We start from the raw sequence: 87,450 nt of genomic DNA on the forward strand, positions 1-87,450 counted from the left end.
TGTTCAGACATTTTTCCCACTGCGCTCATCCTCCTCATGTACTAAGTGTACATTTTCGTGGTGGAGGACTCCAACTGAATTAGGGGGCTGTGGAGTTATTTTCTTCAATTATCCATTTTCAAGAAATCAAAGCGGATTTCCCTCGTTATTTTTACTCATTTTCCTACTTCGACAAAATTAGCGCGGGTTTTCCGCCTAAAATTGTCCCATCGTACGTGGAAGCAAGGTACTGCTGTATGGAAGCCTGACATATCAGAAAAAAACGCAAACCCAAGGCAATCCAGCCTCAAGCTTGCGTTTATACTCATTCAATTCTCCGGTAACTCAAAGGAATCCCCGGTCCGCTCGATCCATTCGCGAAGCTTGCCGAGCAGCTCGGCACGTTTGCCCGCGTAAACGCTGTTGTGCGCCATATTCGCCAATTCGTACGGGTCCTCGTTCAGATTAAACATGAGCCACGATACGCCCTCGAAGCAGACGAACTTCCAGCCGTCCTTCGTGATGATGCCGCGCCAAGGCTTATCGATGCTGTGGCCGTGACCGGTCGGGATGACCGATTGCAGGTAGGCGGAATCAGGTTCGTCGTCTTCTGCTCTCCCGCGCCCCGGCAGCCGATGAGACGAATAATCCGTCCCTTCCATCCACTCCGGAGTCTCAATCCCGCACAGCCCCAATGTCGTCGGAGCCACGTCCACATGGTTGAGCAGCGCCGATGAAGTGCCGGTTATTCGGCCGTAGAACGGCCTTTCCCCGCCGATCATGAACGGAACGCGAATCGCTTCCTCCCAGGGGCTTGTTTTGTGAAACTGACCGTGACTACCGTGCATATCGCCATGATCGCTGAAGAAGACGATGTGCGTATCCAGATCCAGCCCCGCTTCGCGCAGGCTCTCTCTGATCCGTCCCAAATTCCAATCCAGGTTCTCGATCATCGCATAATAGCCCGACAGATTCACCTGCGCCTCATCCCGGACCCGGGCAATCGGCGGTACGTTCGGCCTTAGCTCGACGTTGCCGGGTGTATGCTCACGGCGAAACGCTTCCGGAGCCATGTAAGGATTGTGCGGAGCCTGTACGGACAGAACGGCGAAGAAGGAATTAGCATCTCCAGCCTTCTGTTCCTCTCCGCGCTCGCGAATATAATCGATGAACAGGTTTGTCATCTCGTCGGTTTCAAAACCCGGAAGCCTGTAGTGGAAAGCATCCTCACCTTCCCCTCCATGCACCCAGCAATCCCACGGACTGTTGTTGTTCTCGTATCCGATCCAACGACGGAAGCCACCCCGGCGCTCCGGAGGTACGATATGGTACGCTCCGCGGCCCTCGCTCTCCTGAAACCCGTCCAGATGCCATTTTCCGAAATACGCCGTCTCGTAGCCTTCTTCATTAAATACGTTCGCGATCGTAGGCTGGTCTTCCGGAAGACGACGTTCATGCCCCGGCACGCAGTGATGCGGATAGCGCCCGGTCAACAGCGAACCTCTGGTGGGACAGCACAGCGGAAACCCGGATAACGCACGGTTGAAGTTGACGCCCCCGGCCGCCAGATTGTCGATGTTCGGCGTGTGCACATTGCTGTCTCCGTTGCATCCTAACGCTTGTGCGCGGTGTTGGTCGCCGAATACCCAAATCACATTGGGACGTCTATCTGCTGCTGAATTCATGCTCACGTCGATCCCTCCTTCCATTACCCTTTGACGCCGGAGGTTACGATACCTCTGACATAGTATTTTTGCAGCAAGAAGAATAGAAGCAGCACAGGCAGCGCGATCAGCGTCGTCGCCGGCAAAATATAATTCCATTGAACCGAATATTCCGTCTTGAAAATGCTCAAAGCCAGCTGCACCGTTCTCATGCTGTTATCGTTCGTGATGACGAGCGGCCAAGTGTACTGGTTCCAGGAACCGATCGATTTGAGCAGCGCAACCGTCGCGAATACCGGCAAGCTGGCGGGCACGTAAATTCTGAGCAGCGCCCGCAAGCGGGAGCAGCCGTCGATTTTCGCCGCCTCGTCAAGCGCCTTCGGAAACTGCAGGAAAAACTGCCGGAACAGAAATACGCCGAAAGGATGGGCAATCTGCGGAATGATCAGCCCCAGATAGGAGTTGAGCATTCCGACGCCGCCGGTTCCCCACAGATCGTTGCCGCCGAACAACGGGAATTGCTTGATCTTAATAAACACCGGTACGAGAATGACCTGCTCCGGAATCATCAGTCCGATCAGCGAGAAGAAAAACAGCAGGTCTCTTCCTTTGAAATTCAGTCTGGCAAATGCATACCCCGCCATCGACATCGTGATTAAGCCCAAGCTGACCGTGATCAGGGTAATGACAAGCGAGTTGGTAAAATAACGGCTCCAATTGCCTTGATTCATCGCCTCGATGTAGTTGTTGAACGAGAACGAATTCGGCAATATTCGAAACACGGGAGACTGAATTTCCGCCATCGTCTTGAACGAGCTTAACAGCATCAGCACAAACGGCATTGCGACTATCGCGGACAGGAGCACGATGGCAGCGAGCAGCGCGATTTTACGATAAGACAGCCGTTTCAACGCACATCCCTCCTAATCCTCTCCATACTTTTTCCGCGACCCGCCGAAGCGGTAGTTCAGAATCGTAATCAGCACGACTCCGCACAGCAGCGTCACCGATTGCGCCGAAGCGTAGCCCATCTTAAACTCCGTGAACGCTCTCAAGTAAATCTGATGAACCATCGTCGTCGTCGAATTGACCGGACCTCCCGAGGTCATCACATTGATCTGCTCAAATACGTTAAAAGAATTAATGACGCCGGTCACGAACAGGAAGAAGGTGGCGGGAGCGAGCAGCGGTACGGTAATATGCAAGAACTGCTTAATTTTGCTGGCCCCGTCAACCTCTGCGGCCTCGTAATAATCCTTCGGTATACCTTGCAAGCCGGCCAGAAAAATAATCATATTGTACCCGATGCCCTTCCAGATGCTCATCACGATGACAGAGGGCATGGCCGTCTTCGGATCGATCAGCCAATGCATCGTATCAAAGCCCAGCGAGCTCAGAACTCGGTTAAACAAGCCATAGGTCGGATCGTACAGCCACATCCACACCATCGACACCGACACCATCGAGACGATATGCGGCATAAACACCAGCGCGCGGGCCCACGACGTTCTGAACAGCGTCGTATTCAGCAGCACCGCAGCCAAGAGGCCAAGCGTCATTGTTGGAATCAAGGTGAACAAGAAATAAACGCCCGTGTTTCTCATCGCCTTCAGGAAGACCTGGTCTTCCAAAAGCAGATTGAAGTTGTGGAATCCGACCAGCTTGCGTTCCGAAAACAGATTAAAATCCGTAAAGCTGTAATAGATAACTTCCCCGATCGGAATCAACAGGAAGTAAACGAACAATGCGTAAAACGGAAGAATGAACAAGTAACCGGAGCGGTCCGTAAACACACTCTTATTTCGAAAGTATCGCATGGCGGCGCCCCGTTACTTACCGATCTCTTTTTTCAGATCGGCAACGGCGTCCTTGAGAGCCTGCTCCACCGGCTTCACTCCGAATAACGCCTCTTCGTATCCCTGGTTGGAATATTTCTCGAATAGCGGCGACCAGGTGACCTTCGGCCGGCCGGCTCCGATCTGAACCGCCTCCATAATGGCTGCGTTCATCTCCGGATCCATCTCGACAAAACGATCCGACAACGACTTATTAACGACCGGAACCATCAGTTCTTTCATTCTCAGCTCCGCGCGCTCCTTGCTCAGGAAAAACTCGATCAGCTTCCACGCCTCGTCCTTCTGCTTGCTCGTGCTGGCGATCGAGAACAGGCGAAGTCCGTTAAAGGTAGACGGCTGTTTGCCGGGAACGTTGCTGGCAACGCCGATTTTGCCTTCCAGGCTCGGGTCGTTCTTAATCATCTCTCCGATCGAATCGGGGGCAATATAAGTCATCGCGGACTGACCCAAGCGGAAAGGAACGGTTTCCGCTTTCTGCGCATCGTAAGGGATCGAATACTGCGACAGCTCCTTGACGAACTCCAACGCTTCCACCGCTGCCGGCTCATCGAACACCGGCATTTCATTCGTTTCGTCCACTACCGCGCTTCCGTTCTGATGTCCGAAAATTTCCAGCCAGAACGAGCCGTTCTGCTTGGGAACGTCGAAGCCGCCTCTTACGACTTTGCCGTTTTCGATAACGGCCAGCTTCTGGGAGTATTCCATTAGCTCCTCCCAGTTTTTCGGAGGGGTGTTCGGGTCAAGGCCCGCTGCCTCGAAATAATCTTTGCGATAGGCGAACACGTTAGGGGCAGGCATATAACCCATTCCGTACACTTTATCCTTATAGCTGCCCAGCTTGTAGATATTGTCGATGATGTCGTCCTTCCCCGCCCAGCCGTTAATAAAATCGTCAAGGGGAGCAAACTGCTCCAAATTCGCGCGGCTGGCAATGTTGATAATGCCGACCTCGAACAAATCCGGCGCCGTGCCGCCCGCGAATGCGGTGTTCCACTTGGCTTCTACGTCCGCGTAGGGAATGTAATCGATTTCAACTTTGATATCGGGATTTTGCGCTTCGAAGGCTGCAATATCGGAGGCGACGCTGCGCGTCAGCGCTTCGTTCGGGCCGGAGCCGCGCATCCAGAATTTCAGTACCTTCTGCTGCGTCTGCCCGTTTCCAGAATCGTCGCCTTTGCTTAATTGGTCGCTGTTGCTTGAACCGGAACATGCGCTCAGCGTCATCGACAACGCCACCACTGAGGTCAATAGCCACCCTGTTTTTTTGTTCATATGGATTCTCCTTTAAGTTTTGTAACGGCTTACAATCACATGTTAAAGGAGAGGTTTGCGGTGAACCATACGAGCCGATTAGAGCTTGTTTCGTTTAACTTCGCTCTCTTGTCCGGCGGCGAACGCTCATTGCGGCTCGCTTAGATTTTGTATCGGCTGCCTTAGAGAATCGACGTATTGAGACGGAGTAATGCCATAATATGTCTTAAAAGCCGTGCTGAAATGAGCCTCGCTCGCATAGCCGACCTCGGATGCGACTTGGTTGACCTTATGACGCATCGTGGCCAGCAGCCGCTTGGCTTGCTCCATTCGAACCTCGATCATATAGCGCGTAATCGTCTTGCCCGTCTCTTTTTTAAACAGCTGGGACAAATAATTTTCGTTCATGTGCACTTGGTCCGCCAGCACCGACATGGACAGCTTATCCGCATAGTGCTCGCTCAGATAAGCCATAATTCGATTGGTCGTCTCGCTGTACACAAAAGTATGACGATAGGCTATTTCCTGCATTCGGGACAGATGACGCTGAACCGCCTCTTTCAGCTCTTGCCAGCAGGATGGCCGTTCCAGATCGGAGAAGATATCTGGAGATTCCGCATATCGCCGTTCAGTTTTCCCTATTAGCTGACCCTCCATCCGTTCCAGGAAGGCACGGACGGCCTCCGCCGTTTCCGACGGCTCTACGAGTCTCGCTTTGAATTCGTCGAGCCCCTGCAGCACCCGCTTGATTAAGCCCGACTCCATTAAGTCGGCCGATTTTAACGGTTTCATAATTTCGGCTGCCGCCGCATGATCCTCAGACAAGCCGAAATCCCCGCTCCCTTTGGCCAGATGAACGCTCATCTCACCAGTATAGAATTGAAGACGATACGCCCGTTTCGCTTTGCGAAACTCGCTGTGTAGAGCGGCCGAAGAGGAGAACGTCTCGCCGATTCCGAACGAAACCGTGCAGTCGTATTTCGTACGAGCCTCCGCTCCCCAAGCTCTGCACCGATCTGCCAGTTCTACGTCGGACGGCATAGCCGACGCGTGAGAATAACCGATCAGCATAGCTACACTATCATCTCGCTCGTCAACAAACAGTTGAATACGCCCCCGAGTGAAAGCGGCCTCCGCCCAGTTCCGGTACACTTCCGTCAGCGAGGTCGAAGGAATGGGGCCCGTCCCGAGATTGCCTTGCGCCGTCCGGTCAAGACCGCAGATCACCCAACGCATCGTCCCCTGCAGCAGTTCAAGCGAGAGCCATTCCTCCGGCCGACTCAGAACGTCGCGAAGCTGCGGCTGCTCACGGTCTTGTCGAACTCCCTTGCGCTTTCGATCCTCCGAAATTTTGCGCAATGCAGCCACAATATCCTGATCGTCTGTCTCCGCCTTCAGCAAATAATCCTTCACTCCGACTCTCAGCCCATGACGAACGAATTCAAACTCGTCATAGTTGCTCAGAATGAGGAAGGAAATATCCGCGTTTACCCGTCTCGCTTGCTCAATCAGTTCAAGCCCGTCCATGACCGGCATTTTAATATCCGTGATCACGATATCCGGCGCGGTCGACATACATAGCTTGAGAGCCTCTTGCCCGTTGGCCGCGAGGCCCGCAATCTCGAATTCGTCGCCGCATTGGCGAATGACGTGCTCGAACCATTGCCGAATCGGCTTCTCGTCGTCCACGATCAGAACCTTCCACATGCTTCATCGCCCCTAGCTGTTTTGCTTGATTGCCGGAATCCGGATTGTAATTTTTGTCCCGCCGCCTCTGCTGCTTTCCAGCTTCATCCCGTACTGCTCGCCAAAGTGCAATTTAATCCGCTGCTCCACGCTGCGAATGCCCAAGCCTCGTCTGCCCTGGTCCGGATCCATTCCCACTCCGTCGTCCTCGATCTCGATCCACAGCTGATCATCGCTAAGCCATGCGCTTACCGTAATCAGGCCGTTGCCGTCCTTCGGCTCAATGCCGTGGAAAATCGCGTTTTCCAGCAACGGCTGCAGCAGAAGATGCAAAGTCAGGCAACTCTTGACTTCCTCCTCAATGTGGAACACGACATCGAACTTATCGCCGTAGCGAACCTTTTGGATGAAAATATAATCGGAGAGAAACTGCAGCTCCTCCTCGAAGGTGATTCGTTCCTGATCCTGCCTGAAGCTTTTGCGCAGCAGGCGCACCAAGGAAATAATCATGCGGTTAACCATGGCCACGTTGTTCGTTTTGGCCATCCAGCGGATTGAGTTTAACGTGTTGTATAGGAAGTGAGGATTGATCTGCGAATGAAGCGCCTGAATTTCCGCCGAACGTTTCAGCTCGTTCTCTTGCTGCACCTGTGTCAGCAATTGATCGATCCGGCTTAGCATCGTGTTGTATTTTTTCATGAGGAGACCGATCTCGTCCGTGCGATCGACGGACACCGATACGTTGAAATCCCCGCTCTGCGCCTGCTGCATCGATCCCACCAGCCTTTTGAGCGGTGCGGAAATCCGATAGGACAAATAATACGACAGCGCAAACAAGGCGATCAGAATAGCAATGGCTGCGAACATAATGAGATTGCGAATCTGGTTCATATCCTGCAGCAGCACGGAAACCGGCGTCCTCTCGATCAGAAACCAGTTCATCTGCGGAACTGTGCGGAATGTGACAAGAGAATTTTCCCCCTCGGCATCCGCCATGAAGCTTCCATCTGTATAGGGGCTCAGCTTGAGAAAGTACGATTCTTCCCCGATCGACTGCCCCACTAACGACTCGTCGCGCGCGGACAAAATTTGCCCTTTGTCATTGACGATCATCAACTGCACGCCGGTCAGATTTTTATATGCATCGAACAGCAGCCGCTCTTCGAAGTCGAGCACGAGCAGCCCCAGATCCTCTCCAGTATAGATATCGCGTAAATAGCGAACGGCGGAAAACACGTTTTTACCATGATGCAGGTAAGTGTCGCTCCAGTACATTTTATTTTTATCCGTGATCCGCTCCTGCATGCTCAGCTCTTCGCTAAAATCGTAGTTCCCCTGCTCGTCCGATGAACTCGAATAGACCGCCCCGTTAAATCCGATGAAGGCGGTCGAATATTTAAGATGCTCAAAATAGTTCCCCGTATCGCCTACCGTCTCGATGACTTGCTTGAGCGCTCTATACTTCTCATACTCCGTTGAGCGGGGGCTGCTGCGGAGCCAGTCTCTGACCTTCGGGTTCAGGTAGTAGATGTTGGAAACCGAGAGCATGCTCTGATTGATCGATTCCAGCTTCTCCGATACTTGCTGCAGGAGCAGCTGCTTGGAATCCCTCACCTGACGCACGATACTTTGCTTCGCCGCCTCGTAGGCAACGGACGTCAGGGCGATGACGCCGATCAGAAACAAAGGGGCAATCGTGACGAAGAGCTTGTTCTGGATCTTCATGTTGTTGAACATTCTAGTTAACAAATGCGCCGACTCCCCTCTCTCGCTGTAATCGTACTCGTCCTGCTGCCGGCTGAAGGTGTCCACATAAAGCTTTCTTATCGTACCACAAGAAAAAAAGCACTTCATCTCCCACGCGGAAGATAAAATGCATTCTGTAAAAAACTGGTGCCGACTAGAGGACTTGAACCCCCAACCTACTGATTACAAGTCAGTTGCTCTACCAATTGAGCTAAGTCGGCATATTCATTTTGATTGCTCACAAGATAAGATGGTACCACGTTTCGACACAAAATGCAAGGGTTTGACGATTAATCGTGTGACGAGTGATTGTGGTGGCTGTTGGATGGGTTGGCTGGGTTGGCTGGGTTGGCTGGGTTGGCTGTTGAATGACGGGCGGCGATTGGTTCGGCAGTTGGTTGAGTTGGCTGTTGAATGGGGGCGAAGGCTGGAGCTTGTCGGTCCGTCCATTTTGGAATAAAGCGGGTTTTCCGCTTTATTTGCAGCGATCAGGTTAAATCGGCGAGATTAAAGCGGGTTTTCCGCTTTATTTTTCAAAAATATGTATTTTTCCAAATTTAAGGAGGATAATCCGCTCTATTCTCTTCGAAATGGACGATTCCCCAAATTTAAGGCGGAATTTCCGCTCTAGCACGGGATATGAAATTCCCAAGATAGCTCAATAACATTTTGGCCGAAGCGGGATAGGAACTGGAACTGGAACTGGAACTGGAACTGGAACTGGAGCGGGATCGGAAGGATCGGAACAAGAAATTGGGTTAATGCAACGAAATCATAAAGCATCCGTTGCACTAAAAAAGCGCACCGCCCGAATCCCGGGAAAGCGCGCCATTAAAGGATTTATTTAGTGGTGCTGATGAAGGGATTCGAACCCCCGACCTACGCATTACGAATGCGTTGCTCTACCAGCTGAGCTACATCAGCAAATCCTTTATTATCTTAGTCATTTCAGAAGCAAAAGTCAAGCGATTTTTCGCTGTTCATCTTATTTTCCCGTCAGACGACATGAAATACCTTGTTCGAACGCGGCTCCAGACGCTCCGGAGTCTCCTTCGCCTCCGGCTGTTCGTTGCCGAATCCGCTGATCATCAGATGCAGCTGGCGCTTCAAATCGACTTCGTACGGCTTGCTCAGCAGCTCCCCTTCGGACGAGCGGATGACGCGGACGATCGGCCGCTGCTTGCTGTCTTCATGAAGCGCGGAGACGACGCCCAACTCGCCGGTGCTAAGACGCACCGTCGTTCCTCTCGGGAAAAGCGCCATATTGTCGCGCAATCTGCGCACCTTATCCATGTCGTACAGCGATCCGGCGCCTCCGTACAGCACTTCCAGAGCCTCGTGCGGCAGCATCGGAGCGCCGTTGCCCCGCCCGTTCACCATCGTATCGAACATGTCGAAAATGCTGATCCACTGATGATGAGGATGAATCTTCTTGCCCTCCAGCCCGAACGGATACCCGCTCCCGTCCAGCCTTTCATGATGGAACAACGCGCAGTGAGCGGCCATAAGCGGAAAACCGCTGTCCCGAAGCAGCTTGTAGCCCAGCTCGGCATGCTTCATATAGGCTTGGTCGTTCAGAGTCACGCGTGCCTTCAACCCGCTAGGAAGCAGCAGCCTGCCAACGTCGTGCAGCATCGCTCCGATCGCCAGCGCATGCAGATCCTCTGTCGCCAACCCCTCCTCCAAACCAAGCCGAGTCGCACAGACGCCCACGTTCATCGCATGCTCAAGAAAATGCTGCTTATCCCCGTCCGTCAGCGTCGTCGTCAAATGAACCGGCAGGCTGGGAGCGTTGCGGCGCGACTTCAAGTCGTCCACCAGTATTTTCGTCGCGTCGCACACGAAACGAACTACGTTCGGAGACAGCGTCTCCTTGTCTCCGCCGAGCAGTTCGTCCATGACATGGGTCAGCGCTCCGTGCAGAACAATCGTCGTTTCGTCGCGAATCGCCTGATCGGGAGCAATATCCTCCGTGCCCTCCTCCTCGATATGAAGATACGGCATTCCCAGCTGCTGTAATCTTCTGATGGCGTGCTCGGTCAGCACGAAACCTCTGCCGGCCAGCACATGACCCTGCTCCGTATAGATAGATCTGCCAAGCTTCATCCCTGGACGGCATTGGCTTGTATGAATAATGATCATTGTTTTCCGCTCCCTTAGTCGATATGCGGGGCGTCGCCTGTCCCCGTTCCCATGGCTTAATCGTAGCGGAACCGCTCGTCATATGACCAGTGACCCCTGTCACCGATTCCGTCATGCACGCCGGCCACAAATCCGATAGTTGCGTCTGTTCAAATCCGCCCGATCCACTATAATGGAAAAGAAAGGGGAGATCGCACGCATGCTTAAAATATTGATTGCCGACGATCAAGCGTTAATGAGAGACGGACTGCAGACGATTCTTCAACTGGAGCACGATATCGAGGTTATCGCTACCGCCGAGAACGGAGAAGAAGCCTGCCGACTTGTCGCGATTCATGACCCGGACCTGGTCCTGATGGATATCCGCATGCCGGTCATGAACGGGATCGAGGCGGTCAAGAAGCTGCGCGACGAATCTCCGCATACCAAAGTGCTCGTCCTTACAACATTTGACGAAGACGAATATATTATCGAGGCTCTGGCCAGCGGAGCGGTCGGTTTTCTGCTGAAGGACATTCCGACCGAGAAGCTGCTGCAAGCGATTCGGGACGCCTCGCAGGGAGAGCTCATGCTTCCCTCGTCCATCGCCGTTAAGCTGGCGGCCAAGCTTGCATCGCCCTCTCCCGCAGCCGGCAAGTTCCCATCCTCCCGTTCTCGCGAACGGACGATGGACTTGAAGTTCACTAACCGGGAGATGAGCATTATCGCCTTGATGGTGGAGGGCCGCACGAACAAGGAGATCGCCCAGTTGCTCTTCATGAGCGAAGGCACGGTCAAAAATTACATCAGCTCCATTTACGATAAAATCGGTACGAACGACAGAACGCAAGCCGTCATCTGGTTAAAAGATATGACGATCATATGACTCCCGTCACTAGGCCACTTCTCGCCGCCCGGGTAGAATGATAACAGCGCCGCAAGCAAGGCGCCGGGTGGAGGAATGAAGTTGGTCGGGAGCGGCGTGCGCAGTCATCTGCCGTTGTTGCGTTTTCTTGCGGTACTGATCTGCCTTCATGTCCTTCTGGCATGGGGCTTGGTCGCGATGAGCCGCGATTTCAATTCCGCCGGGTTGCCCCCGGACAGTTGGAGCTGGACTCCGGCCGATTCGGCGCAAGCTTCAGAGCCTCCCGCGGACGGCTGGCTTCCCTATTCAGACAAGCCCAGTCACCCGTCGAACTCCTCCTTATATTGGATGCGCATCCCCCTGGAGCCTAGCGATTCTCGCGATCCCCGATTGTTTATTCTGAACGCCATCGCGCTTTCCGTATACGATGGAGGCAAGCTCTTATACGCCTATGATCCAATAGATTACAATCATAGATTAAATCTTCTGTATCATTGGAATCTCGTCCCGCTCTCGACGCCGGTGCCATCCGAGATTTATATGCTGCTCGACGACCGGGAGCCCCATCGGCCTCAGCTGTTTGTCCGCCAGACTTCTTATGGCGAATTCGTCTCCTCTCTGATTCGGAAAGAAACCTATGCATTCGTTTTGTCCGCGCTTTTACTGTTCAGCGCCTGTCTAGCCCTAGGGCTTTATTTCAATCGTCGGGAGAAGCTCCATCTCTATTTCGTGTTGATGGCGCTATGCGGCAGCTACGCGGCGATCGCCCGTACTTTTCTGCTTCAGCTGTTCTGGGACCAGCCGTGGATGAGCTACTTGGAGCTCGCCGTTTTCCCTCTAGGCGTGTACGGGTTTCTCGGCGTTATCATCGAAGTATTCGACAAGAAGCTTACCGCAACGCTCCGCGGCATTAGCCGGATCATTCTGGCGCTCTCTCTTTTCTCGTTGGCAAGTGCCGTTCTTCTGGACGTCAAATGGTTCGGTTGGCTGCTCAGTTATCCGCTTGTGGCGATGTTTCTGATTACGGCGGCTTTCCTGTTCCATGCTCTGTGGAAGGCCTACAAGCATAGACAGGGACCGGAGTCGATCTGGATGCTGGCGGGCTTCTTTATCGTGACTTCGACCGCGCTTTTATATGTGGTCCGCACTTATTTGACGGTATTTTTCGCGAAGATGCGTTACACCTTCCCTATCTTGAACGTGCTGCAGTACGATTTTCTCTCCGTCGCCTTGCTGCTGTTCTTGATCTGTCTCGTGCGAGTCATCCTGTATCGATTCGGGCAGATGAATGACCGGCTAAAACAGTTTAATCAAGCTTTGGAGTCAAACGTCGAAACCCGTACATCGGAGCTCCGGAAAAGAGAAGAGCAGCTTCGCGAAGCGAACGTCCAACTAGCCGGCACAATGAGAGACACGGCCGAATCGATCGCCTCCTCTATCGTTTTGGAGGAGCGGCATCGACTGACCGGGGCTATCCACGACACGCTCGGCCATTCCCTGACGGCGACGTTGGTGCAATTGGAAGCGGCCAAGCGGCTCCTCCCCCGCGATCCCGAACTGGCTCTCTCTAAGCTGGGAGCCTCGCAGCAGCTAGTCAGAAGGGGCTTCGAGGAAATCCGCAATTCCGTGCGGTTGCTCCGGGACGACTCCAGCCGTTACGATCTGGCCGAAGCGATACACCGGCTGATCGGGGAGACGGCCAGAACGACAGGCGCCGTCATCGACTACCGGCTATCCCCGCTGCCGGACAGTCTCTCGACCCTGCAGAAGAGAGTGATCTACCAGGCGTTGCAGGAAGGCTTGACCAACGGCTTAAGACACGGAGACAGCCGCAGGTTCGACTTTGAACTGACTTCTCTTGCCGGCCGTCTGGAGTTCCGGTTGACCAGCGACGGAAGAACCTACTCCCCTTCCGAATTCGGATTCGGCCTTAAAGCCATGTCTGAAAGAATCGCCGATCTCGGCGGGAAAATGATCATTGCTCCGGGTAACCCGGGCTGCGTGCTGACGTTGTCGCTGCCCTGTTCGCCTACGGAGGAGCTTGAGAAAGGAGCGCGGCAAGCATGAGCAATTTTACCGCCCGCTTCTCCCTCTATCGCGCATTATTGATTTTGGTCGTTCTGCTGATCGGCTTAGGATTGCTGCTGTCCGCGTTTCAGCGGCACAACGAGCTTATTTTCGCACTGCGAGGCAAGGACTGGCAGATGGCTCCCGCCTCCTCTTTCGACGAGGCGCAGCCGCCCCAATCCGGCTGGCAGCGCTATAGCACGCAAAAGTTAGAGACGGAGCAGAGCTATTGGCTGCGAATTCCGCTCCCGTCCGCCAAGCTGACCGACCCTTATCTCCAGATTCGCAATTTCGCCAGCATGAAGGTGTATGAGCGCGGGAGCGTGCAGTACGAATACGTACATACCGCCTTTGACAAACGGATTAAGAACGGCTTCAGTTGGAAGCTTGTTCCGCTGTCCGCGCCTTTGCCCGACGAGCTCTATATGCTTGTCCGATATTCGAAGCATTTTCCGATCGACGGCCGCATTGAGCTCGGCAACAAAGCCGATCTGCTCGATGCGATGTTCCGTTATGATATCGATAACCTCATACTGGGCTTCCTGCTCCTGTTCTGCAGCCTGATCGGATTGGGCTTATATGCGAGCCAGCGAGAATCGCTGTACCTTTACTTCGCGCTGCTGTCCTTTACCGGCGGCTACGGAGCGCTCGTCTGCAATCATTTGTTCATGGTGATATGGGATACTCCGTTTCCCGGTCATTTTCAGGACGCCTGCATGCCGCTTGGCGCTTACGCGCTTGTCGGCGCGATTTCGAAGCTGTACCCCAATCTTTATACGCGTACGCTTCGTCTCTCCCGAAGACTGCTGCTTGTCTATGCCGCATTGACGCTTGCCAGCGCGCTATTCAGCTTTACCGCCTACGTTCAAGCTATCGTCGCGTTCGCTCCGTTGTCTCTTGCGATCGTCGTGCTCGTCTATTGGACAATGAGAACCGCCTATCGCTTAAAACAGGACATCGAATCCGTATGGATGCTGGCCGGTTTTCTCTCCCTGATTACCATGGTCGCCATTCATATGTATCGCGCCGCTCTGCATACGTTTGTCCCGCAAAAGATCAAATTCCTGCTAAGTTGGGTGTTCGAGCTTCCCGTCGATCTGCTGTTCTGGGGACTGTTTGCGTTCGTCGTGTGCCTGATTCGCGTTATCGTCCATCGCTACACGGCCATGAATCGGCAGCTGACCGAATTCAACCGCACGCTGGAGCAAGCCGTCCAGACCCGAACGGCGCAGCTAAGAGAGCGTAAGGAACAATTGGAAGCGGCTCACGAAAATTTGGAGACATCGATGAGGGAAAATGCAGAAGCTTTGGCGGAGGCAATGAGATTGGAGGAAAGACATCGGATTACCGGCAGCATCCACGATACGGTCGGCCACACGCTTAGCGCCACCATCGTGCAGCTTGAAGCGGCCAAACGTCTGATCGACCACGACCGCCCTCTGACCGAGGAGAAGCTCAGTTCGGCTCAAAGTCTTATCCGCACCGGATTGGAGGATATACGCCGCTTCGTCCGCATTCTGCGAGAGGACGGCTCCTACTACGATCTGGTTGGCTCTATCGGCGCTCTATTCCGCGATGCGGAGCATTCCCGCGGTTGCACCGTCGAATACGATCCAGGCACTCTCCCGACCGCCTTGGACACGTTGCAGAAACGCGTCGTATTCCAGACCCTCCAGCAAGGGATCGAACTCGGAGCGAAAATGAACCTGGGACGCCCTTGCGACTTCCGTCTCTCCGTACAGGCGGATGCGGAGGAGATCGGTCTGCGGTTTACCCTTCTGAACGCCTCCCTTCCTTCTGACGCCGACCTGGAATTCGGACTTCAAACGATTGCGGAACGTGCAGAGCGAATCGGCGGAAATTTGATCGTCGAGGAGGACAAGTCAGGCTTCACGCTTAAGCTGATCTTGCCTCTCGTTTCACACGATTCCGGCGAGCTGCATAGACTGGGATGACAACAGCCCATGCAGGCGAGGGGGAATGCAGATGAACGGACAGACGTTAATGCTCCCGATCCGAACTCGAACTTTTACCGCGAAGAACGTCAAAGTCAACGTACCGTATGTGAGCGGCGGAACATCGCTCGCGGCGCAAGAGAAAATGAACGATGCGATCGGCGAAGCGACGCAGCGGCTGATGAAGGATCAAGGTTTTCCCAGCAGCGACATCCAGCAGATGGACGGCACGTACGAGATCAAGACAAACGAGAGAGGCGTGCTCAGCCTTTCCCTCCTTAACTACGTGTTTACAGGCGGCGCGCACGGCAACACGCTGCAGCGGTCGCTTACTTTCGACGCCGACACCGGCCGCAGCTACAAGCTCGGAGAATTGTTCAAGCCGGGAGTCGACTACAAATCGCGCTTGAACAAAATCATTGAAGCGCAGATCAAGTCGCGAGACCTCCCCTTGCTCGGTCCCTATCCGGGGATTAGCGACGACCAAGAGTTTTATATTGCCGACAAATCCTTAGTCATCTATTTTCCGCTGTACGACCTTGTTCCTTACGCCTGGGGCTTCCCCTACTTTCCGATCTCGGTGTTCGAAATTCAGGACATCATCGACGAGGATGGACCTCTGGGCACGATGATGTATTGATAAGTCCAATATGGAGTCTAGGGGCTGTCCCATATAAGCCAAGGAGGGGTATGCCCCTCCCTGCGATGCTATACGCTCCTGAAACGGGAATGAGTAACCCCGTTACGAGGTCGTTTCAGGAGCGTAAGAGGCAATCTCCAGGCTAATCACGCGCTAAAATACTTCCAGATAATCCCCAGGAGTTGTCCTTTATTATCATTGAAGACGTTTTAGCGACATACAACCCTTGATTTTGGTTTCTTTGTACGATTTTCCCTACAAACGTTCGTCGTTTGAGCCTGGAGCGAGTGGATTTGTACGGTTTTTCCCACAAACGCCCGCCGTTTAAGCCTGATTCGAGCTGCGTTGTACGATTTTCCGCACAAACTTCCCCGCGTAAACTCTTGTGTGCCAATAGATCCGCCGCAAAAGTTCAATTTCCAATCAATTGGAATTATTGTGGGTTATGATTAGGTCACCAGAAGGTACATACCCCTTTTTTGTCTATCCTACCATTTACCCGCATCAATGTCGGAAGGCTTGAGTCCCTCCCATATATTCGGCACATCTACCGTTTCCGGATGCTCGAAAACGAGGAAGGCGGTCGGCAAATATCTTTCGCCCGACGAAGAGGACGGCTTATTGACGATCTCGCCGCCTTCTTGGACCAGTACCGTCGAGGAGCCGCCGTCCAGATTGGCTGCGATGACCGCGCCGTTCTCCAACAATATTTCCTGAGCGTCGTATAGCGTAGCGCCAATGCTGTAGCCCGGCTGCCGCCCATCGATCAGCAAGAACAGAATCGCCCCGTCCTCGCGCTGTCCCATAACAGTGCGAGGAGCGACTCCCCACCCTTGCGAACGATTGGGGATCAGCCCTTTGCCATTCACGATAATTCGCGGCGAGAAGCTGACCGCTTCGGAAATGCCCAGCTCCATCAGCTCTTTAAGCGAGTATTTGCCGGCGAGCATCTTGCCGTCTTTGTCGATGCCGACAATCTGCACGCTTTTCGTACTGCCCAAGCCGTTGTAATACACCTTGCCTTGACTAATAACGAGCCCAATCGGCTTAAAGCCGTTGCCGCGCCAATTCGGATCGGCGAAGCCGCCCGCATTCACGCCTGCAATCGCGCCCGTCCGCTTCACCATGCTGGACACCCTCTCGCCCCGTCCGGTTTTGTTGGGCACGACCAGCCTGACTTTCTTCGGATCCCGCACCGTCAGCAGGTAACCGTGAAAGCCCTCCCCATCAACCTCTTTGACGGAGGTCAGCTCCTCCGGCGCTTGTTCCCCGGTCCCCGATCCTTCCTCTTCTTCGGGAATCGTATGCGTATCGCGCTCCTCCCCCATCTCTTCAAACTGCTTCACATACCCTGCCACCCGTTCCCTAAGCGCCTTTTCCCCGATAATATATTTCGCCCATTCCCTATGCTGTGTCGTGATCAGCGAATCGGCCAGCATATAACGATAGGTGTTGCCCCACGGGGTGAGATAAAACCAGATCGCAAATAAAAGAATGGACAAGCATCCCGTAACGAAAACGAATTTATATAATCTCCACAGAAAAGATTTCTTTCTTCTGACCGTCTTTCCGCTTCGCTGCGGCGCGGCCGTCTTCGGCGTTCCGCCGCTTGCTGCGTGCGAAGACGTTCTGGTGGATCTTGGCGGCAATGACTGCAAGGTCCGCACGCTCCTTTGCTCTACGAATATCGTACCTCCTATATACGAGAGTAAGCGCTAGGTTGTTGCTGTCGAAAGAAAAAACGCCAGAGAGCGGATAGCCCCTCTCTGACGCCTGATGCCTTCTTTATTCGATTTTGCTTCGTATTATTTCCAGCAGATTCAATACGATTTGTGCTGCTTCCGCACGGGTTGCTTCCGTTTGGGCAGAGAAGCTGCCGTCCGACCGCCCCTTCATCAATCCGATCGTCGTAGCCTTGCGCACGGAGCTTGCCGCCCAGACGGCTATTCGACCCGCATCTTTAAATTCCGCCGAGACACCGGACCTCGCTTCATAATCGCCGGTCACATACTCGTATGCCCTTGTCGCCAATACAGCCAATTGCTCCCGCGTAATAAGCGCATCGGGAGCGAATGCATCCTCCCCGACTCCTTTAATCAGCCCAGATTCGTAGGCCGCAGCTATATCCGCCGCGTACCAAGCGTTCCCAGACACATCTCCGAACTTCGCTGCACCTTTCGCTTTAAGTCCTAATGCTCGGACCAATAGGACGGCAACCTCCGCTCTTGTCGTCGGTTGGCGCGGTTTGAACTCCGAATCGTTCACGCCGCTCACAATCCCTTTCGCAGCTAGCACCGTTATCGCTCGCGCAGCCCAATGTCCCGCCGGGATGTCGACGAACGTCCTCTCCACCTCTAGAACGGCGTAATTTCCGGGCCTGTTTGCTTCGGCCAATACGAGGTTGGAGCTACGGTCCACGGTTCCCCCGACATACTCCCATTTGCCCGACACTTCGTTGAAATAATACACTCCGACGAGCTCCTCATCGACAGATGCCGAATAAGGGAGGGCGATATGAACGCCGCCGGAACCCTGCCAATCGACGAACCGATCTTTGTCCGTGAAAGACAACCGAACATCATAGACCCGATCTGCCTGACGGATTTTGGCCATTCCTGAGGCTAACGGCGCTTTTTCGTTGGCTCCGCCGCTAACCGGACCGACGCTGACGCGCAGCTGGGCATCCGTTCCCCAATTGAGTCCGGATGACAGATCATCCATAACGCCACGCTCCACATCCAGCAAAGCTTTACCAAATCCGACGCGAAGCGGAAGCACGCTCGCCTGACGGAACGGGATATCGACAAAGGTTTGACCCTGAGGAACCAAGACGACGGCTCGCCCATCAGTCTCGACCACCTTAACCGTCGCAAGCGGAGTGCCTGTCATATCACCATTCCCACCATTCCCATCGACGCCATTATTGCTACTATTATTGCTGCCATTGCCATTGCCGTTGTTGCCGTTGTTGCCGTTGTTGCCGTTGTTGCCGTTGTTGCCGTTGTTGCCGTTGTTGCCGTTGTTGCCGTTGTTTCCGCCATTGCCGTTGTTGCCGTTTTCCTCTGCAAGAGTCGTAACGGTAACCGCCGGTCCGTCCGTGCTCCAGACACCGGTAGAATTGCCCGCTTCCACTGTGAACGAATACACAGTTGCCGGGCTTAACCCATCAACCATGTACGAGTAGACAGCCCCCGTCACGGTTCCCGCTTCCATTCCGTTTCGGAAGATTTTATACTGTGCAATTTCGCCGGAGGGATCGATCGCTCCCGACCATTGGAGCAGCGCGGAACGGGAGGTGACGTTTGCGGTCGCCAGTGTCCCGTTCACCCACGACGGACGAGCTTGAACGTCAAGAGAATACGTTTGCGAAGCCCCGCCTTCCGACGTGACCACAACGGTCATCCCCGGCTGGATCTCTCCTTGGAAGACAGGCGTCAAACCATCGCTTTCATACACCCCGAAAACCGCGCCCTCGGCGGCTACGATTCGATTCACGAATTGCTGCACGTCGGTATCCAAAGAAATTCCGCGAATCGTTCCCGCCGTGCTATCGATCTCGTAAGCTCCGGAGGCCAGCGCCGTATCTTCGCTTGGACCGTAGATTTCCGTTTCCGTCACGGCAATGATCTTGTCGGGATCGAAACCTAGAACGACTCGGATTTGCGAAGTCTGTATCGTGTCGAAAGCAACTCGGTTCAGAGCGACGTCCGGTATGCTCGGATCGCTCGTCTGATTCGGCACATTCGTCCACCCGTTGCCATCCCAATATTCCGCTCGAATGAACGTCGGAGGCGTCTCGTTTCCTCCTCCCGCGTAGACGTAAAGATCTACCTGGTTAACCGCCTTGACTTCGCCGAAGTCGTATTTCAGCCACTCTTCGCCGACTGACGCATTGGTCGTTTTATAATTGTGCCAGCGGCTATGCGGGTTGTCCGTATATGAGATGATGCCGTCCACCGTCTTCCAGGCATCAGGTTGAAATGTCGTATAGGCGTATGATTGGGTCGCGTTCGGGTAGCCCTGCTTGGACGGATTGAGCGCCAAGTTCTTCTTCCCGACCATGAGCGTGTACCCCCTCGTATTTCGTCCGTCCTGCGAGACGACCTTGAGCTTCATTCCAGAGGTCAACGTTTGATCCGCAACCGGGGTCGTGCCGTCGCTGAGATAGAGAGCGCAAGTCGCGTTCTCCGCGCAAGTCAATCCGGCAAACAAATCCTGAGTCCGGGTTCCGCTAGGCACGTTCGAGATCGTGCGCATTGTCTCGTCGATCTCATACGCTTCGGATCGGACGCTCGCCTCCGAGTTTTGTTCCCGCACGACCGTTAACAAGAAAATCAGTTGATAAGCGTCGGCGCCCCCTTGAATAGTCGCGGTCAGCCTCACCGGAAGATCGCCCATGGCGAAAGACGGTCTCGTTACGGTGCCGGAGGGGGCAATCGCGCCCGGATTATCCGACTGCCACGTAATCGTTTCCCCGTTGCGACCGACCGCGGGAAGAACGAGATCCGCTGTGATCCGGTCTTCGGACACGTTAGAGCCGCGGATGTCCTCGAAAGAAACGGCCGGCGATTTTTCCGTTATCGTCAGCCTGTGCTGACCCCGAGCGTTAAAAGTATAGGCCGCCTGTCCGTTCGCCGGGAACAGCAAGACCGATGCAACGGTACCGTCCGTTAGATTTTCATCCTTAACGAGATAGGATTTATCGTTGACCAACATTCTCCATACCGATTCGACCGGAATGGCTCCGTCCGTGTCCACGATTCGGGTCTTGTCATCGATATGCCGAATGGTGAACGAATGATTTCTAAGCTCGTAGTTGACGCTCGTTCCGAATAACGAAGCGTCGATCGACGGATCGATGACGAGCCGATCATACTTGGGCTTGATCCCCATGATGATGTCGTAAAATCCGGCGATCGGACGGGCGTTCGCACTCATCCAAGGCTCCCGCAAGGTGTCCGGCTTCAAATCCCACGTATACGTGTTCCAGATCAGTCCGTCTTTGCCGTATTGCTCGACAAGCGTTCTAAGCAATTCCGCCGGGACCTCGTTATTGCCGATTGCGGCGTAAGCGGCCATCATATCGTAACTCAACTGCGGGAAGCTGTTTCCGTGCAAATAGCTTGGAAACGGATTATTGTTTTCCGAGCTCGAATAAGCCGTTCTCTGGGCCGGGAACAAAGCTAGCGGCTGGTTCAATAGATTATTCCCGCTCTGGAAGTCCGTGTATTGCTCCAGAATTAATCGCGCGCGCGTCTCGTCGACCAAGCCGAACATAATGACATAAGCGTTTTCAAAAGTATGGCCGACATCGCCGTAAATTTGCCCGTTCAAGCCTCGGGAGTGGACGAACGACTTCGTGGCCTCCGACCAGAAGCCCCCCTCCGACTGGTCCTTGTTATACGTCGTCTTGAGCTGCGCCGCCTTGGCCCTGTATTTGTCGGCCCGTTGTTGATCGCCGAGCACGTCCTGCTCCAATGCGGCCCAATCCAGCAACGCTTTGTACAGGAAAGCATTGGCGTACGCGCTGTTCTGACCGATCTTGCTCTGGTCGTCCCACTGGGACACCTGATAGGCGAAGGATTCCATGAGGCCGTCGTTATTGATATCTCGGGTAAAGGCCGCCCAATCCAGTACCTTCCGTGCCATGTCCTTGACTTCCGCCAGCCAGGCGTCATCCGCCGACAAGTCGTAGATCGCCGCGATTCCCGCGATAAACTGCCCGTACGTGTCAAAGAAATAATCCTTGTACCAGACGTTCTCCCTGGCGGAGACGGCCCACAGCTGTCCCGTTCCATGAATCGGATAGTTGTAACTTTTGATGAAACGAACGAAATTTTTAAGTGTATCCAAATACGCTCCATTACCCGCTCCTTGCAGAGCTAGAGCGTTCCGAGAATACCACCATGTTTCGTAAGGACCCATTCCGCTGACATCCGTGTCCCCCATGCCTACGTTCAGATCGATGACGGACGATCTGGCGTAATCCTGAAGGGCTTCCGCCAATGTGAATTCATCGATGCCCGAGCTGGCGGGAATTTCTCCGATATCGTAATAGGCATCCAAGTTGTCTTCGCTACCGAACGTATAAGTGAACGTATCTGTCTGACCGGCCTGCACCTGCACGGTCTTGAAATCGTTTTTCTGAAAAATGCCGAGCGGCAAGTATTTATCGTTGTTCCCGGTTTGCGCGTTAGAAGTGCCGCCGAGCGAGAACGCTTGATCGCTCAGTTTATGCTCTACGACAAGAGCACCCGTCTCATTCAGAGGCTTACGCCAAATCTTGGTCGCCCGGTTGCGGTTCGAAGCCAGATCGATGCTCAATATCTGACGGTGGAGCTTGTCGATCAAATCCAGGTTTGCCGTATAAAAGCTGAACCTATCGTTGTCATACCAGCTGCCGGTACGAATGACATTGGATTTCTCCGGATTGGCGCTCGGGGACGTCGTATAGGGAGTTCGCGACAAAAAACGGTTCAGGCTTCTTCTCTCCCCCGATTCGTTCACTCCGGGATCCAACAGGATGAAGCTCCCTCCGTCTTCCGTCCTCTGCACGACGTCGAACGCCTTGCTTTGGAATGCGAACGACAGTGTCCGTTGATCCTTAAGCTGAAGCGCACCCCCATAGGTTCGGGAGACATGAAGAACAATATCCGAGGATCGCGCCTCTACGGTCCACGTCTCGTTAATCGGGATTCCGCCGCTCTCGTAAATAATACCGTTGAACGTGACCGTCCGACCGTCCACCGTCGCCTGCGGGGAAGCAGCTAAAAGATGGGTGCCGATCCATTGGGATTGAGTCAGGTTAGTCGTCCCGTCATAGGCTTCAAGTTCCGTAATGGCCGCATAATAAGCGGTTTTGCCTCCGCCTGGGCTTTTATTGATCATATTCAAACGGATTTTCGATGTATGAATTTTGTCGAACGAGACGGTGTTCGCCGCGTTGCCGAGAGGAGCAGACGGGTTATTCGAGGGATTGGTAACGTTTACAAAAGTGGACCCGTTCCAATATTGGACGGAATGACTCTGAGGCGCGGCCGTATATCCGGCATCCTCGAAATAATAAATCTCGAGCCTGTCTACGTTCACGTTATTCCGGAAGTCGTACTCGATCCAATCCGAGGTTACCGGTTGTTTGTTGCTCCGATAAGCGGTCCAGCGATTCCGCGGATTCTCGGTATAAGATATAATTCCGTCTTTCAAGTGGTTAATATTATCGCCGGAATTCGTATACGACGCGCTTACGGTTACTGGGTTGGCAGCCGTAAGCACCCCGGAGCCCGATACCTCTCCCGGCTCGAGCGTTTCGTTCCCTCCCAGCTTCATCGACGACAAAATCAACTTGTCGTCGTAATCGAACGCGAGACTCAACTCTCCGGCGTTAACGGTAATCTTCTTATTGCCGCTGTCCTGTATAACCGCCGGGAGAGCGTTCGTGGAAGAAGCGCCTGCCCGTTCGGGAGCGGCCGTCAAGGTCGAGAAAAGCAAAGTACCGCACATCGCCGAGAGTATCCATTGTCTTGTCATCGAAATTCTCCTTTCGACTCAAATCGGAGTCGATTATGATTTGCCACGATTGCTCGCCAACGCAATACACCGGAATTCGTCCTGTCCCTCGAACACCTCAACCCGTGTCGCATCGCCTTCGAACCACGGTCGGCAAGCGCAGTAGTAATGATAGAGCGTACCGTTCCACACGACGACCGACGATTTATGAGCGTGAATCTCGTCCAGCTCTCCCGGGGAGCCGTGCGGGAGCAGCGGCTTGTCGAGCGTCGTCCACCGAAGCAAATCCTCGGATACCGCCAATAACCCCTGCGCATGCTTCCCGTCCAAGCCGAACCCGAAGTTCAACCAGCGCCCTGTCTCTCCGTCGTAGCGGATGCAAGGATCGCTATAGAACTGACTGTAGAACGTTCCTTCTTTGCACGGCATCACCGGATTGCCGCCATAACGCTCCCAATGCATCAGGTCGTCCGATGTTGCGACGCCCGTCTCTTCCTTCCATGGCCATACACCATCGCCCTTGGCGTTGTAGAACATCCAGTACTTCCCGCCATGCTCCAGCAGACAGCACTTGTACAAGCCTTCTTTTTCCCAATCGCCGCCGTTCTCGTACGTATAGATCGGGCGCTCAAGCCGATGCCATTCCCGCAGCGATTCGTCCGTCGTCCAAGCCAGCCCCATCACGGCTCCCCCGGCTTCGTATCCCTCGTCTGGATAAGCATGATAGATCATCCAGTACTTACCGTCCCGCTTGCGAAGCGTCGGCGTCTCACGGATCTCGTTCGAATTCAGCAGCATCCACGAACCCGCCGCACCGACCCGGTCCCAGCGGTCCGAGTCCTCCAATCGGGGGAGAATGACAGCTTCGTGCCGCCATTCCAGCAGATCGTCGCTGACGGCAAGTCCCGTTTGATAGCCGATGCCGTCAAAGCCGACGTGCATCATGTAGAACCGTCCGTTATGCCGGAAGACGAACGGGCAGTCCACGCCGTGAGAATCGTAGCGTCCCGCGATTCCGGATCCGGACAGCGCCGGCGTTACCATCTTGCTAGGCGTGCTCCACCTGGCGAGCCACTCTTCCTGTTCCACTCTCATCTTAGCTTCATCCCTTCACCGCGCCTGCCGCGACGCCTTTAATAATGTATTTCTGCAGCGCCAGATACAACGCCAGCACGGGAATCGCCGCCAGAATGAGCGACACCAGCGCCAGGTTCCACTGTTGGCTGTACGTTCCGAAATATCGGTAGACGGTCAGTTGCAGCGTCATCACTTCCTCTCGCTGAAGCATGAGGAAAGAGAGAATAAAGTCGTTCCAAACCCACAGCACGTTTAACACCGCTGCAGTGGCCGTGACGGGTAGCAGCAGCGGAACGATAATGCGAAAGAACGTCTGGTAGACGTTCGCCCCGTCGATTCGAGCGGCCTCTTCCAGCTCCGCCGGAAGCTGAGTCATAAAGCCCCTGTAGAGGAAAATCGTAAACGGAGAGAACAACGCGACGATCATCAGCACTAGTCCTAAGCGGGAGTTCATCAGATTCAGCTCGGATGCCAGCTTAACCAGAGGGATCATAATCGTCTGGAATGGCACCATCATCGACAGCGTGAAGAACATGAGCAGCCAGAAGCCGCGAGAACCGTTCATTCGCGAGATCCGATAGGCCGCCATTGCGCTTAGCAGCAGCGTGAATCCGACTCCTAAAGCCGTTACGAGCACCGTATTCCATAGCGCCCGCGGGTAATGCATATCCTTCCACACCCGCTTGTAGTTGCCGAGCTCCCATGTCTCCGGCCAAGACACGAAGGAACGGAGCATCTCCCCGTTCGTCTTGAAAGAGTTCAACAGGGCGAACAGAATCGGCAGCAAAAATAGAAGCGCGAGCAGCACAGCCGCGATTTCTCCGAAGCCTCTGCGAATCATGCGCTCACCTCCTTATTGCGCAATACTCGGAACTGTATGAGCATAACGATGACGATAAACAAGCAGAACACGATCGAGCGGGCCGTTCCCGATCCATACGAGTTCGCCGTGAACGCCTCGCGGTAAATGTTGATCGCCAAGCTTTGGCTGGAATTGGCCGGGCCTCCGCCGGTCAAAGCCAAAATCAGGTCGAACACTTTGAAGGAATTCGTCGTCGTCAGAAAAACATTGGAGACGATCGCGGGCATCAGCAGCGGAAGGGTCATTTTCCAGAACCTCGTCCAGCTCCCCGCTCCGTCCACATGCATCGCTTCCTTCAACTCTCCGGGGATGCCTTGAAGTCCTGCCAAATAGATCACCATGGCCAGCCCGACGCTCGACCATAGGGAAACCCCGGCAATCGGATACAGGATGTGGTCCGGGTTGCCTAGAAAGCTATAAGTAAGAAAGTTCCACCCCAGCTTCGTTCCCAATTCGTAGAAGACGGAGGAAAACACGAATTTCCATAGGAAGCCGACCACGATCAAGGAAATGACGTTCGGCGAGAAGAAGACGACGCGAAGCGCGTATTTCGATTTCAGCTTGGAATCGACGAGCAGCGCCAGAAGTACGCCGAAGACGTTGACAAGCACGATGTTCAGCGCGGAAAATTGCAGCGTAAACAAGAAAGAATCGCGGAATTCTCCGCTGTGCAGCAGCAGATCCGCATAGTTGCGAAAGCCGACCCAATTAAACGAATTTTGCAAGCCGTCCCAATCGGTGAACGAATACAGCAACGAGCCTCCGAGCGGAACGATGAAAAAGATCGCATACAGTATCAAGATCGGACCGATAAAAGATAACGTAATCCCGATCCCTCTTAGCTTCGACGAAGCCCCGGATGACATTTCAAACCACTCCCAGAAGAGGAGAAGGACACTTCTCAAGGTGCCCTTCCGCCTCTAACTCTTTATTTTTTCGCCCACGAAGCCGCGATTTCCGTCATGACGTCTTCTGCCGTTTTCTTCTTGAAGAAGTAGCCCTGCATGATCGCTTCCGCCTCTACCCGAGTCGAGCCGTTCATCAGCACTTGCGACCATGGAACAACCTTCTGCGCGTTGACGTAGGACAGAATATCGTCGGCGATCGGATTGCTGGAGACGGTTACGCCTTCGATGGCCGGAATCTGCTTCATATTCTCGTTGGCAATGCCGTTGCCTTCCTTGGTCGTTAGCCATTCGAACAGCTTCTTAGCCGCTTCCTGATGGGCGGACTTGGTCGTGATCGCGTAGGAGACGTTCACGTTAACTCCCAGCTTCGCATCGTCGGCGTTGTCGCTGTAAGGGATGGCGCCGAAACCGAGCTTCGCGTCTTTGTTGATGTCGATAATGCTGGAATACGCCCAGTAGCCTTGCTGAAGCATGGCGACCTTGCCTTGAGCCAGCAACGATAGGCTCGCGTTATAGTTATTGGAAGAGGCTTGCGGATCGGCATTCCCATAGATCAGGTCCAACGTTGCAAATCCTTGCTTCAGCCGATCCGATTGGATAGACTGACCGGCCTTGGCGTTCTCCGCCAGCGCTTTGACGTCGTCGGCCGTACCCGCGATCGTCGTGAACAGGGTATGAGCAAGCGTCCATCCATCCGCTACCGCCAAACCGAACGGCGTAATGTTGTTCGCTTTGAGCTTGTCGATCGCCTCCCGCAGTTCCGTCTGCGTCTTAGGAAAAGCTTCGATGCCCGCTTCCTTGAACAAATCCTTGTTGTAATAGATGCCCATTCCGGAAATGTCGAGCGGAATCCCGTAGATTTTACCGTCCGGTGTCGTCATCTGCGAACGAATCTGCTCCGAATAATTGCCGATATAAGCATCGTTGGCCAGATCGAGGATATGTCCGGCTTGTCCGAGCTCCAACAGATCTCCGTATTCGCCCATGACGATATCCGGCATGTCGTTGGAGGCGATCTTCGTCTTTAGCACCGTGTAATAATCCTGGTCGTTTACGAGCAGGTCAACCGTGATGCTTGGGTTCTGCTCCGTAAATTTCTTGAAAGTCTCCTCCAATGCCTGCCGTTTGTCCATATTGAAAAGGAAGGCAGTAAGCGTTACGGGCTCGCCCCCGGCGCTGGCGCTTGGCGAAGCGCTCTCGCCAGCCGGCGAGGAAGCGGGGCTAACCGACGGCGAAGAAGCGTTGCCGCCGTTATTGCCGCAACCGCCAAGCACGAGGGCAGAGCCGATCAACAGCGTGGATGTCAGGGTTAGCAAGTTCTGTTTGCGCAAAATAAAGACCCCTCTCGAATTGAATATCCTCATTATAAGGATTCCGAGAAGGGCCACCTACCATGATATTAAGCAATCGATTAGCACGATATTAAGATCGTTCGCGCCTGACCGTCGAGTTAATGCGGTATTCGGAAGGCGTGCGCCCGTATTCCCTCTTGAATAGCTTGTCGAAGTAACTGAAATGATCGTAGCCTACGGCTGAGGCGATCGCGGAGACGGAGCGGTCGTCCTCCTCCAGCATCCGTCTCGCCTCGTCTAGACGCTGAGTATGAATGTAACGAACGACCGTGACGCCGAATTGCCGCTTGAACTGGGAAGCCAAATACTCTTTGCTCATAAAGAATCTCTCGGCCAAGTCCGCAAGCGACATTTCCTCTCGAAAGCCGATGTCGATATACTCCTTCACTGCGAGCGCCCGGTTTCCTCGCGTCGAGCTTTCCGCCAGATAGGCGGCGTCGGTTACGAAGGATTGCAGCGTCTCCTCGAACAGATCCAACGCTCTCGCCCCGTCGAAGTCGATCCTCGTCGCAAACGGCTCCACCCCGTCCAGCAGATCGGCAGCACAGCGCAAGCCGAATTCCGTCTCCACTCGCGCCAGCAGCAGCGTCCAGGCCTGGAACAGGAACATCGCCGACAGACGCCCGGAAGCGGTCGCCGCCCCGAACAGCCGCTCTAATTCGCCGCGAATCCGAAACGGCAGCCCGTGCTTGATTAAATGGCAAGCCTTCGGCACGAACGCGTCAACCGCCGCAAGCAGCTCGGGGCTGGAAGCCTGACGATTCGCCTGTCCGTTCGGAAAGATTGCTGTTCCTAGCTCAAGCGAACGAAGATCGGCATAGAACGCCGAGTCCTCCAACGCTGCGATTGCCGAAGAGAAGTCGGCTATACGTCGGCCCAAGTCGTCGGATAAGGCGAAAGCTTTCAATTTGAGCACTTGACCGAGCGCGTCCAATAGCTCCTTCACCCACTCTCCCGAGGAGACGGAAGCGGGAACGGTCAACCAATAGCTCCAGTCGTACCGTCCGGACGGACCGAACAACAAATGCAAATCTACGCTCTCCGCATGTTCGGCAATAAGCTTACCAATCGCATAGTTCAGCAATTGTTTATCCTTATTAAATCGCTCCCGCAGCGCATATTCATAATCCGCAATTGCGATGACATGGACTTGGCACAAGTCCTCTCGGACAAACGCGGGAAGCCGTTCCGTCTCCTCCCGCGACAGCTTGCGCCCTTCGTACACATTGTCCAACACGGAGGCCAAGCGAAGCTGCGACTTCTCCCGCTTCATTTCCTCCCACAGCCGTTCAGTTTGTTCCCGGAACCGATTTTTGCCGATTCGCTCCTTCGCTTTGGCTAAAGCCGCCTCCACGTCTTCTCGATCAAACGGCTTAAGCACGTAATCAACGGCCTCGTTCGCGAGAGCCTGCTTCACGTAACCGAAATCGTTATGTCCGCTGACAACGATAACCGGAATGTCGAGCTTGCGTTCGCGCAGGCGCTCCAGTAATTCGTTCCCGTTCATCACGGGCATGATCATATCGAGCACGATCAGGTCAGGCTCTTCGTTCCGCACGGCATCCAGCCCTCCGACGCCCGTCTCGGCCTCCCGGATCGATTCGATTGCCGGATCAATCTCTAACAGCAATCTTTTTAGCGCCCTTCTGACTTTCGGCTCGTCTTCGATGATCAGTACTTTCATGATGCCGCCTCCGTCCTCCAACTGATCGATACGCTTGTCTTTCCATGGATCGCTTTAATAGCAATGCCATCGGAGCCAGGAAACAAATATTGCACGCGCTTATGCACGTTGGCGAGCCCCACGCTTGTCCCGAGCGACCCGCTCTCCCGCACCTGCCGAGTTAACTGATCCGCTTCCCGTTCATCGAGCGTACCGGCCGAATCGCTCACCGTCAACACCACGCTCCCGTCCGTCTCATGCGCCTCGATCGCAATCTTGCCATGACCGGAGCGGGAAATACCGTGAACGAAAGCATTCTCAACGATGGGCTGAAGGCTGAGCTTCAGCATCGGCGCCGTCTCCAGATGATTCGGAATGTCGATGCGGAATTCCAGGCGATCCTCGAATCGGTACTTCTGAATCGCCAGATAATTGCGGATGTGATCGACCTCGGCAGAGAGCGTTACAATGTCATTTTGATGATCCGTCGTATAGCGGAACATAGCCGAGAGCGACTTGACCATTTTACAAACGTTGTCGGCCCCGGCCTCCAGAGCTTCGGAGTAGATCGAAGTCAGCGTATTGTATAGAAAATGCGGATTGATCTGCGACTGAAGGGCCCGCATCTGCGCGACCGATTCGCTCATCTTAAGCTCGTACTCTCGCTTGATCAACGCCTCGATTCGTTCGACCATGGATCGGAATTGCAGCTCGAGAAACCCGATCTCGTCCCTACGTTCCCGCTTCGGTTTCCATCCCGCCAGACTGAAGTCGCCCTTGCCGACTTCTCGCATCCGTTTGACCAGGCCATAGATCGGAACGGAGATTTGCCGGGACAGCATGAGCCACAGCACGATTCCGACCAGCAAAAATGCGGCCCCCCAGAGCAGGGTCGGCTTGACGGCGTCCCACGCAATCTCCTGCAGCGTAGCCTTGGACAGAAAGGTCGCGACTGTCCACCCATAGACGTTGGTCTCGCTTACGATCTCAAGCTGATCCTTGGCATCCGGCGGTTCCTTCAAGGTCGAATAGATGACGGTGCCGTCCGCATCGCGGATTTCCGTATTTTCTACGATAAAATCTTTGCCCAGCATATTTTGAAAATACGTGCCGCCCAGGTCGATGCCGATCACCCCTGCCTGCATCTTCTCAATGACGTCAGGGATCGATCGTCCCACGAACAGCAACGGCTGGTCGGACTCGGCGCTCGCGTTACGAACGACGACCAGATTGCCGTCGTGGCGTTTCGTCTCCTCGATCCATGCCGGATTGTCCGTCTCGGGAACCTGCTCGTTGCGAACATCCAGAAATTTCGCATTCACTTTGAACATCCGATGATCCGCATCCCTGTACAAGTACACGTTACTGAAGTCGTTCAGCGAATGGGTCAATATTTTCAGCAAATTTTCCACGCGGCGCTGCTTCGCGATCGCTTCCTCGCCGGCATGCTGGCTTTCCGTAACAAAATTGTACAACTCGGCCGTCTGATAGATGCTTAGCATATTGTTGTCCATACCGCGAATCGACAGCTCGAACGACTGGTTAAGTCGGTCGGCCTGCGATTTGTATTGGGCGATCAGTTCGCTCTTCAGACGTTGATTAATCGAGTCATAAGAGACGAACACGTTCACGGCGAGCGGAAGAATCGTGCAAAACAGCAGCAACGCCAGCAGCTTGAATTTAATTTTCATCGAGACTGATTCACCGCCGGTTTTGTAGGATTGAAACCATGGAATCCCCCTTATTAAAACACACGATCCCCCATTTGATAAGGTATAATAAAAGAGACAACCGCAAAGATCCAGGAGGAATAGACTTTGAGCGCCAACGAAAATTACACGATCAGCACCTATACCGACGGCTTTCCATTGTACGAACTGAAGGAGCGCGACACCGATTCGTCCTTTGTCGTCTGTCCGCAACGCGGAGGCATTCTGACAAGCTGTCGTCTTCATGGACAAGAGCTGCTTTACTTAGATCGCGACACCTTTCTGAATCCGCAAGCGAACATCCGGGGCGGCAACCCCATACTGTTCCCGATCGCGGGCCAGCTTGTGAACGGCGAATACGAATGGAACGGACAAGTCTATCCGATGAAAAACCACGGAGTGGCACGGACTGCCGAGTGGGAAGTCGTAGAGACCGGCTCTTCGGATTCGGCGTTCATTACGTTGTCCCTGCGCAGCAATGCGGAGACTTTGGCCGCGTATCCGTTCGAGTTTGAGCTGGTTTTCACTTATCGGCTTAAGGACGGCGTCCTCTCGCTTGAACAGCAATATCGCAACCTGTCCGCGGAGCCGATGCCGATGGTTGCCGGCTTTCATCCGTATTTCGCCACCGAGAGCAAAAATCTCACCTACGATACGGACGCGACCCGCATGCTGGATTACAACGACAAGCAAGAGAAGCCGTTCGACGGATATTTGAAGCTGGAGGGAATGGTCGAATCGGCGGCGCTTCTGAATGCCGACAAGCCGGAGATCGTTTTCCCGCTCGCCCAGGGACGCAGCGTTCGCTTAAGCTACAGCGAGCAGTTCCGTTACGTCGTGCTGTGGTCGGTGGAAGGCAAGCCGTTCGTCTGCGTAGAGCCTTGGACCGCCCTGAACGAAGCGCTCAACCATAAGAAGGAGCTGCTCATGGTCGCTCCGGGCGACACTTTGGAGCTCGCTTTGAATTTTGCGTTGGAAGCTTAACCGACCAAGTGAAAAAGGACCTCAGTCTCCACCGTTTAAGGGTGGAAATTGAGGTCCTTTCATTTTAAATGAGGGAACGGCCACTCATCTACGTATTTGTACCGCCGATCAAGCTGTCCAGCCGACCAATCGTCTCCCCCGCATCGCTCGGCCCATACTCCTTAAGCAAAGCCAGCATTCCTCTCACCAGCAGACGATGGCCAGTAGACGGTTTCTCGACGATCTCCTTCAGCAGGGTCAGAGCTTCCATTAGATCGCGCTGCGTATCCTCGCTGCGCTCGGAGGCCGTCGCGACAATTCGGCCTTCTATCTGGGTCAGCAAAAACAGCTCCTCGGTGACGACCTCCTCCGTTAATCCGGCCAAGCTCCGCAGCTTGGCAAGATCCATCGGAGGCAGCATCGGCACCTCCCCCGAACGGAACAGCCCGTTCATCATATCGTCGAGCCGCCGCAAAATATACCGGCTTAGCTGCCGTCCGTCGAACACCTGCTCCTCGAAGAGCAACTGCTCGAAATACTGAGCCCACATTCCCGATACCAGCGCGGACGCATCGGCCAGATAAGGGGTAACCTGCTCGCCGTAGATCGCCATCATGTGCGAAACGTGCCAGAGCTGCGATCTCGCGCGAAGTCGGAAGATCATTCCCTGAATTTGCGGATGAAGACCGGTAAACGGCTCCTTGATCAGCATTTTCATAAAATCCAGCTGCTCGAGGACGAAGCGGTATTGGCGTTCAAGCTGGGAGGCAAACTTCTCCCGGGGAGGGAGAAGCGTGTCCCCGGGCTTCTCTCTCATTTCCGCGAACAACATTTCTCCGTAATACTCGATAACCGAGATGAGAAGATCGTCCTTGGACTTGAAGTAGAAGTAGATGGAGCCTTTAGCCATGCCAAGCTCGTCGACAATTTCCTGGATCGAGGTTGCGTTAAATCCTTTGCGGGCAAAGCAATGGATCGCCGCCTCAAGAATCAACTTCTTTTTATCCTGCACGACTGTCTACCCTTTCTTTCGACGACGGCCAACCGTTAAGCATTTGCGTTTTTCGATTTCCGTCTCATTTTCATCAGCAGCTCGTAAATAATCGGAACGATCAGCAGTGTAAGCAGCGTAGAGCTGATCAGACCGCCGATAACCGTTACGCCGAGCCCTTTGGAAATGATGCCAGCGCTCTCGAAGCCAAACGCCAGAGGCAGCAGCGCACCGATCGTCGCCAGCGCGGTCATCAGAATCGGACGCAGACGAGTTCCGCCCGCTTCAAGCAGAGCTTCCCGAGTAGACATTCCCTCGCGCTCCTTGTGAATAACGCGGTCGATCAATACAATCGCGTTCGTGACGACGATACCGATCAACATTAGGGCACCCATCAGCGCCGATACGCTTAGCGTTTCGCCTGTCAGGTACAGCGCCACCAGACCGCCGATAATCGCAAACGGCAGCGAGAACATGATCGCGAACGGAGCAAGACCGCCTCCGAACGTAAGCACAAGCGCCAGATATACGATGGCGATTGCAGCAACCATAGCCAGGCCGAGCTGGGTAAACGTTTCATTGATTTGCTCGGTAACGCCGCCGAATTGCACCTCGATGCCGGAAGGAAGCTCCAGCTTGTCGACCTTGGCCTGCAAATCGCTTGAGACTTTAGCGACATCCGACTCTGTAATGTTGCCGGTCACGTTAACGACCATTTTGCCATTCTGTCTGGCGATCGAGTTCGGCGATGTGCCCTCTTCGACCGTAGCCACTTCCCCGATCGTCACTTCCATTCCGAGCGGCGAACGCAGCTTCTTGGCCAGAATGTCATCTACGCTCTTGTATTCCGCTTGCTCAACGGCAACATAGACGTTGTAGCGTTTGCCGTCTTCTTCGATTTGCGTCAGCACTGGACGAACGCGTTGAGGGCTAAGCTCCATCGCAATCTGGCCAGGTACGAGCCCGTAGCGGCTCAGCTTCTCCTGATCGGCGACAAATGTATACTGCTCATACGTCTTGGACAGGCTGGTTTTCACTTTCTCGAAGGAATTATCGGCTTTCATCAGATCGGCGATTTGATTCGCCACCGGAGCGATCTGGTCAAGAGAATCGCCGAATACGCTCAGGCTGAACTGGCTGCCTCCGAATCCTCCGGTTTGATCCATCTCGGCCCATTCTCCTGTCGGAACCGCTTTGCGCAGCTCCTCGATAAGCGCCGACTTCTTGTCTGCGAAATCCTTCGTATCGCTTTTGTATTGCAGGAAGAACAATCCGGACTTGGACGGTCCCGGCTGCAGCGGATTTTCTCCGCCTACCGAGTACTGCACGCTGGTCACTTCCGACTGGTCCATAATGACTTTCTCGGCGACCAACGCCTTCTGCTCTACATCCTCGATCCGATCTCCCGGATCCGGACTGTACGTGACCATAGCATACTTGTCTTCCTGATCCGGCAGGAAGCTCGCGCCGATCAGAGGGACAAGGAACAGACTTCCGACCAGCAGCGCAAAAGAAATGACGAGCGTAATGATTTTATGATTTAAGGCGGAGGACAGCAAGCGACGATAGCCTTGAGCCAGTTTACCGTTATTTTCTTCGTGGTCGTGGCCCTTGCCTTCCTTAACGCCTTTCTTGAACATCTGATGCGCAAGCATCGGCACGACCGTGATCGCCACGAGCAGCGAAGCCAGCAGCGCGAACACAATCGTTAATGCGAACGGAAGGAAAATTTGGCCGACCATGCCGCTAACCAGTCCGAGCGGCAAGAATACGGCGATCGTGACGATCGTCGAGGACATGATCGGAAGGAACATCTCCATCGTCGCCGCCTTGACCAGCTCGCTGCCCTTCAGCTTCTCGCCCTTGAGCGACATCCGACGGTAAATATTCTCGATAACGACAATCGAGTCGTCGACGACCCGGCCAATCGCGACGGTCATCGCTCCGAGCGTCATAATGTTCAACGTAATATCGAACTGCTTCAGGAACAATACCGCGATAATAAGCGACAGCGGAATCGACACGATCGAAATCAGCGTCGTGCGAATGTTCCTCAAGAAGAGTAGGATTACGATTACCGCGAACAACGCCCCGAATAAGGCTTTGCTGAGCATCGTCTCAACGGATTCCTCGATCGGTTTGCCTTGATCCAGCATGATGTCGATCTTAAGATCCGTAAATTTCTCTTTCAGCTTATCCGCTTCCGCTTTAACTCCGTTTACCACTTCGACCGTATTGGCGTCATTCGCCTTTACGACCTGAATACCGATGGACTCTGCGCCGTTCGTGCGGGAGATGGATTCGGCCTTGCCCATAACCTCGATATCGGCAATGTCTCCGAGCAGCACGGTCGGCAATCCCGCGTTCGGCATCGATGCCGCTCCGCCCGCATTGTCCGCGCCCGAAGCTGCGCCGCCTGCGCCTTCCGCGCCCGGAGCCGGTGCGCCGCTTCCTCCCGGTACGGCTTGTCCAGCGCCTCCCGGCGCTCCTGCCGCGGAAGGAATAACCGGAATCGCTACCTTCTTCAGATCGTCGATCGTCGTAATTCTGCCGTCCACGACAACCGTTTTCTGCGTTTGGTCAAATTGGAACAGTCCTAGCGGAGCCTTCAATGCCGAGCCCTGAACGATCCCTTTGACCGTATCCTCCGTCAAGCCCAGCTCGGCGAGCTTCGCCTGATTGAATTTCAGCGAGACTTCCTTCACAAACTGACCGGCGATTTGCACGGAGGCCACGCCCGGAACGCCTTCCAGCGCCGGCTCCACTTCCTCCGATACGATTCTCGTCAGCTCTTCGAGATCGCCTTGACCCGATGCGCTCAAGGAAATGACCGGGAACGAGTTGAACGAGAATTTGGAGATGTTCGGCGCCTGCACGCCTTCCGGCAGCTTAACGTCCGATGCCGCTTCCCTCAACTGCGCGACCGCTTGATCCATATCCTGACCGAAATCGTATTCGATGAAAATCGACGATACGTTTTCCATCGATGTCGAGGTTATGTTTTTGACGCCTTCCGTATTTTGAAACCTTTTCTCAAGCGGTTCCGTAACATCTTGTACGACCGAATCCGGAGCTGCCCCCGGAGCCACCGTCGTCACGCTAAGGAACGGAAGGCTCAAGTTAGGCAAGCTTTCCTGCTTCATCGTCATCCCGGAATACAAACCCGCTACAACGATGATGATCGTAATCATCCATAACGCAAATTTGTTCTTTAGAGAAAATCCGATAACACTCTTCATATGTCCTCTTCCTCCTCCAATCTCTCTGTTCAAAATCTTATCGAACGACTGGTCGAAAGTCAAATGGATATTGTGGCAATATTGCATACACATCAATGTTTTATTCACAAAACGATCGGTCAATTACCATTGAACACGCATTCAAAAACCGAGGATCGTTTGCGCTCGCCCCATAGTATTCCCCGCTTGCCATCATTTCGAGTAACAACACGATGCGTGCAAAAAAAAAGATACATAAACCCGCGATAAGCGGGTTATGTATCCCTTCCAGCTGAAGATAAGACGCGTTGACGGTATTCTAGCGGGGTGACGCCGACGGTCTCCCGGAACACGCGGTTAAAATGCTTCGTGTTGTCGAACCCGGCCCGCTCGCCAATGTCCATCACCTTTAACTCCGTTGTTCCCAGTAGCTCCTTCGCTTTCTCAATGCGTATATTTTTCAAATATTGGACAAAGCTGACGCCGACGAAATCTTTAAACGCCTGACTGAAGTACGTATAGTTCAGCGATACATAGTTGGACACCATCGTCATGTTAAGGTCTTTGGCATAATTGGCGTGAATATATTCCAGCGCCCGATCCATATCCTTCCGGTCAACGTGGATCGATCTAAGATGACGGATAAAGTCGTTTAAGCCAAACAGCAGGTTTTGCACGCAGTGGATGTAATCCTGAATATGCGCAAAATTGTAAAGGCTGCCGGCCATCTTATACATCTTGATAATTTCGATCGAAGCATCTCCGTAAGTGCGGAACACCTGATCGAATATCGTTTCGTTCAATAGGCGGCCTACCTCTTCGAAATAGCCGATGTCCGCGCGGGCTAGCGCATCCGCCGCAAACAGCTCCTGAAGCAGCGCCTTCATCTCTTTGTCGCGATCCGTCCCCATCATATTGGCCAATCGTTCGATCGAGCCGGCCGGAACCGGGTAATCCCGCTCCCGAAGCGCCAATTGCTCGTATCGGATCAGCGCATCCCCGGATCGGCCCAGCAACAGCCGATATTTCAAGGCTTGCCGCGCTTCGTCGTATTTGATTCGCAGCTGGCCCAACCCGTCGCCTTTACAGCTAAGCCCCGCAAAGAAAGTTCCGGAGACACTCGAAGCCGAGGAAAGCTCTTGAATCATCCCGGTCAGCAGTTCCTCTCGCACAGCCAGAACAACAAGCCTCTCCCCCTTGTCTTCCAAGTAAAGATACGGCTCGTCTTTGCCGAAAGCAGTCAAGTACTCCATCCCTTTTATCACATTGCGCTGATGTCCCGACGTATCCAGAATGCCCACCAGGTAACCCGACTCAAAATCCTGAAGACCGGCTTCGCTTGCCAGCGCTGCCACTTCCTCCGAGCTTAGCTCGGGCGCCGACCAGATGTGTCTCAGCGAATTGATCTGCATCCCGCTGCGGTATTTGTCCGTCTCTCCTAACCGCCCGCGAAGTTCATCCCGCTCCAGCAGCTCGGAGTTGGCTTTGCCCAGCGCAGCGAACAGATCGTCGCGAACGATTGGCTTCAACAAATATTCTTTGACCTTATGCTTAATCGCTTCTTTGGCATATTGAAAATCGTCGTATCCGCTCAAGATCAGCAGCACCGGCGGGTTTCCCAGCTCCGCCATTCTTCGAATCAGCTCGATCCCATCCATATGCGGCATTCGAATATCGGTCAGCAAAATATCCGCCGGCTCCCGCTCATGCTCCTCCAAAGCTTGCCGACCGTCGGCCGCCAAACTAATCGAATAGGTGCCGGGATACTCCCGTTCGATCATCGCCTTAAGCCCAAGACGGATATTTTTTTCATCATCCGCGATCAGCAGCTTCCGCATTGGCCGTCAACCCTCCGTTCAAAATCAAGCATGGAATGCGAAGCGTAACGCGTGTGCAGACACCAGGCTCTCCGTCAATCCGCAGCCCGTATTCCCTGCCGAAATGCATCTGAAGCCGACTATGCACGTTCGCCAGTCCGATCCCATTACCCTTGCTCGCGTAATCCTTCGTCTCTCCCTCGGCAGTCCCCCGCTCGATGCGCGAATTCAGCTCCCGTACTCGCTCCGGGGCGATGCCGACACCGTCGTCGACAATCGAGATCAGCATCGCATCGGCCTCCTGCGCCGCATGGATTTGAATTGTCAATTCGGAGTCTCCCAGCCCGTGTTTAATCGCATTCTCGACAACGGGCTGAAGCGACATTTTGAGCAGCTCCAGGTTCAAGTACGACTCGGGAATATCCGTTACCAGAGTAATCCGATCGTCGAAGCGAATATTCGCAATACTTACGTAATTGCCGATATGAGTAAGTTCATCTCTAAGACGGACATATTCGCTGGTCCAGCGCATATTGTAGCGCATCATCCCGCCCAAAGAAGTGAGCGCATTGGAAATCTCTCTCTGATCGTTGATTTCCGCCATCATCTTGATGTTTTCCAGCGTATTGTACAGAAAATGCGAGTCGATCTGATTCTTCAGCGTAGCCAGCTCCGCTTCTTTGGCGGCGGCCTGCTTGTTGACCGCGTCGGCGATCAGCTCGTTGATTTTGCGCAGCATTTTGCGAAAATGGTGGGCCAGGTCGCCAACCTCGCCTCCGCCCCGGATATCCAGATCGATGCCGAAATCGCCTTGGCGCACCCTCTTCATAGAGTCGGTTAGCACATGCAGCTTTTTAAGAATAATGGAGTTTAAATAGTAAGTAGCAATCGCCAAAATGGCGAGCAACACGACATTGGCCCAAATGATCCGGTTGCGGGCGTCGTTAATGCCATCATATACGGGTTTAAGCGATGCCACCTTCAGCATATAGGCTTCTAGGGGCTGAATATAAGAATAGACGCCAAGGTAGGGCACGCCGCGCACCGTGAACTTAAAGCTGCCCTTCCCCTCTCCGTTCGACTTCAGCAGCGCAAATTGCTTCCTCAAAGCCTCATCGTCTACCCCGTTCGTCTCCAGAAAACGGTTTGCCGGATTGCGAATTATTTCCCCATCACGATCGACCATGACCATCTGGGATTGTTCGTCCTGAAGCGGGCTGAACGTATTCGGAAAAGAGTTCGTAAGCAGCATATCGATCTGCAAAATGCCGACATGCGTTCCCTGCGGATACTGAATCTCCCGGTAGAGCGACAATTTCGGATTAAAATCCTCCTCTAGCCCAGGCCGGCTGCGAATGAGCTCCCGGGTGGAGCGGCTGAACATCCATACATTCTGCTCATTCGCTTCCAGCACCGTCTCGTACCATGTATCCTGTTGAATTCGACTCTCGTGATACAGAACGGGAAGCATCTCATTCGTCGCCGGATTGCTTGCGTAAATGCGAATTCGTTCGATGCTCGGGTTGTTATACTGAATCCCGACAATATTTTGCAAGCTCTGACGGTTCAGTAAGAGAAGCTCCCACGCGCTTAACAGATTGGGGTCCAGCAAGTAGTCCTTGAGCTCCCGGTCCACCAAAGTCCGTTCCGCCGCCCGCTTCATCGTCTCCATATTATTTTTCAGGTTGATCTGCTCGATCTCCAGCGAATATTCGTGGTTTTTCTTAAGCTCCTCTACCGCATTGCCCGTCTGCCCTTTGAAAATATACATTGAAATCAGCAGACTCGGCAGCAACATGATCAAAATGTACGCAACAAGAAGCCTCTTCTGTAAAGTAAGCTGTTCCAGACGGAACGTAATTCTTTCCCATTTTCGCTTCCAGTAGCGCAGCATCTTCGTCACATCACTTTCACGGCATCGTGCACTTATTCTATCATGAGCGGCCATTTTTGCATCCGGAAATGTCCGAAAAACCCAGCATAACTGGGTTTTCCGGAACCGCTATCGCTTATTTCAGAAATTCTGCAAGCTTCTTCACGTTTTCCTCATACTTCGTCTGACGATAAGCCATCAGGTCCGCGAAGCCGGATTTATCGCGTTTGGCGATAAAGTCGTTAAACGTCTGGTCGAAGTCTGCTTCCGATTTGGCCAGCAGCAGCTTCGGCAGCGCCTTGCCCCATTCCGTGGCAATTTTCTTGGCATTGATGCCTTCCTTGGAAGTGGCAGGCGGGTTGATCAGGTCGTACTGCGAATAGCTCTCCGTCTTGCCCTTCGTCCAATCTTCCAGTTGCTTAAACGGCTCGACCGCAGGCGGTTGCCATTGCAATTGCATATTCGTGTCCATCAGCATCCAGAACGTGTGCGAAGCGCCATATTGCTTATCAAATGCGGAACGGTCCGTGTTCATTAGGCTCAGCGCTTCCGGCTTGAACTGGTCTTTGCCGTCGATCGTGTCGTAGGATACGCCTTTCTCGCCGAGATACATATCCTTCTGGCCTTCCTCGCTGATCAGGTAGCTCAGGAACTTGATGGCGCGCTCCTTGTCCTTAACGTTCTTGGAAATCAGCGTTACCGTCCAGCCGGAGATTGCAGGTCCGGCAAGCGTCGGAGCGTCCAGATTCGTATTCGCCGGGCCGTCAACCGCGATGTAGACGGAGTTCGGGTCGTTGGCGTACAGCACGTTCTGCTGGGCAGCGAAGTCCGTGCGTTGGTACAGCATGGCGAAGTAACGTCCTTGTGCGATTTTCTCTTCCATCTGTGCACGCTTGTCGACGAATATGTCTTTGGAGATCAAACCGTCTTGGTTGGCTTGACGGAACGTCTTCAACCAGCGAACGTATTCCGGATCGGTCAGACGGTCGTACAGCTTGCCTTCTTTTTCCCTTGGAAGCGCCAGGTAGTGAGACAAGTAGGACGAATCTTGACCAACGTCGAAGAACGAGTAGTTGCCGTCTTCGCCGAACTCGTGGAAGCCGATCGGAATAAGCGGTTGACCGTTCACTTCCGGGAATTTCTCCTTGGCCAGCTTCAGAGCGTTAAGGAAGCCTTCCGGCGTCCGCATGTCCGGGCTGCCGATCGCTTCGTACATATCTTTGCGAACGACGAACGTTTGGTTCGACGTAAACTGCGTGCCGAAATTTTTGAAATCCGCCGGAGATGAAGACGCATTCGGATACACGTACGTTTTGCCGTCTGGCTGTGCGTACCAGCTCAGTTTGGCGCCGTCGGCCACTTTGAAGAAGTACGGATCGTATTGATCGGCGAGATCGGTGAGCGATTCGACAAGGCCGCCCTCGACCATCTTCTTCACGCCTTCCTCCCACCAGCCAAGCGTAATGAAATCAGGCAGTTGGTTCGCCGCGATCATCGCGTTCAGCTTCTCGTTCTCGTTGCCGGCCGGGACGACCAGATTCAGACTGACGCCCGTTTTCTTCGTAATGTACTGCGACGTTGGATCAACGCCCCATTTGTTCGGAAACCAGGCGAAGTTCAAATACCAGTCGAAAGTAATCGGCGACGTGTCGGACTTCCAGCCTGCCTCATCCGCAGCCGGCTGCTCCGCACTGGCGCTCGGGCTTTCCGCGCTTGAAGCGGAGGGTTGGCTGGCGGACGCGCTCGGGCTGCTGCTAGCCTCCGGTTTGTTGTTGCCGCCCGAACAAGCGACGAGCGTACTCATAAGCGCTGCGACCATCGTTAAACTTAGCCACTTTTTCATCGTCATACCCCTTTGTTCGATAATGTATGAGATTCCCTCACGGGAAAGTAAAACCGCTTGTTAGCTTGAAGCAAACCTTAAACTCAGCCTTTAAGGGAGCCAATCATCAACCCCTTGACGAAGTAGCGCTGCAAGAACGGGTAAGCGACAATGATCGGAACGGTCGTAATAACCATGGTTGCCAGCTTGATCGACTGCGAGGTGACGGTTCGGTTGATTGCGCCCCCGGTCGCTCCGACAATCTGGTTGGAACTGGATTGCGCGATAACCCGGTACAGGAAAGTCTGAATCGGCTGCAAATATTCGCTGTTTGTATAGAGAACCCCGACAAAGTAGTCATTCCATTGCCAGACGCCGTGAAACAAGGCGATCGTAGCGACGACGGGCAGCGACACCGGAAGCACGATGCGCACGAAGATCGAGAAATCGTTGGCCCCGTCGATCTTGGCCGCCTCCTCCAGCCCGTCCGGAATTTCCCGGAAGAATGTCAGGAAAATAATCAGATCGAAGAAACTGAACATCGCCGGGTAGATGTACATCCCGAACGTATCGAGAAGCCCGAGATCCCGCATCCACAAGTAGTTGGGAATGAGCGGAGCGCTGAAGAACAGCGTGACCGTTCCCATTACCATATAAAGCTTGCGGAACATTAGCTCCTTACGGGAAAGAGCGTAGGCGACCATCGCAGTAAAGAAAACGTGAATTACCGTTCCGATCAGCGTCTTGGATACTGTAATGCCCATGGCGGTCATAATGCCCGCGTTGGAGAAGACGATCTCGTAATTTTCCAGACTGAACTGGCGTGGAATCCAGTAGATCAGACCACCTGTCATCGCATCCGTGCCGTCGTTAAACGAATTGACGAGCACGTACCAGATCGGATACATCGTCACGAAACAGATGATCAGCATCCCAACAACGTTCAGGCGGTCGAACCACAATTCTCCGCGTGTTCTACGGTCGCTCGTAAACATGATGTCTCACCGCCTTGACTAGAATAGGGAAGATTGATTCATTCTCTTCGAGAAGGAATTTGCAAGAAGCAGCAGGAAGAGAGCAATGAGGCCTTTGACCAACCCTACCGCGGCAGAATACGAGAACCGCCCTTGCTTGATGCCGATTTCATAGACATAGATGTCGATAACGCTGCTCATGCTTTCGTTCACCTGGTTTTTTAGCACGAGAATTTGATCGAAGTTCGAATTCAGAATGCTGCCGACTGACAAAATGAACAGAATCGAAATCGTGCCCTTAATGCTCGGGAGCGTGACGTACCACATTCTTTGGAACCTGCTGGCTCCGTCAATCGTGGCCGCTTCGTAAAGCTCCGGCGAGATGCTCGCAATGGCGGCGATATAGATGATGGCCGACCACCCAAACTCCTTCCATATATCCGACGCAATGACGATTCCCCAAAAATATTTAGGCTCGCTCAGATAGAAAACTGGCTCCTTAATCAATCCCAACCCCATCAGCAAGTCGTTGACGACGCCAACATCGGCTAGCCACGAGATCAGGATGCCTCCGAGAATAACCCAAGACAGGAAGTGCGGCAAGTACGTAATCGTCTGCACGATCCGGTTAAATCTCAGGGAGCGAAGCTCGTTCAAAAATAGGGCGAACACGATCGGAATCGGAAAACCGATAATCAGCTTCAGCAAGCTGATTCCGAGCGTATTACGGATCACCTGAAGCATCATGTCGTCCTCGAAGATCGCCTTGAAATGCTCCCAGCCGACCCATGGCGCGTTCTTGATGTCTCCGATGCCGATATACTGCTTAAATGCGATCACAATGCCGTACATCGGCGCGTAATGGAACAGGAGCATCCAAGCAACGCCGAGCAGCGCCATGACCTGCAAATACCGCTGGCCGTAAAATTTCCGCAGCAGACTCGTCCTTCTTCTGTTGTCAGGCTTCCGCATGGGGACTTGAACTTCCGCGTTAGCTTCCATAACGGCCACATCTCCTTGTAAGGTCGTTCAAAAAGTCCGGCTTTGATCACGAAGCAATTTCGAGAAGCGGATTCGACTTCGAATCTTGCATTCTGCCGGAACTTCCGGTACTCATGTAGGTTCTCCTACACTCCGTTCCTCAGATCCTGGCTTCATACAACCTTCTTGGTGCTGAAAACCGAACTTTTTGAACCTCTATTTGACACGGTCGTTCAAAAAGTCCGGTTTTGATCACGAAGCGCCCTTATACTCTCGCTTGTAAACACTTTCTTCCACGAGTATAAACAGTTCCCAGCAAAAGCATAAGGCTTCAAATTTCGTTAAAGGTTGCATTTTTTCAGGTAGGGCGTGTATGCATACTCCGAGGATAGTAGATTTTGCCGAATTTTCGTTCCATGCAAGGAACTTTTGTGAAGGCGTACCGGGGGTACGTCAAGCAAAAGTGACGAAGCAAGGGGCGAAAAGGCGGTGAAAGATACCTCTGAGCGGGTTTGCATACACGCCCTAGGGAGAATAAACGCATCGGTGCCGCTAAACGCCAAAAGAGCATGTCCCTTCCGGTATAAGAAGGAGCATGCCCTTTCGTTTGCCGATGGCTATTCGGTTGCCTGGCTCTAGGAAGCGTTCAGTCCGCTCGTTCCCTTCGCCTGGATTTTGCGTTTCTTGGCCGGAATGCGCATCAGAACCGTCGTGCCGACGCCTCGCCGGCTAAAGATGGAGACGCCGTACTCCGGACCGTATTGCAGCTTAATGCGCTGATCGATATTGCGGATGCCGTAGCCGGTCTCGCTCTCGCTCTCGTTTACGGGGTTGAGAATCTCCTCGATCTTCCGCATCGGCATCCCCATCCCGTCGTCGATGATCCGGTAATGGATTTCATCCTCTTCCTTGCGCGCGACGATCCGAATATGGATGCGATCTCCCGACCAGGCGTGCTTAAGCACATTCTCTATGAACGGTTGTAAAATAATCTTGATCGTCTCATAAGGCCACACAGCCGCATCGACGTCGAACAGCACCTCCAGACGACCGCCGTATTTGACCTTCTGAATGTCCAAATAGGCGTTGGCCTGCTCGATCTCGGAAGAGATCGGAATAAGCGTCCGTCCGGAATTAAGCGTCAGGCGATAAAACTTCCCGAGCTGGACGACCATCTTCTGCAGCTTCTCGTTCTCACCGAATTTGGCCAGGCGATTGATGGAGGATAGCGTATTGTACAGAAAATGCGGATTGATCTGCATTTGCAGCATTTCCAGCTCCGCTTCCTTCTTCTGCAGTTGAGCCAAATACACTTTGTTGATCAGCGCCCCGACATCCTCGCCCATTCCGTTCAAGGCTGTGGCTATCTGGGAAAACTCATCCTTGCCCCGGTACGCGATCCGCTTGTGCAAATCTCCTTCCCGGAACGCGTTAAGCACCGATACGAACTTGGTGATCCGCTTGGAGAAGTACCGGGAAATAAACACGCCGGCAAAGGTGAACAGGAAGAAGCAGAGCACGCAGATCCCAATAATGAACGTGGTGACCTTCTTCGCTTCCTGCGCGATAATCGTCACCGGGACGCGCGCGACAATCGTCCAGCCCTGACGCATTTTCTCCTTAATCTCAATGTAGCGATTGTCCTCCACCTCGGCTCCGGCCCCCGTCTCGAACTCGCCGGAGGCGTACATCACCTTGCCCGAAGAGTCTATGACGGTCAGCACGCTGCCTTCCCCGAGCTTCTCGAAGTCGACGCTCTCGAACAGCTCCTTCAAGGGTACGCTAAACCGCATCATCCCGAGCTCTTCCACCTTCAACGGATTCAACGTATCGACGAGTCGTCGAATCAGAGAGATGCCCTCTTCCTCCGCATCCTCCTCCACTTGCATCCATACCATCGTCAAACCGTATTTCTCATCCGGAAAATCGGTATACCAAGCCTTGTCCTTAATACGTTTCATGTGATAAATGTTATACGTCTGTTTCGGGTAAACCTCGTGTACCGTTTCATTATGCAAATAAATGTTCAAACGTTGGTTAAAACCGATCGATTTGGCTGCGTTCTCCAGCTTCGGGATAATGATTTGCCGCATCCGGTAATCGTTCTCCTTGCCGCTCTCCTTGCGACGCAAATATTCCACGAGATTGTAATCATCGTACAGGAGGGAAGAGATACGGGTCAGATCGTCGGTCTTATACGCGACATTATCCCTGATCTGCAGAACAGTCCCTTGAATGTTCATCCGGGTCTGCTTGCGCATCGACGAATCGTACATGGAATTGGAGACGTATCCGTTCACCGAGACGAGAATTACGATAAAGATCATATACGAGATCATCAGCTTGTATCCGATCGGAATATAGCCGAGTCTCTTTCTTGGCTTCGAACTGAGCATCGGCGGCGACCTCCATCATTGCTCCCGTTTGCGGTATTCGAGCGGCGTCATCCCGAATCTGTCCTTGAACTGCCTGCTGAAATACGGCAGATAACGATAGCCCACCTGGTCGGCCACCTCGTAAATTTTGATGCCCGGCTCCTTGAGCAGCTCGCACGCACGCTCCATTCTTAACTGCACGAGCAGTTCGTTAAAGGTTTGCCCGGACTTCTCCTTGATCAGAAAACCGAAATAACTCGGCGAGAACGGGAAATGCTTCGCGAAATCCTTCAGCGTAATATTCTCGCTCATCCGTTCCTTGATCATCTGAACGACGCTGCGCATGAACCTGCTGTTCGCGGAGTTGTTCTTCTGGTGCAGCTTCTCCGATATTTCGTAAACGCGGTGGATAAGCCAGGTGCGAATGTCGTTCACGGTTTCGAAATGCATCAACACGTCCAAATTATGCAGCTCGATATCGAGCAGCTCGAACAGATTCTCGTTCGCCTGGCTGAGCCGCTGTTCCAGATTCCAGACGATATAGTTGGACAGATTGAGCACCGTGAACCTGGAGCCCAGGCTCGACAGCGAATGGAACAGATTCTCGAATTCGTCGTAGATGCGAACGAGATTGTACTCCTGCATCGCCTTGAACAGCGCTTCCATACGAGAATCCAGCGTTCGGGCATCCAACATCTCGGGCTCGCGACGAACTTCTTCGTACTTGATAACCGTCCCTTTGCCCAGAAACATCTTGCCCTCCACCGCTTCAACCGCCTGCCGGTACGACGCTTGAAGCTCGGCCAGCGCGTTCACCGGCTCGCCGGCGCCGGTCGTTACGGAAATCGGCAGCCGCCTTCCAATCGATTCATATACCGACCGAATCCTCTTATCGAAACCGTCCTCCTCCAGCACCAGCGCGATTCTGGTCGTGCTCAGCTTGCAGTAGGGGGCGCTCCCCGCTCCCTTGAGCTCGGCATTGACCTGCTCCAGAAAGATTCGCGAAGTTTCCAACAGAGCGTTCGAAGACTCCGCATACTCCCACGCCAGCTTATCCATTTCCATGACGGCCACGCGCGCAGGCCAGATCAGCTTGTCTAGTCCGTATGCGGCCAATTGCTTCGTCCAATCCCCGCCGGCCTCCCCGACATCCCCTTCGAACAGACTTACGAGCAGGTTGCTCTTGGCGATCGGAATCATTCTTTGATAAGACTCCTCGACCTCCCGCTGTTTGCCGGCCTCCTCCAGATCATGCTTTACTTTCTTCAAAGTTGCGACCAGCTCGGCGTCCTCCATCGGCTTCAGCACGTAATTGTACGCCTTCAGCGACAAAGCTTGTTGCACGTAGCTGAACTCCTGGTACCCGCTGACGAAAATAACGCGAAGATCCGGCGACGACTCCAGCGCCGATCTGGCTAGTTCCAGCCCCGACATATAGGGCATATTGACATCGCTTACGAGAATATCGATTGGGCGGCTCTCGATGATTTCTTTGGCGGACAAGGCGTTGTTGGCGGCTCCGGCCACCTCCATCCCGAGCTCCTCCCAAGGGATAAATCTCTGCATTCCTTCGAGGTCCAGTTCCTCATCATCCACCAGCAGAACTTGATACATAAGCGCGCTCCCTTCATCGTTCGTCATCCCTTACATTCCGATAGGGATGGCCTTACCGGCTTCATCGCTTACTCTCCTTCAAGCTTGTGCAAATTCTCATGCCACTTGTCCGTAATATATAGGAGATAAGTTTGAAATCCGTTCTCCATCGACAGTTCATGCGCATTATCGAGAATTTTTTCCACCTCCGTATCCGATAAGGCAAATACGGAATCGGCCCGGGCCTTCAGCCAAATTTCCCTGACTTTCCGATGAATGTCCCCCTCTTTCGTATCGGGCATCGGATGGAGGTTGATAAACGGGGTGGCGTCTCCTTGGGAATCCCATGTAATCTTCTTCTGCCAGTACGTGGCCCAATTCTGCTTTTCCTCCGGGAGCGCCTCTTCAAATTTGATCTTCGTCTGGTCAAGAAATTTCGTATTGCCGACCCAGATCATATCTCCGGATACGGATTGAATTTTGGCGAGCCCTTCCGGGTCTTCGCTGTATTTGGTCGTAAAGTTGGGCGTTTCGCCGTCCTCCTTAAATCCGTCCCAATATCCGTCCGGCCCCGGAGGCCCCCACAATTGCACGGATGACCCTTCCGGGCCCGTCATCCAGTCCAGCATCGCGAAAATCGCCTCGGGATTCGCCGCGCTTGTCGTAATCGCGGACACGTTCCAGCCAAGCACATTGTACGTTCCCGGATAAATCTTGCTTTTGTCCAGCCCGCTCCGGTAGATCGGTTCGATAAAAAAATAACCGTTATCGGGATCGTTGGCGGAAAGCTCCGTATGAGCCGGCATGGCCAGCTTCACTGGATCGGCGCCGGCATACACCGCCACGCGACCGCTCATCAGCTTCTCGGCAACCTGATCCTCCGTCTGGGTGAACGCGTCCTGCGTCATTAGTCCCTCCCTCATCAACCTGGCGGCATACTTGACGGACTCGCGAAAACCTTTGTCCTTGTAGATCGAAGTCATTTGGTCGCTGTCCACGTCTACAACCGCATAATAGCGGGTGAAGCTGAAATTATCCTCCTTAAAAGCCGAGAACAATTGGTCGATGCCGTGCCCCTCCTGGGCCAGCCCCGATTCGAACGGCACGACGTCCGGATACCTCTCCTTTACCCGCTGCAAGTATAAATACAGATCGTCGGTCGTTTCCAACTGCGGCGAGCCTAGCTCCATGTAAATTTTCTTATTGACCACATACCCCGCATTGCCATACGCTCGATCCGAATAGTAGTTGGGAAAATAGTAGATTTTGCCGTCTGGCGAGCGCAGCAAATTCAAAACTTTCGAGCCCGCCCACGTCCGCAAATTCGGGTATTTCTCAATGTAATCGTCCAACGGCACGAGCAGACCGGCCTGACGGAGCCGATCCAGATCGACGTCTCGTTGACCCCAGATCAAATCCGGAAGCTTCCTGCCTGCGATCATCTTCTGCAGCTTCGATGGGCTGTTCCCTTCCACGCTGATCGGCTGGATATGGATTTTCTTGTTCTCCATAATCCATTTCGAGGAAGGATCTCCCCCCCACTTCGGCATATTGTAGTAGCTGTAATGGGCGTAGAAGGATACGTTAAGCGGCTCCTTCCCGAGCTCGTACACGTCGTTTCGGTTCCACTCGACCGACGGTTCCACTAGCTCCGAGGGCTCGGATGAATTCGGCGGCTCGGATACGAGCTGCGTATCGCAAGCCGCCAACGAAAGAGTAAGCAGCAACACCCCGGTCTTCCGAACAAACTTCCACATACCGTTTCCCCCTTAAATAGCGGCATATGTATGGGGAAGGATTTTCCCCCTGAGATTACCTGCTATTCTATAGCATAACAGAAATAGAGGTGCTCTCGAGGGGGTAAATTCCATCCTCGAGGGCACCTCTTCTCTACTTTAAAGCCGATTTAAGCGAATCTGTAATATAGCAGCACGAACGTTGCCAGCACGAGCAAAAAATTGAGCGCCACGAACACGATTCTTTCGAGCTTGGTCTTATGCATTTCTACAGGAGGCTTATAGAAGCTGACCCCCTCGATAATAAACAGCACCAGTACGATGTGAATCATAAAATGGCCGACGATTTCAACGTAGCCGAACAGCATCGTTGTCATAATGAAGATCAGCGTCAGCACGATCGACAGCAGCCGGTTCAAAATGCCGACGACAAGCAGGTAGCCGACGACAAATTCGATGAATGCGGCCAAAACGACGAACACCGCCGGGTCGAAACCAAAAGTCGGCACATGGTGGTTCTCGATAATGTCGAGACTCATCGTTGGATAAATCCATTTCTCGACAGCTACCCAGCACAAGGACAGCCCCGTACCCAAATAAAGCAGCGGAAAAGACCACTTCTGCAGCGGCGTGCGGTAGAACCCAATCGCGGCCGCGATCGCCAAGTAAAAACCGTAATCGAGCATATGGAACAAGCCGTACTCGGCCACGTAGTAGACGTACAATCCGATCAGGATAGCGGAAGCAAGCTTACTTGGCAGATGATGCGGAATCAGCAGGAGCGCAATTGTCGCCCAGGCCGCCACCTTCACCGCCCCTTCCGGAGAAGCGAATTCGGGAGCAAACAAGCCTCCCTCCAGAAGCGCCCACAGCAGAGCTGCCGCCGTGCCGTACTGTAATATAGAAAAGGACCACGGCCTCAGCTTCTCGGCCCCTTGATCCAGCTTGCCAAGCGCGGAAACTTTCATAATCGAAGGCAGCAGCTGCGTCAACGCGGCCAGCAGCAGAGCCACCGCCAGCGCCGTCCCCGCAAATACGGGAGACAGGACATTGTCCAACGTTTCCTTAACCGGAGCGATGTCTGTAAACCATTTCACGTGCGCGTAATTAATCATCGATCGCATTCTCCTTAACGGGATCGCCCCAAAGCTGCTCGCCAACAAATTTGACATTTGTTAACCATTATAATATAATACATATTTGTAGAAGTTGTAACCCTCTGATTTTCTGCGTAATGGGAATTTTCCTCCGTTTACCCACACACACACATTCCTTTATTTCATCTTTAAGTTAAGACGGCTGCTGGAAGGAAGCACGGATTCTCACTGGCGCGGTCAAGGAACCGCAAGAACGGTAGAGAGGTAGGGCTATCGTTGTTTTCGTGAATGTGAATCAGAATGTCGCGCGGTTGCGCTTCAATATTAAAGACGGCGAATTCGCCGTCTTTGTCCATTTTCAGGGTGGAAAACCTGAGCATAATAAAGAGGCTGCCCTCCAAGCGCTGCGAGTTGTCGCAGGAGCGAACGCTCCTATGACAATCGGCATGGGGGCAGCCTTGTTCAGTTGTAGCGTATTAGTGTCCGACGATAATCGGAACTTCCACATTGTCCGTGGAATGGCCTTCCTGCTTTTTCGGCTTACGCAGCAGTAATCCTAGCGCCGCGCCCGAAACGGCCACGAAAATAAGAATAAAGAACGTGTGCCCGAAGGCGTCGGCGAAGATCGGCAGATCCGGAGCCGGCTTCTGCTGCTCCACCATCAAGTCTTGCATTCTCGTCGTCGAGATTGTCGTGAGCACGGCAACTGCGAACGACATCATCACCTGCTGCGCCGCATTCGTCAAGGACGTTACGCGGCCGACAAGGTTCAGCGGAGCGGATTGAATCAGATGCGTATTGAGCGGCATCATGAACATCCCCATCCCCGCGCCGAGCAAGCCCAGCGGCAGCATGATGGCCAGCTTGCCGTCATCCGCCGAGATGTTGGACAGCAGGAAAGCCGCGAACGTCGTGAGCGTCATGCCGATAATAACGAGCGGGCGAGCGCCGAAACGGTCGAACAGCTTACCGCCGATCGGCATGAACAATCCGGAAGCGAGCGCCTGCGGCAGCATCATCAGACCGGATTCCATCGGCGAGTATCCTTTGGCCTGCTGCAGGAACAGCGGCACGAGGAACAGCGTTCCGAACAACGCAATCTGCGACACCCATTGCACGATAATGCCTTTCGTAAAGCTGCCGGAGCGGAAAACGCGAAGCTCCAACAACGGATTCTGCTTGCGCAGCTCGGCGATGACGAACAGGATAAGCGCGACCACGCCGACGCCGATTCCGATCATGGTCGGCAGCTCTGTCCAAGTAGACTGCCCTGTCGCCGGATCGATGCCTCCCTCGGATACGCCGTAGACGAGCGCAGCGAAAGCGAGCGGCCCGAGAATCATGCCGAGCCTGTCAAGCGAAGCCACCGACTGACCCGCGATATTCGGCAGCGTGCGGATGCCGAGAATTATTCCGATCACGCCGATCGGCAAGTTGATCAAGAAAATCCAATCCCAGCTATAGTATTCCACGAACCAGCCGGCCAGTACGGGGCCGAGAGCGGGAGCGAGCAGAATCGGAACGCCCATCATGCCCATTACCGCTCCGACCTTGCTTGGAGGAGCGAGACGGTACACGAACGCCATCGAGATCGGCACGACTACGCCGCCGCCGATTCCCTGAACAATCCGAAACGCAATCAACAGCTCCACGCTTGTCGCCAACGCGCACAGCAACGAGCCGATCGTGAACAGCCCGATCGAGATGAGGAACACCCGCTTCGCGCCGAAGCGGTCCGACAACCAGCCTGCCAACGGAATGACCGCCGCCTGCGCAAGCGCGTAACCGATGACCGTCCACTGCACTAGCGTAAGGTTGGGCAAGTTAAACTCCGCTTGAAGCTTAGGCAGCGCGACGTTAACGGCCGTTCCGTCCAAAATAACCATGAAAATTCCGATGATGATCGCAACCAACGGTCCAAGAATACTGCGCATCGATATCGCGTTATCCTCTGATACCTGCGCTTTTGGGGCTGACATATATAACCTCCTATCCGAATGGAGAGGCTTCCCTTGCGCGATCTCTCTCTTCCATTGACCGCCGCAAAACACAACGGTACAATAGAATCATCTGGACGCTGCAATGAGAACCCGCGTTTTAAGCGGACAATTGTCCGCTTCAATTCGATGTTACCGGACAATTGTCCGGATGTCAACATGTGGCAAGCGAACTTTATTTGATGGATAATTGCGAGGTGACGCATCGTGTCCGTTCGGCAGGAACGCAGAGAACGCAGAGACGCGGTCGAGAATCGTCAGCTTATTCTTCAGACCGCGCATGACCTGTTTAACGAATATGGCGTACAGCCAGTCAGCATGCATCAGATTGCCAAGACGGCGGGGATCGGACAGGCGACCCTCTATCGGAAGTACGCCCATAAGGGCGATCTCTGTCTGGATATGCTGCATGAATACGGCAACAGGCTGATGGACGAGATCGAACGATATTTGGAAAATAATCGCGAAGCTCCAGCCTGGGAACGGCTATGGGGCATTTTGAGCTACTGGATCGATGCGATCGAAAGCAAAGCGGAGCTGCTTATCGAGACCGAAACGAAAATGAATTGCAACGACGATCGAGGGAACTTCTTTCACTCGCCGATGTATCGATTCTCGCGGGAGAAGATTGCGAAGCTGCTGTCCGAGATCGCGACTGAAGAGGCGATATCGGATTTCGACGCCGATCTTGCGGCCCATGCGATCATTTGCTCCATGTCTCCCGTAGGCTACTTTCAAATCAAAAAAGAACGGGGCTACACTCGCGAACAGATTAAAGAGCACTATCGCAAGCTGTGCCATCTTGCGGCACAAACGTCCTTCATCCGGCAATAGGCTTAGTTAGCGCTCGCCCCATGCAAAAGGTCGAACTCGGGCAGAAACGAATTTCTGCCGAAGTTCGACCTTTTTCCTTGGTTAGGCCCCGAAGGTTCCCTTCTGACGCTCGCGCGCCAGCTTTGCTTTCCGTTCGACCAGAATAATGGCCGCCGTCACCACTTCAACAACGAAGATCGCTCCCAGCACGTCCATAATGACATGTTGTTTCACGAATAAGGTGGACATAATGATAAGGCTGGACATCCCGGTAATGAGCGTTAAATTCCATTTGTTGCGGAACGAGCTCGTCCAGATAGCCCTCATGACCATGTAGCTGGAGAAGCAATGGATGCTTGGAAAGCAGTTATAGGGCTGATCCCGATTGTAAATGTACCGCATCAGCCAGGAGAACGGATCGTCTCCGATAACGGGAGGACGAGCAACCGTCGTCTGGAATACCGAATAAATCAAGTAGCACAGCAGCGCGCAAATCGCGTAGGTCATCAGGTTGCGGTAGTATACGCTAATATCCTTTTTGAAGAAATAGAACAGACAGACATAGATGTAAAAAATCCAAACCGAGTAAGGCAGCGCAAACCATTTAAGGTAAGGAATGGCCTCGTCCGCCGCCATCGCCAAGCTGTACACTTCCTGATTTTCGATGTTGTTCGTTAACGCGTACATCCAGCCCAGAACGGGAAACATCAGCATCAGCAGCAACGGCGAGTACTTTCTCCAATTCATGCTTTTAAGGTTCACGCACTAACCCCCCATTTTATATCTATAGCGCCAACCGTTTATTCATGCTTCGGCAAATGACTGACATAGCTGTTCGAAAGCCGCAAAAGCTCCAACGCACGATCATATTCATCTTGCGTAGAATCTGTTCCGGTCGGCTCGGCGCCGTCAAACGGATAGCTGACTCCGTCCTCGTAGCCGATTCCCGGCACAAAAATGCCCTTGCCGTTTACGAACGATCCCGAAGGCAAATAATATCTTTGCGGCAGTACGTTTTCCGTATTGTTCAGCAGATCCTGACCGAAATGAATATGGCCTTTAAGCGAAACGCCGAGAAGATTGGCAAGCGTCGGGAAGATGTCCGCTTGTCCGCCCGTCTGCGGGAACGTTTGCGGGTCGGTCACATTAGGGGACGCGACGATCAGCGGAATATTAAGCATCTCGGTAAATTGATATTCGTGACCGTAAATTTCCGTCATTAGTTTTTTCTCATGATCGGTAAGCGAGTAGATCGGCAGTCCGAGATGGTCTCCGTATATGACCAGCACCGTATTATCCCAGAGTCCTTGCTGCTTCAGTCTCTCGATGAACTGCCCCAGGGCGTAATCCGTATAATTCTGAGCTTGAATGTAATGGCCGACGAGCGTGTCGCGATAACGCTCCGGAAGCTCGAAGCGGACTTTGCGCTCCGGGATGTTGAACGGATGGTGAGAAGACATAGAAATGATCTGCGCGTAAAAAGGCTTGCCCGTCTGGCTCATCTTCAGCAGCTCGTCAGTCGTCTTCTCGTACAGCACTTCATCCGAAGGACCGAAAAACACAATATCGTCGTCTCCAAAAAACTCGGCATCGTAATAACGCTGGAATCCAAGCCCTTTGTACAGCTCCTTGCGGTTCCAGAATTGCACGTCGTTCGTATGGAACGTGGCCGTCTGATAGCCGTGCTCGGCAAGCTTCTTGGGCATGCTCGGCAAATCCAGGCTGCCGTACTCCTGCGCAGCCGCCCCGTATTGGGGAATATAGAAGGAGGTGTTGACGACGAATTCCGCATCCGACGTATTTCCTTGCCCGACCTGCTGGTAAAAGTGCGAGAAATAGAAATTCTCTCTCGCAAGCTTGTTCATGACAGGCGTAACTTCTTTTCCGTCGATTTTGCGGTCGATCAGGAAATTCTGGAACGCCTCAAGCTGAAGCACGATTACGTTTTTCCCTTTTGCCGCTCCCCAATAGAGCGGCGTAGCCGGTTCGTTGACGCCTTTAAGCGCGGCAATCGTCTCCTCCGTCACCTTGTCCGGAGCTTCGATCTCCTGCGTGGCGCTAGCGATAACCGCATAAGCTTCGTAATTCAAAATGCCCATGTTCTCGGCTTGCTTCAGCTCGTTGATGCTGTCGCTGTGCGTCCATACCGTCGAGACGCTGCCGATCAACGAAACGGCGAACACCGCCGAGACCAGCGCGCTGCGTTCCCTGATCGCCAATGATTTGGCCCAGCCTCTGAACCTGCGGTTCATGTACAGCAGCAAGAACACGACAATATCGGTATAAATGAACAGGAAGTAAGGATGCATCAAGGAGAAGACGCTTCCCTTCACTTCCGTCACCTGATTGACTTGTTGAAGTGCGTGATAGGTCACGATAACGCCGAAGTACTTGTAGTACATAATTACGGCGAAGTAGATCGACGTGACGAAAATGTTCACCGTCAAGTAGACGCCCAGCTTCCGCTTCGGCGCAAACCATTCGATCAAGCAAAACAGCACCCACACCGACGGTATCCCCGTCGCCAGCTGCAGCCAGATCGAAGCCCCGTCGAATACGACAAGCCGAGCCAGAAGAATTTTGAGCACCATAATGAGAGAGAAGAACACGAATGGCTTGGACAGCCAGCCTCTCCATTTGGAAGCTTCCATTTCCGTTCACCCCCGAACCCTACTAATTATACAATAATGTTAACTGAGCGTTAAAGTCTTACATGCAGGAAGATTACCTAAAGGTTGGCTAAAGAAATTCGCTTCGCGTATAATGCAAGCATAAACTTCGAAAGGGGCGCTCCCTATGGCGATTTCCTATACAAGATCCTATGATCATATTCTGGACGATTTGTCCCGCGCGCTTACGACCGTTCCGCAATTTTACGAAGCGTTCGAAATGGAGGAAGCCGACTGGCGCGAGCTGACGGAGGGCGAGCGCGAAGTATGCGTACGCACGCTCGCCGACGATCTATTCTACCTGCTCGGCTCCGAGCCTTCCGCTGAAGTGGGATTGGGCACGGCGGAATACGATTCTGGCCATGCGATCATCAAGATCACGGCCGACACTCAGCTCGTTCACGTCATTGCTTTGCGCGAATAAGCGCATAGCTCTCCCGAATACGGCCGAACTGGAACGCCAAGTAGATGAAGAACAGCGTCAATACTGCGCCGATGCCGACGACCGAATGATTGACGGGCACCTCGAGCTTTCTGAGCGTTAAGTACAGGAACAGGCCCACGACTGTCAGCGAGTTCTCAACGAAGTTCTGGACGGCGATCGTTCTGCCCGGGCCGACGAGGGCTTTGCCCTCCTCCTGCAGCATCGTGTTCAACGGAATAAGGAATATGCCGCCCATAATGCCTGTGATGAACAGGAGCGTCACCGTCAGCCAGAGCTCGTTCGTAAAGTTCGCGGCCATGACCGCGGCGACCATCGCAATTCCGTAGAAATATCCGCGATATAGTTTACCTTCGGGAACCAGCTTCGGCGTCAACCAGGCGCTGAGCACGACCCCGAGCGCCGTAACGCCGATAATCATCGATTGCTGGTCGGTATCCACGATGCCCAGATTAAGCGGCAGCCAGGCAATCAGAGCGATTCTCAGCACGGACGCCGTCAGCCAGAACGCTCCCGTGCCGATCAACGAGAACCGGCTTCGACGACTGCGGAACAGCTTGATCGTATCGCGGAAAAACTGTCCGGAAGCCTCCCGGTATCGGATGTCGGGATTGCCGGACTTAGCCGGCACCAGGAAAGTCATGGCAAGCGACAGCAAGTATATGAATAAGCAGACGAGAATTGCCGGCAGGTCGGAGCGGGCGGCCAAGAAGCCTCCCGCTACCGTGCCGAGCAGAATGGCGAGTATCGTCGAGCCCTCCACCTGGGCGTTGGCCCTCAGCAGCTCTCTCTCCGACTTTGTCAGCTCCGACAATATTCCGTATTTGCCCGGAGAGTACACGACCGCCCCTACGCCCACGAAGAAATAACAAAGCGCCGGAGGCAGCCCGAACAGCAGCAGGGCGATGCCGGTCGCTTTCAAGATGTTGCCCAGCAGCAATACATGCGATTTCGCCTTCTTGTCCGCGAACGCTCCTACGATGGGCGCAAGAACGACGTATGCGATGAGAAAAGCCATTTGAATGTAGGTGACCATGCCGTCCGGATCAGCCGCGCCTTCGCGCTTCACCAAACCTACGATCAGGAAGAAATTCAAATTATCTGCGAATGCGCTAAGAAATTGAGTCCATACGACCGCGTTAAGCGGTTTTATTTTTCTAAAGAGAGCAAGCAAAACTTCCCACCCTTTCGTATCAGCCCCCTTATTATACTCTTTCCCCCTTGATTGACAACAATAAGATGCGGCGGAAGCCCCGAGCCTCCGAATCTGTCCGTACCGTCCGGAACTGCTGTATAGGCTATAGACGGAAAAACGGGACTAAAAGTTACATTCTGGGAAAGCGCCTTCAAATAATTGAGCGGATTGACAGCCGGGCGCCCAACCAATCGCCGGAGTCTTCCCACAAAATTAGTACCCGCATCCGCTCCATTCGTCACAGTTCGATCGAGACGGGACGGCGTCTACACCTCTCAAGACCTATGTAAAAACGCAACTAAAGACCGCAACCCTCTTGGCGACTTTAGGCTCCGCGGCTGTTTTCAAGCCATTCCCGATTATGGTTAGCTTATTAGGATGCCTGACGGGCAAATGAGAAACAGGAGGATCTTCATGCGTCGTTTTACATTTTTCGCTATTCTAATCGCACTAATTAGCACGGGGAGTTCGGCCTATGCGCAAAGCGCTTCCAAAAGTCCCTTCACCGACATTCGGGGACATTGGGCCGAGAACACGATTGTCGAAATGGTGTCCAGAGGCATACTGGACGGTTATCCGGACGGAACGTTCCGGCCCGACGCCCCCGTAAAAGTTGACCAATTCATCAAGATGCTCATACTCTCCTATACCGACCTGCACCAGAACGGCGAGCGGAGCTGGAATTCGTCGTTTCTGCAAAGCCTCAGCGCGGAAAACCAGACGATCGTCAAGCAGGATTACCGGTATTTCGACTTCAAGCCGGCGACAACCGGATATTGGGCGAAGCCCTTTATCGATGTCGCCAGCGATCTGCATTTCCTGAACCGGAGCCGCTACAGCGACTTCCAGAACGACATGACGCGCGAGAACGTAGCGGAAGTCATCTATTACACGCTTCAGGAGACCGAATTTCTGGAGGATTCCCAATTCAGCAGACAGCTTGCCGAAGCTTACGGGGATTTGATGAGCGCATCGGAGCGTGAGCAGAAGTTCATAGCGGAGGCGCTGGTGAAGGGCATCATGCAGGGGTATCCGAACGGCTATTTCGGCGTCGGAGATAAAGTGACAAGAGCTCAGTCTCTCGTGCTGCTGAACCGGTTGACGGACAAAAAGACTCGCATCGCCGTAAAGTCTGCCGACAACAGCGATCTACAGCTGTCCGTTCCGACCGTCGGCGGCGGCACTCGCGTTATCGTGTTCCCGGATCGCAGAATGCGCGACGCCTACGAGGTGCTTAAGCAAGCGGGCGCGCTGCGCGGCTCGAACCACGACTTGCTGGATACGCGGCTTAGACTGTTTAAGGATCAGAAGGAAAAGGACGCCGTCCTGGCCGCCTCCGTATCGGACAAGGTGCAGGAGGAGACGGCGCTGTGGCTTGATCCGCAGTACAACACGTACGGCATAACGATCCGGCTGCGCGAAGGCACCTTGGCGCGCAACCAGGAAGCGATCGAAGCGTTCGCCAACTACTTGTTCAGCTACAATTCGGCAACGTTCCGCGAACGCTTCAACGACATCTGCGGCAAAGTCGCATCCGGCAGCAAAGTGGCCTCCCAGCAGCTCGAGATCGCAGACGACAAGGTTGACGTTCTCGTCGATCTGACGGCCAAAACGGTCATTTTCTCCATTAGCAAGAAGAGTTAACATGGCTCTCTCGAGGTAACGTAACCGCGAGGTAACCAACGCAAGGTCGGAGATTTGAGCACCGATTGACATTTCCCGCCCTATTGAAATGAAAAGCATGTATTTTCTTGCAGGCGTTGGCCTTCGGAAGATACATGCTTTTTTCCTATGTGGGAAGCCCCGCGGTAGCGTCAAGATAAGCACTCCTCACGGTCTTATCCGCACTCCACGCCCTTCCTCTTTAGCCGAAAATAGCGCGGAACCAAACAGCTGAAATTGTTGCTCCAACGGGCATTTCCCGCTGATCAACGAGAAAGTTCGTCTAACATTTAACGTCGCTACCCGCATCGCATCGAATCGCGGCTCAGTACAAAGCAGCCCGTTCCTCTGGCCCATGCCGCGCTTCCGACACATAAAAAAGAGACCCCCGACTTTCGTCAGGAGTCTCTTCGGCGAGTTAAGCTTACAGCTTAACAACGTTTTCTGCTTGCGGTCCGCGGTTGCCTTGAACAACGTTGAACTGAACGCGTTGGCCTTCGTCCAAAGTCTTGAAGCCTTCGCCCGTAATCGCGCTGAAGTGAACGAATACGTCGTTTCCGCCTTCAACTTCGATGAAACCGAAGCCTTTGTCAGCGTTAAACCATTTAACTGTACCCTCTTGCATGTATTTCACCTCCAAATCATACAATGCCTCATGAACTTTTCTTTTTATTCATACGAATAAAAAAATCCACAAATTAGCAGGGTTAACTTCAAAATGATAACCCTTCCATTCTGTGAATTCAGGTCACGATTTCGATAGTCCTTACTATAACATGTTCCCGTGCAAAAAGCAAATCTATTCTTCTGTCCTGCTCAAATTTAGCATGTCCAACTTTCATTCATCCTATAAGCAGCGATTCGGCCCCATCGATGTACACTTTTGTTCCAGTGATCAGCGAAGAACGGGGGGATGCAAGGAACAGCACCAGCTCGGCTACCTGCTCTGGAGTGCCCGGGCCGTGCGTCAACGGGATGGCCCCGTCGGGATACTCCACCGGAATTTGCGCCTCTTCCGCCTCGGGTGTCCGATTCGTATTTTCTCCGATATTCGTGCGAATGGCCCCCGGACAGATCGCGTTCACGCGAATGCGGTGCTCCGCCAGTTCCAGCGCGGCCATCTGCATCAGGGCGGTCTGTCCCGCCTTGCTCGTGCTGTAGGCGCTAGCCCCTATGTTGGAGAAGATCCGGTTGCCGTTGACCGAGCTCGTAAAAATCACGCTGCCGCCCCCTTGCCGCTTCAAATGCGGAATGGCGTGCTTCAGCGTCAAGAAGGTCCCCTTCAAATTGATGTTAATCGTGCTGTCCCAGTCCTCTTCGGTCAGATGTTCAATCGGCGTCCATGTTCCGTTAATGCCCGCATTCGCGAAAACGACGTCCAATCGTCCCCAGCGCAAAACCGCCTGCTCGATCGCCGACCGCACGGACGCTTCTGAAGCGACGTCCGCTTCCAACGCCAACGCCTCTCCTCCCATCCGTTCGATTTCCTCTCTCGCCCGTTCCGCCCTCTGCGAATCCCGGTCGACAATGGCGATTTTGGCACCATGCTCCGCCAGCTTCAGCGCCGCTCCTTTTCCGATGCCCGAGCCGCCGCCCGTTACGATCGCGACCTTTCCCTCAAGTTCTTCCATCATCCTACCTCCTTTCGCTCGTATTGTTGCCAGCCCTAACCTGAATTACCCCATATTCGCAAGCGAAAAACGCAGCCAGTCTCCCGCCCCATTCCCGCAAAACACTCACTTGAGCTATACTGACATTTAGGAAACGGAGTTGAGATTAGATGTCCGCAACAGAGAGCACGAAGCGCAAAATCGTTCGTTCGGTTTGTCCTTTCGATTGCCCCGATACGTGCAGCCTGCACGTCACGATGGAAAACGACGTTATCGTATCTATAGACGGAAATCCCGACCACCCGGTCACGCAAGGCGCGATCTGCAACAAAGTCCGGCATCTGCACGAGCGCGTATACCACGCCGACCGCATCCTGTATCCGCTGCGTCGAACAGGCCCCAAGGGTACGCTCGAGTTCGAACGCATGAGTTGGGACGAAGCTTACGACGAGATCGTCTCCAGGCTGAAAACCGCCATCGCTCGCAAGGGTGCGGAAACGATTTTGCCCTACAGCTTTTACGGCAATATGGGCATTCTGAACGCCGAAGGAATGGATCGACGTTTCTTCCATCGGCTTGGAGCCAGCCGACTGAAGCGGACAATCTGCAACGCTGCAGGCTCCGCAGGGTACGGCTACACGATGGGCGCGTCGGCGGGCACCGACCCCGAGACGACGGTACATACGAAGTATGCCTTGATCTGGGGCTGCAATCTTGTGTCTACCAACATGCATCAGGTGATGTATTTGACCGAAGCCCGCAAGCGCGGAGCGAAAATCGTCCATATCGACGTGCACCGCAACCGCACCTCGGCTTGGGCCGACGAATTCGTGGGCATTCTCCCGGGGACGGATACCGCGCTCGCTCTCGGCATGATGCATGTGATGATCAAAGAAAAGCTGACGGATGAGCGGTTTATCGCGGAGCATACGACAGGCTTCGAGGAACTGGCGGTACAGGCGGAAAAGTACCCTCCGGAGCGGGCCGCGGCAATTACCGGCGTCCCGGCGGATACGATCGTTAGACTGGCCCGTGAATACGCGGGAACGACGCCGTCGTTCATCCGCATCGGCAACGGTCTGCAGCATCACGACAACGGCGGCATGGCGATCCGCACAATCGCCTGTCTTCCCGCGCTTGTCGGCCAGTGGGGCATTCCCGGGGGCGGCGCGATCAAAGGCAACAGTCACTATTCGGCGGTGAACGATCAAGCGCTGGAACGGCCGGATCTGCTGCCTGACCGCAGCGTTCGTTCGATTAATATGAACCGGTTGGGCGAAGCGCTCACGGAGGCCAAACCTTCCGTCGACGTCCTGTTCGTCTACAACAGCAATCCCGCGGTCGTTGCGCCAGACCAGAACCGGGTGCGTCAAGGGCTGCTGCGGGACGATCTGTTCACTGTGACGCACGACTTGTTCTTGACCGACACGTGCAAATACGCCGACATCGTGCTGCCCGCGACAAGCCATTTTGAAAACCTGGATCTGTACTCGTCCTATTGGCACCTGTACCTGCAGCTTCACGAACCGATCATGGAGCCGATGGGCGAATGCAAATCCAATTTCACGCTGTTCAAAGAACTGGGATTGCGGATGGGGTTCGAACCGGAAATATTCAATATTACGGAGGAGCAGATGATTCGCGAGGCGTTGGCTTGCGACAATCCGTTCTTGCGGGGGTTGACGTATGAGGAACTGCGAGAAGAAGGCTCTGTGAAAATGAAGCTGGATCGGCCGTCGCTCGCCCCGGGCAAGCTCCCTACCCCTTCCGGCAAAATCGAACTGTTCTCCGAGCGGATGCAGGGCGCCGGCTTGCCGCCCGCGCCGGAATACGCCCCGCTGCGAGAGCCGGAGGAATATCCGCTGCTGCTCGTCACCGGACCGAATCACAGCTTCATTAACTCCACTTTCGGCAACCAGAGCCGGCTCAAAAAGCTGGAGAAGGAGCCAGTCGTCGATTTGCACGCCGAAGACGCCGCTGCCCGCGGCATCGCGCACGGCGATGCTGTGCGGATGTGGAACGGACGCGGCGAGATTCGGCTGAAGGCCAAGGTAGCAGGCAATGTGCTGCAAGGTGTGCTCGTTACGCAAGGACTGTGGTGGGAACACGGCAACGACGGCGTCCAAGCCGTCAACGCTTTGACCTCACAGCGACTGGCCGATATGGGCGGCGGGGCGACCTTTTTCTCCACGCGGGTCGATATCGAGAAATTATAGCTTTACGACGATCCGGCCTTTGGAACGGCCGGCCAGCATGACCGCCATCGCAGCCGGAATATCATCAAGCGGAATTTCCGACGATAGCTCCCGCAGCTTGTCCGGTCGATATTTGGTCGCCAGCAGTTCCCACGTTTTCCTCCTGGCCGGCATAGGGACGAAGACGGAGTCGATACCGATCAGCCGTACGCCGCGCAGAATAAAAGGTAGTACCGTCGTCGGCAGATCGGTTCCTCCCGTCAGCCCGCTGGCGGCGACCGTCCCCCCGTATTTCACGCCGGCCAGTACGGTCGCGAGAGATTTGCCTCCGACGCAATCGACAACTCCGGCCCAGCGCTGCTTATCCAGGGAGCGGGCGGAAGCCGGCGTTAGCTCATTGCGATCGATTACGCTGTGGGCGCCGAGCTGGAGGAGCTCCTCCTTGGCCTCCGGCTTGCCCGTGCTGGCCGTCACCTCATAGCCAAGCTTGGCCAGAATCGCCACCGCAACGCTGCCTACGCCGCCGGTCGCTCCGGTCACCAGCACCGGTCCGCCTTCAGGATACACTCCGTTGTCCCGCAAGGCCTGCACCGACAGCGCCGCCGTAAAGCCTGCCGTCCCATAGATCATGGCCTCTTTGAGGGTTAGGCCGCTCGGAAGCGGGACCGCCCAGTCGGCCGGGATGCGCGCATACTCGCCGTATCCTCCGAAATGGCTTACGCCCAGCTCGTAGCCTGTCGCAACAATCTCGTCCCCTTCCCGAAAACGGTCGTCTTCGCTGGAAACGACGGTTCCGGCCAGATCGATGCCGGGAACGAACGGATAGGCTTTTACGATGCCGCCGTTCGGGGCGGCCGCCAACGCATCCTTGTAGTTCAAGCTGGAATAGGCCACGCGAACGAGCAGTTCTCCTTGCGGAAGCCGCTCTTTATCCAGCAGGCCAACCTCGCATCTATGGCCCCCATCTTGCGTTCGATCCACGATTAGAGCTTTGAATGCCTCCATACTCTTCCCCTCCCATGATAGTTGACGTTTCCTTTCGCCCTGCGCATCTCCTTAATTGCCGATCGTTTGCGCCTTTCCGGCTAGACCAACTCCGGTTTAGGCACCAGCACCGCATGCTGCGTTACCGTATGGAGATCGCGCCAAATCCGGTTGATCGGGTGCTCCTCCATCAACACCGCCATGCCGAGCAGCGGGAAAATCGCATGCGCATACGCTAATACGCTTCCGGACAGCTGTCGGCACACTGTTCCGACTTCGGCTTGATCCTCCTCCGTCATTTCTCCCGCGGCAAGGAACGCATTCCAAGTCCGCTCCACCGTCTCGTAAAACTTGGCCGCTTCCGCCTCCAGCTTCGCCTCCTGCCGGGAGATCGCTCTCTTCGTCTCTTCGGCGCGTCCCGGTTTGGCCGGCTCCCATTCGGCGCGTTTGGCTGCGACGAACAAATCGGCTTCCGCGAGAAAATGACGGCAAATCCCCAAGCACACGGCAGCAAACGACGTCTGAGCGAACGGCAGAAACGGATAACGGAAAATGGGATCGTCGTAATTCGGCAGGCTCATAATACTGAAGGTACGCTCCTCGGGGACAAACACATCGTCCACCGCCATCGAATGGCTGTCGGTGCCCTTCAAGCCGAACGAATTCCAATCGCGAATAATGCGCACCTGATCGGGCAAAAACGCGAACGAGCGTATTTCCGGCTCCGCCTCCGCGCCTCTGTCGATGCGACAGTTCGCTGTATAGAGGCTGGCGAACGTCGAGCCGCTGCAGTACTTCCACTGGCCGCTCACCCGGTAGCCTCCCTCGACCGGATGGGCTACCCCGCTTGGGAGCCCGCTGCCGGCCACGACCGCGTTAGCCGGAGCGAACTGTTTTTGCGCCTCTTCAGGAGGCAGCGTCGCCGAGAAAAATCCGCCGCCCGAGCCGATCGTCACCAGCCAGCCGAAGGTTCCGTCAATCTCGGAAGCCTCGGCGAAGACGCGCAGCGCATCCGGCAGCGGCAGCATCAAGCCGTTCAAATCCTTCGGTACAAACAGTTTAAACAGCTTAGCCTCGTAAATGCCCGCCAGCACTTCGGAAGGAAGCGACGTTCCTTCGGGTAAGCTTGCATATTGCTTCGCCGCGTGTACAAGCGATATCGGAATTGTTCCTGTTGTGGTTCCTGTTGCTGATCTCGTCACAGTGAGCTCCTCATTTCTCTCCCTTATCTAACTCTAGACAAAAGTTTATTTTATGGACAAATGTCCATAGCGGGTGTATGATGAATTTGCTTACGTTTTTATTATAAGTAAAGGAGGATCGGACTATGGACCGCGAGCGCCAAATTATGGACCTGATCCGCCACAATCCTTTTATATCGCAGAACGATATCGCCGCCAGCATCGGCATCTCCAGATCCGCGGTCGCCGGCTACATCGCCTCGCTGACCAAGCGGGGTGTCATTCGTGGCCGCGCCTACGTGACCGCCGAGGACAACTCCGTGCTGTGCATCGGTGGAGCCAACCTGGACAGCAAGGCGACCGCCAGGCAGCGTATTCGCGCAGGCTCGTCCAACCCGGCCAGCGTCGCGACGTCCTGCGGAGGCGTCGCCCGCAATATTGCGGAAAACCTGGCCCGCTTAAGCTGCTCCGTCTCCCTGCTGACCGTGGTCGGGGACGATCAGGCCGGGCAATGGGTGCTGAAGGAAACCGCCGCCGCAGGCGTGAACACCGCGCTCGCACAGACGCTGACCGGGGAGAAAACCGGAACGTACACCGCCCTGCTCGACCCGGACGGAGAAATGTTCGTCGCCTACGCCGACATGGACATTTACGACCGCTTTTCCCCGCGGATCTTGCAGGAGAAACGGCCGCACATCTCCGCTTCGAAGCTCATCGTCGCCGACGCGAATTTGCCGGCAGAGACGCTCGCCGAGCTGATTCAGCTGTGCCGCGACGGCTCGCTGCCGCTGCTGATCGATCCGGTTTCCTCCGGGAAAGCGAAGAAGCTGCCCGCCGACTTGACCGGCGTGTCCGCCATCTTCCCCAATTTGGAGGAAGCGGTCGAACTGGCCGGAGCGGTTCCTTCGGACAAGCCGGATTACGCGGAGCTGGCGCGCGCCATTCACGGGCGCGGAGTCTCCCATGCGTTCATTACCGTCGGAGATCAGGGCGTTTTTCACTCATCGGCGGACGGAGAGTCGGCGCTGATCGCCCCGATTCCGACGAACATCGTCGAAGTGACGGGGGCCGGAGACGCCTTCGTCGCCGGAGTCGCATACGGCATCCTGCACGACCGCTCCTATCGGGAAGCATGTCGCATCGGCCTAGCCGCCTCCCACCTGACCTTGCAGACCGCCGAATCGGTCTCAGCCCAGCTTAACGAGCAGACGCTCCAACAAACGATAGAGGAGAGATTCCAATGACCCACGCAATCAGCCAATATTTAACCTTTACGGACGAGGTTCGCGAAGCGCTCGATTCCGGCAAGCCGATCGTCGCCCTGGAGACGACGATCATTTCCCACGGTATGCCCTACCCGCAAAACATCGAAATGGCCCGCACCGTCGAGCGGATTATCCGCGAGCAGGGAGCCGTTCCCGCTACGATCGGCATCATGGATGGCCGCGTTAAAATCGGGTTGAACGAGCAGGAGCTGGAAGCTTTCGCCACCTCCAATCCCGTTGAAAAAGTTAGCCGCCGCGACTTTGCCTACTTGCTGTCTTCCGGCAAAATCGGCGCCACGACGGTAGCGGCCACGATGATCGGTGCGGCGCTGGCCGGCATAGAAGTGTTCGCGACCGGCGGCATCGGCGGCGTGCACCGCGAAGGCGAGACGACGATGGACGTCTCCGCCGACTTGACCGAGCTGGCGCAAACAAACGTCGCCGTCGTCTGCGCTGGGGCCAAGTCGATTCTCGACATCGGCCGTACGCTTGAATATTTAGAGACGCACGGCGTACCCGTCATCGGCTACAATACCGACGAGTTCCCGTCGTTCTACGCGCGGGAGAGCGGCTACGGCGTCGACTTCCGTCTGGACGAGCCTGCCCAAGTCGCCGACGTGCTGAACAAGAAGTGGCAGCTCGGCCTGCAAGGCGGCGCCATTATCGCCAACCCGGTGCCGGCCGAATCCGCTCTGCAGCACGCCGAGATCGAAGGCGTTATTCAACAGGCGCTGAACGAAGCCAAAGAACAAAACATTACCGGCAAGAAGGTCACTCCGTTCTTGCTCGCCCGCATCAAGGAACTGACTGCCGGCCGCAGTCTGGAGACGAACATCGCGCTCGTCTACCATAACGCCAAAGTGGCCGCGCAAATCGCCGTCGCTCTGAAAGCCTGAGCAATCTAGCCACCCGAGACGGCTAGCGGCTCATTCGCCAGCCTTCCGTCGATTCGACTATCAAGCGGCCGTCGGTCACCTCCTGTTAGCGAACGGGGTTGACCTTGACGGCCGCTTGTTTGCCGCTGAGCTGAATGCCGCTCTCCTTGCGTCCAACCTCCGCGAGATCCTTCAGAAGCTGCTCCAACAAGCCTTTCGCCTGCGGTCCTTCCTTGCCTTGAATTTTCACGACGAACTGCACCGCGTCGCCGGAGGCGAGCAGCTTCTCCGCCTGACGTCGCTTGGTCTCGTAGTCGTGATCCTCGATATGGGGCGTTAGGCGAATTTCCTTCACCTTCGGCGGCTGCGCGGCCTTGCGCTCCTGCTGCTTCTCCTTGGCGGCCGCCTGCTTGGCCGTTCCGCGCGGTACAAGCTTGCACGGAGGCGGGCTGCTCAGCAGTGAAGTGCACACCAGATCCGCCTTCAGTTCGCGAGCCATAGCCAGAGCTTCCTCTCTGGATACAACGCCAAGCTCCTCTCCGTCCACCCCCGTCAGCCTCACCTCGGAAGCTTTTATTTTCTCGTTCATGATCAACATGGTCTTCATCCTCTTTTCTCATCGCACATCGGCAATGCCGACGTACGGCCACTGGGTTCCCAGCGCAAACGACAGGCCGAACAAGGCAGCCGTCACGGCTCCGAAGACGATGTCCCGGTAGCTGAACCCGATAACATAATAATAGGTTCTTCTCGCTTGCCCGGCAAACCGCTTCGCCTCCATCGCGACCGCGATCCTGTGCGCCCGCCGAATGCTCTGCGCCAGCAGCGGTATCGCATAGCGGTGCCACGTCCGATAGAGCGTCTTCAGCCTGCCTTGTTTTCTCATTCCTCTGATTTTCAGCGCGTGGCGCAGCGTCTGGAACTCCTCGGCGAGAATCGGGATCATCCGCATCGCGGCGAGAAAGCTGTAGGCGTATTTCGGCGGCAGCTTCGCCTTCTGCATTAGCGCATAGAACAGATCGACAGGGCGCGTCGTCAATCCGAACAGCAGGCCGACCGCCGCCATGCTCAGCGCCCTGCAGCCGAGATGAAGCCCGCGATAATAGCTTTCCTCGGTAATATGGACGATGCCCCACGAAAACCACGGCGTCTCCCCGCTACCGAAAAACATCATCCCCGTGGCCGAGGAGATGAAGACGAGCAGGAAGGGGGAGGAGTACAGCAGCAGTCTGCGCCAGGGATGGCCCGACCAGAGCAGCAGGAGTACGGAGCCGGCCGCCACATTCGCCATTACGTTGAAGTTATGAATAAGAATAATCGCGAAAAACCAGAGGGAAAACAACGCCAGCTTCACGACGGGATTAACGCGATGCAGCCACGTCCGTCGATGGGGAAAGGTCAATTGCATTCGCCAGCCTCCCCTCCCGGACGCGCCAGACGGCCGTGCAATAGCGTTCTGCGATTCGGGGATCGTGCGTCGCCATGAGAATCGCCGCGCCTTCCGAACGGAGGCGCTCCAACAATTCCAACAAAGCGAACGCATTGCGCGCGTCCAGTCCGAACGTCGGCTCGTCGAGCAGCAGTAACCGCTGGCCGCGGACGATGGCGGAAGCGACGCTGAGTCTCCTCTTCTGTCCCATCGACAACTGATACGGATGACGGCTCGCGCATTCGGCCAACTGCAATTCCTCCATCAGCCGCTCGCTTCTCTCCCGCCGCTCCCCCGCTTCCATCCCGTCGACCAGCAGCGAATATTCGATCTCGTCGCGAACCGTGTTCGTCACGAATTGAAACTCGGGGTTCTGGAAAACAAACGCCGCATATTCCGCCAACCGCTCCGTCTTGCGCAGCTCCTTTCCCGCCATCCTGCACAGCCCTTCCGTCTGGATCAGACGCATGATTGCGAGCAGGAGCGAGCTTTTGCCCGCTCCGTTGTCGCCCATAATCGCGATCCAATCCCCCGGCTTGACTTCCGCTTTCTCAACCTTGATGACCGTCTTCGCACCTCTTAGACCGCAGTACTCCTGAAGCTCTAGCATTGGCGACTTCAGATGTTCCCCGTTCGGCCGGGCGCTCCCTTCAGTCCGTTCTGTAACGTCCCACCGCGTGCCAAGCTTTCGGTCGCGCTCCTCCCAGATTCCCGGATACCAGATGCCGTAGCGAATAAGCTCAAGCTTATATTGCGCGAAAATATCGACTGGCGCGCCGTCCGCAACGATCTCGCCGCTTGGCCCGACCACGACGATCCGGTCGAACAGATCGGCGACTCCCTCGATTTTATGCTCGACGGCGATCAGCGTCATGTCATCCGCGACCGAGCGAATCGTTCGCCATACCTGCTCCGTTCCCTCTTCGTCGAGCAGCGCCGTCGGTTCGTCCAAGAACAGCACCTCCGGCTCCGTCGCGAGCGCGGTTGCGATTGCCAGCCGCTGCTTCATTCCTTGCGAGAGCGTCTGAATCGGCACATGCGGGTCAGGCAGGTCGAGCCCGACCTGCTGAAGATGACGGACGATGCGAGCCGACATTTGCTCGCGCGGCACCTGCAGGTTTTCCAGCACGAAAGCCAGCTCTTCATCTACGTAGGGCATGCAAAACTGCGTATCCGGATCCTGAAAGACGTATCCCCACCGCTCAGGCACGACCGTCTCGTCCGCAAGCATCGGCACCTCGACGGAACCGGGAATGAGCCCGCTCAGAACTTGCAGCAGCGTCGACTTGCCGCAGCCGCTCGGGCCGAGCAGCAGCGTATGCTCCCCTTTGCGAAACGAAAGAGAAACGCCTCGGAACAGCAGGGCGTCCTCTCCGGCGAATTTCAGCTTCAGGTTCGATACGGCTGCTGCTATAGCATCTCCGAGCGCTGATTCGGAGCACAGCGCAGCCGCACCAGAAGAAACCGCGTTGCTCGTCACGACCGATGAAGCGCGTCGTAGTCCTGCCTGGAAGCGGGACGCAGCGGCTTCGTCGCTCCCGTCAATTCCAGCGCTTTAGCCAAAGAATAGGCGAAAATGCCGGCAATCGCGATGCTGCCGACCAGACGCAGCCCGATAAACAGCGTATAGTTCCATGCCGTCAACCGGTCGATGTAGCCGTAGCCGAAATCCAGCACCAGCGAGCCCGCCGCCGCTCCGATTGCCGCCAGCGAAGCGACCCATACCGAGGAATTGCGATACAGGAAGGCGGCGAACACAAGCTCCGCTCCAAGTCCTTGCAGCAATCCGTACCACAGCGTTGCCACTCCCCACTCGCTGCCTAACAGCGCGCTTATGCTGGCCGCGGCGACCTCCGCCAGTACAGCAACGCCCGGCTTGCGCAGGACGAGGAACGCAAACGTTCCTGCGAGAAACCACATTCCGTACGACAACTGTTCCGCATGCAAGCCAAGCGGCTTGAAGACGTCGTACATCGGTCCCCATATTTTGTAGATGATGCCGAATACGACCGCGATGACAAGCGCGACCAGAATATCGGCCAGTTTTAATCCCCGGGCTCTCGTCCCTTGCCTGTCTCCTTGCCCTCTTCCTTGTGCCTGCCCAGCTTGCGCCATAGCTCCAACACTCCTTCTCCCGAATGGTATAAATTGCTTCTTGAACGCTCAGAAAGGCAATCAAGCAACAAAGTCTTCCGGGTCCCAGCGAACATCAAAGCACTCGGCACGCAACCAAAAAAGCCCGCCCTTAACGAGCAGGGCAGGCTAGCGCACGGCATCCGAAGATACGCGACCAAAGTTGTCTCTACGCTGGCATTACCCAGATCAGATCGACGGTCAGCGGCATACGGCCGCAATCTCAGCCTGACTTTATCAAGCACCCGTTTCTTTGCGATTCAATTGTCTATAACTTACCCCATCAGCAAGGATTTGGCAATACTCTCTATACTGGCGGTCCGAATAGTTCTCGTAAATAATCTCTACGTCCGTGAAGAATGCGGTAGATGATCACTATATTTTCGACAAGCCTGTAAAAGACTAAATACGGAGATACGACAATAAATCGATATCCGCGCTGTATGAGCGTATACTCATCTTCCGGCAACATTGATCCCATATTAGGGAATTCCGCCAACGAGGAGATTTGACGATTGATTCTTTCTAAAAGCTCATCTGCAGCAGACACATTGTCCTGAGAAATGTAGGAGAAAACTTCATCCATATCGTCAACTGCGGCAGGAGTATATTTAATGCTACTCTTTGACCGCATTCAACTTCCTCCGCATTCGAGCCATCACTTCGTCGTGATCGACAAGCTCCTGTCCCTCAGCGACCTGCTTTTCCGCCACTAACAGTTTTGCTTGCAATTTAATGCGAGCTTCCATTCGCCGATACGTTTCGTGACTCATCACGACAAGATCAGCTTCACCGTTACGAGTCAAGATTACAGGCTCATCCAGCTCATGACAATATTTCGAAAATCCATTATAGTCCTGCCGGATCGTCGTAGAAGGCTTGATATTCATTCGCCCACCCCTACCCCTATGACATTATTCTGACGATATTATATCATCAAAATAACGGTTCAATCCACTTTGAGCTTTGAAGACGCTTTAGTGACATACAACCCTTGATATTGGTTGCTTCGTACGGTTTTCCTACAAACGTCCTCCGTTTGGCCTGGTTCGAGCTGGTTTGTACGGTTTATCCTACAAACGCTCGTCGTTTGAGCCTGGTTCGAGCTGCTTTGTACGGTTTATCCTACAAACGCTCGTCGTTTGAGCCTGGTTCGAGCTGCTTTGTACGAATTTCCGACTAACTTTCCTGCGTAAGCTCATGTGTGCAAATAGATATGCCGTAAAAGTTCAAATTGTTTCCAATCAATTTGAACCGTTGTGGGTTATGATTACACCTTTATTTTTCAGCCTGCCGATACAGCTCGCGACTCTTGTAGCCGGCCTTCATAATCGTTTTCATCTCTTCCCGCCGCTTCTCCTGCGTCTCCTCCTGCTTCGCGCTGTATACGTAACGGGCCCAATCCTTGCGGTAGCCCGGCGTAAGCGACTGATAGAAGGCCAACAGATCGGGAGAATCGGCCAAATCCCGTTCCACATTCGGAATCAAGGCGACGTAGTCGTCCACCCGCTGGCTCGGCTGCGACGATCTCGAAGCCGCCTTCCCCTTGCTCGCCGCTGCGTCTGCCTTAAACCCGACAACGGTAAACACATCGTCCAGCCCGACCATTCTCGCGAATTTGACGCTGCTCCCTCCGATGTAACCTTCCTCGTCGGCGCCGAGTCCCGGGAACAGATCGTCGCGGTGAATAGACGTTGCGTACTTTTTATTGCCGAGCTTCGGGTAAGCGGTGAATAAATAGCCGTTCGGGCGGAGCGCCCCCTCGGCGATTACCCGTTCGACAAGACTCTTTAACTCGGCCATATCCAGCACGAAGGCGAACACAAGATCATACCCGCCGTCCTTGAGCGACGTATCGTACCCCGTCAATTCCGCGAGGTAATCCGTCCCCTCCGGCTGGTTTAAAATCGCGACCCGCTCGTATTTGCGCAAGCCCAGCTTATCTACGATTGTTTTCGACATGGCTTTATCCTCCAGGCGATTATCGGTCTGTACATCATTATAGCCGATAATCGCCGGGACAAGCTTCTATGCCTTCTCGAACCGAAGCAAAACGATGCTGTGCGCCGGAACGGTCAGAGTGTTGTCGATCGATACTCCCATACGCAGGACGGGAACGACCCGCTCGGGGGCTTCCGACGTATTGGAAGCGTGAATATCGTCGTGATGCAGCGACCAGACGGCCGCCGAGCTTCCGTATCCTTCCGGAATGCCGAGGGAAAGATCGAAGCCCGACTCCAAATGCCGGTTCACGATCGCCACCCGCAGGCTTCCGTCTTCTCCGATCGCTCCGACGGCATCAATGTAAGGCGAGGATACCGGCTGATGCTTGCGCGCCAGCTCTTCGCCGTATTCCGGATTGCTCACCAGCGGCACCGGCGTCAGACGAGAAGGAGACTGTACCTCGACGCTCACGCTCTTCCCCGTCATCCACTGCCCATACTGCTTGAACAGATGGTATAACGGCGTTTTGACGACGGCATCCTCCGTCACGTTCATTACGCCGTTCCCGTTGACGAGGAACACATAGTTCGCCATGCCCACATGCGGGCTTAGCCGAATCATCGCATGGAACACTCCCGCTGCGAAGATTGCGTCCTGAAGATTGCGGGGACTGTTGCGGTTAAGGAGGTACCCCCCATTGCCGGACGGATCGACTTCATAGTGGCGGATGTTCCATTCGTCCAGGGAAAGGCGAATCGGGTGCCCGGGCTTCTTGTTCATCCTGCTCAGCGTCGTTTCCAGCGTGCCGATCATTTTGCGCAGTTGATTCTCGAAGTAGACCGGCGTGAATGCGATCGGATAGTATTCGTCCGAGCTTTCCCGGTCGACGGAGCAGCCGTAAATGTGAATCGTCAAGTAGCTGAGATATTTGCCCGCAGCCTCAATGACTTTGCGGTCCCACTCCTCGTCGTTTCCTTCGTAGGATCCGACGCCAAGCAGCTGCAGCTGCGAGTCGTACTTCTTGGCGAACTGCGCCCAGTTCGCCAGCTTGGCTGCGTACTCGTCCGCGCCGAGCTGGCCGGCCTCCCAGTCCCCCCAAGTCTCGTTGCCGATGCCCCAGAGCCGAACGCCGTAAGGCTCTTCGCGTCCGTTATCCTTGCGCCACTTGGCATCCGCCGTTTCTGCGCCGTTGCAGTAATCGATCCAGCGCAAGGCATCGACCAGCGTCCCCGTGCCCAGGTTCACGTTCACGTAGGGCTCCGCGCCGACCTGCTCGCACCAGCTCAGGAATTCGTCCGTTCCGAACCGATTCAACTCCTGTCCTCCCCAGTGCCAGTTCGGACGAACCGGCCGCTGCTCGCTAGGTCCTACTCCGTCCTTCCAGTCATACAGATCGACGTAACAGCCTCCCGGCCAGCGAATAACCGGAACGCCCAATTCCCGGGCGGCCTCGATGACATCCTTCCGTAAGCCCTGGCCATCGGACCGAGCCGAGTCGCCGTCCCACACTCCCGGATACATGCAATTGCCGAGATGCTCGAAATATTGACCGTAAATATAAGGACTGATCTCGCCTGTCCGTTCTTCTTCCCTAATTGTGATGATGGCTTTCATCCGATCATCCTCCTCTAGCTGCCGCTTTTTCGGGCGAACGGATTATGATGGCTCGCCGTATTGCCGGATCCGTCGATTTTCGTCAGGCGCAAGCCGGCATCCCGCCGCTCCTTCACGCCTTCCGCGTCCAGCAGGTACTGCCCTTGCTCAATCAGTAGCCGCCGGACTTCGGCAACCGGCACTTTCCGCGTCTTTAATCCCTGCCGCACGGCCAGCGCCGCCGCCGTTCCGGCTCCCTGCCCGATCCCCATCGCCGTCGCCATGACGCGCACCGAACCGAACGCATTGTGCGTCGCCGAGATGCAGCGCCCGGCCACGAGCAAATTATCCACTCCTTGAGGTAGCAAGCTCCGGTACGGAATTTCGTAGACGGCCTTGCCGGAGCCGGTGAATACCTGCTGCTCTCCTTCCGGCGGGTGAATGTCGATGGCGAACGTGCCGCAGGCAATGCCGTCTTCGAACGCCCGGCTGTTCAGCACATCCTCCTCGGTCATCGTGTAATCGCCGACGATATGCCGCGTTTCCCGGATGCCGACCTGCACGCCCGTATCCAGAACGTAAGCGTCCTCGAAGCCTCCGATATGCCGCTTCATGAACTCGGTTACCGCCCAGGCCTGATGACGCGTTTCGATCTCGGCTCTCGTCAGGTCCAGGACGTTCGTTCCGTCGATGCCTTGGAGACGGGTGCAGTTCACCGCGAATTGCCCTTCACGGGGCAGCTCGTACATGAGAATCCGCGGCGCGGCATCCTTAGGGTACTCTCCCCGCTCGACCGCCGCTTGGATGATTTCCTTCATTCCGAGAAAAGCGAGCGCGCTTTGCGAATCGATCTCTTCGTCGGTCGGAGAATCCTTGAGCAGATGCCGGTTCGCCTTCATCCACGCCTTTAATCGTCCCATGTCGACGCCGGCCACCCGGTAAAAGAGCGTCACCGGCTGCATCGCGCCGTCGGATTCCCGCCCCTTGACGAACGGAGCGCCGATTCTCGCGGCGACGTCTGCGTCGGCCGAGCAGTCGATCACTGTTTTCGCCCGGATCGCCTGTCGTCCGGATTTGCTTTCGACGATCACGCCGACGATCCGTCCCTCTTCCGCATACGCATCGGAGAACGTCGTATGAAGCATGAGCTCGACGCCCGCTTCCTTCAGCATTTCGAACAGCACGAGCTTCATGCCTTCCGGGTCGAACGGGGACATCGAAGCATTGTCGAACGTCAAGTCCGTGACGTGGCCCGGAGATACCGTCTTCTTCACCAGCCGGTCGACGACCTCTCCGGCTACGCCGCGGATGACCTGATTTCCGTTCACGTCGTGGAACGTAAACATCGGATTGACCATCGCAACCGTCAGATTGCCGCCGACGAATCCGTATCGTTCCAATAGCAGCACTTTGGCGCCGTTGCGTGCAGCTGCGACCGCAGCGCCGATTCCTGCGGGTCCTCCCCCTACGACGAGCACGTCCGGCTCCGCCATGACGGGGATACGCCGAGTCGATTCTTCAATATAGTTCACTTTCTCTCCGCTCCTTCCGGGAAAACGCAGTTTCTATTTTTTCGTGCTGTACCAGTCGTTGATCGCCTTGATCACGTCGCTGCCTCCGGACGAATCCCATTTCGCCAGAAACTTGTCGAAGTCTTCGATCTTCTGTCCGCTGAGCAGAACCTGCAGGAAGAAGTCGTTCTCCATTTGGGTCAGGCTCGGCGAGTTTTTGCCGACCGCTTCGATCGGCGGCATGAACGCGATCGGATTGACCTTCGCGTATTTGTCGAAATCTTTGTTAATGGCGTTAAAGGCTTCGAACAGAGTTGGCGTTCGGCGGAGACGCGCCAGCCACATATCGGCATATTCGACTTCGCGAATGCCGTTCAGGAAGAAGTAGGCACTCCCCCGCTTCTCGGTGAAAATCGGCATAATCGGGCTGTACACTCCGTTCTCTTCGTTAAACGTTACCCCCTGCTCGCCCAACGTCAGGAATGTGAAGTTGTCCTTCTGCATTTTCAAATCCATAAACTTGATTGCATCCTCGGCCTTTTTCGAGGATTTCGGAATCGCGTGCACGTAGATTAGCTTATCCGCCATTTCCACACCGGACGACCCGTCGGACCCCAGCAAAGGAGAGATGTAACCCATTTTGCCTTGCGGTACGTTTGTTTTGAAGGCGTCGTTCATGTTCGAAGCCAGGTTCCAGTCGCCCGAGATCATGGCCGCCTGGCCGCTGATGAACTTCTCTTGCGCCTGTGCCGATTTATTGACCGGCCAATCTTTGTCGACCAGGCCTTCGTCGAACAGCTTCTTCATGAATGCAAAGTAATCTTTCATCGCCGGTTGCTTGATTCTCGGTACTAACTGTCCGTCCACTTCGGACCATGCGGTATAGAGGCCGTAAGCGCTCCAGACCATAGGAACGCCCATTCCGTTCCCGGTAAGCGGAATCATATCCGGCTTCTTCGCTTTGATCGTTTTCAGCGTCTCGTAAAATTCGTCCAGCGTTTCCGGCGTTTTCAGCCCGAGCTCGTCCAGCACGTCCTGCCGCACGATCATCGTCTGCTCGATGTTGGCCCGTTCGTTTTTTTGCGGGATGCCGTACAGCTCGCCGTTATATCTACCGAGCTCCCAGGAAGATTCCGAGATCCCTTCCTTCAGGTTCGCGCCATATTGATCCACCAGGTCTCCGATCGGCTGAAGCGCTCCTTGGGCGACCAGCGTATAGAACTGATTTGGGTTGAGCGTGAGGATATCGTAATTGGAGCCGGATGCAATCTCGATATTCAGCTTCTCCTCCGGGTTGTCCTTCGGCAGAAGCGTGTAATTGACCTTATACCCCGTTGTCGTTTCGATATCTTTGGCGACGGGATCGTTGTTCGGATCGAAACCTACGTTAAACGCGAGCACCTTCAGTTCCGGCTTGGCGCCTCCGGCTTCCGACGAAGCCGGGGCCGATGCCGACGGGCTCGTTCCTCCCTGGCTCGCTTCCGGTTCCTTGCCTCCGGAACATCCCGCTAGCACGGTGATTGCCGCAATACCGGCTATGCCGGCTTTTATCCACTTGCTGCGCTTGAACAACATCGATGAATGGCCTCCCTTTGTTATGACCCTATTGTTTTATTTTAAGGCTTTGCCTCAAAATCTAGCCTTTGACCGATCCGAGCGTCATCCCGGTCACGAAGTAACGCTGCAGAAACGGATACACGAGCAAGATCGGCACGATCGAGGAGATGACGGTTGCCGCGCGAAACCCTTCGGGCGCCATGCTCAGCCTGACCGAGTCGGGCTGCTCCTGCAGCAGCTCCTCCGTGTTGGCGATCGTTTCGAACAGGAACAGCTGAAGCGGCTTCAGGTCGATCGAGCTGATATAGATCAGCGGGTGAAAGTAATTGTTCCAATAGCCGACCGCGTAGAAAATGCCCAGAGTCGCGACGACCGGCAGCGAAATCGGCAGCACAATCGAGCGCAAAATGCGAAAATTCGTCGCCCCGTCGATTTTGGCGGATTCTTCGACGCTTTCCGGTATGCCTTCAAAAAACGTTTTGCAGACGAACAGGTTAAACGGAACGACGAGCAGCGGCACGATCATCGCCCAGACCGTATCCAGCAATCCCAGACCCTTCATCAGGATGTAGCCCGGAATGATGCCGCCGTAGAAAAGCATGCTGAACACGTACAGCAGCAGAATGGGCTTGCGTCCCTTGAAATCGGGTTTGGAGAGCGGATAAGCGGCCAATATCGTAAGGGTCAGACTGAGCGCCGTGCCGATGACCGTCACGAGCAAGGTCACCTGCAGCGCTTCGAAAAATCGGGTATGCGCGAACACGAAGCGAAACGCCTCGAGATGCATGCCGATCGGGTAAAACGTCACCTTGTTGCCCATGACGGACGCCTGATTGCTGAGCGACTTCGCCATCACATGCAGGAAGGGCAGCAGGCAGATCAAACCGATAACGACGATCAGCGCGTTGTTGACGACGTCGAACCATCGGTCCGACCGGTTGCGAATGTTGTTCATGGATGGACCTCCTTCCTCTGTCCCCGGCTTACCAGATGCTTTTCCCCAAATACCGTTTGCTCAGCTGATTGCTGGAATACACTAGGATAAACGCGACAACCGATTCGAATAAGCCGAGCGCCGTCGACAGGCTGAAATCCATTTTGCCGAGACCGATCCGATAGACGAACGTCTGAATGATGTCCGCGACGTCGTAAACCGCGGGATTGTACATGACGAGCACCTGCTCGAAGCCGGCGTTCAGAATTTGTCCCAGCCTGAGCACCAGGACGAGCATAATGACCGGAACGATGCCGGGAATCGTAATATGCCAGATTCGTTTGAACCGACCCGCCCCGTCCACGACTGCCGCTTCGTGCTGCTGCGGATCGATCGCCGTCATCGCGGCCAGGAACAGAATGGTGTTCCAGCCGGTCTCCTTCCAGCCTTCCGTGAACACGAGCAGCGAACGGAACCAGGAGGAATCCGAGAAGAAGCTGATACTTTGACCGCCCAAGGCTTCGATCAGCTTGTTGATCATGCCGTAGGAGCCGAACAAGGAATAGAACAGGCCGAAAATGATGACCCACGACAGGAAATGCGGCAAATACACGATCGTCTGCACCCAGCGCTTCATCCACCGGATTCTCAGCTCGTTCAGCGAGATCGCTACGAGAATCGGGATCGGGAACAGAAACACTAGCTTGTACAGACTGATAATCAGCGTATTGCCGATCACCTTCAGGAACGCTTCGTCTTCGAAAATACGGTTAAAATGCTTCATGCCGACCCACGGGCTTTGGACAATCGAGTCGATAATGTTGTCGCCCGCGAATAAATTAAAATCCTTAAAGGCCAGGGACAAACCCAATAGCGGAGTGAATTTGTAAACGATCAGAAACGCCAATCCCGGAATGCACATGAGATAAAGATCGTAATTCGCGCGAAAATAGCGCCAAAATCGTTTGTCGTTCCGCTTGCCGCGCCGCACCGCCTGCTCGGGCGGCATCCGTTCGATTACGGCTTCGGACTCTTTCATGGTCGTATCATCCTCCCCGAAATCGCGCGCCGCCGTCCGCGGTACGGCCGTGCGCCTTTCCTTTTCGGCGGCCGGAAAGAAGCGGGATGAATTCGTCGTCCTTCCGCTCCAATCGGGCGAAAAAGGGTTTACACCTTTTTCGGATTCGCCTTACAATGGGGTTGCGTAGTTTCCCCTTGATCAAATTGTAACCGTTGCCCCGATTCGGATTATAGGGGAGCGGATTACGATTTTACGGCGTTACTGTATAGTTTTCGACATCGATTCGGGGGGACGTTTGATGTATAAGCTCTACATTGTGGATGATGAAAGCTCTGTGCGCGCCGGTCTGAGGGACTGCGTCGATTGGCCCTCCTTCGGACTCCAGGTCGCCGGGGAAGCGGAGGACGGGGAACTGGCTTTGCGGGAGATCCGGGAGGATCGGGACATCCGCATCGTATTGACGGACGTCAGGATGCCGCATATGGACGGAATTGAAATGGCCGAACGGCTTGCCGCAGAAGGCCATCCTGCCAAGCTCGTATTCGTAAGCGGATACGGGGATTTGGACTATTTAAAAAAGGCGATCCGACTGGAAGCCGTCGATTATCTATTAAAACCGGTGCGTCTGGGCGAGCTGACAGAACTCCTGCACCGTCTCGTCGACAAGCTGAACGAGGAAGAAGAGGCGCGGAAGCGATTGAACGGCCTGCAAATCAAGCTGAACCAGAGCATTCCGCTGCTGAGGGAACGGTATTTGGCCGCCCTTGTCCTGGACGGAGCCAGGGATTTGGAGGGACTAAGGAGCAAATTTGATTTTCTCGGCATTCGCCTCCCCGTCTCTCCGATTCGACTGGGCGTGTTCGCCGTCCGGATCGACGATTACGGCAAAGTGTTCGGAGCGCTGCCGGAGCAAGAGCGGCAATTGCAAGCGTTCGCCCTGCTAAACGTGATCGAGGAGGTATTGAACGAGCGCTATTCGGGACACGCCTTCGAAGTACGGACGGGAGAATTCGCCGGAATCGTGCAGTTTGCCTCCGACAATGACGAGGACGGTTTTTTCGCCTTGATTCAACTGGTCAAGGAACAAATCAACCGACTGCTAAAGCTTGAGGTGACGATCGGGGTAGGGCCGGCGGCGGAACGATGGGAAGAGCTGCCGAAAGCTTACGGCCAGGCCGCCCATGCATCGGAGTATAAGTGGTATGTTGGCAAAAACCAGATTATTTCGATGGACGGGCTGATCGGCCCTCCCGCCATCCCCGCTTCCGAGGAAAGCGAGAAGTCCGAACCGAAGGAGATCGCCGCCTTGTTGAAGGGGCCGGATCAGGAAGCCGTTCGGTTGGCTGCGGAGAGAGCATTGGAAGGCGGCGAAGGAACGGACGCCATCTTGCGGACCCGAATTGCCGGCGCGCAGCTTCTGGCCGCATGCGTCGAGCTCCGGCAGGAAATGAACCTGCCCGCCGAACGTCTCGAGGGGAGCGAGCTGCGGTTCTGGCAAGCGATCGCTTCGGCGGAGACAATCGTCGAGCTTCGCGAGGAAGCCGTTCGTCATTTGAGCCTGACTCATGCGGAGATCTCGGACAAGCGCGAGAAAAAAACGCACAACGTCGTCGAACAAATCCGTCGTTTCATCGAAGAGCATTACGCGGAAGACCTGACGAACGCCCGAATCGCCGCTTCCGTATATTTGACGACGACTTACGTCTGCCTGCTGTTCAAGCAAGAGACGGGAATGACGCTGAACGAATACGTCATCGAGACGCGAATCGCCGCGGCCAAGGCGCTGCTGACCGATCCGGCCAATAAGCTGTACGACGTCTGCTACGCGGTCGGGTACAAGGATCCGGGCTATTTCGGCAAGCTGTTCAAGAAGCAAACCGGGTATACGCCCGGGGAATTCCGGGAGCGGGGCTTATGAACGGTTGGAGATGGCTGAAGGGGTATCTGAGGGCGTACTCCGGGGCAAGCATTACGAAAAAAGCGATCGCAATCTACGTCGCCGCCGTCCTGATTCCCGGTTGCCTCCTGTTCTTTCTCTACTACCGACAGACATCCGGTATCATCGAACGGGAGATGAGCGATTCGATGCTGCAGACGCTGAATCAAGCCGAGTACAACATCTCAAACGGCTTAGCCAATGTCGCGAGCGTCTCTGATAACGTGATCGCCAACCAGGTCATCGTTGAGTATCTGAGCAGTTCCGCCAAACCCGCATACGAACAGTTCCAGCAGTTCCAGGAGCTCGAAAAGCTGGTTGCCAGCCTGGAACGGAGCCGCGGCATTCATCGGATTCGCCTGTTCGTCGATCCGAAGCTGACCTATTCGCGGGAGGGCATTCATTTTTTTCCGCTGCCTCTCCTGGATAGCGGCTCCTCCTGGTATCGGAGCATGGTCGATCGCAACGGGGCCAATTATTGGCGCGGGACCTATCGCCAGCCTTATCTGGGAGAGTCCGATGCCGACGTCCTATCCGCTGTGCGCATGCTTCACGATCCGCTTCATTACGAGACGGTCATGGGGGTGCTGTCGGTCGACGTCAAAGCGGACTTAATAGGGGATATCTTAAATCGGGTTTCCCTGTCTCCTTCTCAGGAGGTGTTCGTCGTGAACGACGATCGCCTGCTCGTCTCCCATCCCGATACCAGCCGGCTCGGTCAGCCCTCCGATCTGACCGTGACCCAGATGGAATGGCTTTCGCATTCGGCCGAGGGCCGCTTTCGGGACGACCAGGGGGCTTCTTCCTTCCTGTTCCGCCGGATTCCGAACACGGATTGGACGATCGTCGCCAAGCTGCCGACTTCGGAGCTTTCCGGCAAGAGCGTCGTGTTGACGAAGATCTCCGCGGTGCTGCTGCTGGGGATCGGCTCCGTCGTCTTCATCTTCTTTCTGGTGCTGGCTTTCGCGGCGGCTGCCGAAAGCCTGAACAAGCGGATAAGAGATATGATCCGCAATCTCAAGGTCGCTGGATCCGCCCATTTCGACGGCAGCTTGCCGAAGCCTAAAGGGGATCTGCGCCAGCTCGAAGGCGCGATTTCGCGCATGGTCCAGACCGTACACGATCTGACCGCGGAATCTTACCGCTCCAAGCTGCACGAGCGGGACGCCCAATTAAAGGCGCTTCAGGCGCAGGTGGATCCGCATTTCCTGTACAATACGCTGGACAGCATGAATTGGATGGCCATACGCCGAGGGGCCGGAGAGATCAGCGACCTGATCGAGGCGCTCTCGACCTACTTCCGGCTGAGCCTGAGCAAAGGCCGCGACGTGGTCACGCTCGCCGAAGAGCTTCAATTGATTCGCTCCTATATGCACATTCACAACACCCGCGACGAGGGCGGCATCGAGATGATCTGCAATGTCGAGGAAGCGCTGCTAACCTGCCGTCTTCCGAAGCTGACGCTGCAGCCGATCGTCGAGAACGCGGTTCTGCACGGCATCCATCGGAAACGGCCGAAGCGGGGGACGATCGCGATCTCCGTCCGGAGGGAAGGAACTTGGCTGACGATCGATATCCGGGATGACGGGGTCGGCATGCCGCCGGAACGACTGGAGCAGCTTCTTGAGCCTCCCGGTTCGGACAAAGCAGGCGAAAGCTACGGCATTTACAACGTGCATGAGCGCCTCCGTTTATTTTCCCACGATAACGGGGCGGGAGTGACGATCGCCTCGGAGCCTGGAAGGGGAACGACCGTGACGCTAAAAATCAGGCTGGACGCCTGATGGTTCGCGCCCGGATCGGGAAAAGGATAGGAGCTTTGCGGAGCTCCGATCTTCTCCCCCGTTCCGGGCAATCGAGTCGGGCTGCCGACTCGCCGCGTCTGGAGGCCGGTGCCCGATTCGTTGGCTCTCCTTGGCTCCGTTACTCGAGCACGCGAAACGTTCCATTCCCGAACGCCAGCAGCTCTCCGTCCGCCGTTCGCACTCGCGCCTGGGTCGTGACCGTTTTACGGGACATGTGCGCGATCTCCGCCTCGACGAAAATTCGACCCTCCCTGACGGGAGCGACGTAGTTCATGTTCAGATGAGTCGTCACCACGGCAGCTTCCGGGCGCGCAAGCATCGCCGCCAGACCCATTGCGGAATCGATCATCGTCGCGTGAACTCCGCCGTGCAGAATGCCGATCAGATTAAGATGCTTTGGCTCGATGTCGAGCGACACGACTGTCCGCCGTTCATCCACCCTTTCGAACGAGCAGCCCACCCAGCCCCAGAACGTCGATTCCGCCTTTGCCTTCCACTGCTCCAACTGCGGAGGAAGCTCGTTTTCCTCGCTTGATGCCATCCGCTCTCCCCTCCTTTACGCTACTGTCCGCCCGAGCTGCCGTCTTCCTCCTCGATCAGCTTGCGACGCAGCACCTTGCCCGACATCGTTTTGGGAAGCGTATCGCGGAATTCGATCTGTTTGGGTACCTTGTACGCCGCCAGCTTCTCCCTGCACCATCGCTCCAACGCCTCTTTATCCCGAGCCGCTCCTGAACGCAGCACGATAAATGCCTTCACCGTTTCTCCGCGATAAGGATCGGGCACACCCGCGACGCTGGCCTCCTCGATGTCCGGATGCTCGTAGAGCACCTCTTCCACCTCTCTCGGGTAGACGTTATAGCCCCCCGCGATAATGACGTCCTTGCGCCGGTCGACGATATAGCAATAGCCCTCTTCATCGATTTTGCCCAGATCGCCGGTCAGCAGCCAGCCGTCGCGAAGCACCTTCGCGGTCTCGTCGGGTCGGTTCCAATACCCCTGCATGACTTGAGGTCCGCGAATCGCCAGCTCGCCGATCTGTCCGATCGGCACGTCCTCGAACGTGTCCGGATCGACGAAGCGAGCCTCGGTATCGGGGAAAGGGATGCCGATCGAGCCGTTTTTGCGCCGCTCCCAAATGTTGTTGGCATGCGTTACCGGGGAAGCCTCGGTCAGTCCGTAGCCCTCGATCAGCTTGCCTCCGGTCAGTTCCTCGAAGCGCTCCTGCACGTACAGGGGCAGCGGCGCGGCGCCGCTGATGCAGAAGTTGATCGAAGAGAAATCGTACTTCCGCACCTCGGGATGATTAATGATCGCAATGTACATTGTCGGCGCACCCGGAAATTGCGTCGGCTTTTTCTTATGAATCGTCTTCAACACCTGATCGACCTCGAAGCGCGGCAGCAGCACCAGCGTATTCGCCGCATAGACGCCCAGATTAAGCAGTACAGTCAGGCCGAACACGTGGAAAAAAGGCAGTGCGGCCAGCATCCGTTCCTTGCCGTTGTCTGTCCGGTAGCACCACAGCCGAGTCTGAATCGTATTGGCAACGAGGTTGTAGTGTGTGAGCATAACTCCCTTGGCCAGCCCTGTCGTTCCTCCCGTATACTGCACAAGCGCCAGCTCCCGCTCGGCGTCGACCTCGGCCAGGACGGGAACGGCGGGATGACGCCCAAGCAGTTCGCCAAACGATAGCACCTGTTCGTCGTAGCCAACTTTTACCGCTGTCCCGTCCTTTTTCTGCTTCAGACCGTACAGCACGTTTTTCGGGAACGGCAAGTAATCCCGGATCGAAGTGACGATGATCCGTTCCAGCGGCCTCTTAGCCGTCGCTTGCCGCACGCGGTTTAACAGCAGATCAAGCGTAACGATGATGCGAGAGCCGGAGTCTGCAAGCTGATGCTCCAGCTCGCGGGGCACGTAGAGAGGATTCGTCATCACGACGACTCCGCCCGTCATCAGAATGCCGAAGTAGGCGATGACCGCCTGCGGACAGTTCGGCAGCATGACGGCGACGCGATCGCCCTTGCGTACGCCCAGATCGAGCAGGGCGTTCGCGAAGCAGCGAGATTGCGACAACAGCTCGTCGTAAGTTATCTTTTTTCCCAGAAACTCCAGGGCGATCGTATTCGGGTACTCTGCGGCGGCTTCTTCCAGAAAACAAGCCAAATTATGCTTCGGATAATCGTACGAGTGCGGGACTTCGGCAGGATATTCCTTTAACCAGGGTTGTTGGGTCACAACCTGCACCTCGCTCTCACTTTGGTGAGTTCACACGACGTACTTTTCCGCTTCGATGACCTTGCCCGCAATCCGCCGCTTTAAGCCGATCGTATCGACCGCCGTCCTCCGGCCCAGCTTCTTCAGAATGGACAACTGCGTCCGCAACATATCGCCCGACTCCATCGCCGCCAGCGTCTCCCGCGCCCGCTCCTCGATTTTGCCGAACTCCTCATGGACGAAGACGGATGTCATATCGACAGCGGTGCCTGCTTTGGCATCGCCGCTGCGGTCGAGGAGTTTGCGTGTGCGCAGCAGCGCACTCTCCATCGCGAATATCGAGATCAGCATGTCGGCCAGATGGCTGAGCACCTCCTGCTCCCGATCCAGCTTCGTCTGATACTTCTGGACCGCCTGCGCGCCGACCATCAGGAACACCTTTTTCGCCATCGCGAGCAAATGCGTCTCCTGTTCCAGCACTCCTGCAAACTCCCGACTCGGCATCGGTTCCATCAGCTCGGCCTGCAGCGCCATCGCCTTCTGCATCAGTGGCAGCTCGCCTTTTAACGCGCGTTTGATCAAGGCTCCGGGAATAAGCAATCGATTAATCTCGTTCGTCCCTTCGAAAATACGGTTGATGCGCGAATCCCGATAAATCCGTTCGATGCGATACTCCTGAATGTAGCCGTAGCCCCCGTGGATTTGCACGCCCTCGTCGGCCACGAAATCGAGCGCCTCCGAACCGAACACCTTATTGATCGAGCATTCGAGCTGGTATTCCGCAATCGCCTTGGCCGCCTGCAGGCCGACGTTGTCCGCGCCGTGATCGACCTCGGCCAGCCCTTCGTCGAACAAACCGGCGGTGCGGTACACCATGCTTTCCAACGCAAAGGCGCGGATGTTCATCTCCGCCAGCTTCTTGCCGATAAGCGGAAACGAGGAGATTGGGCGGCCGAATTGCACGCGTTCGTTGGCGTACTTGGCGGACAGCCCGATCGCTTCCTTAACGGTGCCGAGCGCGCCCGCAGCCAGCTTAAACCGTCCGATGTTCAAAATGTTGAAGGCGATCAGGTGGCCTTTGCCGGCTTCCCACAACAGATTTTCGGCCGGCACTTTGACATCTTCAAGAATAAGCGGACAGGTGGACGAGCCCTTGATGCCCATTTTCTTCTCCTCCGGCCCAATGCTGACGCCCGGCATCGTCCTCTCGACGATAAACGTACTGAAGTCGGTTCCATTCACCTTCGCATACACGATGAAAATATCCGCGAAGCCCGCGTTCGTAATAAACTGCTTCGTCCCGTTCAGCACGTAAAACTGGCCGGCCTCCGTCGGGGTCGCCGTCGTCTTCGCGCCTTGAGCGTCCGAGCCTGAAGACGGCTCCGTTAAGCAGTATGCGGCTAATTTCTCGCCCGAGGCCAGCTGCGGCAAATATTTGCGCTTCTGCTCCTCGGTGCCGAAGTAGACGATCGGCAGCGTGCCGATGCCGACATGCGCTCCGGCGGACAGCGCGAAGGAGCCGGCCTTGGCGAACCGCTCGCCGATTAGAGTCGTGCTGACCTTATCCAGCCCGAGCCCGCCAAAGGCTTCAGGTACATCCGCGCCGAGCAGGCCGGTCTCGCCCGCTTGTCGCAGCTTCGCCACGGTCAGCTCGTAGTTCAGCTTCTCGATCGCCTCGTCATGGGGCGCGATCTCGGCCGCGACGAAATCCTCGGTCGTCTGCGCGATCATCCGATGCTCCTCGGTAAAATCCTCCGGCGTCACAATGCGGTCCGCACCGATGTCCTCGATGATGAAGCTACCTCCGAGGACTTTGCCGCTTACCGTTTCTCCCATCGTTTTCCTCTCCTTTGAGATGCTCAGAAAATGCGAATCCGCCCGGCCTGCGAGATTAGGTGGGGGCCTCTGCTGAGGCGGGGCCTTAGCCCGGAGGCACTTTTTTGACCTCCGCGGGGGCCGGGCCGTGGCTCCGAGGCACTTTTTTGCACTAGTCATGCATCAAACCTAACATGAAAAAACGATCTCCATAATTACCTGTATAAGGAATATTATGATTGTTTTCTCGTAGCCAAACGCATTAAAGCTCCTTTATTGTAGAAATGACGCGTTATCCATCATTTCTCCAAAAAAGG

63 protein-coding genes and 2 tRNA genes are annotated in these 87,450 nt (G+C 54.9%); 14 read left to right on the top strand and 51 right to left on the bottom strand.

What is annotated here, in order from left to right; all coding sequences use genetic code 11:
- Positions 1-308: 308 nt before the first annotated feature.
- The 7 genes from DFP98_RS34035 to DFP98_RS34065 form a co-directional block, all read right to left on the bottom strand.
- Positions 309-1,664 carry a sulfatase family protein gene (locus tag DFP98_RS34035; RefSeq protein ID WP_246017026.1) on the bottom strand — a complete coding sequence of 452 codons (1,356 nt, stop codon included), beginning with the start codon at positions 1,662-1,664 and terminating at the stop codon, positions 309-311.
- A 23-nt stretch (positions 1,665-1,687) separates the two neighbouring features.
- The gene (locus DFP98_RS34040) at positions 1,688-2,554 is read right to left on the bottom strand and encodes a carbohydrate ABC transporter permease (RefSeq protein WP_246017009.1); all 867 of its coding nucleotides are present in this window, start codon (positions 2,552-2,554) and stop codon (positions 1,688-1,690) included.
- 12 nt (positions 2,555-2,566) lie between these two features.
- The gene (locus DFP98_RS34045; protein ID WP_116065096.1) at positions 2,567-3,460 is read right to left on the bottom strand and encodes a carbohydrate ABC transporter permease; all 894 of its coding nucleotides are present in this window, start codon (positions 3,458-3,460) and stop codon (positions 2,567-2,569) included.
- A gap of 12 nt (positions 3,461-3,472) precedes the next feature.
- Positions 3,473-4,771 carry an ABC transporter substrate-binding protein gene (locus DFP98_RS34050; protein WP_116065097.1) on the bottom strand — a complete coding sequence of 433 codons (1,299 nt, stop codon included), beginning with the start codon at positions 4,769-4,771 and terminating at the stop codon, positions 3,473-3,475.
- A 126-nt stretch (positions 4,772-4,897) separates the two neighbouring features.
- The gene (locus tag DFP98_RS34055) at positions 4,898-6,457 is read right to left on the bottom strand and encodes a helix-turn-helix domain-containing protein (protein ID WP_116065098.1); all 1,560 of its coding nucleotides are present in this window, start codon (positions 6,455-6,457) and stop codon (positions 4,898-4,900) included.
- Positions 6,458-6,469: 12 nt separating this feature from the next.
- Positions 6,470-8,248, bottom strand: coding sequence for a sensor histidine kinase (locus DFP98_RS34060; RefSeq protein WP_181918118.1), 1,779 nt, complete (start codon positions 8,246-8,248; stop codon positions 6,470-6,472).
- Between the two features lie 79 nt (positions 8,249-8,327).
- Positions 8,328-8,403 (bottom strand) — tRNA-Thr (locus DFP98_RS34065).
- Positions 8,404-8,507: 104 nt separating this feature from the next.
- Here DFP98_RS34065 and DFP98_RS40080 point away from each other — a divergent pair.
- The gene (locus tag DFP98_RS40080) at positions 8,508-8,642 is read left to right on the top strand and encodes a hypothetical protein (RefSeq protein ID WP_281275186.1); all 135 of its coding nucleotides are present in this window, start codon (positions 8,508-8,510) and stop codon (positions 8,640-8,642) included.
- Positions 8,643-9,030: 388 nt separating this feature from the next.
- Here DFP98_RS40080 and DFP98_RS34070 read toward each other — a convergent pair.
- A tRNA-Thr gene (locus tag DFP98_RS34070) sits at positions 9,031-9,106 on the bottom strand.
- A gap of 72 nt (positions 9,107-9,178) precedes the next feature.
- On the bottom strand, positions 9,179-10,324 hold the full coding sequence (locus DFP98_RS34075; RefSeq protein WP_116065100.1) for an HD-GYP domain-containing protein: 1,146 nt from the start codon (positions 10,322-10,324) through the stop codon (positions 9,179-9,181).
- 199 nt (positions 10,325-10,523) lie between these two features.
- Here DFP98_RS34075 and DFP98_RS34080 point away from each other — a divergent pair, with 199 nt between their 5' ends.
- The 4 genes from DFP98_RS34080 to DFP98_RS34095 all read left to right on the top strand — a co-directional run bounded on the left by DFP98_RS34080 (position 10,524) and on the right by DFP98_RS34095 (position 15,830).
- Positions 10,524-11,189 (top strand): response regulator transcription factor, encoded by a 666-nt coding sequence (locus tag DFP98_RS34080; RefSeq protein WP_116065101.1) that lies wholly within the window; start codon positions 10,524-10,526, stop codon positions 11,187-11,189.
- A gap of 75 nt (positions 11,190-11,264) precedes the next feature.
- Positions 11,265-13,235, top strand: coding sequence for a sensor histidine kinase (locus DFP98_RS34085; RefSeq protein ID WP_116065102.1), 1,971 nt, complete (start codon positions 11,265-11,267; stop codon positions 13,233-13,235).
- Complete coding sequence (locus DFP98_RS34090; RefSeq protein ID WP_116065103.1) at positions 13,232-15,190, top strand: sensor histidine kinase; 1,959 nt, start codon at positions 13,232-13,234, stop codon at positions 15,188-15,190. Before DFP98_RS34085 ends, DFP98_RS34090 begins: the two co-directional genes overlap by 4 nt.
- 31 nt (positions 15,191-15,221) lie before the next feature.
- Entirely contained in the window at positions 15,222-15,830 is a 609-nt protein-coding gene (locus DFP98_RS34095) for a DUF3298 and DUF4163 domain-containing protein (protein ID WP_116065104.1), read from the top strand.
- Positions 15,831-16,318: 488 nt separating this feature from the next.
- Here DFP98_RS34095 and DFP98_RS34100 read toward each other — a convergent pair whose 3' ends face one another.
- The 8 genes from DFP98_RS34100 to DFP98_RS34135 form a co-directional block, all read right to left on the bottom strand.
- Positions 16,319-17,479: a phosphodiester glycosidase family protein gene (locus tag DFP98_RS34100; RefSeq protein WP_425455573.1), complete on the bottom strand. Its 1,161-nt coding sequence runs from the start codon at positions 17,477-17,479 to the stop codon at positions 16,319-16,321.
- A 136-nt stretch (positions 17,480-17,615) separates the two neighbouring features.
- Positions 17,616-23,357 carry an S-layer homology domain-containing protein gene (locus DFP98_RS34105; RefSeq protein ID WP_116065105.1) on the bottom strand — a complete coding sequence of 1,914 codons (5,742 nt, stop codon included), beginning with the start codon at positions 23,355-23,357 and terminating at the stop codon, positions 17,616-17,618.
- 33 nt (positions 23,358-23,390) lie between these two features.
- Positions 23,391-24,431 carry a glycoside hydrolase family protein gene (locus tag DFP98_RS34110; RefSeq protein ID WP_116065106.1) on the bottom strand — a complete coding sequence of 347 codons (1,041 nt, stop codon included), beginning with the start codon at positions 24,429-24,431 and terminating at the stop codon, positions 23,391-23,393.
- A 7-nt stretch (positions 24,432-24,438) separates the two neighbouring features.
- Positions 24,439-25,254 carry a carbohydrate ABC transporter permease gene (locus tag DFP98_RS34115; RefSeq protein ID WP_116065107.1) on the bottom strand — a complete coding sequence of 272 codons (816 nt, stop codon included), beginning with the start codon at positions 25,252-25,254 and terminating at the stop codon, positions 24,439-24,441.
- The gene (locus DFP98_RS34120; RefSeq protein WP_116065108.1) at positions 25,251-26,141 is read right to left on the bottom strand and encodes a carbohydrate ABC transporter permease; all 891 of its coding nucleotides are present in this window, start codon (positions 26,139-26,141) and stop codon (positions 25,251-25,253) included. Before DFP98_RS34120 ends, DFP98_RS34115 begins: the two co-directional genes overlap by 4 nt.
- Before the next feature lie 62 nt (positions 26,142-26,203).
- Positions 26,204-27,514, bottom strand: a complete 1,311-nt coding sequence (locus DFP98_RS34125; RefSeq protein ID WP_209072735.1) for an ABC transporter substrate-binding protein — start codon at positions 27,512-27,514, stop codon at positions 26,204-26,206.
- A 91-nt stretch (positions 27,515-27,605) separates the two neighbouring features.
- A complete protein-coding gene (locus tag DFP98_RS34130) occupies positions 27,606-29,219 on the bottom strand; it encodes a response regulator (protein ID WP_116065110.1) in 1,614 nt (537 codons plus the stop codon).
- On the bottom strand, positions 29,216-30,889 hold the full coding sequence (locus tag DFP98_RS34135; RefSeq protein ID WP_116065111.1) for a sensor histidine kinase: 1,674 nt from the start codon (positions 30,887-30,889) through the stop codon (positions 29,216-29,218). The genes DFP98_RS34130 and DFP98_RS34135 overlap by 4 nt, the downstream gene beginning before the upstream one ends.
- Positions 30,890-31,015: 126 nt before the next feature.
- Between DFP98_RS34135 and DFP98_RS34140 the strand changes: the two genes are divergently transcribed.
- Entirely contained in the window at positions 31,016-31,891 is an 876-nt protein-coding gene (locus DFP98_RS34140; RefSeq protein WP_116065112.1) for an aldose epimerase family protein, read from the top strand.
- An 88-nt stretch (positions 31,892-31,979) separates the two neighbouring features.
- Here the strand turns inward: DFP98_RS34140 and DFP98_RS34145 are convergent, their stop codons facing one another.
- The 12 genes from DFP98_RS34145 to DFP98_RS34205 all read right to left on the bottom strand — a co-directional run bounded on the left by DFP98_RS34145 (position 31,980) and on the right by DFP98_RS34205 (position 52,326).
- A complete protein-coding gene (locus DFP98_RS34145; protein ID WP_116065113.1) occupies positions 31,980-32,882 on the bottom strand; it encodes a TetR/AcrR family transcriptional regulator in 903 nt (300 codons plus the stop codon).
- Between the two features lie 35 nt (positions 32,883-32,917).
- A complete protein-coding gene (locus DFP98_RS34150) occupies positions 32,918-36,100 on the bottom strand; it encodes an efflux RND transporter permease subunit (protein ID WP_116065114.1) in 3,183 nt (1,060 codons plus the stop codon).
- Between the two features lie 254 nt (positions 36,101-36,354).
- Entirely contained in the window at positions 36,355-37,917 is a 1,563-nt protein-coding gene (locus tag DFP98_RS34155) for a response regulator (protein ID WP_116065115.1), read from the bottom strand.
- A complete protein-coding gene (locus DFP98_RS34160) occupies positions 37,892-39,790 on the bottom strand; it encodes a sensor histidine kinase (RefSeq protein WP_181918120.1) in 1,899 nt (632 codons plus the stop codon). The genes DFP98_RS34155 and DFP98_RS34160 overlap by 26 nt, the downstream gene beginning before the upstream one ends.
- 115 nt (positions 39,791-39,905) lie before the next feature.
- On the bottom strand, positions 39,906-41,612 hold the full coding sequence (locus DFP98_RS34165) for a type 2 periplasmic-binding domain-containing protein (protein WP_425455571.1): 1,707 nt from the start codon (positions 41,610-41,612) through the stop codon (positions 39,906-39,908).
- 83 nt (positions 41,613-41,695) lie between these two features.
- The gene (locus tag DFP98_RS34170) at positions 41,696-42,586 is read right to left on the bottom strand and encodes a carbohydrate ABC transporter permease (protein ID WP_116065118.1); all 891 of its coding nucleotides are present in this window, start codon (positions 42,584-42,586) and stop codon (positions 41,696-41,698) included.
- Between the two features lie 18 nt (positions 42,587-42,604).
- Complete coding sequence (locus DFP98_RS34175) at positions 42,605-43,537, bottom strand: ABC transporter permease (protein ID WP_246017029.1); 933 nt, start codon at positions 43,535-43,537, stop codon at positions 42,605-42,607.
- Between the two features lie 644 nt (positions 43,538-44,181).
- The gene (locus DFP98_RS34180) at positions 44,182-45,942 is read right to left on the bottom strand and encodes a cache domain-containing sensor histidine kinase (protein WP_246017011.1); all 1,761 of its coding nucleotides are present in this window, start codon (positions 45,940-45,942) and stop codon (positions 44,182-44,184) included.
- A gap of 15 nt (positions 45,943-45,957) precedes the next feature.
- Positions 45,958-47,535: a response regulator gene (locus DFP98_RS34185; RefSeq protein ID WP_116065151.1), complete on the bottom strand. Its 1,578-nt coding sequence runs from the start codon at positions 47,533-47,535 to the stop codon at positions 45,958-45,960.
- Between the two features lie 68 nt (positions 47,536-47,603).
- Positions 47,604-49,271 carry an extracellular solute-binding protein gene (locus DFP98_RS34190; RefSeq protein WP_116065120.1) on the bottom strand — a complete coding sequence of 556 codons (1,668 nt, stop codon included), beginning with the start codon at positions 49,269-49,271 and terminating at the stop codon, positions 47,604-47,606.
- A gap of 149 nt (positions 49,272-49,420) precedes the next feature.
- Positions 49,421-50,365: a DoxX family membrane protein gene (locus tag DFP98_RS34195; RefSeq protein ID WP_181918121.1), complete on the bottom strand. Its 945-nt coding sequence runs from the start codon at positions 50,363-50,365 to the stop codon at positions 49,421-49,423.
- Positions 50,366-50,823: 458 nt separating this feature from the next.
- Entirely contained in the window at positions 50,824-52,326 is a 1,503-nt protein-coding gene (locus DFP98_RS34205; protein WP_116065123.1) for an MDR family MFS transporter, read from the bottom strand.
- Between the two features lie 225 nt (positions 52,327-52,551).
- On the opposite strand from DFP98_RS34205, the gene DFP98_RS34210 reads away from it, so the two are divergent.
- Positions 52,552-53,178, top strand: coding sequence for a TetR/AcrR family transcriptional regulator (locus DFP98_RS34210; RefSeq protein WP_181918122.1), 627 nt, complete (start codon positions 52,552-52,554; stop codon positions 53,176-53,178).
- An 81-nt stretch (positions 53,179-53,259) separates the two neighbouring features.
- On the opposite strand, the gene DFP98_RS34215 is transcribed toward DFP98_RS34210, so the two are convergent.
- Both DFP98_RS34215 and DFP98_RS34220 read right to left on the bottom strand, forming a co-directional pair.
- Positions 53,260-53,919, bottom strand: coding sequence for a phosphatase PAP2 family protein (locus DFP98_RS34215; protein ID WP_116065125.1), 660 nt, complete (start codon positions 53,917-53,919; stop codon positions 53,260-53,262).
- Between the two features lie 38 nt (positions 53,920-53,957).
- Positions 53,958-55,808 (bottom strand): LTA synthase family protein, encoded by a 1,851-nt coding sequence (locus tag DFP98_RS34220; protein ID WP_116065126.1) that lies wholly within the window; start codon positions 55,806-55,808, stop codon positions 53,958-53,960.
- Positions 55,809-55,953: 145 nt separating this feature from the next.
- Between DFP98_RS34220 and DFP98_RS34225 the strand changes: the two genes are divergently transcribed.
- Positions 55,954-56,250, top strand: coding sequence for a hypothetical protein (locus tag DFP98_RS34225; RefSeq protein ID WP_116065127.1), 297 nt, complete (start codon positions 55,954-55,956; stop codon positions 56,248-56,250).
- Here DFP98_RS34225 and lplT read toward each other — a convergent pair.
- Positions 56,231-57,442, bottom strand: coding sequence for a lysophospholipid transporter LplT (gene lplT, locus DFP98_RS34230; RefSeq protein WP_181918124.1), 1,212 nt, complete (start codon positions 57,440-57,442; stop codon positions 56,231-56,233). The genes DFP98_RS34225 and lplT overlap by 20 nt on opposite strands.
- A gap of 435 nt (positions 57,443-57,877) precedes the next feature.
- On the opposite strand from lplT, the gene DFP98_RS34235 reads away from it, so the two are divergent.
- Entirely contained in the window at positions 57,878-59,107 is a 1,230-nt protein-coding gene (locus DFP98_RS34235) for an S-layer homology domain-containing protein (protein WP_181918125.1), read from the top strand.
- 442 nt (positions 59,108-59,549) lie between these two features.
- Here the strand turns inward: DFP98_RS34235 and DFP98_RS34240 are convergent, their stop codons facing one another.
- Both DFP98_RS34240 and DFP98_RS34245 read right to left on the bottom strand, forming a co-directional pair.
- Entirely contained in the window at positions 59,550-59,750 is a 201-nt protein-coding gene (locus tag DFP98_RS34240) for a cold-shock protein (RefSeq protein WP_094043234.1), read from the bottom strand.
- Positions 59,751-59,967: 217 nt separating this feature from the next.
- A complete protein-coding gene (locus tag DFP98_RS34245; protein ID WP_425455572.1) occupies positions 59,968-60,759 on the bottom strand; it encodes an SDR family oxidoreductase in 792 nt (263 codons plus the stop codon).
- Between the two features lie 146 nt (positions 60,760-60,905).
- Here DFP98_RS34245 and DFP98_RS34250 point away from each other — a divergent pair, with 146 nt between their 5' ends.
- Positions 60,906-62,951, top strand: a complete 2,046-nt coding sequence (locus DFP98_RS34250; protein WP_116065131.1) for a molybdopterin-containing oxidoreductase family protein — start codon at positions 60,906-60,908, stop codon at positions 62,949-62,951.
- On the opposite strand, the gene DFP98_RS34255 is transcribed toward DFP98_RS34250, so the two are convergent.
- Positions 62,946-63,935, bottom strand: coding sequence for an oxidoreductase (locus DFP98_RS34255; RefSeq protein ID WP_116065132.1), 990 nt, complete (start codon positions 63,933-63,935; stop codon positions 62,946-62,948). The two genes, DFP98_RS34250 and DFP98_RS34255, sit on opposite strands and share 6 nt — an antisense overlap.
- A gap of 80 nt (positions 63,936-64,015) precedes the next feature.
- On the bottom strand, positions 64,016-65,116 hold the full coding sequence (locus DFP98_RS34260) for an acyl-CoA dehydrogenase family protein (protein WP_246017013.1): 1,101 nt from the start codon (positions 65,114-65,116) through the stop codon (positions 64,016-64,018).
- Positions 65,117-65,241: 125 nt separating this feature from the next.
- On the opposite strand from DFP98_RS34260, the gene DFP98_RS34265 reads away from it, so the two are divergent.
- Both DFP98_RS34265 and DFP98_RS34270 read left to right on the top strand, forming a co-directional pair.
- Entirely contained in the window at positions 65,242-66,339 is a 1,098-nt protein-coding gene (locus DFP98_RS34265) for a carbohydrate kinase (RefSeq protein WP_116065133.1), read from the top strand.
- 8 nt (positions 66,340-66,347) lie between these two features.
- A complete protein-coding gene (locus tag DFP98_RS34270) occupies positions 66,348-67,256 on the top strand; it encodes a pseudouridine-5'-phosphate glycosidase (protein ID WP_116065153.1) in 909 nt (302 codons plus the stop codon).
- Between the two features lie 85 nt (positions 67,257-67,341).
- On the opposite strand, the gene infC is transcribed toward DFP98_RS34270, so the two are convergent.
- The 12 genes from infC to DFP98_RS34330 form a co-directional block, all read right to left on the bottom strand.
- Positions 67,342-67,833 carry a translation initiation factor IF-3 gene (gene infC, locus DFP98_RS34275; RefSeq protein ID WP_116065134.1) on the bottom strand — a complete coding sequence of 164 codons (492 nt, stop codon included), beginning with the start codon at positions 67,831-67,833 and terminating at the stop codon, positions 67,342-67,344.
- Positions 67,834-67,851: 18 nt separating this feature from the next.
- Complete coding sequence (locus DFP98_RS34280) at positions 67,852-68,643, bottom strand: energy-coupling factor transporter transmembrane component T family protein (protein WP_116065135.1); 792 nt, start codon at positions 68,641-68,643, stop codon at positions 67,852-67,854.
- On the bottom strand, positions 68,597-70,144 hold the full coding sequence (locus DFP98_RS34285) for an ABC transporter ATP-binding protein (protein ID WP_246017022.1): 1,548 nt from the start codon (positions 70,142-70,144) through the stop codon (positions 68,597-68,599). Before DFP98_RS34285 ends, DFP98_RS34280 begins: the two co-directional genes overlap by 47 nt.
- On the bottom strand, positions 70,141-70,779 hold the full coding sequence (locus DFP98_RS34290) for an ECF transporter S component (protein ID WP_116065136.1): 639 nt from the start codon (positions 70,777-70,779) through the stop codon (positions 70,141-70,143). Before DFP98_RS34290 ends, DFP98_RS34285 begins: the two co-directional genes overlap by 4 nt.
- A gap of 325 nt (positions 70,780-71,104) precedes the next feature.
- Entirely contained in the window at positions 71,105-71,431 is a 327-nt protein-coding gene (locus DFP98_RS34295; protein WP_116065137.1) for a type II toxin-antitoxin system RelE/ParE family toxin, read from the bottom strand.
- Positions 71,415-71,687 carry a type II toxin-antitoxin system Phd/YefM family antitoxin gene (locus DFP98_RS34300; protein ID WP_116065138.1) on the bottom strand — a complete coding sequence of 91 codons (273 nt, stop codon included), beginning with the start codon at positions 71,685-71,687 and terminating at the stop codon, positions 71,415-71,417. The genes DFP98_RS34295 and DFP98_RS34300 overlap by 17 nt, the downstream gene beginning before the upstream one ends.
- A gap of 388 nt (positions 71,688-72,075) precedes the next feature.
- A complete protein-coding gene (locus tag DFP98_RS34305; protein ID WP_116065139.1) occupies positions 72,076-72,759 on the bottom strand; it encodes a YdeI/OmpD-associated family protein in 684 nt (227 codons plus the stop codon).
- A 66-nt stretch (positions 72,760-72,825) separates the two neighbouring features.
- Positions 72,826-74,355 carry an alpha-L-arabinofuranosidase C-terminal domain-containing protein gene (locus DFP98_RS34310; protein ID WP_116065140.1) on the bottom strand — a complete coding sequence of 510 codons (1,530 nt, stop codon included), beginning with the start codon at positions 74,353-74,355 and terminating at the stop codon, positions 72,826-72,828.
- Between the two features lie 14 nt (positions 74,356-74,369).
- Entirely contained in the window at positions 74,370-75,866 is a 1,497-nt protein-coding gene (locus tag DFP98_RS34315) for an FAD-dependent oxidoreductase (protein WP_220377213.1), read from the bottom strand.
- 33 nt (positions 75,867-75,899) lie between these two features.
- Positions 75,900-77,420: an extracellular solute-binding protein gene (locus DFP98_RS34320; RefSeq protein ID WP_116065141.1), complete on the bottom strand. Its 1,521-nt coding sequence runs from the start codon at positions 77,418-77,420 to the stop codon at positions 75,900-75,902.
- Positions 77,421-77,481: 61 nt separating this feature from the next.
- Positions 77,482-78,357 carry a carbohydrate ABC transporter permease gene (locus DFP98_RS34325; protein ID WP_116065142.1) on the bottom strand — a complete coding sequence of 292 codons (876 nt, stop codon included), beginning with the start codon at positions 78,355-78,357 and terminating at the stop codon, positions 77,482-77,484.
- A 28-nt stretch (positions 78,358-78,385) separates the two neighbouring features.
- Complete coding sequence (locus DFP98_RS34330) at positions 78,386-79,375, bottom strand: ABC transporter permease (RefSeq protein ID WP_246017024.1); 990 nt, start codon at positions 79,373-79,375, stop codon at positions 78,386-78,388.
- A 280-nt stretch (positions 79,376-79,655) separates the two neighbouring features.
- Here DFP98_RS34330 and DFP98_RS34335 point away from each other — a divergent pair, with 280 nt between their 5' ends.
- On the top strand, positions 79,656-81,275 hold the full coding sequence (locus DFP98_RS34335) for a response regulator transcription factor (RefSeq protein ID WP_116065143.1): 1,620 nt from the start codon (positions 79,656-79,658) through the stop codon (positions 81,273-81,275).
- Positions 81,272-83,077 (top strand): cache domain-containing sensor histidine kinase, encoded by a 1,806-nt coding sequence (locus DFP98_RS34340; protein ID WP_116065144.1) that lies wholly within the window; start codon positions 81,272-81,274, stop codon positions 83,075-83,077. The genes DFP98_RS34335 and DFP98_RS34340 overlap by 4 nt, the downstream gene beginning before the upstream one ends.
- Positions 83,078-83,216: 139 nt before the next feature.
- On the opposite strand, the gene DFP98_RS34345 is transcribed toward DFP98_RS34340, so the two are convergent.
- The 3 genes from DFP98_RS34345 to DFP98_RS34355 are packed head-to-tail and all read right to left on the bottom strand — an operon-like array spanning position 83,217 to position 87,154.
- The gene (locus DFP98_RS34345; RefSeq protein ID WP_116065145.1) at positions 83,217-83,639 is read right to left on the bottom strand and encodes a PaaI family thioesterase; all 423 of its coding nucleotides are present in this window, start codon (positions 83,637-83,639) and stop codon (positions 83,217-83,219) included.
- Positions 83,640-83,659: 20 nt separating this feature from the next.
- The gene (locus tag DFP98_RS34350; RefSeq protein WP_181918126.1) at positions 83,660-85,339 is read right to left on the bottom strand and encodes a long-chain-fatty-acid--CoA ligase; all 1,680 of its coding nucleotides are present in this window, start codon (positions 85,337-85,339) and stop codon (positions 83,660-83,662) included.
- A gap of 30 nt (positions 85,340-85,369) precedes the next feature.
- Positions 85,370-87,154: an acyl-CoA dehydrogenase family protein gene (locus DFP98_RS34355; RefSeq protein WP_116065147.1), complete on the bottom strand. Its 1,785-nt coding sequence runs from the start codon at positions 87,152-87,154 to the stop codon at positions 85,370-85,372.
- Positions 87,155-87,450: the final 296 nt, after the last annotated feature.

The sequence above is a fragment of the Cohnella phaseoli genome (genome assembly GCF_003386235.1).
GTDB lineage: Bacteria > Bacillota > Bacilli > Paenibacillales > Paenibacillaceae > Cohnella > Cohnella phaseoli.

What these genes read in the sequence shown, in the direction of transcription:
- DFP98_RS34045 (WP_116065096.1), bottom strand. Translation starts at nt 3,460, where the DNA reads ATGCGATACTTTCGAAATAAGAGTGTGTTTACGGACCGCTCCGGTTAC.
- DFP98_RS34255 (WP_116065132.1), bottom strand. Translation starts at nt 63,935, where the DNA reads ATGGAGGCATTCAAAGCTCTAATCGTGGATCGAACGCAAGATGGGGGC.
- DFP98_RS34330 (WP_246017024.1), bottom strand. Translation starts at nt 79,375, where the DNA reads ATGAAAGAGTCCGAAGCCGTAATCGAACGGATGCCGCCCGAGCAGGCG.
- DFP98_RS34115 (WP_116065107.1), bottom strand. Translation starts at nt 25,254, where the DNA reads ATGATTCGCAGAGGCTTCGGAGAAATCGCGGCTGTGCTGCTCGCGCTT.
- DFP98_RS34320 (WP_116065141.1), bottom strand. Translation starts at nt 77,420, where the DNA reads ATGTTGTTCAAGCGCAGCAAGTGGATAAAAGCCGGCATAGCCGGTATT.
- DFP98_RS34165 (WP_425455571.1), bottom strand. Translation starts at nt 41,612, where the DNA reads ATGAAAAAGTGGCTAAGTTTAACGATGGTCGCAGCGCTTATGAGTACG.
- DFP98_RS34355 (WP_116065147.1), bottom strand. Translation starts at nt 87,154, where the DNA reads ATGGGAGAAACGGTAAGCGGCAAAGTCCTCGGAGGTAGCTTCATCATC.
- DFP98_RS34300 (WP_116065138.1), bottom strand. Translation starts at nt 71,687, where the DNA reads ATGAATATCAAGCCTTCTACGACGATCCGGCAGGACTATAATGGATTT.
- DFP98_RS34170 (WP_116065118.1), bottom strand. Translation starts at nt 42,586, where the DNA reads ATGTTTACGAGCGACCGTAGAACACGCGGAGAATTGTGGTTCGACCGC.
- DFP98_RS34180 (WP_246017011.1), bottom strand. Translation starts at nt 45,942, where the DNA reads ATGCTCAGTTCGAAGCCAAGAAAGAGACTCGGCTATATTCCGATCGGA.
- infC (WP_116065134.1), bottom strand. Translation starts at nt 67,833, where the DNA reads ATGTTGATCATGAACGAGAAAATAAAAGCTTCCGAGGTGAGGCTGACG.
- DFP98_RS34310 (WP_116065140.1), bottom strand. Translation starts at nt 74,355, where the DNA reads ATGAAAGCCATCATCACAATTAGGGAAGAAGAACGGACAGGCGAGATC.
- DFP98_RS34325 (WP_116065142.1), bottom strand. Translation starts at nt 78,357, where the DNA reads ATGAACAACATTCGCAACCGGTCGGACCGATGGTTCGACGTCGTCAAC.
- DFP98_RS34120 (WP_116065108.1), bottom strand. Translation starts at nt 26,141, where the DNA reads ATGTCATCCGGGGCTTCGTCGAAGCTAAGAGGGATCGGGATTACGTTA.
- DFP98_RS34150 (WP_116065114.1), bottom strand. Translation starts at nt 36,100, where the DNA reads ATGAAGAGTGTTATCGGATTTTCTCTAAAGAACAAATTTGCGTTATGG.
- DFP98_RS34225 (WP_116065127.1), top strand. Translation starts at nt 55,954, where the DNA reads ATGGCGATTTCCTATACAAGATCCTATGATCATATTCTGGACGATTTG.
- DFP98_RS34075 (WP_116065100.1), bottom strand. Translation starts at nt 10,324, where the DNA reads ATGATCATTATTCATACAAGCCAATGCCGTCCAGGGATGAAGCTTGGC.
- DFP98_RS34160 (WP_181918120.1), bottom strand. Translation starts at nt 39,790, where the DNA reads ATGCTGCGCTACTGGAAGCGAAAATGGGAAAGAATTACGTTCCGTCTG.
- DFP98_RS34155 (WP_116065115.1), bottom strand. Translation starts at nt 37,917, where the DNA reads ATGCGGAAGCTGCTGATCGCGGATGATGAAAAAAATATCCGTCTTGGG.
- DFP98_RS34055 (WP_116065098.1), bottom strand. Translation starts at nt 6,457, where the DNA reads ATGTGGAAGGTTCTGATCGTGGACGACGAGAAGCCGATTCGGCAATGG.
- DFP98_RS34110 (WP_116065106.1), bottom strand. Translation starts at nt 24,431, where the DNA reads ATGAGAGTGGAACAGGAAGAGTGGCTCGCCAGGTGGAGCACGCCTAGC.
- DFP98_RS34250 (WP_116065131.1), top strand. Translation starts at nt 60,906, where the DNA reads ATGTCCGCAACAGAGAGCACGAAGCGCAAAATCGTTCGTTCGGTTTGT.
- DFP98_RS34185 (WP_116065151.1), bottom strand. Translation starts at nt 47,535, where the DNA reads ATGTATCAAGTTCTGCTGGTGGATGATGAGGAACTGGACCTCGAAGGA.
- DFP98_RS40080 (WP_281275186.1), top strand. Translation starts at nt 8,508, where the DNA reads ATGGGTTGGCTGGGTTGGCTGGGTTGGCTGGGTTGGCTGTTGAATGAC.
- DFP98_RS34105 (WP_116065105.1), bottom strand. Translation starts at nt 23,357, where the DNA reads ATGACAAGACAATGGATACTCTCGGCGATGTGCGGTACTTTGCTTTTC.
- DFP98_RS34235 (WP_181918125.1), top strand. Translation starts at nt 57,878, where the DNA reads ATGCGTCGTTTTACATTTTTCGCTATTCTAATCGCACTAATTAGCACG.
- DFP98_RS34340 (WP_116065144.1), top strand. Translation starts at nt 81,272, where the DNA reads ATGAACGGTTGGAGATGGCTGAAGGGGTATCTGAGGGCGTACTCCGGG.
- DFP98_RS34050 (WP_116065097.1), bottom strand. Translation starts at nt 4,771, where the DNA reads ATGAACAAAAAAACAGGGTGGCTATTGACCTCAGTGGTGGCGTTGTCG.
- DFP98_RS34035 (WP_246017026.1), bottom strand. Translation starts at nt 1,664, where the DNA reads ATGAATTCAGCAGCAGATAGACGTCCCAATGTGATTTGGGTATTCGGC.
- DFP98_RS34265 (WP_116065133.1), top strand. Translation starts at nt 65,242, where the DNA reads ATGGACCGCGAGCGCCAAATTATGGACCTGATCCGCCACAATCCTTTT.
- DFP98_RS34205 (WP_116065123.1), bottom strand. Translation starts at nt 52,326, where the DNA reads ATGTCAGCCCCAAAAGCGCAGGTATCAGAGGATAACGCGATATCGATG.
- DFP98_RS34085 (WP_116065102.1), top strand. Translation starts at nt 11,265, where the DNA reads ATGAAGTTGGTCGGGAGCGGCGTGCGCAGTCATCTGCCGTTGTTGCGT.
- DFP98_RS34345 (WP_116065145.1), bottom strand. Translation starts at nt 83,639, where the DNA reads ATGGCATCAAGCGAGGAAAACGAGCTTCCTCCGCAGTTGGAGCAGTGG.
- DFP98_RS34080 (WP_116065101.1), top strand. Translation starts at nt 10,524, where the DNA reads ATGCTTAAAATATTGATTGCCGACGATCAAGCGTTAATGAGAGACGGA.
- DFP98_RS34290 (WP_116065136.1), bottom strand. Translation starts at nt 70,779, where the DNA reads ATGGCGCAAGCTGGGCAGGCACAAGGAAGAGGGCAAGGAGACAGGCAA.
- DFP98_RS34335 (WP_116065143.1), top strand. Translation starts at nt 79,656, where the DNA reads ATGTATAAGCTCTACATTGTGGATGATGAAAGCTCTGTGCGCGCCGGT.
- DFP98_RS34220 (WP_116065126.1), bottom strand. Translation starts at nt 55,808, where the DNA reads ATGGAAGCTTCCAAATGGAGAGGCTGGCTGTCCAAGCCATTCGTGTTC.
- DFP98_RS34175 (WP_246017029.1), bottom strand. Translation starts at nt 43,537, where the DNA reads ATGCGGAAGCCTGACAACAGAAGAAGGACGAGTCTGCTGCGGAAATTT.
- DFP98_RS34190 (WP_116065120.1), bottom strand. Translation starts at nt 49,271, where the DNA reads ATGTGGAAGTTTGTTCGGAAGACCGGGGTGTTGCTGCTTACTCTTTCG.
- DFP98_RS34195 (WP_181918121.1), bottom strand. Translation starts at nt 50,365, where the DNA reads ATGATTAATTACGCGCACGTGAAATGGTTTACAGACATCGCTCCGGTT.
- DFP98_RS34135 (WP_116065111.1), bottom strand. Translation starts at nt 30,889, where the DNA reads ATGAAAATTAAATTCAAGCTGCTGGCGTTGCTGCTGTTTTGCACGATT.
- DFP98_RS34090 (WP_116065103.1), top strand. Translation starts at nt 13,232, where the DNA reads ATGAGCAATTTTACCGCCCGCTTCTCCCTCTATCGCGCATTATTGATT.
- DFP98_RS34095 (WP_116065104.1), top strand. Translation starts at nt 15,222, where the DNA reads ATGAACGGACAGACGTTAATGCTCCCGATCCGAACTCGAACTTTTACC.
- DFP98_RS34240 (WP_094043234.1), bottom strand. Translation starts at nt 59,750, where the DNA reads ATGCAAGAGGGTACAGTTAAATGGTTTAACGCTGACAAAGGCTTCGGT.
- DFP98_RS34295 (WP_116065137.1), bottom strand. Translation starts at nt 71,431, where the DNA reads ATGCGGTCAAAGAGTAGCATTAAATATACTCCTGCCGCAGTTGACGAT.
- DFP98_RS34130 (WP_116065110.1), bottom strand. Translation starts at nt 29,219, where the DNA reads ATGAAAGTACTGATCATCGAAGACGAGCCGAAAGTCAGAAGGGCGCTA.
- DFP98_RS34280 (WP_116065135.1), bottom strand. Translation starts at nt 68,643, where the DNA reads ATGCAATTGACCTTTCCCCATCGACGGACGTGGCTGCATCGCGTTAAT.
- DFP98_RS34305 (WP_116065139.1), bottom strand. Translation starts at nt 72,759, where the DNA reads ATGTCGAAAACAATCGTAGATAAGCTGGGCTTGCGCAAATACGAGCGG.
- DFP98_RS34245 (WP_425455572.1), bottom strand. Translation starts at nt 60,759, where the DNA reads ATGATGGAAGAACTTGAGGGAAAGGTCGCGATCGTAACGGGCGGCGGC.